This is a genomic window from Paenibacillus xylaniclasticus (genome assembly GCF_004001065.1).
In the GTDB taxonomy this organism is placed as follows: Bacteria; Bacillota; Bacilli; order Paenibacillales; family Paenibacillaceae; genus Paenibacillus_T; species Paenibacillus_T xylaniclasticus.
In genome coordinates this window covers 1-115,343 of record NZ_BIML01000002.1, presented here as the reverse complement: position 1 = coordinate 115,343, position 115,343 = coordinate 1, and the positions used below count along the sequence as shown (strand labels likewise).

Below are 115,343 nucleotides of genomic sequence, written 5' to 3'. Positions count from 1 at the left end.
TTCCTGAGCTTGTCTCGCATGGCGAGACTGGCTTCCTGTCTCCAATCGGGGATACGGTGTCAATGGCAGAGAATGCGATTACGTTATTGTCCGATGATGAACGGTATGCGCGCGTTCGTGAAGCGTGTATCCACCGGGCGCGTTCGAGATTTTGTAACGATCTGATTACGGCAGAATATGAACGGATCTATTACCGGACTCTCGGGTTAGAAGCGGATATTCCAGTTCCGGTGTGCACGGAATAGGAGCTAGCTATGGCAAAGGCTTATTGGGATCACGAGATGGAGCGGTCTCTGCCTGTTCTTCAGACGCTTCAAGCTGCCGGATACGAAACGGTATTCGTAGGCGGCTGCGTTAGAGATGCAGTTGCAGGACGAAAACTGAAGGACGTCGATATTGCGACAGCCGCAACGCCGGATATCGTCATGTCGCTGTTCGAGCGGACGGTGCCAACCGGACTAGCACATGGAACGGTTACGGTTCTGTTCGGAGGCGAGAGCTATGAGGTGACAACGTTCCGGACGGACGGTGAGTACGAGGATCACCGAAGACCTTCGGATGTCGCCTTCATCGCCGATCTGGAGGGTGATCTGCAGCGCCGCGATTTTACAATGAATGCGATGGCGATCCGACCGGATGGAACGCTCGTTGATTTGTACGGCGGGTTAAGCGACCTACGCCGAGGTATTGTGAGATGCGTCGGCGACGCCGATGCACGTTTCCAAGAGGATGCGCTTCGGATGGTACGGGCGGTACGGTTCGCTTCAACCTTTGGCTATTCGATTGCATTAAGCGCTTGGCGCGCAATCAAACGGAACCGCAAGCTGCTCAGTCATGTTGCGATGGAGCGGATTAGTGCTGAACTGAATAAAATCATGGACAGCGCCTCCCCACATCGCGGCTTGGTCTGGCTTGCTGCTAGCGGTCTTCTGCAGCATACGCGCGAGGTGCTGCCGGCCGGATTCGCTAAGCCGTATGCTGGTGTGGTGAACGGCAGTGTAAAGAACGCCGTAAGAGAGCTGCTGCCAGCGATGGCGGCGCTCTCGGTCCTGCAGAGCGTGGACGATCGCTGGGCGGCTGTCTTCCTCGCGCTTCGGCTTACGCCGGAAGAGGCTGAGGAGACGCTAGCACGTCTTCGTTTCCCGGTCCGCCGCACGGCGGCGATCCGGGCGGTAGTCCGCGTGCATGAGGCGGTAGCGAAGCATGCCGCCAGCGCTGCAGCTGCGGCTCAGCCTGAAGCCGCAGCTGCATGGGTTAGCGCCGTGCTGAGCATCGGCGCTGAAGCGGCTGCCGCCTGGCTGCGAATTGCCCGCGTCTTCGCGGACGCGGACGCCGCTCTTGGCGGCGCCGCATTGTCACCGCATGCGCTTGGCTTAATGGCCGAACGTCTTACGGCGATGCCGTGCACGACCGTGCGCGAGCTTGCTGTCGGCGGTGCTGATCTCGCCGAGCAGCTCGGTGTAAAACCAGGACCACGCACGGGACAGCTGCTGCAGGCGCTGCTGCGTGCTGTCGCATCGGGCGAAACGCCGAATGAGCGTGAAGCGCTGCTGGAGCTTGCCCAATCCATGGAAGAGGAACGGTTAAACGATGGATCTTACACTTCTTGAACTGCTTGAGCGAGAGCCAGACCAGTATGTGTCCGGCGAAGCAATTAGCCGTGCGCTGCAAGTAAGCCGGACGGCGGTATGGAAACAGATTCGTAAGCTCGAAGAGCGCGGCTATGTGATTGAGGCGTCGCGCAAGCTCGGCTACAAGCTGTTGTCCAAGCCAGATCATCTGTCGCTCGATAAGCTCACGGAGCTGCTGAGCACAAGTCGGTTCGGTCGAACGATCCGGCTGCTTGATGAAGTCGATTCGACGCAGAATGAAGCACAGCGCTGGGCGGAGGAAGGTGCTCCGGAAGGTGCTTTAGTTATTGCAGAGCGTCAGAACAGTGGACGCGGCCGAATGGGGCGAGGCTGGGTATCCCCTTATACGAAAGGCATCTGGATGAGTCTTATTATGCGTCCGAGCACGCCGATTCATTTCGCTCCTCAGTTAACGCTGCTGACAGCTGTAGCGCTGTGCCGAAGCTTGCGACGGACGACTGAGCTTGATATTGGCATTAAGTGGCCGAATGATTTGTTGATTGATGGAAGAAAGATTAGTGGCATTCTGCTCGAGTCAGCTGCCGAAGAAGAACGAATCAAATATGTTGTTGCAGGCACCGGCATCAGTGTGAACTTGGACGTTTCCGACTATCCACAGGAGTTGCTAGAGCGTGCCACCTCGCTTTCGATTCAAGCGGGACGCAAGTTTTCGCGGGAGGCGGTCATTGCTGACTTCATGCTCGAGTGGGAGCAGCTGTACGACCTGTATTTGAAGGAGGGATTTGGTACAATTCAAATGCTGTGGGAAGCATTGTCGGTCATGCTTCATCAAATCGTTACCGTTCAGACGCCGCAGGGCGATCTAACAGGTCGTGCAGTTGGTCTACATGAAAGCGGTGCTTTGAAGCTGGAGCTATCGTCAGGTGAAGTAAAGCTTGTGTTCTCCGGGGAGATGGGACAGCCGAAGCCGGCTCAAAGCTGATCTCCAAGGATGGCGTTATTTGTTAGGAACTGTCGTTAAGTAGACGAATCCTAAATTTACGCCATCCTTGTTATTTGGTATACTAATTGCATGCAAGGCGGCATCCGTATGGAGCTGCACTTGGTGCAAGCAAATTTTCTTTGTATGATCCGCATAAGCATTAACGAACGCGCACGCGCTATGGCGCAATCTGCTCTGAGCCGTAAGGGACCGAGACAGAAGGAAGCGGTGTATTTTAACGTTCCTTTTATCGTTTAGGGACCCTTTTAGCAACGGCTAAAAGGTTTTTTTGTGTTTATCCTATACTTTAAAGGGGATGAAGCAGCAATGGCTCAACCGTTAACGGTTACGAAGCTTAAGAAAATGAAACAAGAAGGAACCCCCATTTCGGTTCTGACGGCTTACGATTATCCTTCCGCCAAGCTTGCGGAAGAGGCAGGCGTCGACGTTATTTTGGTCGGCGATTCGCTTGGTAACGTCGTACTCGGCTATGATACGACTGTTCCCGTCACGTTAGACGATATGGTACACCATACGAAAGCAGTTCGCCGCGGTGCGGCGAGTACATTTGTAGTAGCAGATATGCCGTTTATGACCTATCATATGGGCCGCGAGACGACGCTTCGCAATGCCGCACGGCTGCTTCAGGAAGGGCTTGCGAATGCAGTCAAGCTTGAAGGTGGAGCAGAAATTGTAGAAGAGGTCGCAGCACTTGTTAGAGCAGGTGTGCCTGTTATGGGACATATTGGCTTGACGCCGCAATCGATTCATCAGCTTGGCGGTTACAAAGTACAGGGTAAATTAGAGCGTGAGGCCGAGCGATTGCTGCAGGATGCGAAAGCGCTGGAAGCTGCGGGTGCATTCGCCATCGTGCTGGAGCTGGTGACCGAGCCGATTGCCGAAGCGATTCGAACAACTCTCTCCATTCCAACAATTGGTATTGGTGCGGGACGCGGCTGCGATGGCCAAGTGCTCGTTTATCATGATATATTGCAGTATGCTTCTCCGTACCGGGAGAAACGGTTCGTCAAGACGTACGCCGACATTGGCACCACGATTCGCAGCGCGATTAGCGCTTATGTTCAGGATGTAAAAACAGGAGCCTTCCCAGAACAGCAGCATGCTTTTCCGATGGAGCCTGGTACTTCAGTGATGTCAAATTTATATGGCTCTGGCAGTGCAGGCCTAGCTGCCGAAGGAACGAACTCGAAGCCGACTGCACCTAAAGAAGCGGCTGCAGAACATAGAGAGGGGAAGCTTACCACATGATTATTTGTCGAACGAAGCAGCAATTACGACATGCGCTGCGTGAAGAACGTACGAAGCAGCCAGCTATTTCGACAGGACTCGTGCCGACAATGGGCTATTTGCACGAAGGTCATGCGAGCCTCATTCGCCAATCGGCCCGCGATAACGACCTTACGGTATTAAGTATTTTCGTCAATCCGCTCCAATTCGGTCCGAATGAAGATTTCGAACGGTATCCGCGCGATGAGCAGCGTGATTTGGAGCTTGCGGAAAAGAACGGCGTTGATATTGTCTTCATGCCGTCAGTTGAAGAGATGTATCCGGTAAAGCCTTTGACACGTCTGACCGTAGACGTTGTGACTGAACGTCTGTGTGGCGCTTCGCGTCCCGGCCATTTTGACGGTGTCGGCATTGTCGTTAGCAAACTGTTTCATCTTGTACAGCCGCAGCGTGCTTATTTTGGATTGAAGGATGCGCAGCAGGTGGCCGTAATTCAGCGTATGACCGACGATTTGGATATCCCAGTCGAAATAGTCCCTTGTCCAATCGTTCGCGAGCCAGATGGACTTGCACTAAGCTCCCGCAACGTTTATTTAAGCGCTGAGGAGCGTTTGCAGGCGCTTGTACTGTCTCAGACGCTAGCCGAAGCAAGTGAGCTTATTAAGCGGGACGATATGACGGTGGACGCGCTGCTTGAACAGCTTAGGGCCAGAATTCAAAGATCCCCACTTGCTGATATTGATTATATTGAGCTCCTGGCATATCCGGACTTGACTCCTTTGGACGGGGCAGCTATTGTGAAGAAGCTTTCAGGCAAGCTTCTGCTTGCTCTTGCGGTTCGGTTCGGACGGACAAGGCTGATTGACAATCGGATAATTGAGGAGGTCTAATTTAATGTTGAGAACGATGATGAAATCCAAGCTGCATCGCGCGACCGTGACGGAAGCTAATCTTCACTATGTAGGAAGCATTACGATCGATGAGGATTTGATGGATGCAGCTGACATGTGGGAGAACGAAAAAGTACAAATCGTTAATAACAATAACGGCGCGCGACTGGAGACCTATATTATTAAAGGCCCCCGTGGCAGCGGCGTCATATGTCTCAATGGCGCTGCAGCACGTCTTGTTCAACCTGGCGATCAGGTCATCATCATTACGTATGCTTCGATGACGGAAGAGGAAGCGCGCAGCTATAAGCCGACGATTGTCATCGTGGATGAGAATAATCGCCCGCTTAATTCGCTTACAGAAGAAATTCATTCTGTTATCCTGTAATTCTCAGTAATACACAGCCTAGATGCCAGTGCTGTATAACGGCTGGGTAGCGGTATGAAATCGGCCCTTGCTACAAAGAATGAGGTTACTCCGGTCAGTCTAATCGTCATCATAAATCAAGCTTTAAGACCGGCATCGTTCTACTCATTCTTACGTAAAGGCGGGTGCCGAATATGTTTGCGCATCTGTTCGCGGCGATGAACGACAAGTTGGACGAGATTAAGCGCCTTTATCCAAGAGCAGTCGGGGAACGGAAGGAGCATCTTAACAAGCAGCTTGATGTTTTGAAGGCGATGAGCGATTCCATCGTTGAGCATTGGCTTCAGTTCGAGGAGAGGCTGGCTGATTTCTACTCAGACTTGAAAGCCGCTAATGCCGGAGTCGACTCCGCCGCGCCGGTTCCGCTCGCTGTGCCTATGCCGAAGACAAGCTCGGTGCAGTACAAAGCGGGCAGCAGTGAATCCGTTCAAGCGGAGCAGACGGCTCAATCTGCACCTCTCCCGAACGGTGGTACAGCCTCGAAGCCTGTTGACGGAGGAATCAGCTATAGCTTCAGCGACGACATCGCTTTACTCATTTCAAGAGGTCAAGGATACTTCAAGCTCCATATGTTTGGACATGCAGCGGTTGAGCTCGGCAAAGCGATCGACCTGTCGCCCGATTGCCAGCTTGCCCGGTTGTTTATGGCGATGACGCTGATGCATATGCAGCAGTGGGACGAGGCAGAGAAGCATTTCCAAATCTTAATCTCGCTTACCGAGCATGCCAAATGGCGGGCAATCGGTTATAATGCTCTCGGGTGCATTCAAGCGGTTAACATGAATTTGGAGCTTGCGGAGCAGTATTTTTTGAAGGCGCATCACGCTGATCCGAGCTTTACCGATTCTATGATGAACTTGAAATGCTGCAAGGAAAGGAATGGGCAGCTGTCGCTTCGGTTCGGAAGCGCAGAGCTGATCCGTTAGGAGAGGACCGAAAGCCGGATGAAATTTGCAATACTCGATTTGGAAACGACCGGCCATCAGGCTGATGACGATATTATACAGATCGGTATCGTCGTATTGAACGAGGAGCTGAACGTAACGGAGACGTTCAGCTCCTTCGTGCGGCCAGGAAAGCCGATACCGCCCTTCATTACGCAGTTAACGGGTATTACGGACGAGATGGTCGCGGACGCGCCGACAATTGAACATATTTTGCCAGACGCTATCCGGCTTCTGGATGAAGCCGTTCTAGTAGCGCATAACGTCGGATTCGATGCTCACTTTTTGAATCGGTCGCTTGACCGGTGCGGCTACAGTCCATTCACGGGTCGAAAGCTGGATACAGTCGATATGCTGCGGATGTTATATCCAACGCTTTCTTCGTATCAGCTTAGCGCTGTATCGGAAGCGTTCGGCATTGAACATGAACGCAAGCATCAAGCAGACAGCGATGCGGAGGCGACAGCGCTATTGTTCGCGAGTTGTGTGCACAAGCTGAGGGATCTGCCGCTTCTAAGTCTTCAGCGCCTTGGCGAGCTGTTCAACGGATATGATGATTTGAGCTGGTTTATTCAGCTTGTGCTTCAGCGCAAAGAGCTTGAAACGTCGCTCGATATGAATCATCATGTTTATTTTAATCAACTTGCAATGAAAGCAGGAGACTGGTCAGATGCTCAGCCAGCTCGATCCGATGGAGGAGACGAGATGCTGGCGAATATGACATTTGATCAATACATGGATGAAGTAAGAGAACGGTTCCGCCGATTGATGCCGGATTATGAGGAGCGGGAAGCTCAGTCCATTATGTTCGAGGAAGTGCATGAAGCACTTGATCATGAACGTCATTTGCTGATCGAAGCAGGTACTGGAACGGGCAAATCGCTCGGGTATTTACTTCCTTCGTTATATTATGGTGCGAAGCAGCAAAAAAAAATCGTCGTCAGCACGCATACGATTAATCTTCAGGAGCAGCTCCGCCAGCGTGATCTTCCGCTTCTGCACGAGGTATCCCCGTTTCCGTTCCGTGCGGCGATCTTCAAAGGCAGGGGCAACTACATCTGTCTTCGCAAGTTCGATACGAAGGTACGGATGCGGGAATACGTATCGCCGAATGAAGACTTAATGACGGCTGCACAAATGATAATTTGGCTTGGCGAGACGGAAACCGGCGATCAGGAGGAGCTTAATTTCGGCAACAAGGGAGCCGAGTTCTGGGAAACGGTCGCCAGCGACGCCGATTCGTGCTTGAATCGAGCGTGTCCATGGTTCCGGCGCTGCTTCTACCATCGGGCTAAGCATGAAGCCAATATTGCAGATATCGTCATTACGAACCATTCGCTTGTATTCACTGATATCCAAGCCGAGCATCGTCTTCTGCCAAGCTATGAGCAGCTGGTAGTCGATGAGGCTCATCATCTGGAGGAGGTTGCGGGCAAGCATCTCGGCTTGCAGTTATCATATTTCTCCTTCGTTCATCCTTACAGCCGTCTCGTGAAGGATAGTCGAGGCGGAGGTCTGCTTAGCCAACTGATAGCGCTGCTGCACGGTGAATCAGAAGCCAGCGTTCCGGCTTGGATCGAGACACTGGACGAGCTTAGTAAGACAATTACGGCTATACGTGAGGATTGGGATAAGCTGTTTGAGCTTATGTATGCACTAATGAGTGCTCAGTCAGGTGGTCAAGCACAGCAGACCGAGACGGGTCAGTCGGTATTTCGGATTCGGCCCCAAGAGCATCCGAATGGCTGGCAGGCGATATCCGATACGGAGAATAATGTGTTCGCCGATTTGAACAAAGCGGTACGAACGCTTGAGAAGACACTGACAGATATGAAGGAGAAGCTTGAGGATACGTCGATCGTCAACCTTGTCACCGACTTGAATGGATCGGTTAAAGATCTTGCCCGCGTTCGCGACGACTTACGTGAATTCGTTCGCGCGAACAACTTCAATACGGTATACTGGATAGAGGCAACGACGCAATTCAAAGCGAAGTCAATTCATCTGTATGCTGTGCCGGCCGACGTGAGCGAACAGCTGCGGATGTATCTGTTCGAGCCGAAGAAGAGCGTCATATTAACGTCCGCGACACTGTCAGTTCAGAAGACGTTCCAATACGCTTGCGAACAGCTTGGACTTGAAGGTATGGAGCAGGAGGGAAGACTAAAAACAGTTCAGCTGCCTTCACCTTTTAACTACAGAGAGCAGGCGCTCGTTATTATTCCGCGCAACTTTCCTCAGTTAAAAGGAGCAGGAGGTGATCCTCATTTCATCAAGCTGCTGGTGAGATCGTTAACCGATTCTGCGATCGAGCTGGGGGGAAGAATGCTTGTGCTGTTCACCTCTTATCGGATGCTGCGGCAGGTCTACGATCCGCTGAAGGAAGCGCTGGAGCAGCATCAAATTCAAGTGCTCGGGCAAGGAATCGACAGCAGTAACCGCAGTAAGCTAACGCGACGATTCCAGCAGCAATCTGCATCAGTGCTGCTTGGTACGAGCAGCTTTTGGGAAGGTGTCGACATTCCAGGCGATGCCCTGACTTGTCTGGCGATCATCCGTTTGCCATTTCAGCCTCCGAACCATCCGCTGGTTGAAGCGAAGTCGGAGCTGCTGCTTGCACAGAAGCAGAACCCTTTCATGAAGCTGTCGATTCCACAAGCGGTTATCCGATTCAAGCAAGGCTTCGGCCGGCTGGTCCGCTCGAGGAAGGATAGAGGAATCGTACTTATTTATGATACTCGTGTGTTGGAAACGTATTATGGCAAATATTTTTTGTACTCGCTTCCCGGTCCCAAGATCGAGCATATGCATCTGGAACAAATCGTGCCTCGAATGCGGGAGTGGCTGGCGGTTGAGCAGGAAGGAGCGCAGCAATGAAGCAATTGAAAATATCGGAAGCGGTCGTAAGACGGCTTCCGGTCTATTTGCAAGTGCTAAGCGAGCTGAGCGTACGGGAGGTACAGACCGTATCCTCGCAGGAGCTCGGCCGCAAGCTCGACTTGAATCCGGCACAAATTCGTAAAGATTTAGCTTATTTCGGAGAATTTGGACGCAAAGGAATAGGCTACGATGTTAATTATTTGATTGAGAAGATTAGACAAATCTTGAACCTTGATACGACCCACTATGCGGCTTTAATCGGTGCCGGTAATCTTGGACATGCGCTATGTAACTATAACACTTATCTGCGGGATAATGTTCAGATCACTGCCGTATTCGACGCTAACCCGGCAAAGATCGGCACCAGTATTAACGGATTGATCGTGCAGCCGATGAGTAAGCTTAGAGAGACAATCATTAATCAACATATTCAAATCGGCATTATTACGGTGCCGGCGTCAGAAGCGCAGAACGTAGCAGATGAGCTGGTATCTGCCGGCGTAGATGGCATTCTTAATTTTGCTCCAGCGATCCTTAAGGTGCCGGAATCTGTAAGAATTCATCATGCGAACTTTACGACGGAGCTGCTAAGCCTGGCTTATTATATTGAGAAGGAAAGGTTGGAGCGCGATGAGTGAATGGTTAATTAAAAATGGCTTGTTCGTGACGATGAACGATGCTGAGCCCATCGTTCGTGGTTATTTGCACGTGAAAGGCGACACGATTGTATACATAGGCGAACAAGAGCCGCAAGTATCGGAAGGAACGGAAATTGTTGATGGCAACGGACTTGTCTTTATGCCAGGTCTAGTAAATACGCACGGTCATACACCAATGACGCTGCTTCGTGGATTTGCGGACGATATGGTGCTGCAAACGTGGCTTCAGGACAAAATCTGGCCGCTGGAAGCGAAATTCGACGATGAGTCTGCTAAGTGGGGATCGTCGCTTGCTCAGCTTGAAATGCTGAAAACCGGAACGACGTCGTTCGTCGATATGTATGATCGGATGGACATTGTTGCGAGCGTCGTTGAGCAATCTGGCCTTCGCGGCTGCTTAACGCGTGGTGTAATCGGCTTCGGCTCGCCTGAGGAAGTGAATGCGAAGTTCGATGAAGCGGTGAACTTCGCACGCGACTGGAACGGTAAAGCTAATGGACGGATTACGACGATGCTGTCGCCGCATGCTCCATATACATGTCCTCCGGAACTGATCGAACGATTCGTTCAAGCTTCGCATGACTTGAACGTTCCGATGCATACGCATATGTCCGAGACAGCTGCAGAGGTCGAGCAGAACGTGCGAGATTACGGAACACGCCCGGTGGAGCACCTCGATAAGCTCGGTATGTTCGCACGTCCGACGCTCCTAGCACATGCTGTTCATTTGAATGATGAAGAGATCGCTCTACTCGCCGAACGCGGTGTTAGCGTATCTCATAACGTAGCTAGCAATCTGAAACTGGCGAGCGGTATCGCAAGGGTGCCGGATCTGCTTCGAGCAGGCGTAACGGTATCCCTCGGTACAGATGGCGCTGCCAGCAACAACAATTTATGTACGTTCGATGAGATCCGTCTAGCAGGTCTAATTCATAAAGGTGTCTCCGGAGATCCAACGGCCGTTCCTGCTATTGAGGCGCTGAAGCTGGGTACGCTGTACGGCGCCCGCGCAATCTGGCAGGAGAAATCTTACGGTAGCCTTGAGGCTGGTAAAAAAGCCGACATCATTGCTCTCGATTTGAACAAACCTCATTATTTCCCGCTGACGGATGTTGTCTCACATCTGGTCTATTCTGGTTCGGGAAGCGACGTTCTTCATGTGTGGATCGACGGCAAGCAGGTTGTTCGCAAGGGCGAATGCTTGACACTGGATGAGGAGCGCATTCGCCGCGAAGCGCAGGCGGCCTTCGAGAGGCTGCTGTAAGACATGCGTGCAACTCGTAAAAAAAAGGCGCCCTATATGACGCCGAGGAGATGGACGGCTTTATCGCTCGTTCTGCTCCTGGCCATCATTGCTGGGATCAATATCTGGTATCAGTCTATATTTAAAGATACTTGGTCCGAGGAGAAGCAAGCCAAGAACCGGGCGATTGAAGCTGCATCTCTCACTGAGATTGACCGTTTGTCTAAATTTGTATGGGACGAAACGGCTTGGGTCGTTGAGGGTACAAGAGAAGATGGTGAGCAGGTATTCGTATGGCTGCGAGAAAGTGTAACAGACACCGTATATGCCTCACGATCGGTGAGCAAGGATCAGATTCGCCTGACGATGGAGTCGAAAAAACCGGATGCTCGGATCGAGCATATTCGCCCGGGCATTGCGGGTGGCGAGCATATATGGGAAGTCTATTACTCTCGTATTGAAGGCGGCCAGCGCAAATATATGTACGATTTCTACAGCTTTGAGAACGGAACCTTAATCGACACCTTTAAGCTCCCCGCCAAACGTTTAGCGGAGCAATAAGCACGATCCAATACGCCGTCAGGCTTGCCGCCTGGCGGCGTTTCCTTTTATTACACAGACGAATCGTATATCAATTGTGATATACTCTTCATGTAGCAAATGAGAGATGCATATTGATAGATCTATTGATAGATAATGATGAATGCAAAGCTGTCGCAAAGGAAAGCGGAGAGTCAAAGCATACAGTATGGTGGTTGGCAGGCTTGTAAGGTTTGCGCTCGTAGCGTAAACGTGTAGGCGCAACGATCCGGCTGTATGCTTTATGTCACGAAGCACATCTCTTTGCGACGCTTTTTACTTTTATAGCACAATACGAGGAGGTTTGCGAACGATGCGAGTGCGTATTGTACCTGCTGTCTTATCGGTTGCCGTTACAGGCGGTCTTCTCTTCGGAGGCTGGTTCGCCTATGATCATATGGCCGTGAAGGAGCCGCTATCGAAGGCTGTGAGCGGATTACAGGGTGTCGTGGATTCAGAATCAAACGTAGAGAACGGTACTGTTTATGTTTCGCTGAAGCTGGCCGAGAATGCTGACCTTCGCTCCGTGTACAAGCAGCTGACGAAGGATGGGCAGTCTGTCTTGAAAGGACGCAAGCTTCAATTAATCGTATCCGGTAATACGGAAAGCGCAGAGCTGGATAAGCTGTGGTCGTCCGTACTGTTCGACGTGGCGGAAGCGATGGAGACGAAAGCTTACTCCGATATTCCTGAAGCCCTTAATGAACTTACGGTGAAGCATGCCGGAATGACGGCATCGACGGAAATGGATGAAACGAACGTATATGTAACCCTGCGAAAAGGGGAAGCCGTCAAATACATCATATTGCCGCGTACACCGGCAACGCTGGAGGTGTGGAATGATGCTGCGCAACTATAAGCTGGAGATCGGAATCGGCGCTGCTTGCGCGTTCGTAATTTTTCTATTGTATAGAGGAGTAAATTTACTTCCACTGGCCGTTATCGGCGGTATTGCCGCTGGTCTTGTATATGCGGCCAGGCTGAAAGGGCAAGGACCGCTCGCTGCCTCCAAAGGGGTAACCGCTAAGAAGCAGAAGGTTTCTGAGCCGCTGTCATTTGACCAGATCGGCGGCCAGGAGCGGGCGAAGAAGGAGCTTATTGAAGCGCTTGATTTTCTTGTGAAGAAGGATGAAATCGCACGTCTTGGCATTCGTCCAATGAAAGGCATCTTGTTAACAGGCCCTCCGGGTACAGGTAAAACGCTGCTTGCAAAAGCGGCAGCACATTATACTGATTCGGTATTCTTAGCAGCATCGGGCAGTGAATTCGTTGAGATGTATGTCGGTGTCGGCGCAAGCCGTATTCGTGATTTGTTTAATGAAGCACGTCGAAAGGCGGTTAAAGCAGGCAAACAGGCTGCAGTTATCTTTATTGACGAGATTGATGTCATTGGCGGCAAACGAGACGGCGGTCAACAGCGCGAGTACGACCAGACGCTTAACCAGCTGCTTACGGAGATGGACGGCATTCATACGTCTGAGACGCCGCGTATACTGCTTATGGCGGCGACTAACCGGAAAGAGATGCTTGATCCAGCGCTGCTGCGTCCGGGCCGTTTTGACCGTCATATCGGCGTCGAGCTGCCGGACGTGAAGGGACGGCTGCATATTTTGCACATTCATGCAAAGAATAAGCCGCTCGAATCGGAGGAGCTGCTTGACCGCGCTGCTGCAGAAACATTCGGCTTCTCTGGCGCTCAGTTGGAAAGTGTGATGAATGAAGCGGCCATCTATGCGATGCGCGATCATTCGGAAATGATTGGTCGCTCACATTTAACCGCTGCGATTGATAAAGTGATGATGGGCGAGAAGACGGATAGGGAGACCACGGAGGAAGAACGGATTCGGGTCGCAAGACATGAGCTGGGCCACGCGATTATGGCAGAGCTTGTGGCACCGGGCAGCGTCGCGAATGTTACGCTGTCGCCGCGTGGTCAAGCGCTCGGCTATGTTCGTCATCAGCCACAGCGCGAGCGTTATTTGTATACGAAAGCTTATATGGAAGGCCAAATCCAAATCGCGCTCGGCGGCGCTGCAGCAGAAGAAATTTTTTATGGTAGCCGCAGCACCGGATCACGAGGCGACTTTGAACAGGCGATTAATATGGTGCGGACGATGGCGGAAAGCGGCTTGACTGAGCTTGGCATTATCGATCCGGGCATGCTGACGCCGGAGAAGCTGTCGGGTATCGCTTCCGGTATGCTGGAAAAGCTGCTAAATGATACGAAGGAGCAGCTGCAAGCTCAGCTTCACGTCTTCGAATACGCGCTGGACATCCTTGTCCGCGAGGAAACGGTAGACGGCAGTAAGTTCCGTGCTTTAATCTGCGAAGCAAAAGCTCCAACTGCGAATGCGATGTAATTATTGACAAAAAGAAGTCAGACCATGTGTCCGACTTCTTATTTTGTTTAATTAACGTTATAATAAATACGTTTACATTCATATTTAATTCAGCATCGGGTGGAGCGGAGGAGAGCCAATTGACGGTAAGAAAAGCAGGCGTAATCGGCATTGGAACTATGGGGCAAGGTATTGCAGAAATGTTGGCCTATAAAGGGCTTGACGTATACGTGGTGGAGCAATCAGCGGAAAAGCTCGAAGCAGGGCTTGTCCAGATTGGTCTCAGCCTAGATAAACAGATTGAGAAATGGGCGATGACCCAGGCGGAGAAGAAGCTGGTGCTGAACCGCATTCATCCACTGGAGCGAATTGAGCAGGTGGCAGATTGTGACATTGTCATCGAGACGATATCCGAAGATTTAGAGGCGAAGAAAGAAATATTCGAGCGGCTTGACCAAATCTTCGACGAGCACGTCATTCTGGCAAGCAATACGTCGACACTTAGCTTGACCGAGCTTGCAAGCGTTACACAGCATCCAGAAAGAGTTATCGGCACTCATTTTGTATACCCGGTTTCCAAAATCGATCTCGTAGAAATTGTCCGCGGCTTGAAGACGTCAGACGATACATTCGAGCGGACGAAGCATTTTATCGAAGAAGTGACGAATAAGAAGGGCGTCATGGTGTTCGAATCTCCAGGCTTCGTCACCACGCGTCTTATTTGCTTGTTCATTAATGAGGCTCTTCACGTACTGGAGGAAGGGGTTGCCTCCGCAGACGATATCGACAGCGCGATGCGTATTGGCTACTCATTCCAGCATGGACCGTTTGAGATGGCGGATCGGTTCGGTCTTGATTCGGTGTTGGCTGCGTTAGAGCGGATGTTCCGCGAATACGGAGAATTGAAATATCGTCCTTCCATCGTACTCAAAAAAATGGTTCGAGCAGGACATCTTGGTGTTAAGACTGGCGTAGGCTTCTTCCAATACGATAAGGACGGCGATCGGATATGAAAGTATTAGTTATTAATGCGGGGAGCTCCTCACTTAAGTATCAATTGTATGACATGACGAATGAGAAGGTGCTTGCTAACGGACGAGTGGAGCGCATCGGCATGGATTCCTCAATCGTAACGCATGAGAAGGTCGGGAAGACGGAGGTTCGCAGCGTAAGCGAAATTTTGGAGCATACGATGGCTGTTCGGCGTGTCCTTGACATGCTTGTCAATCCGAAGACCGGGGTCATCGAATCGATCAGCGAAATCGATGCAGTTGGCCACCGCGTCGTACACGGCGGCGAAGCGTTCAAGCAATCCGTACTGGTCACACCTGAGGTGAAGCTCGAAATCCGTAAGCTGTTCGACCTTGCTCCGCTGCATAATCCGGCTCATATGATGGGCATTACAGCTGTCGAGGCGAATTTGCCGGACGTGCCGCAAGTTCTTGTATTCGATACAGCGTTCCATCAGACGATGCCGCGCGAGGCTTATTTGTACGCCATTCCGATGGTGTTGTACCGCCGCCACAAAGTTCGCCGCTACGGCTTTCATGGTACCTCGCATGCTTATGTGAGCGAGCAAGCGGCTGCTTTCTTGAAGCAGCCGCTCGAGACGCTCAAAATGGTATCGTGCCATATTGGCAACGGTGCAAGCTGCACGGCCATTAAGGATGGCCAATCGATCGATACAAGCATGGGGATGACACCGCTAGAAGGCTTAATGATGGGAACGAGAAGCGGTGATCTCGATCCGGCTGTCGTGCCGTTCGTTATGAATAAAGAGGATTTGAGCGTCAGTGAAGTAAACTCAATGCTAAATAAGCACAGTGGGCTGCAGGCGATCAGTGGTTTGTCGAGCGATATGCGTGAGATAACTGAAGCGATGAGCGAAGGGGATAAGAACGCGAAGCTTGCTTTTGACATGTACGCCTATCGGGTACGAAAATATATCGGTGCTTATGCAGCCGCGATGAACGGTATCGATACACTCGTCTTTACGGCAGGCGTAGGCGAGAATTCGTCTGTGCTCCGCAAAGCAGTATGTGACGGATTAACGTTCCTTGGAATTGAGCTAGATGAGGCGCGCAATAACGAACGCCGCAAGGACACGCGGATCATATCTGCGGATTCGTCCCGTGTGAAAGTGCTTGTCGTACCGACGAACGAGGAGCTGCTCATTGCACGCGATACTTACTCTATTGTTAAACAACAGCAGAAACGGCAGGCTTCAACATCGCAGTCTGAATCATAAACATCCGCTTTTACGATAATTATAGGTGTAGATTTAAACGAGCACGACGATTATCTTTCAAGGAGAGAGGGTGGCTGCATGCAAACGAGCAAACTGACAACCATTCGCGAGCTGTCTGGTAAAGTCGGTGAAACGGTTGTCATCGGATGCTGGTTGCAGGGCAAACGGTCCAGCGGCAAAATCCAATTTCTAAAGCTCCGGGACGGCTCGGGCTTTATTCAAGGTGTCATCGCGAAGAACGAGGTTGAGGAGGAAGCTTGGGAAGCGGCCAAACAGCTGACGCAGGAAAGCTCGTTATATGTGACGGGCATTGTGCGTGAGGAGCCGCGCAGTCCGTCTGGTTACGAGCTGACGGTTACCGGCGTGGATATCATTCAGCTTACGGAAGAGTATCCAATAACGCCGAAGGAGCACGGCATCGACTTCCTGATGGATCGTCGGCATCTGTGGCTTCGGTCGCCGAAGCAGCGTGCGATTCTTGTCATCAGGGCGCAGATTATTCGTGCAATCCAGAAGTTTTTTGATGATCGAGGCTTTACACTTGTCGATCCACCGATTCTGACACCTTCATCCTGTGAAGGAACGACGAATTTGTTCCATACCAAATATTTCGATGAGGATGCTTATCTCACGCAGAGTGGACAGCTGTACATGGAAGCGGCGGCAATGGCGCTTGGGAAAGTGTACTCGTTCGGACCGACATTCCGTGCGGAGAAGTCGAAGACTCGCCGGCATCTCATTGAATTCTGGATGATTGAGCCGGAGATGGCGTTCGTCGACCACGAACAGAATTTGGAAGTGCAGGAGCAGTTCATTACGTACGTCGTTCAGTCGGTAGTCGCCAACTGCAAGGCGGAGCTTGAGACAATTGGCCGCGATATTTCGAAGCTGGAGCAGGTGCAGGCTCCATTCCCGCGCATAACGTATGACGAAGCGATTGAGCTGCTTCATAAGGAAGGCTTCGACCTGCCGTGGGGTGAAGACTTTGGTGCTCCGCATGAGACGGCTATAGCCGAGAAGTTCGATCGACCGGTATTTATTACGCATTATCCGGCATCGTTCAAAGCGTTCTATATGAAGCCGGACCCTTCACGGCCCGAGGTTGTGCTATGTGCTGATTTAATTGCACCAGAAGGCTATGGCGAAATTATTGGCGGCTCCCAGCGGATCGACGACCCAGAGCTGATGGCACAGCGATTCAAGGAGCATGAGCTGCCAGAAGAAGCTTATGCTTGGTATATGGATCTTCGCCGTTACGGCACGGTGCCGCATTCAGGCTTCGGACTTGGTCTTGAACGAACAGTCGCATGGATATGCGGTTTGGAGCACGTAAGGGAAACGATTGCTTTTCCTCGTACGCTGTATCGGCTCTATCCTTAATCGATCAAGAGGTTATTCGCTGCTTGGGAGGGACATCGGTTGAAGGACGAAATATGGAAGGCGTATGCGCGCGGCTTAGCGGATGCAATGAGCGGCGGAGGGGTATTCATCCCCTCCGCGCTTCTGCGTACGTATCGCGCATTAGGAGTGGAAGAGAGCGAAATGATGCTGCTTGTCCATCTGATGGCGTTTCGGGAGTCGGAGGGTAACGAGTTTCCGACTCCGGAGCAGCTGGCTGACCGGATGGGCAAGCCGATTAATGCGGTTGTACAATCGATTCGTAAGCTGATGAAGGAAGGGCTGCTGACGATCGAGGAAGATTTGGACCCGGTATCTGGCGTCCGATTCGAGCGGTACGATTGGACAAGCTGGCTTATTCGCTCTGGCCAGCATGCAGCGGCGATGAAGCGCGAGGGGAAGACGCTTTCCGATTCTTCGGCGGTTAAACCAGCGTCGGGGGCTACAAGTACGGTGAAGGCCGAAGGCGAGAGCGCTGCGCAAGGGGCCGATAATTTATTTACTGTGTTCGAGCAGGAATTCGGCAGGCCGTTGTCACCGATGGAATGTGAGACGATTGCAGCTTGGCTCGATCAAGATAAGTATTCGGACGAAATTATTCGTTTCGCGTTGAAGGAAGCGGTATTTGCGGGCAAGCTGCATTTTCGTTATATTGACCGCATCCTGCTGGAATGGAGCCGTAACCGCGTTACGAACGCCGAGGAAGCGCGTGCTCATGCACAGAAGTTTCGCGGTGGACGAAGTTAAGGGATAGATGAAGGGGTTGTCCAGAAAGTCAGTGAGATCTGACTGACCCGGACAGCCCCTTTCTTCAACTAAAGAGCTGCTTAGTGCATAATGGCCTCAAGTCTTCCGCAAATGGCCAAATCATTGCAATGGATACATCAATTTGGATTCGTTACGATCGACGGTCTTAGGAAAAGAGCCGTAGTGTGAATCGTTCCACAGACCTAATTACAAATGAAGGTTTGCATCATGTTCTCATTTGTATTACGATTAGTTTATAATGATTATAAAAGTAAGCCTTTTCATGGACTGTTAGGGATTGACGAGATGAGGCGTAAAGCTGATCGACGGCACTGTCGTTCGCGAAGGGGGTAAGCACAATGCAACAAGTAGAAGCAGAAATCGAGAAAATTAATCGACAGATGGCGGCCAGAGGCTATAAGCTGACCGTTCAGCGCGCCGTCACACTGCGCGTGCTGCTAGAGAACGAGCAGGATCATATGAGTGCCGAAGAAGTGTTTATGCTAGTGAAGGCGAAATATCCGGAGATCGGCCTTGCGACGGTATACCGGACGCTGGAGTTATTAACGGAGCTGCATATTGTCGAGAAGATGAATTTCGGTGACGGTGTTGCTCGGTTCGACCTGCGCAGCGAGGACCAGAAGCATATGCATCATCACTTAATTTGCCATACGTGCGGAGCGCTCAAAGAGATTAAAGATGACTGGCTGTTGGAGCTGGAAGAGAGATTGATGCGCGAATATGGATTCCGAGTGACGGATCATCGACTTGATTTCACCGGTCACTTCAAAACGTGTAACAATAAGGAATGTAAACGTCAGCGCAAAGTAGTCTGACGGGTAGATGTCTATCTCATAGAACGGCCTTTCCATTAATGGAAGGGCTGTTTCCGTTTGAAGCTGCAGAAGGAGTTGTCAAGAACTGTGCTGAACTATAATATTTGTTTTATTCGACAAGGAGATCAGATTCTGCTTCTTAACCGCGACAAGCCATACTGGATGGGCTGCTGGAACGGAATTGGCGGCAAGCTGGAGGCTGGAGAGACCCCAAGACAATCTATGATTCGAGAAATTGGTGAAGAGGCGGGTATTCCTACGTCAGCTTATCGGCTTCGGTTCGCCGGGCTGATGACTTGGTCAACGTTAGCTGTAGATTTCGGAGGCATGTATACCTATGTAGCTGAACTGGATGACGATTATAAGCTCGAGACCCCGATTCGAATGGATGAAGGCATTTTGGATTGGAAAAGTGTCGAATGGATTATGCATCCGGGCAATCAAGGCATAGCGACGAACCTTCCATTGGCGCTGCCCGATCTGCTTGCCTTGAGACGGTGTATTGACTTATACACGGTCTATGAAGGCGATATGCAGGTGGAATGGGCTATTCACGCAATTGACCCAATAATTGAGACGGATGAGCTGCTAAGAACAAGTTATTTGGAGCAGCGGTGCAGGCAGATAGCGACAAAATGGAATTATGATATGGACGTTATCCAATAGAGAGGGGCAGTTAGAAGTGAATAACCCTTTCATTCGAAAGCTGGAGCAGCTGCAGCTAAACCAATGGCCATCGTTGCAAACGATCTATCGTGACGGTTGGGTGCTGAGATTCGCGGACGGTTATTCGAAGCGAGCTAACTCGGTTGTTCCTTTGTTCTCTTACTCGACAGAGAGCCCTCTTCATGAGGCGATTGACGATTGTGAATCGATCTATAACAGCTGGGGTCTGCGGCCTACATTTAAAATAACTCCAATTGCTGAGCCGAGTGGGTTAGATGACGAGCTGGAACAACGGGGATATGCACTCATCGATCGATGCAGCGTCCAAACGTTATCGTTGACGGGCGATTTAAGAAAACCGCAGCTGCAGCAGGTCGAGATTTTGGCTCAAGTGACGGAAGCTTGGCTGGATCATTACTGCCGGCTCTCGCATGCTGCTAGCCATCAGAAGAATACAATGTACAGGATGCTGCAAAACATCCGCACTAAAGCGGGCTTTGTTTTGCTATATCACGCGGATCAAGTCGTTGCTTGCGGATTTGGTGTAATCGAGCAGCAGTATTTTGGTCTATGGGATATCGTTACCGACCCGAAATTTCGTCAGCGGGGTTTCGGTGAACAGTTGGTTGTCCATCTATTGAATTGGGGACGGGATAACGGGGCGACAGACAGCTATCTCGTTGTCGTTGCGAATAATACGTCTGCCCGGAAGCTGTATGCGAAGCTTGGATTTAAGCACGTCTATGAACACTGGTATCGGGTGAAGGAGAACCTTTAAAAGCCGCCAACTGATCGGACAGCTACGGTTTGACGGCAGATAGAAGAATGACAGCTTCTGATAGCTGTTCCATCACGACCTCATAGCCTTGCCCGGTTAACCAGGAAGTGACCGCAGCATCATCAATTTCGAACAAGTGGGCGGAATCATCGGAGTCTTGTGCGATAGTGTCAATTTCAGTATCCTCAAGTGTATGTTGCTGTATTGAAGGGTTGACATGCTCGACCGTTAGACCGGTCAGGACGAATCTTCCGCCGGGAAGCAGTACCCGGTCTATCTCCGCAAGTGCAGCGAGCTGCTGCGCGGATTCCAAATAATGAAACGCAAATGTACAGCCTATGAAGTGAAAGGCGGCAGAAGTTAAAGGCAGCGCTAGCATATTTCCTTGTTTGGCGTTAGCATACGGGAATCGCTCCCGATAGACAGCCAGCATATTGGCCGACTGCTCTACAGCAGTCATTCGTGCACCGGTGTTCATTAATATGGCGGTCAAATTACCGGTTCCGGCAGCAAGATCCAGTCCATGTTCCTCCTCGCGTGGGTCAAGCCACTCGACTGCACGCTTTAAAGCTTGAATATATTCGGCACGCTTTAGTCGGCGGCTCCAGTGGATAAGCGGTGCGTCAACGGCATAAGCTGCGGCTAAGCCGTCAAATTGCCAGCGATCCTGCCAAGCCTCTCGCAGCTTCCGAAGGCTGCTCAGCTTCGCGGCAGCATTCTCAAGCGGCTGAAGCTCCGGTGCTCCATGCTGCAAATGTGTGACAGCCGTATCGAGCGCTTCGAGCGCATGAGTAGCGGAACGCCATTCTGCGAACAGCTGTGCTCTAGCTTCATCAAGCTTGGCCAGCAGAGAGGTGGAGGAGCCTTCTTGTCTGGAGGTGGATTCCAGCACCTCTGCGATCGAAGCAAGCGGCAATCCGAGCTCGCGGAGCGTAACGATCCATCGGAGTCTTTCGATATCGTCCTCTGTATAGAGACGATATCCGTTCACTTCGTCTTTGTGGGGATGAACAAGACCTTTCTCCTCGTAGAATCGGACGGCCCTCGGCGTTACGCCGAGTCTGCGAGCCACTTCCTGTACCTTCATAGATTTCTCTCCTTCTTGTTCCAATCACTTTGTAATTATTATGAACCTTGACGCAGCGGAAAGGTCAAGTAGATTTTATTTACGAGCTTGACAGATTCCAGATTCAATGTTATTTTGATTTTATTATTCCAATTAAACTTATATGAATTATTGTTATTGATCTGGTTTAGGCGAATGAATGGAGATTTCAATCATAAGATCCGCTAGATAACGATGCTGACTGTTGCAATCAGAGGCGCCGCTTTCTTTTCTCTCGTGGGGAAGGATGGCAGCCCTCTTTTTTTTTCAAGCAAGGGATATATAGAAGGGAGAGGAACGAATGAGTGCATCAACGATCATATCGGCTGAATTTACGCTAGAACTGAAGGATGGATTGAAGGTGGAGGGAAGAGTGACGACCCTTCAGGACGGAGCCCCAAAGCCGATCGTTATTCTGAATCACGGATTTAGGGGACATCGGGATTGGGCTTTCTGGCCGGAGGCTGCTCATAAGCTGGCAGACAGCGGCTTCTATACGGTGAGCTATAACTTCTCGCGTCTTACGGCTATCCGAGATGGTGTTGATGAGCGGCAAGTGGCGAATGCTACGACTTTAACGCAGGAGCAGAACGATCTGTCAGCTGTCGTACAGGCAGCGGCAAATAAACAGCTTCCGTTTAACGAGCAATCGAATGCCGAGTTGATCGGGTTAGTCGGTCACAGCCGAGCAGGAGGCAGTGTCCTGATCTATGCCTCTGAGCATACCAGCACCGTAAAAGCTGTTGTTGTCTGGAATGGAGGAGTCGGACCTGCTCCTGCGGCTGCGAAGGCAGAGGAGGAGCGATCGCTATTGGATTCCGTTCTGGATGAAGATTTAAGGAACAATACTAGCCGATTTAATCTTAAGGATATCGTTCCTTCCTTGACTACGCCTGTATTGTTCATTCAAGGTGATCAAGACCGCGAATCGCTTGTAGCACAGTTTCATTCCTATCAGCAGTCAGCGCCAGATCATCATTATGTGCTGATTGCCGGCAGCGATCATACGATTAATTCGGCCGAGCCATACGAAGGAGCAGCACCGGCATTTCATGAAGCTCTGCAGCATACGATCGACTTTTTGCGCGTGCAATTAAGTTAAATAGAATCTGCTCAAGAAAAGAAAGCACGGCTTTGCGTTCATCCGCAATGCCGTGCTTCTTTATGGCTGTTATGAGGCTATTTCTTTAACAATTCCAAACGGTAGACATATTCGAAAATAAACTCGAACGCTTCCAGATGGCGCTTCGCTTCGAATGCGTTCGCCCCCCAAGCGTAGATCCCGTGCTTACGCAAAATAATGCCTGGAACGCCTTGCGTAAGCTTAGATGTTACTTCAGGTACGATGCGTGGGATGTCGGCATAGTTCGGCACAATCGGGATATCGATATGCGCTTCTTCCTCCCAATTGCCTAAGCCTTTAATGAGCTCTACGCCGTCTACCGGCACTGAGCCGCGCTCCCAAAAATATTCGCTGATGACATTGTTGAACACCGTGTGCACATGAAAAATAGCTCCGGCGCCCGTCAGCCGATAGATTTCACAGTGAATGAGCGTCTCAGCAGATGGCTTCAGCTTCGTGGGCTCGCTTGGCTTGCCATTCTGATCCACGAATAGGAAATCCTCTGGCGTATTGACCGTTTTATCTTTGCCGCTTGCTGTAATCGCAAAGTGGAAGGAGGACGGATCAAATTCACCGACCCGTACGGACAGATTACCGCTCGTACCTGGGAACCAGTTACGCGCTGCGAACAGCTCCTTCGTGCTGCGCAGCTCGGACAGCGCCCGCTGCTTCTCCTCCGTTGTCAGTTGTTCGAATTTCATTGTGCCGTCGTCCTTTCTGTCTTCAAATAGCGGATAATATCATGAAATGTCTCGAACTCGACATGAGGCAGACCGAGCTCTTGGCATTTTGTTGTAAGCTGAGCGCGCGAGAAGACGAGATCGGCTTGCTTAGCACCTTCGAAGTCGGTGACGCTGTCGCCGATCAGCAGCCGCTCGTAAGCTGCTGCCGGGAACCGGCGCATAATCGTCGTCTTGCACATGCCGCAGTCATTATGGCAATGCTCGTCGCACGGATTCGGCCACGTAATCTTGATCCGTTCGCCGCTGAAATCACTGCCATTGCAATAAATATGATCGGTTGGGATGCCGAACCGTTCCAATACAGGGTAGACGAAGAAGTCGATACCGCCGCTTGTGACGTAAAACTCAATATCCTGCTCCTTGCAATATGTGAGCAGCTCGGCAAATCCTTCACGAATACGGACGTTGTTCACGCCGTAATCGACAACCTCCGCTTGCATTGAAGTCGGGAGCAGCGCGAACATCCGTCCGACGCCTTCACGCACCGAGATTCGCTGCGCCAATACGTCCTGCACGATCGGTTCCCAACCGGGCGGGTCAAAATGTTTAATAATCGCGACAATGTTGTCGTTTACTGTGATCGTGCCGTCGAAGTCGCAAAAAATGACCCGTTTCCGTTCGTTTGCGCCGTTCATGCTTCTTTAACCCCCCAAGCCTCAATGGCTGCTTTGAGTGCTTCGCGTCCTGGCTGCTCAGCGGCCTCCCGCAGCGATTGACCCGCAAGCGTCGCATCGATAGCCTGACGAAACGCTTGTCCGCCTGCTTCGGTGCCGAGCGGGTGGCCGTGGACACCGCCGCCCGCGTTCACGACGACATCGGTGCCGAAGTCGCGGACAATGAGCGGAACAAGTCCCGGATGAATGCCTGCGGATGGAACCGGAAAGCTCGTCCGCAGCGAATTCGACGAATCGAGCAGTACATCCCGTACAGCCATATTCTCTTCCTTCGGCATAACTACCGAGCCATATGGGGAAGGGAAGAGGACGAGATCTGCGCCGGCAAGACGCATCAGCTTGCCGAGCAGCACGGGCGCTGCAATGCCGTAATACGACGATTGATAGAATGCGCCTGCCATTGCCGGATGCGCCGCAATCGGCACGTTAATATCCGGATCGGCACTCAGCTCATGCAGCGCATCGTAGCCGTAGGACAGCACGTTGAACAGCAGCGCATTCGCGCCTGCATGGATCGCTTTAAGTGCATTCTCTCGCAGCTTGGATGTCGAGCCGGTCAGATTGACCGCGTAAAGCAGCTCCTGACCAGTCGCTTCTTTCGCTTTGCGGGCTGCACGCATACACGTTTCGACCCGTTTCTCCAGCGGAGTGAGCGGATTCTCGAACAAAATTTCGTCGTCCTTGATCAGATCGACGCCGCCAAGCGCTTGACGGTAAAATTGCTCTTCCAGACCGCTTAGATCGTGACCAATTACGGATTTGAAGATGCTCATCAGCAAAGGACGATGATGTACGCCGACGAGCTCGCGAACACCTTGAAGACCAAACTTCGGACCTGGGAATGCGGATTGGAATTCAGGCGATACGTCAATGTCGATCAGCTTCACCCGTCCATCCATCGAGAGCTTGCCGAATATCGTTACGAGCAGGGCAGGGATATCTCGGCTGAAATTGATGTCTGGATAAGCGATTTGAATGTCTGCATACCGCTTCCCTGGCTCTGCACCTTCCGGCTCGTGGGCTGTGACGGAGATGACCTTCCCGAGATGCTTCTCCATCTCCGCCTTTTTCGCTTCGGGCAGTTCCGTCCAGCTGCCGACTGTTAGACCGACCGCAATGCCTTGTGCTTTTTTATTAAAATCAGCTTTATCATCGAATACGCGATAAGTCGCGAGGCAGTATCCGTTCATTTCAGCGCGCTCCTTTCGATATCGGCGCCGAGCTCGCCTGCTCGCTCCGCAGCGCGTGCTACCGCGCGCACGATGCCTTCCGAGAAGCTGTACGCATCTAGCGTCTCCAGCGCAGCTTGTGTCGTCCCGTTCGGCGATGTAACCTTGCGCCGCAGCTCAGCAGGCTTCTCGCCCGTCGTACGAACCATTTCGGCAGCGCCAAGCACTGTCTGAACGGTCAGCTCATGTGCCGCTTCAGACGTCAAGCCGAGCTTCTCGCCAGCTGCGATCATCGATTCCATCATGTAATAGATGTAAGCCGGACCGCTGCCGGATACGCCGGTTACAACGTCAAGCAGCGGCTCTTCGACGACAGCCGTCAAGCCGACCGCTTGAAACATCGTTTCGGACAACGCGCGCTGCTCCTCTGTAACAGAGGAGGAGTAGCTGATCCCCGTCGCACCTAGACCGATCGTGCTTGAAGTATTCGGCATTGTGCGGACGACAGCCATCGGACGGCCAAGCAGCTGCTCAATCGTCCGGATGGACAGCCCTGCAATAACGCTGATGATCAATTGGTTAGGGGTGAGGAGCGGCCGCAGCTGCTCAAGTGCACCTGCAGCATCCTTCGGCTTCATTGCGAGGAAGAGGATGTCCGCGTTGAGGATCATCTCTTGCTTCGCGTCATCGCTGCCTGCCGTTATGACGCCGTAGCGATCGTTCAGTTCATTAAGACGCTCCTTATTCTGGCGATTGAGCATGCCGATGTTAGAGCCAGTCGTCAGTCCTTGGCTGGTCAGGCCGCGAACGATTGCTTCCGCCATCGAGCCCGCACCGTAGAAGCAAAGCTTAAGTGTGCCAAGAGCGGCAGGGGATGAAGATGTATTCATAGCAGGAGCCTCCAGTCCGTATCTATTGTCTTTAAAATTGAGTAGGTTTAGCCGCGAATTTGACCATTGCCTTTGATTAAGTATTTGGTAGAGGTAAGGGCTGGCAGGCCCATTGGTCCGCGCGCGTGCAGCTTTTGCGTGCTGATGCCGATTTCGGCGCCGAAGCCGAATTCGAAGCCGTCTGTAAAGCGAGTCGATACGTTGTGGTAGACGGCAGCAGCATCGACCTCCTGCAGGAAGCGCTCGGCATTGTTCGTGTTCTCCGTCACGATACATTCGGAGTGCATCGTGCCGAATTTTGCAATATGGGCAAGCGCCTCGTTTAAGCTGTCCACGATCCGGATATTTAGAATATAGTCATTATACTCCGTTGCATAATCCTGCTCTGTTACAGGTCTCACATCCGCTAGCAGCTTGCATGTATTCTCGCAGCCGCGCAGCTCGACGCCGGCAGCTTTCATTTGTTCTGCAATATAAGGCAATCCTCGCTCCGCAATACCGCGATGAACGAGCAGCGTCTCCATTGAGTTGCATACAGAAGGGCGCTGTGCTTTGGCGTTGACGGCGATACTCGCTGCCATCTCGATATTGGCCGACTCATCTACGAACGTATGACAAATGCCTGCGCCTGTCTCGATTACGGGAACAGTTGCGTTCTTCACGACGTTCTGGATGAGCGATGCTCCGCCGCGCGGAATGACAACGTCGAGCAGTCCGTTCAGCTTCAGCATCTCGTCGACGGAGGAGCGGTTCGAATCCTCGATCAGTTGAAGCGCTTCAACTGGCATCGCTGTTGCTGCAATAGCTTGACGAAGCACCTCGACGATGCGACGGTTCGATTCGATCGCAGCCGAGCCGCCGCGCAGCACAACGGCGTTGCCTGTCTTCAAGCATAGGCCCGCTGCATCGACCGTTACATTCGGACGGGCTTCATAGATCATGCCGATGACGCCAAGCGGCACGCGCCGTTTCTCCACATGCATGCCGTTCGGACGTACGAACGATTCGAGTACGTCGCCGACTGGGTCAGGCAGTTCGACAATTTGGCGCAGACCTTCGGCGATTGCTTCGATGCGCTTGCCATTAAGCGCAAGACGGTCGAGCAGCGATTCACTTGTGCCGTTCTCACGTCCGCGCTGCAGATCGCGCGCGTTTGCGTCAATGATGGAGGCTTGCTCCGTAATTAGAGCATTGGCCATTGCGAGCAGCGCTTCGTTCTTCTGAGCGGTCGTCAGCCGGTTCATGCCGGCTGCGGCGCTTTTCGCTAGCGCTGCTTTCGCCCGTACTTCACTTACCGTGTTCACTTCACTCATTTCCATTCTCCTCCTATGCTTTAAGCGTTATCCATTCATCGCGGTGGATGACTTCGATGCGGTGCACATCAATGCGCTGCTTCACTTCATCCGAGTTCATCCCGGCAACCGCCTTCAGCTGCCATGCATCATAGTTGACGACGCCGCGTCCAATCGTGTCACCGTCCAGTCCAATAACCTCGACGACGTCCCCGGCATGGAAGTCGCCCTCGGATTGCCGGACACCGGCAGGCAGCAGACTGCTGCCGCTGTTGCGAAGCGCAAGCTCTGCGCCTTCGTCGACGATAATGCGGCCTAGCGGCATGGAGTGGAAGCCAAGCCATTGCTTCTTTACAGGCAAATTGCCGTTCGAAGTCTCGAAATAGGTGCCTTTGCCGACTCCGTCGACTGCCAGCTTCACATCACCCGGCTCGACGGCTCGGCCGACGAATGCCGGCACGCCGCCTCGCATCGCAATGCGTGCCGCCTCCAGCTTGGATCGCATGCCGCCTGTGCCGACGGAAGAGCCTGATCCGCCCGCTAGCTGCATGATTTCTTCTGACAGCTCCGTGACGCGCTCAATTCGCTTCGCATCTTGATGAAAGCGGGGATCGGCTGTATACAAGCCGTCAGTATCGGTCAGAATAATAAGCTGGCTCGCTTTGACGAGATTGGCTACGAGAGAGGAGAGCATATCGTTATCGCCGAACTTATTCAATTCTTCTGTTGCGACCGTGTCATTCTCGTTAATAATAGGGATCGCGCCCTGACGGAGAAGCTCCTCCATCGTCATCATCGCGGATTCGATTCGGCGGCGGTTCGAGAAATCGGCACGCGTGAGTAAGATTTGCGCAGCGATATGGCCGGTGCGGCCAAATGACTCTTGATAGGCCTGCATGAGCAGCGCCTGACCAACAGCGGCAGAAGCTTGCTTCTCATGCAGCAGCTTCGGTCTCGATGTGAAGCCGAGTACACGAAAGCCTGCGGCGACGGCACCGGAAGTGACGAGCACGACTTCATTACCGGCCTGCTTGAGAGCAGACAGCTCAGAAGCAAAAAAATCGAGCTTGCTCCGATTCAACCCGCCCTCGTCCGATGTCAGTGAGCTGCTGCCAATTTTGACTACAATACGATTATTCATGAATATCCCTTCCTACAAGAAGACAGATTGAATGTAAGCGAGTATGAATGCAAGTATGGTGCGAGCGGGAAACAAAGAAAAGACTTCCGTCCTCATCTAAAGGACGAAAGTCTGTGCTTCCGCGGTACCACCTTTGTTGACGGCATATCGCATCTCTTCACCCATATAAGGAGAAGGTCTGCGGGAGCCGTCCCGCTCATGCCTCATAACAGGAGGCGCTGTCCGGCGATTAGCCGGCCGTTCAGGGGTAGGATTCGGCAATCGGCCACGGTAAATTCTTACAGCCTATCGGAATTTACTCTCTGAGCGCGGCGCTATGATTCGCTTACTGGTCCCGTCATTACGCTTACGATTTTCGATTGTTCAATTAAAGACAGCATAGCATGATTGCTCCCCTCTGTAAAGAAACGCAAGAACCAAAAGGGCTGCTGTCAACCTTGCCGTCCTGCAGTGCATTAATAATCTAATGATGGAATAGACCGAGCGCGCCGATCCGACGCACCGCTTCACGAAGCCGTTCCTCCGAGGCAAGCAGACCAAGCCGCACATAACCTTCACCACTTTCTCCGAACCCTATGCCTGGAGCGACAACGACGTCCGCTTGTTCAAGCACTAGATCGGCGAATTCCGTGGAGGTATATGGCTTCGGCACCGGTAGCCAGCAGAAGAACGAGCCGCCTGGCTTTGACGCTTTCCAACCGATCGCATCAAGCTCCTCGAACAGCGCATTGCGACGGCTTTCATATACTGCACAGAGCTCTTCGACGCACTGTTGCGAGCCGGTCAGCGCCGTAGCTGCCGCTTCCTGGATGCCGCCGAACAGACTGCAGTAATAGTGGTCTTGAATGAGATTGATTAAGCCTACCACTTCACGATTGCCCAGTGCAAAGCCGACGCGCCAGCCTGCCATATTGTACGTCTTGGACAACGTATAGAATTCAACGCCGACTTCTTTGGCTCCTGGCGTCTGGAGGAAGCTGACCGGACGCTTACCGTCGAAGCCAAGTGCTCCGTATGCAAAATCACTTGCCACGACTATATTATGCTTGCGCGCGAATTCGACGGTTGCCTCATAGAAGGGCAGGTCAGCGACTGCTCCTGTCGGATTGTTGGGATAGTTTATAAACATCAGCTTTGCTTGGTTAGCTGTCTTCGCTGGAATGGCGGAATAATCCGGGAGAAATCGGTTGCTTTTAAGCAGCGGCATGAATGCCATCTCGGCTCCAGCAAGCTTTACGCCGGACCAATAATCGGGATAGCCAGGGTCCGGTACGAGACAAATATCGCCGGGATCGAGCATGCATTGCGCGATCTCGACTAAACCGGTCTTGCCGCCGAATAAGATGGCGACCTCTGTATCGGGATCAAGCTCGACGCCGTAATCCTGTGCATAGCGGGAGGCGACAGCCTCCTTCAGAAACTTGTATCCGCTGAAGGGCGGGTAACGGTGATAAAGCGGGTTATCTGCAGCATTTTTTAACGATTCTACAATATGTGCAGGCGTCGGGCGGTCAGGATTGCCCTGACCGAGATTAATGACGTCCCGGCCTTTGGCCATCTGGGCATTCGCCTTAGCGACAAGCGCCGCGAAAAATTGTTTAGGTAAGCCGTTCATCCGCTCAGCGGCACGAACGGCTACAGTAGGATGATTGCTTGCCATACGTTCGGTCACACTCCACCTATTCTGATCGACTTTATTTCCTTACTGTAGCATGATGTGGCAGCAGTGTCGAGCGGACCTGGGCTATAATAGACATGCAGAAGTAACGATTAAGCAGGTATGTAGTCCGCCTCCGGATTGAATGAAGCCTCGGAGGACGGCGTAAGGCTTTAGTTAAGAGGGAATACCAATGCGTGCAATGAACGGTTGTATGTCAGCTGAGAACAGAAGCAAATACGGACGACGTTGTTCGTCGAATACGAGCAAGAGAGGCGGCTTCCCGTCGCATTTAAACAAAAACACTTCTTTCACGACAAGCTCGGTATGAGCGAGCTTGACCTTTGCCTGCTTTTGAAGCGGTACCCGGTAGACGTATTGGCATTGCTCGTCCGCTTGAAGCTGTGGTGCAAGACCTGTGATGGATTTCAGCCAGCTGCGGGCAAATTTCTGATATTGCTTGTCGTTGTTGACCGATTTGACGACTCGCTCGGCCTTGACGTCGAACACTTGAACTGGGTGATGGGGTGACTTGGCCTTTGCGTCGGCAGCGTTCGCATACGCCGGATTCGCAGCTGTGACTATTAACAGCAGCAGAACGAATGCGGCGGTGACACGAGCAAGCGGATGTGATCTCATGTACAATCTCCTTCACCTTATAATAGACTGACCCGTTCCTCATTAACGTGCCCTGCTTGACAAGGTTCCATGAGGGGGTATGATTAGGAAAATACAAACTGTGCGCAAAGGAAGAGGAACGATGAACAACTTGAAATTAAAGCTGGCACTGCTGCAGATCGATATTCAGATCGGAGAGCCGGAAGCCAATTATAAGAAAGTAGAGCAAATGATGCTGGAGGCTCTCTCTGCCGATAACAAGCCCGATATTATTATGCTTCCTGAAATGTGGAATACCGGCTATGCATTGGAGCAAATAAGCGAGCTGGCGGACGAAAGTGGAAACCGAACGAAAGAGAAACTGTCCGCTTTCGCACGTGAGCATCAAGTAATCATCGTCGGAGGATCGATTGCAGAGAAGCGGGAAGGCGGCGTATTTAATACGATTCATGCTTTTGGCCGACAAGGCGAGGAGCTCGGACAATACGATAAAATTCACCTGTTCCGATTGATGGATGAGGAGAAGCATCTGCAGCCGGGCAGGGAGACAGGGACGCTGGCAATTGACGGTACACCGGCTGGCATGATGATCTGCTATGACATTCGATTCCCTGAACTGGCCCGTAAGCTGGCTCTCGGCGGAGCCAAAGTTTTGTTCCTCCCGGCTGAATGGCCGAACCCACGTCTCCATCATTGGCGGACGCTTCTGCAGGCCCGTGCAATCGAGAATCAAATGTATGTGATTGCTTGCAATCGATGCGGTCAAAGCGGCAGCACCGTCTTCTTCGGTCATTCGATGATCATTGATCCTTGGGGCGAGGTTATCGCGGAAAGCGGCGAGCAGGAAGGCATATTAACAGCCGAGATCGATCTAGGGCTCGTCGACGAGGTTCGGACGCGTATTCCAATCTTCGAAGACCGCCGTCCAGCGCTTTATGAATAAGCGGGCGAAGATTAACCTCCGTTATAGTGGTTGTCAACGGTCCGTTTCATCGTATTAATGAATGCTTCTGCAGCACGCGACAAATAACGGCCCTTTCGGCTCGCAATCACAAGCGTGCGGGAAGGGGCGGGGTCGCCAAGCGATAAATAGAGCGGCGTAAATTCATTGCGTACGGAATGAGTAATCATCTTCGGTACGAATGCAATACCCATGCCGGCAGCGACAAGGGATTGAACCGTTTCGATGTTGCTGCTTTCGAATACGATCGAAGGAACGAACCCGGCTTGTGCGCACAAGTCCAGCGTAATTTTGCGGAAGCCTTGGCCTTTCTTTAACACAATGAAGGGCTCGTTGTGCAGCTGCCGAATATCGACGGGTCCCTCGTGCTTTGCAAGTACATGTCGTTCTGGTACGGCGAGACATATCTCTTCTTCAATTAACGGCGCCCATGCGAGCGTAGGGTCCTCCAGCGGCAGCGACAGCAGACTAATGTCAGTTTCACCGCTTGCGGTCAGCTGCTCCAGCTTGGAGGAAGAATCCTCCACCAGCACAATCTCGATCTCCGGATACAGAGATCCGAAGACAGGGAGCACAAGGGGGAGGATATGGGAGCCCGTAATCGGCAGGCAGCCGACGACAAGGCGCCCTTTACGCATGAGTGCCATATCCTCCATCTCCTGCTTAAGCTGTTCGGCGGCGTCTAGAATCGCCTGCGCTTTATGAACGAATACGGAACCGGCATGTGTCAATTCGACCGAGTTGGTCGTCCGCCTAAACAGCATGACACCGATCTCTTTCTCCAGCTTGGACAGCTGCTGGCTGAGTGAAGGCTGGGCGATGTGAAGCTTCTCCGCTGCGCGGGAGAAGTTTTTTTCTTTAGCAATTTGAATGACATATTGGAGCTGTCTTAATTCCATTCGGAAAACCTCCTTGCGAAATGCAGCACTGGCGACGCTTGATTGGATGGTTCATAGTTAATAACTATAGCGTTTATAGATATTATATCTTGGAACTATCAACATGAACATGCTATTGTTATTGTAAATTCAATACCTAACAAGGATATAGAAAAGAATTCACGGGGTGAAACGCGATGACGAAGAAAAGAACAATGTTTGAGAAAATTTGGGATAACCACGTCATTCATTCGGAAGAGGGTAAACCGAGCATTTTGTATATCGACCTTCATCTGGTACACGAGGTAACGTCTCCGCAAGCGTTCGAAGGTTTACGTATGTCCGGACGCAAAGTACGTCGTCCAGAATTGACGTTCGCTACGATGGACCACAACGTTCCGACGAAGGATCGGTTCAATATTACGGACCCGATCTCGAAGCAGCAGATCGATACGCTGACGAAGAACTGTGCAGACTTCGGTGTTCGCCTGTTCGACCTGAACGATCTGGATCAAGGCGTCGTTCACGTTATGGGTCCTGAGATCGGCTTGACGCACCCAGGCAAAACGATCGTTTGCGGCGACAGCCATACGTCTACGCACGGCGCATTCGGCGCTCTTGCATTCGGTATCGGCACGAGTGAAGTTGAACACGTCTTGGCGACGCAATGCTTGCAGCAATCGAAAGCGAAGACGATGGAAGTTCGTTTCATCGGCTCCCGCAAACCAGGCGTAACGGCGAAGGACTTGATTCTCGGTGTTATCGCGAAATACGGCACTGACTTTGCTACAGGCTACGTAATCGAATATACAGGTGAGGCGATCCGCTCGCTGACGATGGAAGAGCGTATGACGGTATGTAACATGTCGATTGAGGCAGGCGCGCGTGCCGGCATGATCGCTCCAGACGAGACGACTTTCGAATATTTGCGCGGTCGTCAATATGCTCCTCAAGGTGAAGCGTTCGAGCAAGCGATTAAGCAATGGTCGGAGCTGCGTACAGACGAAGGAGCACAATTCGACACGGTCGTAGAATTCGACGTCGACTCCCTCATTCCGCAAGTGACATGGGGAACAAGCCCTGGTATGGGTACTGATATTACGTCTGTCGTACCGAACCCTGCTGACTTCTCGACGGAGAATGAACGTAAAGCGGCTGAGAAAGCCCTTGAATATATGGATTTGAAACCAGGTACGCCAATGAGCGAAATCGAGATCGATTACGTATTCATCGGCTCGTGTACGAATGGACGGATTGAGGACCTTCGTGCTGCGGCTGAAATTGCCAAAGGCTACAAAGTAAGCGATCGTGTCACGGCAATCGTCGTTCCAGGCTCCGGACGCGTTAAGCTCCAAGCGGAGAAGGAAGGTCTCGACAAAATCTTTATCGAAGCGGGCTTTGAATGGCGTGAAGCAGGCTGCTCGATGTGCCTTGCGATGAATCCTGACGTACTGAAGCCAGGACAACGCTGCGCATCGACGTCCAACCGTAACTTTGAAGGCCGTCAAGGCCGCGGCGGTCGCACGCATCTCGTGTCGCCGGCAATGGCAGCAGCTGCAGCAATCAAAGGTCGTTTCACGGACGTCCGCGATTGGAAGCTGAAGACGGAAGTCGCGAACTAATCGTACCCGTTATTTGAGAGGAGAACTGCGAACTATGGAACCATTTGTTAAACATACAGGTATCGTTGCACCGGTAGACCGTGTCAATGTCGATACGGACGCTATTATCCCTAAACAATTTTTGAAGCGGATCGAGAGAAGCGGCTTCGGCCAATTCCTGTTCTTCGAATGGCGTTTCTTTGAGAACGGCGAAGTGAACCCTGACTTCGAACCGAACAAACCGCGCTATCAAGGCGCATCCGTACTTATTTCCCGCGCTAACTTCGGTTGCGGTTCGTCCCGTGAGCATGCTCCGTGGGCAATTCTCGACTACGGCTTCAAGTGCATCATCGCACCTTCGTTCGCTGATATTTTCTATAACAACTGCTTCAAGAACGGTATCCTGCCGATCAAGCTGAGTGAAGAGCAGGTTGAAGATCTGTTCCAGCGCACGGCGAAGCATGAGGGCTACAAGCTGAACATCGACCTGGAAAACAAAGTGATTACGGACGAATACGGTCTCAACCTCGCATTCGAGCTCGATGAGCACCGTCGTCAATTCCTGCTGCAAGGCTTGGATGATATCGGCCTGACGCTGCAGCATGAGGACAAGATTGCGGCATACGAAGCTAAACGCGCTGCCTCTGCGGTGTAAATAAGTACGCATCTAACTACTTGATAAGGAAGCCCTGCATAAGCTGCTTGATTAGCGCTTGTGCGGGGCTTTTTTGCGTCTAGCAGGAGAATCATTATTTCGATAGAACATTTACCTCTGAACGCAACTTTTTCCGTCGAATTGCGTCTAATATTAAGTCTGTTATAGGAGAATTGTGTTTCTTTGAGGCGCATTTCGCTACGGGCAATCCAATTACATAGTTTTAGAGGTGAAAGATGAGAAAGCTAGTTGTTGCTGCTCTGTTGTTGTCACTCATTTTTTCGCTGTTTCCGGCGATTGGACAAGCAGCTACCGCTGCCGTCACGCCTAAGCTGTATTTGAACGGCAAGCAGTTGGAAACGACCGAACAACCGCGTATTTATCAATCATCTACGCTTGTTCCGGTCAGAGTCGTTGCGGAAGGTCTCGGATTCAATGTTAATTGGAGCCAATCGGATAAGCGTGTGGATATTAATGATGAGACGAACTTGGTATCGCTCACGATCGATAGCCCGGTTGCGAACGTCAATGGTAATCCCGTACCGCTCGATATGACGGCCAAAATTTTCAACTCAGTGACGCTCGTTCCAATCCGTTTCGTTGCGGAGACACTCGGCTTGCAGGTATATTACGACTCTCCGACGAAGTCAGTACATCTGTATAAATATGCTGATCAGGCTGCGCCTTCAGATAGCGACGCCAGTGCGGACAACGGTAGTGGGAATGGTGTTACGGACTCGAACACTGATAACGGCAATACGGGCACGGGTACTGTGGGAGTTCCAGCTAATGTACAAGGCTTCATTAAAAGTATTCAATACGACGGAACTTCGAGCGTTGTGATCGAATACGACGGTGTCATTAAGCCGAACAAAGCGTTCACGTTAACAGGACCGGATCGGATTGTGCTCGACATGCCTAATGCTGCGTTTGTTGAAGGCGTGACCGCTGGTAAAATATTTATCGATTCCAACACCATCCTGAGTCAAGTCCGGTATTCGGTAGGCCCTGATAATCCGACGACGCTTCGTGTTGTACTGGATTTGAACAAGTCTGCCGCCTATGAAGTGACAGAAAGCGAAGGGCGTATTCAAATCGCAGTTTGGGATGACGGCAACGCACCTGTAACCAACACGGATACGCAGCCTGGCAATACGAATACACAGCAGCCGACTGGTACAAGCACCTCGAAGCCTAGCACGACAACAGGAACGAATAACGGGAAGGTGTATAAGGTTGTAATCGATGCAGGACACGGCGGCAAGGACCCGGGTGCAGGCTATGCTGGTGCGTACGAGAAGACGTTTAACTTAAGCATCGTTCTGAAGGTTAAACAAATTTTGGATCAGGACAAACGGCTGCAAGTTACATATACCCGGTTAGACGATACGTATCCTGAGTTGTCCGACCGTGTTAAGATTGCGAATAACTTGAAAGCGGACGCTTTCGTATCGATTCATGCGAACGCTTCTACTTCTTCGAAAACGAATGGAACCGAAACGTATTATTACAGGCAGGATTCAAAGGCATTCGCAGAAATTATGCACAAGCACTTAATCGCAGCTACTGGTCTTAAGAACAATGGAGTCCGTATCGGTAATTATAAAGTCATTCGTGAAACGACGATGCCAGCAATATTGTTGGAATCCGGATATTTGTCCAATGCGTCGGATTGCAAAGCTCTTTTCGATCCTGTAGTACAGAATAGAATCGCTGCCGCCGTTGCTGCAGGCATAAAGGAGCAGTTAAAGCTCAATTAACGAGGTGATCGGAATGAGCCATTTACGTCATTTACGTAAGACGATGGGATTGTTGCTCGTTGGAGCTATGCTGATCAGCGCGACTGCGGCATGCGGGGCCAAATCGAAGGATGATCAGAATGTCACTGCTAACAGGCAGCAGGGGGCTTCTACCAGCCAATTTGAATCGCAGTCAAGTGAACTAGACCGTACGTCTAAGCAAAGGCAAACGATTCATGTCTATTTGACGGATGAGGAACTGACCGTCCTTGTTGACCAAAGCCGTGATATCGAATATGACACCGATCAGGAGAAAATTGCTGCTGCACTGGATGCATTGCAGCAGCAAGGAGATGGGAACGCGGTATCTTTATGGAGCGAGGCGGAATTTCTTTCGTCTGAGCTGAAGGAAGGTGTTGTTACGATCAACATTCATTTGCCAGAAGGCTCTAGGCTCGGTGCATCGGGAGAAGTAATGGCTCTCGAGGCACTGAAAAAAACGATGTTCCAGTTTGACGACGTCAAATCGATCGATCTGCTTGTAGACGGAGAAGCGGTGGACAGCTTAATGGGTCATGAAGAACTGCCTCATCCAATCGTAAAATAAGCGGATTACCTATCAGCAAGAATTTCGATTTGTAACTATCGGGGAGGCTGTAATTGCATGGTATACAATTCCAAGTCATTTAAAGCTTCAGCTTGGCTGCTTGCGCTGTCGATTGCTGCAGGTGGAACGGTGTCGGCACAATCTGTTGTTCCGTATGACACGGCTTCTACTGCTAATGTCGTCGAATCGTCCTCAGCAGCAGTCAAGACGCCATTCACCGACGTGAAAGCGGGACACTGGGCGGAGAAGCATATAGCTAAGCTTGCATTACAGAATATTATCGTTGGCAACAATGGTTTATTTCGGCCTTCAGACAGTGTTTCTCGACAAGAAGCAATCGTGATGGCGATACGGTTTGCCGGTCTTGAGGGAGAGTTGAATCGCAATGAGACGGTCGTATTTCCATCATCGTTCAAAGTGGATAACTATTTTGTGCCATATGTCGTTCTAGCGTTTGAGAAAGGGTTAATCGACCAGAATGAACAGTTCGGTATTGCCGACCAAGAAGCGGGAACGGCTTGGGGCAGCAGCAAAGCATCGCGCGAATGGGTAACGAAGCTGATTGTAAACGCAATTGGCAAGAGCGCTGAAGCAAAGGCTGCTGCGAACCAGCCTCTTACCTTTGCGGATACAGCGAAAGTAGGTGAAGGATACGCTGGATATATCCATACCGCAGTTTCGCTTAATTTGGTTAATGGACTCGCTGGCAATAAGTTCGATCCGAAGGGCGTAGTGAACCGGGCGATGATGGCCACGCTGCTCAGTCGCGCAGAATCGCAGTTCCCGGTTCAATATGAAGGTCAGACGGAAGGCATTCTTACTTTCGCTGGCAACGGTTCGATCCAGCTTTATACTTCGAATGGAGTTCAGACTTATGCTACAGCGGCGAATACGCTGTATTCTCGTATCGGATCAGAGCTGTTTATGGCTGAGAGTGAACTCATCTATTATGCGCGTGTACTCGTTATTGTGAAGGACGGTAAAGCTCAGTACGTTGAGCAAGTGAACGATGAACAGAAGGTCGAGACGATAAGCGGTTCTTTTATTAATTTTAATGCTGCTACGAAGAAGCTTTATATCTGGAAGGATGCGCCTGTCGAGATTGCTTACGATGAAACGCTGCAGGTTAAGGATGGGAATGGGAATCTCATATCTTTGAATGAAGTGGCTAATAATTCGAAGGTGAGCATCACTCGGGATACGTTCCGACCATCTCCTATGGCGATTGCAGTTCAGGTGACGGAGGTTCCTGCACAGTCGGTCGATAAGACGGACAGCGGCACAGTCAGAACGATCAGCAGTACCTCGATCATCGTGAACAATGGAACGTCAGATGAGACATGGGATGTCGCTCCAGATGTATTCTTAACTTCTGGCAGCACCGTGCTGAAGACGGTTCAAGATATTAAGCCCGGCGATAAAATCAATTATGTCATTAAGGACAATGTCGTTACGAGAATCGATGTAGTCAGCGGGGCTGTACTATTGCACGATTCCGGTGAGTACTACAAATCAGATAGCGGCACGTTAACGTATATGAAAGATAAGAAATATATTACGAAGTCGATTACTGATGCGACGGTCGTCTATATAGAGGGCTTGCCAACAGCAACGATGTCCGACCTCCAGCAAGGGGACGAGCTCGATATAACGGTTAATGAAACTGATCAAGTGACGAAGGTCACCGTCACGAATCGTAAAGTAGAAATGGCCGCAGGCGTAGAGATTCGGAACTATGATGCCGATCTCAAAATATTGCTAGTTGTTGATGGCAAGGGTGAACCACGAACGCTTAAATTTACCGCGAACAGCCAAATCGATAACAACGGGGTACCATACACGATTGAGTCGGCTATCAATAACGGCATGCTAGCGAAGGGACGTAAAGTTACGCTAACTTATACCGGTGAGTCGATCGTGAAGATTCAGTTAGCGTATCGTTATACCGGCACGGTAGTATCGATCAATTCATCTACTGCTAAGATTACGTTATCCGTTAACGGCAGCTTATTGACACTTCCAATTCAGACGCCATCTGTCAACCTTTACGGAAAAAATAATGCCACTTTGTCCGATGTTCAGAACGGGGATGAAGTGACGGTCTACATGAATCAGGAACAGGATAAAGTTGTTAACATCCAAGTATCCCGTAAAGTTCAGATGAAGGTTACATCGGTCAACCTTAGTAATTATCGAATTGCGCTGCGTGATGTGAATACGAACGAAGTGACCGAGTATAGCGTATATGGGACGGAGATGCTTAACGAATCCGGCAACAAAATTACGCTTGGCAGCTTGGCCGTAGGCAGTGCGGTGAATGTTGTGTTCTCAGGTACGACGCCTACGAGCATTAATCGGGTTGCGGTAACTGTTGGTACGGTACGTGCTGTTGATGCTGCTCAAGTCACACTGAGCGACTATAAAGGCGGTACGACATCGATTCCACTCGGAGAGAGCTATAAAATTGTAAGGGACAACGTTTCTTCAACTGTCTTCTCTGCTCTGCAGGCTGGTGATCGTGTTGAATTGCGTAAAGACGTGACGAATAATGTGCTTATTACCGTTCTGAAGTCGGTGCAGAAGAAATTCTGGAAGTTTGACGCAGCAACTAATACGCTGCAGACGAAGAGAGCCAGCATTAATGACGAGAATTATAAATTCCCACTCAGCGATGTTGCATTAACGTCAAATGGTAACGCAATTACACCACAATCGCTTGCTGACGGCGATAAGCTTGTATTCTATTATTATGAAGACAAGCTGGTTGAGATTGAGAAAATTCAATAGTACTGAAATCGTTCAAACCTTTCGGTATTCGCTCACCGCGGTATTCCGAAAGGTTTTTTGTTTTGAATAAGTCATTTATCCTGCTGGAATATACCGGATAATCGGTTGCGCGTCACGACATTTTTCGCTACACTTTTGTTCATTAGAGGTTTATGCATTGGGGAGAGACGCAGGATGAAGGCAAAGGAGCGAATGGCGCGAATATTGGATGAATTGACGGCGATGTTCCCGGACGCGCATTGCGAACTGAATCACAGTAATCCGTTCGAGCTGACGATTGCCGTGTTGTTGTCCGCACAATGCACCGATGAGACGGTGAATAAAGTAACCACCGATTTGTTCCAAAAATATAAGCGGCCTGAAGATTATTTGGCCGTACCGCTTGAGGAACTGGAGCAGGATATTAAGCGGATCGGCTTGTTCAGAAGTAAAGCATCCAACATTCAGAAGCTGTGCCGTATTCTAATTGATAAGTACGGCGGAGATGTGCCAAGGACGCATGAGCAGCTGACGGAGCTGCCTGGAGTCGGACGCAAAACTGCGAATGTCGTGGTGTCGAACGCATTTGGTGTGCCAGCTATTGCCGTGGATACCCATGTGGAGCGTGTTTCCAAACGTCTAAGCATCGCGAAGCCGGACGATTCCGTACTTGAGGTCGAGAAGAAGCTGATGAAGCTGGTCCCAAGGGAGATGTGGACGCAGACTCATCATACTCTAATCTTTTTTGGACGATATCATTGCAAGGCACAGCAGCCGAAGTGCGATATTTGTCCTCTACTGGACATATGTAGGGAAGGCGCGAGAAGAATGAAGCCGTCAACGGCTGCCCGTACGAAGAAGCTGCCAAAGACAGGCACACGCCAGACTGCCAAACAAGGCTGAACGTTGCTCATGATGTGGTGTCGATGAGGCAGGCTTACGAGAATCTATAGATAATGAATAGACTGCAGATTGGTAGTCAGCTGTATATGCGGCTGTACTGGAAAGTGGGAGAAACCGATGAGTCATATGACGGAGACGAAAGCGAGTAAATGGATGGAATCAATCTCGCGGCTGTGCCAAGCGATTGCTCCATCTGGGGATGAAAGCACGTTAGAGAAACTGAAGGAGCTGGCGTCGAAGCGAGAGAGCGGAAAGCTGACGATTGCGTTCTGCGGCCACTTCTCGGCAGGGAAGTCGACGCTAGTAAACCGGATTTGCGGCGCGCAATTGCTGCCGACGAATCCGATTCCGACGAGTGCGAACGTTGTCTCGATCGAAGGCGGGGAGAAGGCTTCCGTCACGATCACGCAAATGACAGATGATGGGCGGACGGAGGCCGTGGAGCTTCCAACCTCGGAACTGGAGCATTTGAACCGGTATTGTATCGACGGAGCAAAGTATATGACCGTTCAGATTGTCTATCCATCTGAAGCGCTCGGAAATGATATTGTACTGCTTGATACACCAGGTATCGATTCGACAGATGATGCGCATAAGCAGGCGACGGAGTCAGCGCTCCATTTGGCTGACGTTGTGTTCTATGTAATGGATTACAATCACGTTCAGTCTGAGATTAATTTTACTTTCGCGAAGGAATTGAAGGATTGGGGCAAACCGCTTTATCTCGTCGTAAACCAGATCGATAAGCACCGGGAGCGTGAGCTTCCGTTCGAAGAATATAAGGATAGTGTTGAGCAAGCGTTCGCGAACTGGCATTTGGAGCCGGCCGGAATTCTCTATATCACGATGCGGGAACCGAATCATCCGCACAATGAATATGAATCGCTGCTCGGCTTGATGCGCAAGCTGGCGGAAGTCCGTGAACCACTGGCGGAATGGAGCATATCGGCTTCACTGCGCCATCTGACCGGCGTTCATGCGAAGCGGCAGGAGGAGCTGGCCGAGCCAGATCGGCAGCGTTATATCGAAGAAGCGGGCGGTGAAGCGGGTGCAGCAGAGCTGCGAGAGACGATTCAATCGCTGAAAGACCGGTTGGAGGAGCTACGTAATGAGCCGGAACGGATTCGGTTGTCGCTTCGGGCTGAGGTACAGTCATTGCTCGACAGCGCGATCATTACTCCTGCTTCGCTGCGCGACATAGCACATGCATTTCTAGAAAGCTGCAAGCCGGGCTTCAAGGCAGGGCTTCTGTTCGCTGGAGCGAAGACGGCTGCGGAGAAGGAACGTCGGCTGGAGCAGTTCCGTACGGAGTTCGAATCGGTTGTGAAATCAGCGATTGAATGGCATTTGAACGAGCTGCTGCGCAAAGCTTATGATCGTGCCGGCGTACCGGACGATCAAATTGCCGAGCGACTTGCTGGTATCGTATGGTCACCGACGGCGGAATGGCTGACGAGCCGCGTGAATAAAGGCGCTTCGTTCGGTAACGAATATACGATGACGTACAGCCGCGATATTGCATCTGACGTGAAAGCGGCGTATCGTCAGCTCGCATATCCGCTAATCGATGACATTGCGGAAATATCTGCGGTAGACAGCAAGGCTGCAGCTCAGCAGGCAGAGGAGGAGCTGCGCGAGCTTGGCTCGCGTGCGGAGGCGCTGGCCAAGGTTGAGGCGATCGCGCAGCGTCTTAGCGATGAAGCGGCTGCGCTGTCGTCGCTGCTGCCGCCGAAGCCGGCTGCGCCGTCGCTGCCGGCGCCTGCAGCAGATAAACCGCGCGCCGTCGCTGACCCGCCTAGCGCTGCGAGTGCTAGTGCTTCTGCGCAGCCGAAAGCTGTCGCTACGGCGCCCCGAGCGGGCGCAAGCGCCGTAGTGCGCGGCGCTGCAAGCGTGCCGGCGCAGCCGGCAGACGCGCTTGCAGGCGGCGCGGCGTTCGCGCCGCAGCGCCAGGCGGCTGCGCGCTTGCGCAGCGCTGCGGCGCTAATTGAGCCGCACGCATCACTTGGCGCGGCTGCTCGCGCGATGCGCGAGAAAGCGGACCGGCTGCAGAGTAGCCGGTTCACGATAGCGCTGTTCGGGGCATTCAGCGCAGGCAAATCGTCGCTCGCCAACGCACTGATCGGCTCGCCGGCGCTACCGGTGTCTCCTAATCCGACTACAGCCGCGATCAACCGGATCGTGCCGCCGACCGGGTCGCAGCCGCACGGCAGCGCCCGCGTCGTTATGAAGCCGAAGGACGGCATGCTGGACGATCTACGTTATTCCTTGTCGTTGCTTGGCGAGACAGACCTTCCAACGGATGAGTCAGCGCTGCTGCGCCGAATTGCTTCGCTGCGCCCAGAAGCGGTACAGGCGGGTGGACGGCCGCATTACAGCTTCTTGAAGGCTGCTGAAAAAGGCTGGGACAGTTATTCGGCTCGTCTGGGTGAGGTGCTGTCTGTCGATGAGGCGGAATACCGTCGGTTCGTCGCAGAAGAATCCCGTTCTTGCTTCGTTGCGGAGATTGAGCTGTATTACAGCTGCCCGCTTACGGATGCGGGGATTGTACTTGTCGATACGCCAGGAGCCGATTCGGTCAATGCTCGGCATACCGGCGTCGCGTTCAATTATATTAAGAACGCAGATGCAGTATTGTTCGTTACCTATTATAACCATGCCTTCTCGCAAGCCGACCGCCAGTTCTTGATGCAGCTTGGCCGCGTGAAGGATCAATTAGAGCTCGATAAAATGTTCTTCCTCGTCAATGCAGCAGACCTTGCGTCTTCTCAAGACGAATTGAACGGCGTACTGAAGCACGTCGCTGATAATTTGCTGCAGCACGGCATTCGCTTCCCACGCTTATATCCGGTATCGAGTCTGCAGGCGCTTGATGCTAAGCAAGATGGTAATGATGAAGCACTTGCGCAGTCGGGGATCGCGGCATTCGAGCAGTCGTTCACGGCGTTCATTCGTGACGATCTAGGTCGAATGGCGGTCGAGTCGGCCGACCGCGATATTGCGCGCACCATATCGCAAGTAGGCGGCTGGATTGAGTCGGCCCGTGGCAGCGCGGCTGACCGCGCGGCGCAGCGTGAGCGTGTAGCTGATGCGGCGCAGCGCGCAGCGGCTTCCGCCGCTTCGCTTAATGAGCTTGCCGATTTGCAGTATGACCGGCTTAAGCGTGAACTGGAAGAGCTTCTATTCTATGTTCTGCAGCGAATCGGTTTACGGTTTGGCGAGTTTTATAACTTTGCATTTAACCCGTCAACGCTCCGCGACGACGGACGTGATCTACGTAAGGCGCTCTGGACGTCCTGGCTGGAGCTTGATCGCCAGCTGGCCGTCGAGCTTGCACAGGAGCTGCAAGCGACAACGCTTCGTATGGACAATACGCTGAATGCCGTATTGAAAGAAAGATACGAACGGACGTCCAGCGAGCTGGCCGAGCTGCTGTCCGGATTCGAAGCTTCCGCCTATTCGAAGTTTGAATGGGACGCTGAAGAACGGGGAGACTCATACTGGAATGCAGGCTCCATCGACGCCAAATGGTTCTGGAGCCGGTTCAAGTCACCGCGGCATTTCTTCGAAGGAAATGGTAAAGCGGCAATGCGTGCTGATATTGAGGCACTGCTTGCGGAGCCGCTTAAGCGTTGGTCGGAGCAGGCTGCAGCAGAATGGAACGCTATTTATGCCGACCGTCTGCGTCAATCGGCTGCCGTATGTAGCGCGAAGCTGGCTGAGGAAGCCCGTTCATACGCTGACGGCTTGCTAGCTTCGCTGCAGGATGGCAGTGATCTGCAGCAGCTAACGGAGCTGTTGTCTGGGCTCCATTCGCTGCAAGGCGAGAGCGAACTGGCAGCATCAGCTGCACAGCCGTCCATGTCGAGTGTTTAATTCCGAATGAAGTCGAAATCGTCTGTCCGTTCTTGATGAGAGCGGCAGACGATTTTTTTATCTTTGTCGAAGTGTCGATTTTTGTTGTCATCATTGCGTCTAGACTTGATTTTTAGACTCGTACCGTACACAATGATAAGAAAAAGGAGACGGCGGCAGTTGTAAGCGTGCCTATGCAGCTGAACTGCCGCCGTCCGCATGCTTTCAGGAGGTCATCATGTCTAATTATGGTTCCCCGCTTTCATCCCGTGCTCGTCGTATTGTGCTGCTTGGCTCGGGTGAGCTTGGCAAAGAAGTGATTATCGAAGCACAGCGCCTCGGTATCGAGACTGTAGCCGTTGATCGTTATGCGAATGCGCCTGCCATGCAGGTCGCGCATCGTTCCCATGTCATTGACATGCTAGACGGTGACGCGCTTCGCCGTGTGATCGAGCAGGAGCAGCCCGATTTGATCGTACCGGAAATTGAGGCGATTGCGACGGAGACGCTCGTGGAGCTGGAGAAGGAAGGCCGTACTGTCGTGCCGACCGCCCGTGCTGCCCGTCTGACCATGGACCGTGAAGGGATTCGCCGCCTTGCAGCGGAGACACTTGGTTTACCGACAGCGCCGTACCGGTTCGCTGACACGTTGGACGAGCTCCGCGCAGCGGTCGGTGAGCTGGGGACGCCTTGCGTAATTAAGCCGATTATGAGTTCTTCGGGTAAAGGGCAAAGCGTATGCCATTCCGAGGCAGAGATTGAAAGCTGCTGGAACTATGCGATGGAAGGCGGACGTGCGAAGAAGCAGCGTGTTATCGTAGAAGGATTTATTCAATTTGAGTCTGAAATTACGCTGCTTACCGTCCGTTCGATATCTGGTACAACGTTCTGTGCACCGATCGGACATGTTCAGAAGGACGGCGACTATATCGAGTCGTGGCAGCCGCATGCAATGTCTGAGGAGCAAATTCATGAAGCTGAGCATATTGCCCGACAGATAACGGATTCGCTCGGCGGATACGGTATTTATGGTGTGGAGCTGTTCTTAACGAAGGACGGCGTTCTATTCAGTGAAGTATCTCCGCGTCCGCACGATACGGGCATGGTGACGATGGCAACGCAGGATTTGTCGGAATTCGCGCTGCACGTACGTGCTATTTTGGGCCTGCCGATCCCGACTGTTCGTCTGTTAACGCCGGGTGCGACGCACACGCTGAAGGCCGATCGTGACAGCGAGTCGTTCCGAATTGGCGGCATTGCCGATGCACTGTCGCTGCCGAACACGCAGGTCCGCGTATTCGGCAAGCCGGAGACGAAGAAAGGCCGCCGGATGGCGGTTGCGCTTTCGAGCGCCGACAATGTTGATGCGGCACGAGATCTCGCACGACGCGCGGCGCAGTCGCTTCACATCAGCTACGAGTAATAGACAACGCTACACCTGCCCGTACGGATGCAGGGACAGCTGCTTTTCCACGGTTTTATATTTGTGGGCAAGCAGATTGTCCTTGTATTCGTACGGGTTTTATTTTGTCATTAATGGGAAAGGTTTGTTGTGTAATTTGCAAAATATTACTGTTCGATTTATCTTAGAGGGTAATCAATTGTTAAGAAGAGAGGGCTGTCCGGATGAAACGGGAAACTTTGGTTTGGCGTACGATTGGCCTCATATCGCTCATCTCGACCTTGCTGTTTCTTTGCGGTTTCTCAATTGCGTTGAAGGATATACTTGCACCTACCGATCGCTCGCCATTTAGTGTAGAGACGGAAGAAGAAACGGTAAAAGCCGGGAGGCTGGACGATTCACAAGAAATTCGGATTACAGCGCTCGGTGACTCCTTGACCAAGGGAACAGGTGACTCCAAGGGTGAAGGATATGTGAAGCAGGTTCTAAAGCTCATGGAGGACAAATACAAGAAGCCAGTGATATTAATCAATAATCTGGCAATTAACGGCTTGCGTGCCGATCAATTAAATAACAAGCTTGCAACCGACCAAGGTGTTCGGTTAGCTGTGTCCGAAGCTGACATCATTCTGATGACGATTGGGGGGAACGATTTGTTTCAATACGCGCAAGGTGCAGGAGATGAAGATGGCACACAGCGCAGTGCAGGACAAAGCGGAGATCTTTCTCTTATCGAGCTTCAGGCGAATATGACGGAAGGAGTAAAACGGCTACAGCGTACGATGGAGCTGTTGAACGAAATTAACCCGACTGCCCGCGTCGTCTACGTCGGTTTATATAACCCGTTCTATGATGTGCAAGACTTGCGTGATGGCAGCCTTCAAGTGCAGGATTGGAACCGTCAAGCCTATGACGTTATCCACCAGTATCCGAACATGAGGCTCGTTCCGACGTTTGATCTGTTCGAAGCAAATCTTAGCCGATATTTATCTTCCGATCATTTTCATCCGAATCACGAAGGATATGCCGCCATCGCTGAACGGATCGTACAAACATTGGACTGATGCATATGCCGAAATCGTTAAGCGGCTTGATTACTTACCAATAGCGAAGCTGAGACTTCTAAGGTGTCGATGTTCAGAGACAGCTGCTTGAGGCTCATGAAATGGTTCAGGCTGAGACTTCTGCCTAACTCGTTATGCCCGCGGAGTCCGTTGGGACGGAGCGATTGGTTGGGGAAGCGTCGAAGTAGGAGCGTGTCCCGAAGGGACGTAAAGCGTGTGGGAGCACGGATGGCGGGAGGGGTGACGATTCGGAGGCAGGTGTGGGAGAGTGGCAAAGTACAGTAACAAGTAGAGCGTGCCCCGTAAGGGGAGGAAAGCGTGGATCAGCACGAAATAACTAGGTGCGCTTAGAGGAGTCCAGAGGGCGCGAGCCCTTTGGGGCCCTCCCTTGCAGGGAGGGTTTGGGAGGGTAGATGCCATCTTCGAAAGGAGTTATCGCTAATGACACTCGTGACGAATGACGCTGTTCAAGATGGGCGGCTGATGAAGGAAAATGAGGAGAAATCTGAAGCTGATATCGTATTGTCGGTGCAGAACGTGACCAAAAATATTCGTGGGCGTACGATCATACGTGGCATAAGCTTTGACGTACGCGCGGGAGAAATATTCGGCTTTCTCGGTCCTAACGGCTCCGGCAAGACGACAACAATTCGGATGCTTGTCGACTTGATCCGGCCGACAACGGGCGATATTTATGTGTGCGGCTATCATGTGCAGCGCGATCCAGAGCAAGCGCTTCGTCATGTAGGATGTATAGTAGAAAATCCGGAAATGTACAGCTATATGACCGGATGGGATAATCTTGAGCACTTTGCACGGATGCAGCAGGGGATTAACAGCGATAGAATTCGGGAAGTGGTTGAAATTGTCGGTATGGACGCACGAATTCACGATAAAGTTAAAACGTATTCGCTAGGCATGCGGCAGCGTCTTGGCATCGCGCAAGCGCTGCTTGGACGGCCGCGGCTGCTCATTCTCGACGAGCCGACGAATGGACTTGATCCTAAAGGGATTAAGGAGCTTAGAGTGTTTATTCGATCCCTTGCGGAGCAGGGCATGAGTATTTTTATTTCGTCCCATCTTTTAAGTGAAATTCAGCTCATGTGTGACCGCGTCGCAATCATTAGCAGAGGTGAAGTTATTGCAGTCGGCGATGTAGAGTCTTTAGTGTCCAACAATGAGTCTTATGTCCTATGGCAATTGGATAATCGTGAAGCTGGATTGAAGCTGCTGCAGGGAGAATCCAGTGTTCGTATAATTCCAGAAAATGAAACAAAATTGGATGAATCCGTGATGGCTTTACTGCCTGGAGCGATAGTGACGACGATGACGAATCAGCAGGTTCCAGTACTGGCACGCAAGCTTACAGAATCAGGTATTGGAATTATGGCTGTGCAGAAGGTGGCGCCAACGCTGGAAGAGCTATTTTTAACGATGACGGAGGGAGATACCGTTGATTAGTTTGCTGCCGCTTATCCGCAATGAGACGATTAAAATATGGAAGAAAAAACGGTTTCTCGTCGTCGTGGGCGTTTTGCTCGTGCTCATCCCTGTTTTTACATACGCTCAGATGAAAATCTCGCTCAGCAACCGGGAAAGCTTCGATGATTGGCGGCTTCAGCTTCAACAAAAAATAACCGATTACCAGAATCAACTGTCGAGTGATCGCATACCCGAAGAATGGAAAAGATATCGCCGAATTGCCGTTCAACAAATGCAGTATTATTTGGATCATAACGTAAATCCAGATTCCCCGAATGCAGTTACGTTCACGAGAGGATTCGTCGATGCCTCGGTATCGATGTTTATTCCGCTGCTAGTGTTGGCAATTGCATCTGATATCGTATCAGGCGAACGCTCGACGGGAACGATCAAAATGCTGTTAACGAGACCAGTGCGTAGATGGAAAATATTGCTCAGCAAACTTATTGCTCTTACGCTATATGTATCGCTGTTGCTGCTAACAACGGTTGTGATGGCATATTTGATTGCGGGGCTTGTATTCGGTTTTGGTGGTTGGAACCTCCCTGTGTTTACTGGTTTTGTTATTCACGGCTCAGAAGTTGACAGCTCGAACGTGCACCCGTTGCCGCAGTGGTTATATTTGCTGATGATGACGGGTCTGGCATGGGTGTCAGCGATGACAATCGCATGCTTGGCGCTGATGGTGTCCGTACTCGTGCGAAGCACGGCTGCGAGCATCGTGACAATGATGGCAGCTATAATTGCAGGCTCAATTTTGTCTGCAATGGCTTCCTCATGGGAAAGTGCTAAATACATTTTCTCCCTTAATCTGGAGTTGACGAATTATTTGTCCGGATCACCGCCGCCAATCGAGGGAATGAATCTTCTTTTTTCCCTTGCTGTGCTAGGCTTCTGGGCTGTTTCTGCCATTATCATATCGTTCACCGTCTTTACGAAACAGGATATGTTGAATTAAAATAAACGTCTGACGACAACTTTGGGTGAAGATTCGACTTAATTTGCGTAGATATTTGGTTTGCGAGGCGGATTTTCTTATCTAATCAACTTTATTGATTTAAGCACTTACGTAAAAATTTGCTGGTGCTTCCAATGCAACTTTTGCTGTATCTTATATTTATGACCAGCTTACGAAGCCGTTTTTACTTCAATGATCCGATAAATATCGGATCAAATACTCGTAAAAACAAAGTTAATGCTTCCGATGCAGTTATTGCTGTATCTCATCTGTATAGACAGACATCGAAACAAACACAAAAACAAGATTATGCTTACGAAGTTGTTTTTACTTCAATGATCCGATAAATATCGGATCAAATACTCGTAAAAACTTTAGGAGGGCGCGTATGGCCGAGCAATTGGATCTGTTCGCGAGCAACGCAGCATCCGCCGAACGGAAATACGAAGCGGACGATATTCAAATACTCGAGGGCTTGACTGCCGTACGTAAACGGCCAGGCATGTATATCGGGAGCACAAGCAGCTCCGGATTGCATCATCTCGTATGGGAAATTGTCGATAATGCGGTTGACGAGCATTTGGCGAAATTTTGCTCCGCGATCGATGTGACAATACATAAGGATAACGCTGTATCCGTGAAAGATAACGGACGCGGAATTCCGACTGGAATGCACAAGAGCGGTATTCCAACGCCGCAGGTCGTCTTCACGATGCTGCATGCAGGCGGTAAATTCGGCGGCGGAGGATATAAGAAATCAGGCGGTCTGCACGGCGTTGGCGCTTCGGTTACGAACGCGCTGTCGGAATGGCTTGAGGTCGAAATTTACAGGGACGGTAAAGTTCATAAGCAGCGGTTCGAATATTGGACGGACGCAGACGGCAAGGAGCACGTCGGTGAGCCGGTTACAGGTCTGACCGTAATCGGAAATACGAATCGAACAGGCACGAAGGTTACGTTCAAGCCTGACATTCGCGTATTCCAGAACGGTACGACGATTAACTTCGATTTGCTCGCCGAACGTTTGCAGGAAATCGCGTTTCTGAACTCCGGCCTTAAAGTGACGCTTAAGGATGAGCGTAACGGCGACGAGCTCGTATTCCACTACGAGGGCGGCGCCAAGCAATTTGTCCAGTTTTTGAACGAGGGCAAAACGGTGCTGCATGAAGCCATTCATTTTGCAGCGGAGAAGGACGAGATTGAGGTCGAGGTAGCGCTACAGTACAACGACGGTTATACAGAGACGATTGCTTCATTCGTCAACTCGATTCCTACTCGCGGCGGAGGCACGCACGAGACGGGCTTCAAGACAGCCTATACGCGCATTATGAACGATTATGCCCGCAAGAACGCTCTGCTGAAAGAAAAGGACAAAAACCTTGAAGGCAACGATCTTCGTGAAGGCATGATGGCGGTTATTAACATCAAAATGTCCGAGGTAGAATTTGTTGGTCAGACTAAGGACCAGCTCGGCAGCGCATCAGCTCGAAGTGCGGTTGACGCTGTAGTGGCAGATAAGATGGCAGTGTTCCTAGAAGAAAATCCGCAAATCGCCCAGATGCTGATGAAGAAGGCAATTCAAGCGTCTAAGGCTCGCGAAGCGGCACGTAAAGCCAGGGAAGAAATTCGCTCTGGTAAGAAGAAGAGCGAAAGCTCAAACCTCGGCGGTAAGCTGACTCCAGCTCAGTCGAAGGACTTCTCACGCAATGAACTGTTCATCGTGGAGGGTGATTCTGCCGGGGGCTCCGCCAAGCAAGGGCGCGATTCCAAGCACCAGGCGATACTGCCACTGAAGGGCAAGCCGATGAATCCGGAGAAGGCGAAGCTGCTTGATATTTTGAAGAACGATGAGTACAAAGCGATCATTGGGGCAATCGGCGCAGGAGTCGGTTCGGAATTCGACGATGAGGCAAGCAACTACAGCAAGATCATCATTATGACTGATGCGGATACGGACGGCGCTCATATTCAAGTGCTGCTGCTGACGTTCTTCTATCGTTACATGAAGCCGCTTATTGACAGCGGTAAAGTGTACATTGCTCAGCCGCCGCTGTATAAGCTGACACGCAAATCGGGCAAGCTTGAGACCGTGCGATATGCGTGGACGGACGAGCAGCTCCAGAACTATTTGAAGGAATTCGGCAAAAATTACGAGCTGCAGCGGTACAAAGGCCTCGGAGAAATGAATCCGGAGCAATTGTGGGAGACGACGATGAATCCGGAGACGAGGACGCTGCTGCAGGTACAAATCGATGATGCCGCGAAAGCGGAGAGACGCGTGTCGACGCTTATGGGCGACAAGGTTGATCCGCGTAAACGGTGGATTATCGACAACGTCGATTTCACCGAGTTCGAGGAGTAGGGGGAGAGCTTCATGGGCATGCTGGAACAGTTTCTGCCGGCGTTTCTCGAGGAGGTCGTTGGCGACCGGTTCGGCCGGTATTCGAAATACATTATTCAAGACCGTGCAATTCCTGACGTACGTGATGGACTGAAGCCGGTGCAGCGCCGTATTCTGTATGCGATGTACGACGCTGGCAATACGCCGGACAAGCCGTACCGCAAGTCCGCCAAGACGGTCGGCGACGTCATGGGTAACTATCATCCTCATGGTGACTCGTCTATATATGAGGGTATGGTTAGGATGGCGCAGCCATGGAAAATGAGCCATCCGCTCATCGACGGACATGGCAACTGGGGCTCGCAGGACGATGACCCGGCAGCAGCTATGCGTTATACTGAGGCACGGCTGTCGTCCATCGCGATGGAACTGCTGCGTGATATTGATAAACGAACAGTGCCGTTCAAGGATAACTTCGATAACACGACGAAGGAGCCGGTTGTGCTGCCGTCCCGTTATCCGAATTTGCTTGTTAATGGCGTCAGTGGGATATCGGCAGGCTTCGCAACCGAAATTCCGACGCATAACCTGCGCGAAGTGATCGATGCGTGCTTCGCTCTTATGGCGAACCCGGATACGTCGTTGGACGAGCTGATGTCGATCGTACGCGGTCCGGACTTTCCAACCGGCGGCACAATTATGGGCGGCGAAGGCATCCGGGAAGCGTATGCTACCGGCAAAGGGCGAATCTATATCCGCTCGAAGGTGGAGGTAGAGGACGTTCGAGGCGGGAAGCAGCAGATCGTCATTACAGAAATTCCTTATCAGGTTGTGAAGGCGCGGCTTGTGACGGCGATGGAAAATATTCGTCTGGAGAAGCGTGTGGAAGGCATTGCAGAAGTACGCGACGAAAGCGGCCGTAACGGCTTGCGCATTGTGATTGAGCTGAAGAAGGATGCAGATGCGCAAGGGATATTGGCTTATCTGTACAAGAAGACGGATCTGCAAGTCACTTACAATTTTAATATGGTAGCCATCGTGAACAAAGCGCCTCGTCAGCTTGGCTTGAAGGAATTGCTGACCGCATATATTGATCACCAGAAGGAAGTTGTCACGAACCGGACGAAGTTTGAGCTAGAGAAGGCCGAGGATCGCGCTCATGTGCTCGAAGGGCTCGTTAAGGCACTTAATCTGCTCGATGAGATTATCGCGACGATCAAGGCGTCGAAAAACCGTCAAGATGCGCAAAACAATCTCGTCACGAAATTCGGGTTCTCCGAACGGCAAGCGGACGCGATTCTGACTCTCCAGTTGTATCGATTGACGAATCTGGAGATTACACAGCTGGAGAAAGAACTGCGCGACACGGAGAAGCGGATCGCTCACTTGCGCAGCATACTGGCAAGCGAGAAGAAGCTGCTAGGCGTGATTCGGGAGGAAATGCTCGAAATTAGGACCAAATACGGCATCGACCGCCGCTCGGAAATTCGTGATGAAGTAGAAGAGTTGAAGGTGAACGTCGAGGTTATGGTGCAATCCGAAGACGTGCTTCTGACGCTAAGCCGCGACGGATATATAAAACGGACGACGATGCTTTCGTATACTCGTTCAGGCGGTGAGCTGGATAGCGCAGGGGTGAAGGAAGGCGACGTCATACGCCATCTGCTCAGCGTGAACACGATTGATAGCCTGCTGCTCTTCACGAAGAAGGGGCAGTATTTCGTCCTGCCTGTCCATCAGGTGCCGGAGTTCAAATGGAAAGAAAACGGCACAGCGGTTGTAAACGTCGTACCACTGGCGAAGGACGACGGAATCGTTGCGATCGTAGCGGTTCGCGATTTCGAGAAGGTCGAAGGATCGCTGTTGTTCGTAACGAAGCGCGGACAAGTGAAGCGGACGGAGCTGAAGGAATATAAATCGAACCGTTCGACCGCGATAGCGGCGTGTAAGGTTGCCGATGGCGATGAAATTATTGCAGTTCTCGAAAGCGACGGAACGCAAGAGCTGCTGCTCGTAAGCCGACACGGCATGGCGATCCGATTCCCGGAAAGTGAAGTCAATTCGATGGGGCGTGTTGCTGCAGGGGTTAAAGGGATGACACTCAAAGACGATGATGAGCTGGTCGGCTGCTCGCTCGTATCGAATGACGAAGGTGAAGTGCTTGTCCTATCTGATCTCGGCTATGGCAAGCGGTCCCTTCTTGCCGAATACCCTGTGCAAGGCCGGGGCGGCAAAGGAATTGCGACATTTGAGTTCAAGGAAGGCAAGCGGGTAAGATCGAACGGCAGCGAACTGATCGGCGCTATTTATTGTCGAGAGGAGAAGGCGCTTGTTGTATTGGCAGCGAGCGGTGCCTCTTGGACGATTTCTACTGATAAGACGCCGATTGATGAGCGCCGTTCCGTTGGCAAGCCGCTCGTTGCTCCGGATAAAAATGATTCTATTATCGAAATATATACACGCTTGCTAACGATCTAATCGTAAGGAAGATGAGGCGGCTCTAGTCTCTCCACCATCTGTACGAGCGCTTCCAGAAGGACCCACAATGGGACCGGTTCGTCCGGTTTATTCAGCCATTGTGGGTCATTTAATATGCCGTATTCACGAACCTTCCGCATAATTTCCTCTTTTCGTTCATCCATTGCAAGTCAACCTCCTTCATGCTGCACAGACGTGCAAGCTGCTCTCTCTTGCAGGCGTACAAGCTGTATGAAGCCGACGCCAGCTAACTGTGTTCGAGCCCCATACACCATGCCACGACACATCGTATGTCTAATCGTGTCATTTTGTTAACAAATGTCGTCGATTAATGACGCAAATTATTAAGTTGATTAACCTTTCATTCGACAATGTCAAATGGTATAATGAGGATAAACAGGAAATTGGACAGGAAGAGGGGGTAGGCGATGATATCAGAAGATTTTGCTCGTTTGTGGATGAAGCTGACGAAGGAATGGAAAATGTATTTAGAAGAAGCGTTAGCACCAAGCTTGACCGAAGGGCAGCTTAATGTTTTGGAGCTGCTGCTGCAGCACCAGCCGATGAAGCCCTCTGATTTGCTGCAATATTTGGAGACGACGCCTGCTGCCATCACTACGCTGTTGGACCGGATGGAGCGGGGTGATCTGATCGTACGCAATCGGGACGAGGCGGATCGGCGCATCGTATGGGTGACCATGACGGACAAAGGGCTGTCTGAAGCAAATCGAGGCATTGAGATTCGAAACGCATTTATCCGTAATGCTCTGGATCGAATATCCTCACATAATCAGCAGCTGCTTGTCTACTTACTAGGTAAGGTGGCTAACGCACAAGAGGCTGTCAGCCGCAGCTCTTAGCTATTGGATTTTGGTATCAAGCATAGCAATAGTGAGTAAGGACGCGAGATTGTAATCAATCCGCGTCTTTTGTGTTTTTGTTATCGGCTCGTAAAACGATATGTTATTAAATGGGGTGATTTAATGTTATAGTAATGATAAATTCCAGTAAATTAAAGTAAAGGACGGTAAATATGAAAATACTAATTATTGGCGGAAACGGCTTTATCGGCCCTTTTCTTTGTAAAGAGCTTATTCATTTAGGACATGAAATTGCTATTTTTAATCGAGGAAATATCCTTAATAATTTATATTCTTCAGATATAATGCATATTAAAGGTGATCAGAGTCAACTAATGGATTATAAAAGTGCTTTTAAAGCTTTCGAACCACAAGTCGTTATACATATGATTGCCTATTCAGAACAAGATGCTCAAATTGCGATGAAAACTTTTGATGGAGTTACAGGGCGAATCGTTGTTTTAAGTAGTATGGACATATATCAGGCATATGGGAACCTTATCAGGCTCGAGGATGCTCCAACTATCCAAGTTCCGATTCATGAGGATGCGCCTATGCGTACGAAGCTTTATCCATACGGCGGCGATTATGAGAAGCTGTTGGTTGAGAAGACGATCATGAGTAACCCTAACCATTTGCCGGGTACCGTTCTAAGACTACCAATGGTCTATGGAGAGGAAGATCCGTCTCATAGATTATATAAATATGTACAACGGATGCTTGATAATAGACGAGGGATTATATTAGATGATCAATTTGCGAATTGGCGTTCTAGCCGTGGATATGTCGAAAATGTAGCACACGCGATAGCATTAGTGGCAACGAATGAAAGAGCTAACAATCGAATATATAATGTAGGCGATGACGGGTTTACGGAGCAAGAATGGGTTCAACAGATCGCCAAGGCTATGGATTGGACAGGGAAAGTGTACAGCATTCCTAGAAAGGATTTACCTGAACCGTTGATCTATTCTTCACTCGATATGAGACAGGATTGGGTGATTGATACTTCACGTATTCGGCATGAATTAAACTATACAGAGCGAGTGTCTGTACAAGATGCGATTAAAAGAACCGTAATTTGGGAAGCCAATCATCCGCCGAAAGAATTACATCCTAAAGATTTTCCGAGATTCGATTATGAATTAGAAGATTGCTGGTTAGCAAGTCTGGCCTAAAGCCATTATATAGAAGAGGCGTCCATGCAGTCCCTATAATAAAAGGTTGGGCGAAAACAATAGGCTTGTTTTCAGTCCAACCTTCCAGCATTGATTTATCCGTCGAAACGGCTCGATGCGCGGTATAAATCTTGTTCACTCCATTGGGACCATCCGGTTTGCTTGCTGTCGGGTACGGAGCGGAAAATGAGCCGTTCCTTCGTTACAGGATGAGGAACCGCGACCGAAGTGGACCAGAGCAGCACGCTGCTGTGCGAATCACAGCGTTTGGAAGGCGCACCGTACTTGGCATCTCCATAGAGCGGACAGCCAATTGCGGCCATTTGAGCGCGTATCTGATGAGAACGTCCTGTATGTAGCTTAATCGCAACGAGTGATAGTCCGCTAGATGAAGTAATCACCGCATAATCCAATACGGCTTCTTTCGCATCAGCGACGGGCTTATCGAACGTAGTCGAAACGTTGCGTTTGTTATCCTTACGCATCCAGTGACGAAGCGTACCGCTCGATGACGAAGGAGATCCGTGAACGACAGCCATATAGGTTTTGCCGAATTCACGCGACCTCACTGCCTCGGACAAGCGTGAAGCCGCTTTGGATGTCTTAGCGAACAGCATGGCGCCGCCTACGGGACGATCCAGCCGATGTACAAGTCCAAGAAACACGTTACCAGGTTTATTGTAACGTATCTTTAAATCTTCCTTCAGCAGCGTCAGCATGTCGGGGTCACCTGAATCGTCCTCCTGTGAGGGGATTCCGGGTGGCTTGACGACGACAAGCAGATGGTTGTCCTCGAATAGAATCGGAATACCTGGATGCTCCGCTGGTCCGCTCGTCATTCTTCTGACTCCCAACGACCTAGAATACCGCAAGGCAGGTTCAAACCGGAATTCGTAATTGGAAGTCCAATTTCCCCACAATGAATACGACCGCCATGCTTGCGACCGACTGTCATCTGCAGAATGTTGTGCAGAACGCTTGGTGAGATGCCGGTCGTGTATGAGTTAATGAGGACGAATAGCGGCTTGTCCGACAAAATCGTCATACACAGCTCAAGGAATGGATATAAGCTCGATTCGAGCTTCCATGTCTCCCCGTTCGTTCCTCTGCCATAGGAAGGAGGGTCCATAATAATCGCATCATACTGGCGCTGCCGGCGCTGCTCGCGTTGAACGAATTTGAATACGTCATCTGTGATGTAACGGATAGGTGCGTTCGCAAGACCGGACAGCTCCGCATTTTCCCGGCACCACTGTACCATGCCCTTAGCAGCATCGACGTGACATACTTCAGCGCCAGCAGAAGCGCAGGCGACAGTTGCTCCGCCTGTGTAGCCGAACAGATTCAATACGCGGATCGGTCGATTAGCGCTCTTAATCTTGTTCATCATCCATTCCCAGTTGACGGCTTGCTCTGGGAACAGCCCTGTATGCTTGAAATTTGTAGGACGGATATGAAAGGAAAGCGGACCGTACGAGACGGTCCACCGTTCAGGAAGCTTCGTTCGGAACTCCCACTGGCCCCCGCCGGAGCTGCTCCGGTGATAATGCCCGTCGGCTTTGTTCCAGAGGCCGGTCTCATGTGCGATCGGCCAAATAATTTGTGGATCGGGACGGCGGAGTGTGTACTTGCCCCAACGCTCCAGCTTGTCGCCGTCTCCAGTATCCAGCAGCTCATAGTCTTTCCAATTGTTAGCGATATACATTTGGTGCTTCAGTTCCTTCCTCAGCATTGAATTTATAGCCTACTCCGCGCATTGTAATAATCCAGCGTGGATTGGCTGGGTCGGCTTCAATCTTCTTGCGAAGATTGCTCATATGTACCATCAACGTTCTCGTATCGCCAATGCTGTCCACGCCCCATACGGCTTCATACAGGCTGGACAGCTTGAAGGCGCGATTCGGCTGCTTCGCGAGCAGTGTTAGCAGCTCGAACTCTTTGACCGATAAGGAGACAGGCTGATCTGCGATGCGTACCGTTCTTGCAGTTAGATCAATGACCAGACCGTCAAATGCCAGTATATCCCGGCCGGCTTCTTGATGCTGCATGCTGATCGATTGACGCCGAAGATGAGCTTTCACTCTCGCCACGAGTTGTCCCGGACTAAATGGCTTTGTAATGTAGTCATCTCCGCCTACGGATAAGCCTTGAATAATATCGTTGTCGTCGCTTTTTGCACTGACGAATAGAACCGGCACGTCTGTTAATTCACGAATTTGTTGGCATACATCCAATCCGTTCAGCTGTTTCAGCAGAACGTCCAGTAGAATTAGATCCGGTTTTTCCTTGTCGATCAAGCTTAGCGCATCCATCCCGTTATCCGCCGAACATACGGCATAGCCTTCTCGCTGGAGATAGAGGGTAATGAGCTCTATGATTTCGGGTTCATCGTCGACCACCAAAATTTTGCTCACATTCATCTTCCATCCTCCTTGCTTTCTCGATTATTATAATCGAAGCGGCATTATTGAAGCAACGATATACGAGGATACCGCGCATTATTCGACTGATGCCGCGCCAAGGAGGAGCTATGATTCGTCGTCATATTTGGATTTTCGTCATTGTACTAATTATGATTATTGTTGTGAATGTCGTCCTGTTCAGCCCATCTGTACCGTCCAATGGAGAAAAGAGGCCGACTGTTTCCAATGGGATACTTGATCTTCGGCAGTGGAATTTCGAGAAGAAAGGTAATGTCCATCTGGATGGGAAGTGGCAGTTCTACGGAGGACAATTGCTGGAGCCGAATACTGACTGGGACAGCTCATCACTTAATGTAAGCTATGTTGATGTGCCTAAGTCGTGGAACAAATTCGCGGACGAACCGTCAGTGTCGAGCGGGTTAGGATACGGTACCTATCGATTAATCATTCAGGTTCCAGAGGATTTGGGCACTCTTGCGATACGCCTTTCGAATATTAGCAGCTCGTATAAGCTCTGGGTCAATGGACGGTTATTGGCGAAAGCGGGCCAAGTTAGCACCGACCCGGCACATTCGAAGGCTGAGCAGTACCCACGCATCGTATCATTCGAGGTCGAAGACGGAAGAGCGGAGATTGTGCTGCAAGTATCGAACTATAAGAATCGCAAAGGGGGAGTTTGGTCGAACCTATTGCTCGGTACAACACAGCAAGTGACGCGTGTAGAGATATTGGCCGTCGCCAAGGAGCTGCTAATTATCGGCAGTTTGCTTATTATCGGTACCTATCATATTGGCCTCTATGCGTTCCGCAGACGCGAGAGATTTACGATGCCATTCGGTCTATTGTGTCTCGTCGTTGCGCTTAGAATGTCGGTGACTGGTGAGGCCATATTGTTTCAGCGGTTTCCGAACTTGTCCTGGGAGCTTGGCCTTAGGCTGGAATATGTTGCATTCGCTCTTAGCGGTGTCACGGGGTATACGTATCTGTTGCGGATGTTCCCGCAGGACGGCTCGAGGAGCTTCTATAGGTTGTCCAATGTTTTCGGCTTCGTGTTAACGGCCGGAGCGTCATTACTGCCGACATTGACGTTTACGAGGCTTCTGCCGGTCTATCAGGCATATGTTATAGTTGTATGCGCAGCCTGCGTATATGTCGTAATTAAAGCGCGCCTGCGGAAGGTAGAAAGCTCAACGCTGGTGTTGACCGGTTTGCTAATTTTTATAGCGACGATTATTTATGACATGTTAATCTATAAATATGTGTTTTTTCAGCTAGTTCCAATAGGCATAACTTTTTTCGTGCTGATGCAGTCTCTTATTCTGTCCAAAAGGTTCACTCATGCCTTACGGAAGGTAGAGCTCGTATCGGATGAGCTTAGAGAGTTAAATATGCATTTGGAAATTCGGGTTGAAGAACGGACGAATGCGCTCCGGCAGTCGAATCAGTCATTGGAGCAGTCGAATAAAGAGCTGGAGCGGCTGGAAAAGTCGCGCCGCCATTTGTTGTCCAACATTTCTCATGATTTGCGCACACCGATGACGCTCGTACAAGGCTATTTGGAGGCGATGCGCGACGGGCTCATCGAGGATAAAGAGATGATGCGCAAGCATATGAATATGATGCTGGACAAGCTGTCGCGCTTGAACGGGCTGATCGACGATCTGTTCGAGCTTTCTAAGCTGGAGGCTGGACAAGTACGCTTCCATTTCGAGAAGGTATCTGTTCGCGGCTGGCTAGAGTCGGTTCAGCTGTCGTTCGAGACGGATGTGGAGAAGGACGGAGGACGTCTCCTATGCCGATACGAAGGAGATACAGTAAGTGGAGATGATCTGAGTGGAAACGTCGAAGTGCACGCCTCAGGAAGCAAGGAGCCTGTCGTATGGATTGATTTGGCGAGGATGGAGCAGGTCATGGCTAATCTGATTTACAATGCACTTCGATATTTACCGGACAATGACGCCGATAAGCTCATTACGGTTGACGCCGTCATCGATCAACAAACCGCTGTTATCGAAATTACCGATTCAGGGAGTGGGATCGATGAAGAGGATTTACCGTTTATTTTCGACAGATTCTACAAGAAGGATAAATCGCGCAACTCTTCAGAAGCGGGAAGTGGTCTCGGTCTAGCTATAGTCAAAGAGATCGTGCTGCAGCACGGCGGATCGATTGAAGCCCGCAATAAAGAAGGCGCCGGAGCCTCGTTCCAGATTCGTCTACCTTTAGCGGTATCATAATATTTTGGAGGAATATACAATAATGAAACCTCGAATCGGAGCAGGGTTGTTTGCAGTCTGTGTGCTGCTATTCGCTGCTATAGCAGCTATGGTGCCTGACAAGGGACCGTTATACATTGACAAGAAAGCAGTCGAAGCGGTTCGAAGCTTGGCGGGATATCAAGGGGAAGAGATATGGAAGGCGGTGACGGAATTAGGATCTGCGACCGTCATTATTGCGGCAGCGCTCGTGTATACCGCTTGGTTAGGGTGGCGATTGCGTTCGGCAGCAGTCTTATGGATTCCCGGAGGCGCAGCAGTGGGGTACGCGTTGAATCAGGGGCTGAAAGCTTGGCTGGATCGCGAGAGACCAGCCGGCGCATGGGGCATAGAATTCGATGGAGCGAGCTTTCCTAGCGGAAACGCTATGCTGGCTGTAGCGGTGTACGGGACGATCATGTTATCGTTCGTACTCTATACCAAAGCTGGCCGCGTTGCGAAATTATTTGCAGCCATTGTTGCTGTTGCTATCATTGTTAGTGTTGGTTTTAGCCGGTTATTTTTTGGCGTTCATTACGTGACGGATGTCGTCGCGGGCTATGCAGCAGGCGGAGCAGTAATGCTGGCCTCGTTGCACATGCTTGACAAGTCGCTCGAACGCAGCAGGCGATTATAAGCCTGATCGTGCATGGACATCATCCGACGGTCATTCCGACTGCCGGATGACGTCCATCATTTTCGTAATGGATTGTTTTCGTTTGTCTTGATCCATGCTGCTTAATATACGGAATATTTCAACTGTATCCTGTGTGATGCTCGAGTCCGCTTTACCTGTTTCTCCCCCGATGATGTAGTCAATCGATACCTCGAAATAAGCGGACAGTTTAATAAGCGTGTCATACACGGGTTGACGGTTATTAATCTCATAATGACTGTACGCTGAACGCGTAATACCAATTTGCCGCGCCACCTCCTCTTGGGATAAATTTCTTTTTAGTCTCAGTTCTCTTAATCGATCTCCCATCGTCATCGTCATGTCATTACTCCTTACAGTTAAACTGCAGACTCGCATTGCTAAGCCCGTTGTCGCGCACTTCAGGGGCTGGTTCATGCACCCTAAACAATCGTTCGCTACTATCTACTAATTTATGATACAAAATGTATCATTGTCAAGTTTTTGTACGTTAATATAAATTTGATCCCTAAATAATATGTAGACGAAAGACTTGAGACCGAAAGAGATTGATCCGGAATTGCATGACGTCTGCTTCTACTTCCACCTGTGTTCCGCTGTATAAGGCTCCTTGGGCTTACATTACAATTAAGTCTTGAATCGAGTTCATGATGGTTGTACAATGAAGCTTGTAAACTTGTTCGTACAAGTTGTGAATGAGGAAATTATAAGTTTCTTTAAGGTTTTTTACTTCACATTTGTATAAATTCATGTACAGTTTTTCATTATGTACGTACAAGTGTGAATATGAGGTCAATATCAATTACTTCAATCCGGAGATGGAGGATATTTTGATGCTGAAGACGAAACAATATCAATTTTGGTTCATTACGGGCAGCCAGCATTTGTATGGCCCTGAGACGCTCCAGCAGGTAGAGCGCAATTCTAAACAAATCGTTGAGAGCTTTAATCAAGACCGTTCGATTCCATATGAAATCGTTTTCAAGCCGGTTGTAAAAACACCGGATGAGATCTATGAAGTATGTCAAGCGGCAACGGCGGATTCAGATTGTGCGGGCGTCATCACTTGGATGCATACCTTCTCGCCTTCGAAAATGTGGATAGCGGGTCTATCTGCGCTTCGCAAGCCGCTTCTCCATCTGCATACGCAGTTCAACCGCGACATTCCGTGGGATTCAATCGATATGGATTTTATGAACTTGAATCAATCGGCGCATGGCGACCGCGAGCACGGCTTCATTGGCGCACGCATGGGCGTAGCGCGTAAAGTCGTTGCTGGGCATTGGGAGAATGCAGATGTCCGCAAGAGACTCGCTGGCTGGATGCGTACAGCGGCTGCATTTACAGAGAGCCGTTCGTTGAAAGTGGCAAGATTCGGCGATAACATGCGTGAGGTAGCGGTTACCGAGGGCGACAAAGTGGAAGCGCAGATTAAATTCGGCTGGTCCATTAACGGCTACGGGATTGGCGATCTGGTAGAGCGTATGAACGCAGTGTCCGAAGATGCTCTTGATCGGCTGATGGAAGAATACGAGCAAACTTACACGATCTCCGATGAAGTGCGTGCTAATGCAGAATCGATGGCGTCTATTCGTTACCAAGCTCGAATCGAGCTAGCGCTAAAGTCGTTCCTGGAGGAAGGCGGCTTTACCGCGTTCACGACGACGTTCGAGGATTTGCATGGCATGAAGCAGCTGCCGGGTCTGGCTGTTCAACGTCTAATGGCACAAGGCTATGGCTTTGCTGGCGAAGGCGATTGGAAGACAGCAGCGCTTACACGTATGATGAAAATTATGGCGGATAACGAATCAACCTCGTTCATGGAGGACTACACGTATCATTTCGAGCCGGGTAACGAAATGATTCTCGGCGCACACATGCTGGAGGTATGCCCGACGATTGCTGCGACGAAGCCGCGCATTGAGGTGCACCCGCTCGGAATCGGCGGCAAAGAAGCGCCTGCCCGTATCATTTTCGACGGAAAGCCAGGTACGGCTGTTAACGCGTCACTAGTCGATCTAGGCAGCCGGTTCCGCCTCATCGTCAATGAGGTTGAAGCCGTGCAGCCTAAGGTTGAGCTTCCGAAACTGCCTGTTGCTCGCGTACTGTGGAAGCCTGCTCCATCGCTTGCGGAATCTGCGGAGGCTTGGATTTACGCAGGGGGCGCGCATCATACGGTATTGTCATATGTTATTACGTCCGAGCAGCTTGCAGACTGGGCAGAGATGGCTAATGTGGAATGTGTCGTAATCGATCAATCGACGAACGTGCAGCAGTTCCGCAGCGAGCTCCGTTGGAACGATCTATATTACCGTCTCCGCTAATTGTTGCTATGACCGTGACGGAATTGAGACGTTTGTGACGAAATGATGGCACGAACAACCTCAATGGAGTATACTTCTACAATAGACGTGAATCGTATAATAATGACATCGGATTGTAGAAAGGATGTACCGTCATGATTGTAAGAACAGAGGAAGAATGGCAAGGGCTGCGCGAGATTGGAGCGATCGTCGCTCATGTGAGAGATGCGCTAATCGCACAAGTTAGAGAGGGAATTACAACGCTGGAGCTCGATAAACTCGGTGGTGAGCTATTGGCGAAGCATGGAGCAGAATCGGCGCCGATAAAAATGTATGATTTCCCAGGCCACACCTGCATCAGCATCAATGAGACGGTTGCGCACGGCATTCCAGGCGACCGGGTTCTGAAGGCAGGAGATATCGTGAACGTTGACGTGTCTGCATATAAGAACGGATTTTACGCCGATACCGGTGCTACGACGATCGTTCAGCCGGATTCTTCGCCTATTAAGCAGCGTCTGATCGAAACGGCCGCCCACGTCGTTGATATCTCCATCAAGAAGGCGCGCGCTGGCGCGAAGCTTAATTCGATTGGTGCGGCAGTCTATCGCGAGACACGCAAGCGCGGCTTTTATATTGTTCAGAACCTGACCGGGCACGGGATTGGAAGGTCGCTGCATGAGGAGCCGGAGCATATTGTTAGCTATTACGATCCGGATGAAAAGGCAATTTTGCAGGAAGGCCAAGTACTTGCTCTTGAATCGTTCGTCTCGACTAGAGCCGAGTATGTAGAGCAAGGAGATGACGGCTGGGCACTGCAGACGGATGACGGCAGCTTCGTTGCTCAATTCGAGCACACAGTCGTCGTTACGAAGGATAAGCCGGTTATTTTGACGCTCGGCGGACAACTAGAATAGCTGTAAGGATACAACAAGAACCGACCATAGGGTGTAATCCCTAGGGTCGGTTTTTTCGTTATTCCGCAATACAATTTACGGTTTAGTAACAGCATGTTTGATAGTAAATTTAATACCATTATTTTCTATATTTATTCATAGGAAGCGATTTGCTTGTGATTGGGAATTATTGAAAGAAGAATATTCCTTTCTCGAATGGCATCGATAGAGGGATTCGGATACAAAATGCGCTCTTTCTCGTAAACCTTGAGAGAGAGAAGCCTATCCTAAGGAAGTGAAAGTGACTTGAAGCATTGGGCATTATCAATAAGAAGCGATGAAGAGTGGCAGCATTTACAGGCTTCCGCTTGCTGATGCAGATCCAAAGTCAGTTTATGTTGATCATCCATTCGTGAACGGCAAGGCTGCTCTTATGCTGGGCAATTCGTCATACGGCAATTTGCTTACGAATTCCAGGTTCGAGTGGGGTGTCGTAAATGCACCAGTCGGCGGCTCGTTAGCCAACGTGAATCCAGATTACGCACTGATGGACATTTTTGCAATTCCTTCCGAAAGCCGATATATAGGTGCGGCAATGACATTTATGACTTATGCGGGGGGGCAGGGTTGGGCGCAATCGTATGCCCAATCGCATCCGTATAATACAATCTCGAACCCTGTCTATGCCGTACTGGAGGATCAGCAAGAGAGAAGCTTAGCGCCATTTTATGCACTTGAGCCGGCTGTTTCTCGGGCAGCAGCTACCAGTTTGTCCAATAATTTAGAAGCAAAGCTGGCCGCAATAGTTGAGAACGAAACCGAGAAAGCCGTTCGCAACGAGAAAACGGTGGAAGAGGCGATTCAAGCCATTGCTACAGCTGGCGGGCAAGAGCTTATGCAAGCCGGGAAGTCATAGTAACTTTGAGACTAGAGAAGGCAGAATGGGCTGGCGGCTCGTTCTGTCTTCTTTTGTTCCAGGATGGTGATAGATTAAGTTATTAGTCCAGCTTTGTAAGGCTAATGATTCGAAACTGAGGCTTCCGGAGCTGTAACGTATTTCGTGCTTAACTCCAGCTTAAACATGAGTGAAATGACTCCCGTTGCAATAAGGAAAAAGACGCCCGACATCACAAACATCGTAACGAGCGGAACAAAGGTGCTTAGCCAGCCTGACAGCATGATCGATAGCAGCATTGTTCCCATAAAGACGGGGCCAAAGAGCCCATTCACGCGGCCGACATACGCTTCCTCTGTCGACTTCATGACGATTGTATTAATGCCGACTTGAATAAACGGCTGAACAAATCCCCGGACAAATTGCATAAGCAGCGACAAGTTGAAATTCATGGACAGCCCTAATCCGACGGCAGAGAAGGCGCTGATCAAATTGCCAATCGCTAATATTTTTTGCGAGGATATCCGTTTCGAGATACCGACGACGAATGCCCCTCCGATGACCATTGCAATAACGTTGGCAATAGAGAACCACTGGAAAAACTCTTTGTCCATATGAAGACGATCGACGACTAGGAAAATGCCTAAAGGCTGAGTAATGCCGACAGCTAGTCCGCCTAAAGCGAATGCGATGCCGAGCAGACGAAGCACCGGATGTATGAATACGTAACGGAAGCCGTCCTTAAGCTCTTTCAACACGGATGGTTTATTGTTATTGGTTGAAGGAATTCGGTCTGCAGGAAGCATGGTGAGCATAACAGCGGACATCAGGAAGGCGATGCCGACAAGGCCAATCGAAACGTAGATGCCGAATGTCGAGAATACAAGTGTACCGATGGCAGGACCAATGACCATAAATAAAGAAGAAAGTGCCTGATACATGGCCATCCCTGTCTGGATCTGCTCTTCCGGTACATGCTGCTTGAACAGCTTCATTCCAGATGGCTGAGAAAATTGTGACAAGATCGTCGAGATAAGCGTGGTGAAAAATATGGCTCGCCAAGAGCCCTCCATTAAGGCGACCAGAACAATTAAGATGGACAAGGCACTGAGTAGATCACAGTTCACCATCGTTTTTTTCGGCCGCCACCGGTCTGCGAATGTACCTCCAATAACGGAGAAAATGAAGATAGGCGCATACTCTGCAATATAAATCCATGAAACCGCTACTGAATCGTTATTTGTTTGTTCCATGACGTATAACAGTACAGCGAAATTACGTACCCAGACACCTATCTGGAGAAAGAAGCTGGACAGCAGAATGACGCGAATAAACTTATTGCCAAAAAAATTTCCGAATGATGCAATCGATCGGGACAGCGCGGCCACTGATACAATCACTCCAGTCGTAGAGTTGAATTTCGAGCATCGTGACCATCGTATCATCTTTGTTTTATTTTAACAATATTATGCTACAGGAAATGTATTTGGACATAAAACCAATCTTGACAATCTTGATGCATCAAATATACGATCTAACCAAGTCGGAATGAAAGGGGGGGGAAATAGCGTTGGAGGAAGAGATTAATCGATTAAAGAGGATTATTCTTCAGTTGTTATTGACGTCTGAGAATCGAACTACCGATCTGCTGGAGATGATAGCGTCGGATTCGATGAGAGCGGTGGTCGTAAAGCAGGAGCATTCCGGACAGACCTATGAACTAAGGGAATCTTACTTGATCGCAGAGCGTAATTGGACAATTGTGTCGCAAAATCTAGTCATTTTATATCCCGAACGAATACCTGAGTCGATCTACCGTCGCATCACGATGAACGGTGAAGGAATTGGTCATGTTCTACGTGAATCTGAGGTGCCGAACCGGCGTAAGCTGCTCGCTTATGGCTGGCGCGATACGAATGAGGTCGTCGATTTATTTCACAAGCCTTACCGTTTAAAATTTCAAGCAAATCCTCAAACTCCGTTCAAGGAATATACGATTTCTTTCTCGGACCAACGAACCGCTATTCATATTTTGGAATACTTCAATCCAGAGATCATTATGTTACCCACACACTTCGACCCGACTGTCTGTTATGAATCGAGAGCTGATTAAAGGAGCTGAACGACCATTCTTACGAAACAGGAGTTAATTCAGGAGCTTGTTCAAATAATTACGACAAGCTTGAACATGCCTCTGCCAGAAGAACCCGTTACAGAGCATACGCCGCTCGGTGAGGGGGGTATAGGGCTTGACTCGATCAAAATTATTGAACTGGTTGTCAGGCTGGAGACGAATTTTGGTGTCACAGTGCCTGACGAACAATTGAAGCAAATATACGACTACTCAATCGGCCAGCTATCCGAACTGATTGCTACTAAGGCAGGTACACCATGATAGCAGGACAACAAATCACCAAGGAGTCGATTGCAGCTCTGCTGCGTGAACGTAAGCTGTATGGCGCAATAGATGATCAGATGGGCTTCGATACACCTATTTTGCTCGATTCCTTGTCGCTTGTTTGGTTTGTGGAAGGTCTTGAGCAGCGGTTCAGAATTGAGTTGGAGCTTGAGGATGCCGACTATAGCAAATTTGGTTCGGTTAACGAAATTTATGCGCTGTTAAGCGAGAAGGGCGTCGTATAGTCCATTCAATGACAGCAGCATGAATCTTCACAACAAGGGGGGAGAACCATGTCCGCTCGAGTCGTCGTAACCGGAATCGGCATGATGACGCCGGCAGGCTTCGGGGAAGAGACCGTGAAGCAAACGATTTTGGCAGGCGTGCATCAATTCCGCGACATTACCCGTTTCGACGGATCTAAGTTTCGGTCAGCGATTGCGGCGCAATCCACATTTGAAGGAACGTTACTTGACCTTGGCAGACGCTGTATGGAAGATGCTATTCGCTCCGCTGGCTTGTCCGAGATCGGTCTTGCAGAAGCATCGCTCGTTCTGGGCATTCAAGGTGATTACGATGCGCTAAGCCGTTACTGGAAAGCGAAGATGGAGCAGGAAATGTATGATTCGCGAATTGTTGAGTTTATGCCGTCTTATCATTTGGAAGCGCTATCAAATCACTACGGAATCGCTAAGCGCGGCTCAAAAATGGTTCTAAACAACGCATGCATTGCATCGAGCAACGCGATCGGTATTGCGTTCGAGCTTATTAAGCAAAAGCGTACAGATAGAGTGATATGCGGCGGGTACTCTCTCGTAACAGAGGAGATGTTCGCGAAGTTCGCTTCGGGACGCGCTTTTGCAACAGATGGTCGTATCCGATCTTTCTCCCGTAATCGTACAGGGATGCTGCTGGGGGACGGAGGTGCCGTGCTTGTTCTTGAAAGCTATGAATCCGCAAAGCGCAGACAAGCGCCAATTTATGCGGAGGTGGCCGGCTGGGGATTAGCTTGTGATGCATTTCACGTCAGTCAGCCTCACCCGGAGGGGGCTGGTGTTAGACGCGCGATCGAGAAGGCGCTGCGTACATCGTCAATCGATAAAGAACAGATTCAATATATTAACGCGCATGGCACGGGAACGCCTTATAACGATAAGAGCGAAACGTGCGGCATTAAGCAGGCGTTCGGAGATACCGCCTACCGTATACCGGTGTCGTCGACGAAGACGATGACCGGTCACATTCTGGAAGGAACAGGAGTTGTCGAGGCAGCTATTTCGATTGTTGCCATGAACGAGGGTGTTATTCCGCCAACGGTCGGTTATGAGGAGCCGGACCCGCAGTGCGACCTTGACTACGTTCCTAATGTTCCAAGACAGCAGCAGATCGATACTGTTATGAGCATTAATGCTTCGTTCGGCGGTAACAACACAGCTATTATTTTACGAAAACTGAAATAAGGGACGGTGCCCTGCATGCTAGTCATTACGTCTATGTCTTGCATAGGCCCATGGGGAGAAACGATCGAATCGTTCGTCGAATATTGCAAAAGTCAGACTCAGGGCAACAATTCCACCTTGCCTGAGGATAGACATGCGAATATTCCGCCGGTACCCGGCTTTATCGAATCGTCATTTAACCCGCTGGTGTACCGCACGATTCAATACTATGCAGAGAACGATAGGATACGTGACAGGAGTAAGCTTGCGATCATACTTGGCAGCACTTTCGGCGATACAGCGACAGCTGATCTTGCAAGCCGAAATTTGTTGTCCGGTCGATTACGCAATCCGCTGCTGTTCTACCAATCTGTACCTAACTCCATCCTTGGTTATGCATCAAGTCAGTATCAAATGACCGAAATGTTCACATGCATCACGTATAGCGGTGGCGCGGCTGCAGCGCTGTTAGAGATGGCTGAGCTCTATTTGGCCATGCCGGAAGTCGAACAAGTGCTAGTCATTGGCGTCGAGACGCAAAGCGAACGAGCTGATGAAATGTATATGAATTTGACGACAAGCGCTGAGCTGACAAAATCGATGGATAACGTTGTATCGCTAATGCTGGAGAATGGATTAACTGAACAAGCCTATGCAGAGCGTGCCGGTTCTATTTGGGTGCGGGAGATCACGCGGACAGAAGCGAGCGAGAACCATCTAGAATTGGAGGATGTCGTATCATGTCCAATTCGTGTGATTGGAAATGAAGGTCTGCTTAACATCGTACTGGCTGCAGAACAGCTAAATCGGCAGGATGCTCCAGACGGCAGCAGCTGTACTGTTCTAGATGATACCTTCGGAGGTGATCAATATGCCATTACACTTGTCAGAGGGGCTCACGTTATATGACCGGCTGCTGAATCTTTCGGATCCGGCCCGCATCGCTCTTAAAGGCAAATACGCACTATCATATGCGGAGCTTGAGGAAGCGATCGAAACTCGAAGGCTGTACCTGGAGAGGGAGGGCGTAAAGAAGGGAAGTCTAGTCGCGCTCAGGGTGAGCAATTCATTTACGTACATTTTTCTACTGTATGCTATTTGGAAGCAGGGTGCACAGGCTATGCTGATCGACCCAAGGCTTAAGCCTGCGGAAGCTTCGGCCCTGCTTGATGCCTATCAGCCTAATTATTATGTGTTCTCCGCTTCTCAGTCCGTCACTACTGCTGTATTTCAAGAAGAGGTAGACGTTGAAATAAAGGAGTATTGTGCCGAGACAGTCCATCGGCCCGAGCAGGTACTTGTCCTATTCACCTCAGGCTCCACAGGTCTTCCGAAAGCGATCGGTCGAACGGTCGAGGATCTTGTGTGGGATATGCTCAAGCTGACGAATGAGCCGCTGTTATCGGCAGATGACCGAGTACTCGGATTGACCCCCCTTAGCCATACGTACGGATTACTGAATGCAATGCTGCAAACGTTGTTAGTAGGAGCCACCCTACATTTCGCGCCAAGCAATCAGAGCAGGCACATTTTACATACGCTTCGGGAGGAACGGATTACGGTCATGTATGGCGTTCCGTTTCATTATCGGCTGCTGGCTGATGCGATCGATGAGGAGCCGCTGCCTTGCCTGAAGCATGCGATATCGGCAGGCGAAGCGCTGGATATGCAAGTGCATGAACGATTTTATGCCAAATACGGCGTCTCGATCGGTCAGCAGTACGGAATGAGCGAGACGGGTGTTCTTTCTATGGACTGGAATGGTCGCTCTCCAGAAAGCGTCGGTGAAGTACTCCCCGGCGTGCAGCTTTCAATTATTGAAGGGGAAATAAGAGTGAAGCTCGCTGCATCTCCGTATATCGGAGACCAGGGAAGCGATCGGTATGTAGACGGATGGTTTCGCACGAACGATGCAGGCAGTATCGACGCGAGCAATCGTGTGTCCGTTCATGGCCGAATCGATACGATGGTCTCGATCGGCGGACTGAAAGTGAATATGATGGAAGTGGAGGCAGTCATTAAGCAGCATCCGGGTGTGTTGGATGTCCTTGTCTGTTCTTCGGATGATAAATATGGATTAGAAGCTTATGTTCAACAGAATGACGTGATTTCAGAGCTTGTGCTGCGCGATTGGTGCAGGGAACGGATGGCGGATTACAAGGTGCCGAGATCGTTTTACTATGTTCAGGAAATTCCGCACACCTCGACTGGCAAAATCGACCGATCGCCTGATGCCCGTCTGAAGCTTCGGGAGCAGTGGCTTACAGACGCACTTCTCCAACAGCCGGAGCATGCCGGATTGTTAATCCAGTTAGCTGGAGTACTCGAGCGGAGAGAGCGGTGGCTTGAGGCGAATGACCTGTACCTCAGAGCGATGCGGGCGGCCTCGAACGAGCAGGAGCGCATGCAGGCCGAAGCTGGTGTTCAGCGGATGAGAGAGCTTCTTGTAGCAAGACCTCCTTCGCTAATGGAGTGTGCCAAGTCGCTGAATAAGGTCGTTAGTGTGTATTGTTACGGCAGGAGCGGAACCCATCTAGTAAAAAGCCTGTTAGATGAACATCCGGACATTATTCTGACGATGCTGGACGGAACCCGTATTTTCGAGCTCTGGAACGAAAGGGTGAACCGTAATGACGGCCCCTTTGATGTAGATGCACTGATCGACAGCATATTTGAAACATTCAAGGAGCTGTTCAACGAAGGACAAGTCTATGAGGAGCCGAAGATGAACGGAATGTGCTCACTCGGCGAAAACCGGGATGAGCTGTATACACTTGATAGAGAGCAGTTCAAACAATATTTTTCTCAGATTGTAGCCGCCGGAGACAAGCCGGACATGAAGCTGTTCTACCAAGCAGTTCAGCTGTCGGCCGCTTATTCACTTGGTCGAACCTACGATTGGCTGGAGGGAATACCGACCATTGTTGAAGGCGGTATTCATTTCGGTACACGGGTGGAAGAGACAAAGCGGCTGATCGAGCTGTTCCCTAAGACGCTGCTATTGCATGTCGTTCGGAACCCGGTCATTGCATTCGCTTCCGCTCTCAAGTTCCAGCTCGCATCCGGGCAGGCGAATTTGTACAATTTGAGCTTCCAGCTCGTTTCGCTCTTCCAGCCTGTACCCGCCGAAGTAGAGTGGACGAGCCGCACAGCAGTAATGAAGCTGGAGGATCTGCATACGAAGCCGCAGGCGACGCTGGAGCTGCTGTGTGCTATGCTCGGCATCCGCTGGCACGACTCGCTGCTTCACAGTACGTTTGGCGGCAAAAAGTGGTGGAACACATTAACCTCCGCTCTCGTGTCTGGGTTTAATACGAAGACTATTTCGAATTCGTACGACGAGCTGCTCTCTTCCTTCGATAAATTCAGGCTGGAGAGCATGCTGCGGGTGAAGTACCAGGTATGGGGCTATGACAGCCATGATTATGACAATGACGAGCAATTGATGGAAATGCTGAAGCTGCCGTTCAAGTTCGAATCGCTGTGGAGCAATGATGAGAAGGAGCGGGCGTCTAACCGGGCGATGATCCATCGTTTATTAACGAAGCTGCTGCGAGAAGAACGGACTCGAGATACGGAAGGCCGTCCGGATTATGAGGTGCGTCTGCTTTCTCCAGGAGGAGGGCGATGATGTCTGTTCAGTTCGGAACGAAGGCGGAAACGCTCGAAAGGCTCGAGGGCTTGATTTCGAATGCGACGGTACTTCCACAGTATCGTTTTGAAGTGAAGCAGTGGCGCACGAACCGGCAGTCCGTCCTTCAGCCGCTTATGCTCCGTTCATGGCTGACCATTCCGCTTATCGTTAGAAGCAGCGCTATCGGTGAGGATGCTGTTCATTCTTCAATGGCTGGTCGATATGTATCTGTCCTTAACGTGCAAGGGGCGGCGGAGCTGGAACAGGCGGTCGAACAGGTGCTGGCCTCCTATTCAGGGACTGATTCAAGCGATCAAATTTTCATACAGCCGATGCTGTCTAATATTATGTTAAGCGGTGTCGCCTTCAGCGTTGATCCGAACTCCGGCGGCCAATATATCGTCATCAATTATGACGACACGACCGGTTCCACCTCATCTGTTACATCTGGCACGACCAATCAATTGAAAACGTATTATTATTTCAAAAGCGCTAAGCGGCCAGCCATGAAACCTCTTGATTGCGTTGTAGCACTTGTAATGGAGCTGGAGGGGCTGCTTCACACTGATAAGCTGGATATCGAATTCGCGCTGGATAGCTCCGGCAGCCTCTATCTGCTCCAAGTAAGGCCGCTAATCGTCACGCAGCCGTTAGCTTCCGTGAGCAGACAGGAAGCGATTTTGCAGCGCATCTATGAGAAAGTGAAGCTTGCGCAGACTAGGAAGCCTTACCTGTACGGGGAACGTACTGTATATGGCGTCATGCCTGATTGGAATCCGGCCGAAATTATCGGCATTCGCCCTAGACCTCTTGCTCTGTCTCTGTATAAGGAGCTTGTAACCGACAGCATTTGGGCTTATCAACGCAGCAACTACGGTTACAAGAACGTCCGGAGCTTTCCGCTTCTTATGAATTTTTGCGGTATTCCTTATATCGACGTACGAGTCAGCTTTAACTCATTCGTTCCTGAAGAACTCGATGATTCATTAAGCGACAAGCTGCTGAACTATTATTTGGATAAGCTGACGGCGGAGCCTCACTACCATGATAAGGTTGAGTTTGAAATATTGTTTTCTTGCTTTACATTCGACTTGGAGGAACGTGTTAAGTCCCTGCATCAGCATGGGTTCACGAAAGAAGAAACCGATGAGCTGTGCAAAAGCTTAAAGCAATTGACGAACCATATCATCTCGGTCGAAAATGGCTTGTTAATGAAGGACTTGGCCAAAATCGATCAGCTGGATGCCAAACGACAGCAAATATTAGACAGCCCACTTGATATAGTCTCGCGTATATATTGGCTGCTCGAGGATTGCAAACGCTACGGTACACTGCCGTTCGCTGGCCTTGCGCGAGGTGGATTCGTGGCGGTTCAGATGCTTCGTTCGTTGATTGCAACAGGCATTCTGAATGAACACGATTATAACAATTATATGAGCTCGCTTGAGACGGTAAGCTCGAGCATTAGTGCAGATCTGTCTAGACTTGCTCCGGATGAATTTCTGGCACGGTATGGCCATCTTCGCCCCGGCACTTATGATATCCGATCCGCCCGGTACGATGAGGCGCCGGAACGTTATTTCGATTTCCAAGCAACCCAAGCCCGATCGGAGGCGGCTCCGTCCTATGACGAGAAACTGTCTTTCTCGCTCACGCTGAAGCAATACGACCGAATCAAGCAGCTGCTTGTTCATCACGAGCTGCTGGACGGAGATGTATTGACCTTATTTTCCTTCTTTAAGCTTGCAATTGAAGGCCGTGAATACTCTAAATTTGTATTCACGAAGAGCTTAAGCGAAGCACTTCGGCTGTTTGGACAGCTGGCCGCGGAGCTCGGCTTTACGGTTGATGATGCTTCTTATGCGGATATTCGGATTATTAAGCAGGCCTATGAATCGGAATGCGACTTGCTCGAGCTTATGACGGAGAGCATTATGACAGGAAAAAAACGATATGCAGACACTCTGCAACTGACGCTACCTCCGTTAATGATGGACCCAGAGGATGTGTGGTGCTTCAGTCTGCCAGAGCAGGAGCCGAATTATGTAACGATGAAAAGCGTAACAGCTCCGGTCGTCCTCGTTGATAAGCTGGACAGCCGTCAGCGTCTTGATCGCTGCATCGTACTCATTGAAAGCGCTGATCCGGGTTATGATTGGATTTTTACCCATCAGCTAGCCGGATTTATTACGATGTTCGGTGGAGCGAACTCCCATATGGCTATTCGAGCGGGGGAGATGTCCATACCAGCTGTTATTGGTGTCGGAGAATCGTTGTTTCGACAATATAGCAGAGCAAAGGTGCTGGCTATTGATTGCGCAGGTAAGAAAGTGAGCGTGGTGCAATGAAGCTAATTGCAATCACACAGCGGGTCGATGAAATAGCGGCATACGGGGAGCGGAGGGATGCGCTCGATCAGCAGTGGATTGAGCTGCTGGCAAGCTGCGGGCTGACACCGCTCATTCTGCCTAACCGTCTGCCAGTTGTCCAACAGCTGCTCTGGAGTGTGCCAATTGATGGCATTGTACTTACCGGAGGCAATGATCTGGTCAAATATGGAGGCAATGCCCCGGAGCGTGACGAGGTAGAGAAGCATTTGATTTCTTATGCAATCGACCATCGGATTCCGCTACTAGGTGTATGCCGAGGCATGCAAATGATACAAGATTACTTTAGTGTTCCATTAGTTGAGGTTGAAGGGCATATTGCATCCATACATACGATCAAGAGCGCAAGGGGCTGTGCTAAACGCAATAGCTTTCATCGGTTCGGAGCGCGTCATTCCGTGAAAGAGCTGATCGTTCTGGCGACTTCGGAGGATGGCGTTATTGAAGCGGTTGAGCACAGGACGACTAAGCTGAGAGGCATTATGTGGCACCCTGAACGGGCTAATGGCGGTGGTCTCGAGGATCGCCAGTGGATTCGCGATTGGTTATGGAATGGGCGATAAAAGATTCTTACATTAATTAGGAGGGGAATAATGAAGATGAAGCATGGAGATTTTACAGCGCTTGCAAAGCAATACGTGAACCGTCCCGGCTATTCCGAAGAGGTTCTGAATGCGCTTATAGCTTATACGGGAGCGAATCAATGGAACGGCGGTCTTGTTGCTGACGTAGGAGCAGGGACTGGTAAGCTGACCGAAATGCTGGCGGAGCTTGGGCTGCAAGGATATGCGGTGGAGCCAAACGACGCGATGCGGGGAGAAGCAATTCGTTTAAACCATACAACCGATAAATTTCAATGGATGAAGGGCTTCGCGGAAAATACGGGGCTGAAAGACAATGCAGTGAAGTGGGTATTTATGGCTTCCTCATTTCATTGGACCGATAAGAAGGCTGCATTGAACGAATTTCATCGGATATTGGATGAGGGAGGCCATTTCACGGCTCTTTGGAATCCACGGGATATTGCTCGGAGCGAGCAGCATCTGCATATCGAAAGCATTATTAAGCATTATGTGCCAGATTTGAAGAGGGTATCTTCTGGCTCTAATACGAATATGTCTGGAGTTGAAGAAGATCTGGTTCAGACCGGTCAATTCGGTCGATTAATCTTTATGGAAGCGCCGCATACGGTTCAAATGACGAAGGAGCGGTATATGAATGCATGGCGGTCTGTTAATGATATTCAAGTTCAAGCCGGCCCGGAACGATTCGAACAAATATTGACCGAGATCGACCGTTTCCTTGGCGATATCGAGACGATAGATGTGCCTTACAAGACGCGGGCATGGACCGTTCAAGCGCTATGAGAGCTATTCTATTGGCGGCTGGCAGAGGAAGCAGGCTCGGGAGCCTCACAGCAGAGGTCCCGAAATGTATGGTCTCACTAGCGGGTCGAACGCTGCTTAGTCGGCAGATAGAGGTGATTCGGCAAAGTGGTATCGACATGATTGGGATCGTTCGCGGGTATAAGGCAGAGCAAATAGAAGTGCCAGGAGCGGTGTATTTTCACAATGAAGAATGGAGCTCCACGAATATGCTTGTAAGTCTTATGCAAGCGAACTCATGGCTGAAAGAAGAGCGCTGCTTCGTCAGTTATTCAGATATTGTATATGGAGTAGATGCTATTGAAGCGCTGCAAAACACGGAGGAGCCCATCATTATTCCTTATAACGTGAACTGGCTGCCGTTATGGCAGGCCCGATTCGTAGATCCGCTGTCTGACGCTGAGACGTTCCGTGTCGATTCCTACGGCTATGTGACTGAGATTGGCGGCAAGCCATCGAGCGTCGAAGAAATACAGGGACAATATATGGGCCTACTAATGCTGTCACCTGAAGGATGGCGGACAATTGAGCATTTGACCGGCAAGCTGGACAAGGCTGACGTGCGGCGAATGGATATGACGGGTTTAATATCGGCGCTAGTGAACAATGGTGTACCTGTTCGAGCCATTCCTTATGAAGGGCCATGGCTTGAGGTAGATAGCGAGAGTGACTTGCGGTTATATGAGCAGCACTATTCGCATGTCTTATAAGATCAGCGGGTCTAGATTGGAGGGTGTTCAATGAAGCTCGCGTTCACTCCATATAACGAGAATAGGGTCGATTGCTATTGGAACAATGTGTTCGGGATCATGATGACCCGAAATCCGTCGTTCCGTATCCTCGTTCCGCTAGTTAGCTCCCGGTATGAGATGCCCATCGCAGATCAGAGCCGTATGTCAGAAGAACAGTTTCAACATTGGCAAAACAACGGGCTGCTGCTTCCGCATGTCAGAAAGTGGTTTCCGGATAAAATCTTTCAACAATATATGAAAGCGATCGATATCCCGGTTTCCGTAAACACAGATATCATGGATACTATCAAACAATATATACGCGAAGGAATTTATTGCTTTGTAAGGCTGAATAGATTCCATCTATCCATATGCCCGGAGTTTGGAAAAGAAGAGCTTGTACATCCGATTATGATTTACGGATTTGATGAGGACCGAAAGGTTGTCCATCTTATTGAAGATTGCTCATCACGATTCGAATCGTATGAGGTAAGTTATCATGAGATTGAAGCCTCCTATGAGTCGATCGCTGCAGAAGAGAAGTTAGCGCTAGGCATACAGGTTTTAAGTGATCGGTTAAGTGAGCATGTACCTGTCGAAACAATACTCCAGAATATTGAAGTACAACTAAACAGCGAGTCTGTTGTGCAAGACAACATCACGTATATTAAAGGGTTCGAAGCGGTCAAGCAATATCGGCATCGCTTTCATGAAGCGGCAGCGCGTGTTACGGTAGCAGATACCAACGTACATAACCGTCTGTCAACGCCGGTATTCTATCAACAACGCAACCTTATGCTAGTGGAATATTTGATGAATGTCGGTATTCTGTTAGAGAGGGACGGCAAGGAGCTGCTTAATCATTTCACGAAGCTTCACCAAACGTGGGGACTCATTCGTTCGAAGCTGCTCATCTATATCATGATGGAGACAAAACCGGAGGCGGCGCAATATTTTGTGAGGATGGATGAGTATATTGCGGAATGTCTGCAAGAGGAGCTTCTGTTGGAACAGATGGTCAATCATTTGAGGTATGCTTAAGTAAGCGGAGGTGAGATAATGGGCCGTGCTGGAACCGTATATTGGATTACCGGACTTTCCGGATCAGGTAAGACGACAATTGGCTCATTACTGCGCGATCGGCTGAAAGAGCGGGGGCGGTCGGTCGTCCTGCTGGATGGTGACGCCTTGCGTGAAGCATTCGGCAATGATCTTGGGTATACGGAGGAAGAACGCAGGCGAAGTGCGATGCGCAATGCGAGATTGTGCCTTCTGTTGTCAGAACAAGGCATCGACGTCGTTTGCGCTACCATCTCGATGTTTCATGCTTGTCGGGAATGGAATCGTCAACATATGGAGTTCTACCGGGAAATTTATTTACGTGTCTCATTAGATACTTTAATTAAGCGTAACCAGAAAGGATTGTACTTTGAGGCTTTAAACGGAGGCAACCAAGAAGTGGCGGGCATAACGATGGTGATTGAGGAGCCGCGGGAGCCGCATCTTGTTGTAGACAACGAAGGGGGATTGACTCCGGAGCAAATCGTAAGTCAAATCCTTGAGTTAGATCTGGAATCATGCTAATGGTAGACAAAAAAGCGGCAGACCAGCATGTGAGTGCTGAATCTGCCGCTTTGTAATCACAGCTTAATGGCTGCCTACGGCTCCAGATGGAACCGATTGGCCAAGTGCAACTTCGATCAAGTGCTCGCCGCCGTCGCCGACGACCGGCACAACATTGTTAGCAAGCAACTCACCGTTCAGTTTAATGCTCTTCACGCCTTTGCTAACATGATCTTCGTTCGTAATGACGATACGATAAGTGTCACCGCGGAAGACGCGTTTGATTTCGAGACGGCTCCAGTCTTTCGGAATACAAGGGTCGATACGCAAGCCGTCGAAATCAGGCTGTACGCCAAGAATAGCTTGCGTAATCGCGACATAGTTCCAAGCCGCCGTACCTGTCAGCCACGAGTTTTTCGCTTCACCGTGACGAACGGCGTCTTTGCCAGCGATCATTTGTGCGTATACGTAAGGCTCCATCCGGTGAATCTCACTAATGTCCTCTAGATATGCTGGCGCAATCTTCTTGTACAGCTCGAATGCACGGTCGCCGCGGCCAAGGACCGTCTCCGCCATCATGATCCAAGGATTGTTATGGCAGAAAATACCGCCGTTCTCCTTATAGCCTGGTGGATAAGAGGAGATCTCACCCAGATTCAAATAGTATTGTGAGTAAGTCGGCTGCTGCAGAACGATTCCATAATCGGTCTCCAGATGCTTCTGTACCGAGTCGAGCGCTTTGAGTGCATAGCCTTCTTGGACACCGATGCCAGCCATTACACAGAAGCCTTGCGGCTCAATGAAAATTTTTCCTTCCTCATTCTCGTTGCTGCCTACTTTGTTGCCAAAGTGGTCGTAAGCGCGCAGGAACCATTCGCCGTCAAAACCATACCGAAGCGTCGTCTCACGCATCCGGTCGATTTGCGCTTGCGCTTCAACTGCTTCTGCTTCAAGACCGCGTCGCTTGCACAGCTCCACGTAATCCGGGCCGACATAGACGAACAAGCCCGCGATGAACACCGATTCTGCTACGCGGCCTTCAATGTTCTGCGTCGTCTGGAACGATTCGCCCGGCTCCTTGGAGAAGCAGTTCAGATTCAAGCAGTCATTCCAGTCGGCGCGGCCGATTAGCGGCAAACCGTGCGGTCCAAGATTATGAATGACATGATAGAACGAACGCTTCAAATGCTCGAACAGTGTCGCGGTATTGTCTGGATTGCAGTCGAACGGAACTTGCTCGTCAAGAATCGAAATGTCACCTGTTTCCTTAATATAAGCGGATGTACCGAGAATGAGCCACAATGGATCGTCGTTGAAGCCGCTGCCGATCTCATTATTGCCTTTCTTCGTAAGCGGCTGATATTGGTGGTACGCCGAGCCGTCTTCGAATTGAGTGGAGGCGATGTCGATAATCCGTTCGCGGGCACGTTCCGGAATTTGATGCACGAAGCCGAGCAAATCTTGGTTCGAGTCGCGGAAGCCCATGCCACGGCCGATTCCGGATTCGAAATAGGAAGCGGAACGAGACATATTGAAGGTGACCATGCATTGATACGGATTCCAGATGTTAACCATCCGGTCGAGCTTCTCGTCTCCACTCTCGACGGAGTATTTGCTCAGCAGACGATCCCAGTATGCCGCAAGCTCAGCCATCGCTTGTTCGACATCTGCTTTGGTCGCGAATTGGTTGATCATATCATAGGCACGCGTTTTGTTAATGACGCCTGGAGCTGCCCATTTCTCTTCCTCCGGATTCTCAACATAGCCGAGAATGAAGTTGTAGGACACTTCTTCACCAGGCGCAAGAGTAATGTTGAGCTGATGCGAGCCGATTGGCGACCAGCCGCTTGCATGCGAGTTGGATGCTTGACCCTGCGTGACAACCTGTGGTGCATCGAACCCGTTGTAAGCACCAAGGAACGATTCCCGGTCTGTGTCGAATCCGTCAATCGGAGCATTAACCGAGAAGAATGCGAAGTGGTCGCGGCGCTCACGGTATTCCGTTTTATGGTACACGACCGAGTTCTCGATCTCGACTTCACCCGTACTCAGGTTGCGTTGGAAGTTCGTCATATCGTCATTGGCATTCCATAAGCAGAATTCAACGAATGAGAACAGCTTCACGGACTTTGTTGCCTTCGATTTGTTACTAATCGTAAGCTGATGCACCTCACCCGTATATCCGAGAGGAACGAATGCAAGCTGCGTAACGCTAAGCCCGTTGCGTTCGCCCGTAATGGACGTGTAGCCAAGGCCATGGCGGCATTCATAACGGTCCAGCTTCCGCTTGACTGGCATCCAGCCTGGCGTCCAAATATCTCCTTCATCGTGGATATAGTAATAACGTCCGCCGTTATCAATCGGAATGTTGTTGTAGCGGTAACGCGTCAGACGGCGCAGACGAGCGTCACGGTAGAAGCAGTAGCCGCCAGCTGTATTGGAGATCAGACCGAAGAAGGTTTCATTGCCCAGATAGTTAATCCATGGGTAAGGCGTCTGTGGTGTTGTAATGACATATTCTTTGTTAGCATCATCGAAATAACCGAATTTCATCTTGAAATGAGCTCCTCTCCATAACAGAAGTGTAAATGACGATACATCTAACTAACGCGCGTTAGCGAACGTCAAATAAAGAGTGAACCGTGGGGTAGGTTCACAAACGCTTGCATGAATCTCGGATGATGAGTTCCGTAGGAAAGCTTGATGAGTTGAAAATCTTCGTGCCTTGTGTGCACATGCTGACGATTTGATTGACCGCTTCCTTGGACATGTCGTAAATCGGCAATCGGACGGTGCTTAGGCTCGGTATAAATTGGGATGAGATCGGAATATCGTCGAAGCCGATAACGGATATGTCGTCAGGAACGCTTAAGCCGTTATCGCGGATCGCTTGTATGGCGGATAATGCCATGTCATCATTCGCAGCGAATATGGCAGTAGGCATTCGTTCTCGATCCTGGCTCAGCATCCGATAGACCTCTTCGTAAGCAGCCGCTTTCAGAAATTTACCATCCAGAATATCGCTGTCCTCATATGGCAATCCAAATTCGTTCATCATCGCTTCGTAAGCGAGAAACCGTTGGCGTCCGGAGAGCGTGTTCATTCTTCCGCGAATATGTGCGATCCGGCGATGGCCGAGTTGAATCAGATAGCGCATTGCTTCACATGCGCCATGGTAATCGTCGGAATTAATGACGGATAGCGTCTCCCGGTTGTGTGAATGCTCGGCAATTTCATCGAGCTCGAAGTCGATCATAACGAACGGTTTGCCTAATCGGCATATTTCTGCGATTCGGTCGGAATCCTTCTGTGTGCCGACAATGATGCCGCCGTCGATGCGGCGCTGCTGGAAAGCTTGTTTAATCTTCAAATAATCGTCCTGCATATACACGGTATGTACGAGCACATAGAAGCCGGCGGCGTTCGCCGTATCGATGACCGTGTCTACGATCGGCGCGAAGTAATGGTTCTGGTAAATGCGGTTGCCAGTATGCCGCTCGTCCATGCTGACAACGAACAGACCGATCGTATCCGTCCCTTTGCCTGCGAGTGCGCGGGCGGAAGTATTCGGTTCGTAATGGTACTGTTCGATGATTCGCAGCACTTTGTCCCGGGTCCGTTGTGGGATATCCGGATAGTTGTTCAAAACACGGGATACAGTGCTGCGAGATACACCTGCCAGCTTGGCAATATCCTCGCTTCGCATGGCTAACTCCCTTTCTGAACGCGCGTTAGTTCCATTGTATCCTAGAAAAGGATGGCGTTCAATGCTATTTTAAACGAAAAAGCTGCAGCTGGGAAATATTTTTCAAGTGTAGAGTTTAGGTATTAACCGATATATATCCAAGCTATAATAAAGAAGGGTGCCCAAATTTTGGGTAAGTGGGTTAGCGGTGCAGCTGTATCATACTAAATCCGAGGAGTGTATGTAATGTCTGTCGATGTTTATATGAATTTTAATGGGAATTGTCGTGAAGCGGTCGAATTCTATGCATATGTGTTTGAGACAGGTACCCCGAACATTATGACATTCGGCGAAGCGCCGCCTCATCCTGATCATCCTCTTACAGAGGAATCGAAAAATCTTGTGATGCATGCGCGCATCGAAGTAGAGGGCAGCACGTTGATGTTCTCAGACGTATTCCCAGGCATGCCGTTCACGATAGGCAGCAACATTACACTTGCTTTCGTGACAGTCAGCGAAGATAAAGCTCGCACCGTCTTCAAACGGTTGTCAGACGGCGGTAAAGTGGAAATGGAGCTGCAGGAAACGTTCTGGAGCAAGCTATACGGTCAGGTTACGGATAAATTTGGAACTATTTGGCAAGTAAATCTTGACAGTGGCGGTTAATGGGTTGCAACGCATTAATGAATTAGAGAAGCATTTAGGGTGAATGGAATACCTGGCTGGAGCGAATAAGCTGTTCAGAAGCTTAGATTATAGACTTCTGAACAGCTTCTTTTGTTGGAATCTTCATTCACTAGTAGCCTTAGGTAATGGAGTTGACGCATAATAGGAATAAGTATAAGAAAAATTAGAAGAATAGGAGTGAGATGCATGTCTGACTTTGACGAACTGGCGGACAAGCGGCGGAGAAATTTGAAGCTTATTCATTTTAATAGAGACGACCAATCGCTCGTGGAGTCGGATAAGCCGAAGGAGACATTCGCGGATGTCGGCGGTCTGGAGGAAGTCAAGAAGAAAATTCGGATGAGCTTTATACTGCCGCTGAAGCAGCCGGAGCTGTTCGCCGCTTTCGGCAAAGAGGCTGGTGGAAGTCTGCTGCTGTACGGCCCACCTGGCTGCGGCAAAACGTTTCTTGCTCGCGCTGTAGCAGGTGAGATTGATGCTAACTTCTTGCATATTGAGCTGCAGTCGATTTTGTCCATGTGGTCGGGACAGAGCGAGCATAATCTTCATGATATATTCGAGAAAGCGCGTCAAAGTAAGCCATGCGTTATCTTTATTGATGAGCTGGATGCGATGGGCGGAAGCCGTCACCAGATGCTGCAGCACCATGATCGAATGCTCGTGAACCAGCTGCTGTTGGAATTAGACGGCTTGCAATCGAACAATGACAACGTGTTCGTGATCGGTGCGACGAATACACCGTGGTATCTAGATTCCGCACTTCGTCGTCCAGGCCGATTTAATCATTTGGTGTTCGTGCCGCCTCCGGAGCAGTCGGAGCGTGAAACGATTCTTCATTTGAAGCTCGCAGGCAAGCCGGTGGATGACCTGAATTTGAGTAAAATCGCGGCTGCTACAGCTATGTTCTCCGGCGCAGATTTGGAGCAGATCGTCCAGGATGCGGTGGAGGCAGCACTAGAGCGAACGTTCGAATCGGGCGAGATTCAGCCGATTACACAGGATGATTTGCGCAAAGCAGCGAAATCCCGTAAAGCGACGACGCTCGATTGGTTCGCGACCGCACGAAATTACGCGACCTTCAGCGACGTGAACCAAGACTATCAGGTCGTACTAGAATATATTAAAAAGCATGGAGTGAAGTAGCAGCGTTACGGGAGTACAAGGAGGAGAAGACTAGACGTGAACCGTTCCTACGGCAACTCGTTCCAAAATATTTATCAGCTTATTTCATGGCATCGTTATAAGGAAGCGCTTAAGGAAGCGGAAGAGCTGCTGCGCGTGGAGCCGGAGGACCCGGATGTTTATGCGCTTATTGCACAAATTTATTGCATCATGGACGAGTACGATAAAGCTATGCATTGGGTGAGCGAATCGATGAAGCGGGACCCGGATAATCGATTGGCTTGGTTCGTGCGAGTCGGTGTCTATTATGAGACGAACGATATGAAGGCGTTTCTAGAAGCGCTTCCGATGGCGCAGCGTATTGATCCATACGAGGGACAATACTATTTTTTGCATGCTAATGTTTTGAGCAAGAATGGAAAGCTGGAAGAAGCGAGAGAGCAGCTGAATCATGCACTGGAGCTGGAACCGGAATCGCCAATTTTCCTAGCGATGATGAGTTATTTAGAGGCGTTGCTAGGAGACCTGGTTGAAAGCAGACGACTTGATCGGCAGGCGCTTCAATATGATTCTGAAGTGCCCCAGGCGCTGCTCTATTTGGGCTGGGCAGCAGGTGCCAGGGGGGATTATAAGCTGCAGGAGACGTACATGGGGATGGCCGTCCGTCTGAAACCGGATGAGAAGCAGTACCGAGATGAGTATTTGGAAACGTTGCAGCAAGGACATCCTCTGTATCGCATCGTGCTGTGGCCTGTCAAATTTTTGCGCCGGTTGAAGCCATGGCAAATCTTACTTTCATGGATTTTAGCTTGGGCGCTGTTTAAGCCGCTTGTTGTGATATTCATTGTGGTGTACATTTTCACTCACTGGATGACAAAGGCAATTGTACATGTGCGGGTGTTCGGATGGAGACGCTCGTAAAATGGCTGCCTGAATTGAAAGCTGATTGAAGCACGATCAGCTTCTTTGCTATAGATGGAACTGTACACAAATGATGAATCGAGGTTAGGATATGAGCCGTACTGCTGCATTATGTATTCTTATTATCTCGCAATTTATATATGTATTGCTGCTTGTTGTATGGCTGGTTATGACCGCGATGTCCGCCATGCTGTTCGATTCACCTCAAGCTGAACGCCAGGCGGCACCTTGGCTTATTCTTGTCTATATTCTACTGTATCCGGTTGGTGTTATTGTATCTATTGTTCTAGGTTGGGTCAAATTTGCCTCCGGTCAATATAAGCAGCTGTTAATTTGGAACGCTATTCCGCTTATATGGATCGTTCCTTTTGTTGTATTAATGGTGTACGCGTTTTCTTAAACCCCGCATATTGACATCTGGTGATGATCAGCAGATGTTCCACGATTTGCAGGTTGACCCCTCTGTCTAGTCTGATAGAATTGCTAGTAGACAATTTCTATTAGATTACTAGGAAATTGACAGGGAGGGAATAGAAATTGACGACTTCAATGATCGTTACCGGTCTGCTTTGCGGTGCACTGCTCGGCTTTGTGATGCAAAGAGGCCGTTTTTGTTTGACGGGCGGCTTTCGGGATATGTATTTGGCGAAAGATAACCGGATGTTCTACGCACTGCTGATTGCTATCACTGTCCAAAGCATCGGCGTCTTTGCACTTATTAAATTGGATTATATCCAATATGACGCAGGCCAATTCCAATGGCTTGCCTCGATATTCGGTTCTTTCATATTCGGTATCGGAATTATACTGGCAGGCGGATGCGCAACCGGTACTTGGTATCGGGCGGGCGAAGGGTTGATCGGCAGTTGGATTGCTCTCGCAGGCTATATGCTGATGGCAGCCATTATGAAATCGGGTCCGCTTCATAAGCTGAACACAAGCCTTGCCGACTATACAACGGAGTATAACTCCATCGCGGACACGTTCGGTATGTCAGTATGGATTCTCATTGCATTGCTTACGGTCATAACAGCAATTGTAGTGATACGAACGATTCGCAAGCCGAAGCCGGTTATCCCTACGATGAAGCCGAAGCACAAAGGCTTGAATCACCTGTTGTTCGAGAAAAGATGGCATCCGTTCGTGACGGCCGTGCTCGTCGGCCTTATAGCCATCATGGCTTGGCCGCTTAGCGAAGCGACAGGACGTAACTTCGGCCTTGGTGTGACGACTCCTTCAGCGAATATTTTGCAATACCTAATAACCGGTGATGATGCGGTGCTTAATTGGGGTGTTTACCTTGTACTCGGTATTCTAGTCGGCTCGTTCATCGCTGCGAAGGCAAGCCGGGAATTTCGTTTCCGCGCTCCAGATGCGAAGACAGCTGTGCTCAGCTTCATCGGCGGTTTGTTGATGGGTTTCGGGGCAAGCTGGGCGGGCGGCTGTTCGATCGGTAACGGGCTTGTAATGACATCGATGATGACATGGCAGGGCTGGGTATCTCTACTCTTTATTATTTTGGGTACATGGACGGCTTCGTATTTCGTCTATGTCCGTCCGCGCCGTGCTCGTGCCGGCGTCAACTAATGAATCGAACATCACGAATTGGAGGACGATAGAGATGAAACAGAAGCTTGAAGTGCTTGGGATGGTATGCCCGTTCCCGCTCATTGAAGCGAAGGAAGCGATGGAGAAGCTCAGCAGCGGTGATGAGCTCATTATTGATTTCGATTGTACGCAGGCGACGGAGAGCATTCCGCGCTGGGCTGCTGAAGCTGGACATACGGTGACGAACTATGAGCAATTAGACGATGCATCTTGGACAATTACAGTACGAAAAAAATAACAACACAACGCCCGACTGTCATTATCGAGTGACGGCCGGGCGTTTATATTTAATGGATAGTAACTTTATTACATTCGAAATTGAAACGAATGGAAGTGGAAACGGCTGCCCGGCAAAAATACGAACGTTACGGTCTGACTTCCCGTTACCGGCTCAAGCACATATTCCCGTTCGCAATAGCCTTTGGAATAGCCGAATTCGACAAGCTGCTTCGAATCACCTTGTGGTCCGCTGAACTGAATATGAATCGTATTGTTGTCGATCGGAGATTGGCCGCAAATGGTTAGCTTCGTAGTGCCGATTTCACCAAAATCCATATCCTGGAACATGAGCGACACATTGTTGCCGATATTCTCTATAGAATCGCTGGTGATCGTAAACGTGTCGCCATAAATTTGATCGTTGTCGAGTGCCGACAACCGTTCGAACGCTTTCGCTATCGGCTTAAATTGTAAGCCTTTCAGATGGATAGTGTGGCGCAAGACGAGGGTAATCGATGTAACGCCCGATAACCGGCGCGGCAGTATATAGGTCTCCTCCTGATATACGTCCCATATGGTCGGTTTCTGGTAGGTAACCGTCGTAATGAGCGAAGCATTTGGCTGGTCTGGAATCCCTTCCCATATATCGATCGCAACTTCACCGGCATCGAGTGCGAAGATCGGCAGCGTTATTTCATTGGCGCCGTAGCTTCCGAAATCGATGCGGTCGAAGCAAATCCAGCTTTCCTTGTCTCGAGAAGTCGCAATGCCACGTTCGTTACCGTTCGTCAGGTTTCGGCTTGCACTGCTGTAATAGCCGGCTGAAATAAATTCGTAAGGATTGAGGAACGCTTGACCCAATCCGTCGATATGGCATTCCCTAAGTGAATAAAGGTCAATGGATTCCGCACCGTTCTTCGTTGCGCAGCGAATGTAGAAGTCGCCGTCTCCGAGTGCCGTAATGACCGCAGCATGTCCATCGGGCTGAAGCGAAGCGATGTTCGCATCGATGCCGGCTACATTCGTAATGCGCCAATGCACGTCCTGATGCGTTGCATTGTGCGGATGCAGCTTAACTTGGAATGGAAGCGACGGATGATCCTTTGACAGCTGATTGCCTTGCGGGCATACAATTTCAAGCTTCCGTACAGGGATCACATCGTGCGCTTGTACATGATCTTCGCTGCTGAACACAGGCTCGTGCAGCGATGCGTACGCATAAAGCGAATACGGCTCATCTGGATTGCAAGCCGCAGCAGGTGCGATGGCTTCAAGCTTGATCTCGCTTGCACCCAATCCTCGTGAGAAAGCACGTACCATAATCGTTCCGCTGTCTAGTGTACTCGCGATGATCGCAAGCAGCTTCCCGCTGAACATTCGGCGGTTACTGCCTTTATACGAGTCGTAATCAGTGCTGTCTCCGTTATCAAGACCAACTAATCGGCCGGGACCCTCGATCGACAGATGAATTCGGTTATTCGCATTCTCCACCGTATTGCCTTGTTCATCTAGAGCTGTAATCTCGATAAAAATAAGATCGGAGCCGTCAGCCGTAATCGTCTGTTTGTCCGGAACGAGCCGGATGGAGGTCGCATCGCCGAATGATCGCTGAACGTCTGTTGCAATAACGACGTCGTTCTCGTCATAGGCGACGGCGCGCAGTTCGCCAGGCGAATAAGGAATTTGCCATTCGCCAACGAGCTTCTGGCCGCGGACATGATCGATCAGAAACGTGCCCTGCGATTGTCCATTGAAGAACAGCTCGATCTTCGGCGCATTGGAGCAAACGCGCACATCGATCAGCTGACCCTCGGAGAAATCCCAATATGGGAAAATATGAACCATCGGGCTAACTTTATAATCGGTCCATTCTGCTTGATAAATGTAGAACGAGTCTTTCTTGAAGCCAGCCGTGTCGAGCTGGCCGAAATACGAATTTTTCGTATGATACGGCGTCGGTTCACCAATATAATCGAAGCCGGTCCATAGAAATTGGCCTAGCGAATATGCGGCATCGCGGTCAGAGATGATGCAGTGCTCCGTGCTGCGCGCCCCCCAGCTCGTCGAGCTGTTGCCTAGGGAAGAACATTGCTCGTCATCGTCAGCCAATACGGATTGGGCGAGAGGGAAGTGGTAAATGCCGCGGCTCTGCACCGTTGAGCACGTCTCACTGCCGTATATGATCCAGTCCGGATGCTCTTCATGGTGAAGATTGTAATATTTTTCTCCATAGTTATAACCGGCGAACTTCACGATATCGGCGCACTTCTGGGCGTTCTCCCATGGCATAAAGTTGGAGCCGATCGTGACGACCGCATTCGCTCTCGGATCGTGCTTCTGCACTTCCTCCATCAGCTCTCTCGTCAGTACTTGACCGCGCTCATCGGCATGCGTGTCGTAAATTTCGTTGCCGATACTCCACATCATGACGCTCGGGTGGTTCCGGTCTCGGCGCACCCAGCTTGCCACATCCCGCTGCCACCATTCTGGATAAAAGCGGGCATAGTCGTATGGCGTCTTCGGACGTTCCCACATATCGAAGCCTTCCGATACGATAAGCACGCCCATCTCATCGGCTAACTCCATCAGTTCGACGGCTGGCATGTTATGAGCCGTTCGGATCGCATTGACGCCCATTTCCTGCAGCAGCGTTATTTGCCGGCGAAGCGCCGTTTTATTGACCGCAGCGCCAAGGCTGCCTAAGTCATGGTGTTGGCAGACGCCATTGAGCTTAAGATGTCGACCATTCAGGAAAAATCCGCGTTGACTATCGTATTCGAAGGTGCGGAAGCCGAACGTCTGACGCTCCTGCTCCACGACAGAACCGTTCACAATCAGCTCTACCAATAGCTCATAACATGCAGGGTTATCGATATCCCAAATCGCAGGATTTAAAACTCGGAAAGAGCAATTTGCATTGACCGTACTGCCTGGTTGTACTTGAACGGCAGTCTCTTCTTCGGCAACTTTATGATTTGCTGCATCCGTAATCGTATATCGCAGGCTGTATAAGTTGCTCATTGCTTCATACTCTGCGAAAATGACCTCGGTATCGATCTCGACGTTCCATTCCTCGCCAAGCTTATTCGTGGAAATGTAGATGCCGTCCGCTGCAATGCGACTGGCTGGGGACGTCTTCAGCCACACCGGACGGTAGATGCCAGCCCCTGAATACCAGCGCGAGTTCGGAGATTCGTGTATTACTTGTACATAGATTTCATTACTGCCCTGGCGAATATATGGTGTGATATCGATCTCAAAGGTAGAATAGCCATATTTCCACGTTCCGGCCAATTGGCCGTTGACATAGTAATAGGAGTTCATGTATACGCCTTCAAAACGGAGCGACATATACTGGTCTTGCTTTAGCTCGTCTAGCTCCAGCGTCGTCTTGTACCAGCCTTGTCCGTTCTCATACAAGTTGTTAGAGTCATAGATCAGCCAATCGTGGGGGAGTGTAACGTGTTCCCATTCCCAATCTCCAGACGTTACCTCGTTCAGCGTCGTTCCTAAAGGCTGCTTCATAAATTGCCAGCCGTTGCTTAGCTTTCTCTTGCTGCTCATGCGTACGTACACTCCTTCTTCTTACCGTCGTCCACTTCTAGCGAGTTGACGGTGGACATTCGCTGCTCGTTCATATCATAACACATACAAGAACTTGTCGATAACTAACTAATACGTTTAGTAGGTTAAATCAAATAGACTGAGGGATTATTGATGTAGTAATATATCCCTTGTATATATATTATTGAAACTTTTGGGAGCTGATTACATAAAGATGTCTTTTATAAGGTTGTCTACTGCAGCTGTATGCTTCTTGCTTACAAGTGTTATAGCTTTAACCGCCGGCTGCTCTTCTTTAAGCTTCGACCAAGAAATTGCCTTGAAAGTGAAGATTTTGTATTGGGATAGAGCTACTTTCATGGAGAGGTACGGGAATTATTTTGCGATGGAATTTCCTAATGTTGAGCTTGATGTTGTGCCGTTGAACCAGATTTCTGGTGATAAAGGGCAACTGCACAAGCTCGTCCGTGAGGAGAATTTCGATTTGATTTTCCTGAAGGAGACATTCCAATACGATGATATCCTTCAGCAAAATCTGCTCTCTCCAATCGATTCCTTATTTAAGAACTATTCCGATTGGGTTCAGCCCGTGCTAGAGAAGTTTAAGCGTGAAGGGACGCTGTACGGTTATCCGATATCGTACTACGTAGATGCAGTATATATCAACCAAACTTGTTCGAGCAAAGCGGAGTTCCGCTTATGGATGAGACGACAGCCATCGATTGGGATGAATGGTTTCAGATCGTAAATCGTTTGGTTCTGATCCTGTTGGGGTTAGTTATAATGACAGTGCTGCAGCGTTTGCGCTCGTTCTTGGTACTTTGCAGGGGCTCACTTTCTATTCGCAGGACCGCGTCGTGCTAGCTACACCGGAATGGGAGTATCGATTCGAGCAAGTTCGGACTGCGTTCAAGAATGGAGCGATCCGAGCAGAGACAAGCCTTGACCCTTTCTTGGGTGATTCATTCGAGCAGGGAAAAGCAGCGATGAAGTTCGCGGACAGTAATTATTATCAATCGTTGGACATTAAAATGCGTATGAGTGCAAATCCGTTTAAGTGGACGGTCGCACCGATGCCTAATAATTCAACAAGCGGATCGGCGTCAGCCTCGATCTACCACGTGAACGAGATCGCAGCAATTTCTCATCAAGCGGGGAATAGGGAGGCAGCAGAGCAAGTATTAAAATTTATTGCGAGCGAGAAAATAGCGAAAATATTGCAGGAACGAGGAGAGTTGGCGACTCGTAATATTGAAGCGAACAATGAAAAAGTAAAGCGGTTCGCTATTCTATCGGATGCTCCATATGCGCCTGCTGCGAATAAAAGCTATGATGAACTTCTAGCTTCCATGCCGGAAGAAATGGCAGCAAAGTTTGCAAATGCCGCGACGGCTGTTATGAACGAGCTGCTCGTAAGCGATAAAGACACGATGGAGGGCTTGAAGGAGATTGAGGCAACGGTGAATGGAGAATAGAAGAGGTATAGCTAATATGAAGGTCAGGATTGATCTCCCAGCCGAAAAAGAAGGCAGCCGACTACATCCAGACGGTTGCCTTCGTTCAATTAAAATTCAAACTTAAGGGGACCTTTGTCGGTCAATTCAAACGGACCAGGAGAGACATCTGCATCAGGTCTTCTTATTCCAAAGTAATCGGAGTCAAAACGATATGGAGTGCTGTCCGGCTCCTCATAGTTCATATCGGCGTGATAGGTTTTTCCCAGCAGGTCAGTCGTAACCACCCTTGCAGAGGCTCCTTGCAGTAGTTCCGGCTCATTGATCTCGATTTGCACCTTTCCTTGCGCAGCATGGATCGCCACTTTCATACCCTTCTGTACAAAGATCTTCGCATCGGATTCATGACGACTAGGCACCGCATCGTTAAGAAATACATTACCGCCCATCGCCACCGGAAGAACTGCATTTCCGATGAAGAAAGCTTTAGCGGCATCGCCAAGCTCCATAAGCTCCTCCTTAGTATATTCCCACCACTGTTTATCGTGTACATTAGGGTGTTGGTCGTATCCCCCCAGCCCTACAGCATGCAGATAACAAATGGAATTTTCCGGAACGCCGTCCATGATCGTCTTCCCGTCCTCTCCGACTTCATCCCTTGGTTTAAGCGGAAGATGCTCGAAGAAGGTGATTGGAACAGGCTCCTTATTGGCGTCATCTCCTAGAAAGATATTGTTGTAGTACCTGTCATCTCCCCCAGTAATATTGGAATACCCCGCCATTGCCGTTTCGTGAGGGAAGTGATAAGGAGTAGTCCGGGTAAGCTCGGAACGAACAACAAATCTACCGGCGAACAGATTATGGACAAACGCTCCGCCTTGTGCCATATTCCTGAAATTCATAGGGGAGAGGAACAAATTATGATCGACCATATACGGTCCGTGACAAACCTCAACGAAGAGATCTTCCGAAAGATTGTCAAAAAAGATATTGCGGCTGATGCGAGTGCCTTGTGCCTGCCAGTCTAACCAAATTGCACGATAACAACTGTATATTTTATTGTCGCCAATTTGAGTATCCAAGGAAGCATGCAGTTTAATTCCGGCGACCTCGGCGCCGTGTCTAAGCCGCTTGTGGTGAATGTTGTAAATACGGTTCTGGTAGATGTGACTGAAGGCTCCTCCCATATGACCGACGATACCTGCCTGTTCGCAGTCATGAATGATATTCCCGCGAACGATATGACTGCCGACTTTATCCTTGTGCCAGCCGGACCGTAATGCTCGCAGAATAACCTCCTGCTCTCGTTGAGTTCCGCCTTTTATATGCTTGTCCCTAGATTTGGTATGACCTGTACCGATCTCCGTCCCCAAGCTGATTCCAACGCATTTGGATTCACTGATGATATTGTTTTCAATAATCCAGCCCTTGCTCCAGTGAGGTCCGATCAGTCCTTCCTGGTAGTCTGTAGGCGGCGCCCATTGCGGAGAAGCTTGACGAAGTGTGAATCCGCTTACCGTAATGTAGTTAAGTCCTGGTTTCTCAGGCCAGAAGCAATAAGGGCGGACACTAATTTCTACATTTTCCTTACGAGGATCTTTCCCACCGAAATTAGCCCATATTTTTGTTGTCCTAGTACCGACCTTGGCATACCATTTTAACAGAGAGTCCTCGGGATATTTGGCTTCAGGCCAAGCTTCGGGCTTGTGAACTTTATCCACACTCTCGCATTCATACAACGATTTGTGATCCAAGTATACATCACCGAGATGAACCGGGAAGGGTCCGTCAAACACCCAGTCACCACTGAGTTCTACTTCAAAGGGATTACGAACGGAAAACAAGGAGTTGGGCACTTCTGTACTCCAAACATTGTCCCCTTCAGATTGCCAGTCAGTAATCCGTTCAGCCCCTGTAATGACGACTTCCCCGTCTCCTGCGGACCGATAGACGATACGATGCTCCGCTGTTCCTCCATTAGCCGGGTTAACCCATTCCCGGTATACTCCAGCATGAACAATAACCGTGTCACCAGCCATTGCTAGAGCCGCAGCGCGTGAAATAGTTCGAAAGGGCTGATCGGCGGTTCCTAGATGCTGATCATTCCCCTGAACAGATACATGATATTCCATAAAAACTCTCCCTCTCCCTGTCTTACAAAGCCATAGCCTTTCTCTTCAGGCTAATGGCAGGCTATGTAGATAGTTATTGTTTCTAAACTAATAATACAATTCCTGGACAATTGTTAACAACGTTTTTATTTCGATTTCAACAGGGAACAGGTGCTGCTTTGCGTTTATTTTTGTTCGTTTGTTGCAATCTAACAGTATTATACAAAAGCGAAAGGTGATAGCTAATGAAAAAAGATGAAACGGTAAAACACGAGTACACGAATCGACTCATTCATGAGAAATCGCCATATTTGCTCCAGCATGCTCATAATCCAGTGGATTGGTTTCCTTGGGGTGAAGAAGCATTCAGCAAAGCCAAACGTGAAGGGAAGGCTGTATTTTTGTCCGTAGGCTATTCGTAGTGAGGGGTAACAATCAACTTGCCATTGGTGTCATGTGATGGAACAAGAAAGCTTCGAGGATCTGGAGGTTGCGAAGCTGTTGAATCGTGATTACGTTGCGATTAAGGTGGATCGCGAGGAACGGCCGGACATCGATCAGATCTATATGGCAGTATGTCAGGCGATGACCGGCTCAGGCGGTTGGCCGCTGACTATTATTATGACGCCTGATCAGGAGCCATTCTTCGCTGGCACTTATTTGCCAAAGCGGCAAACGATGGGGCGCTTCGGGCTGATGGAGCTGCTTACGCAGCTGTCAATCAAATGGAGCACCGAACGGGCTGAAATAACAGCCGTCGCAGCACAAATTCGAGCTCAGCTGGAGCAGGCGCGAAGCCGAATGGCAGAAGGAGTATGGAATTCAGACCTGACAAAGCTGGCGTTCGAGACGTTCGCATCCATTTTCGACGAAGAGGACGGCGGTTTCGGTGGCGCACCGAAGTTTCCAATGGCGCACAATCTGTCGCTGCTCATGGCATACGGTGCAAGAGCGAATGAACCGGACGCACTGAGGATGGCTGAGGAAACGCTTGATGCGATGAGACGCGGAGGACTTTATGATCATATTGGCTTCGGCTTTTCACGCTATTCGACGGACAAGCGCTGGCTTGTTCCCCATTTTGAGAAAATGCTGTATGACAACGCTTTACTTGCAATCGCCTATACTGAAGCTTATCAGAGAACGGGCAGCTTTATATACAGCCAAGCAACGGATCAAATTTTTACCTATATCATTCGGGAGATGAACTCACCTGAAGGCGGGTTTTATTCAGCTGAGGATGCGGATTCGGAAGGCGTAGAAGGGAAATATTACGTTTGGACGCCGGATGAGGTGAAAGAAGTGCTTGGCGAACAAGCGGCCCGGAGATTTAATGAAGTATACAATATTACAGAAGCAGGTAACTTTGAGGGCCGCAGTATACCAAACCGAATTGATATTGCGATTAGTGAAGCTGCAGATCGGTATGGTCTGACGGTTGAAGAGCTGGAAGCAGAGCTTGAGGCAAGCCGTGAGAAGCTGTTAGAGGCACGTTCACGAAGGGTACGTCCACATAAGGATGATAAGATATTAACTTCATGGAACGGGCTAATGATCGCAGCTTTTGCTCTCGCATCGAAGGCATTCGGCGTACCGGAATATACGGAGAAAGCAAGAGCGGCGGCAATGTTTATTCAGACGAAGTTGACTCGCGATGATGGGAGGCTGCTGGCTCGTTACCGCGACGGTGAAGCGGCGATAGGCGGGTTTCTGGATGATTACGCGTTTCTGATTTGGGGATTAACCGAATTGTATGAAGCGGCTTTGGAGCCGAAATGGCTGGTTTGGGCGCAATCGCTTGCCAACGATATGATTCGTCTGTTCGGTGATGAGGAGCAGGGGGGGTTCTATTTCACAGCAGAAGATAGTGAGAGGTTGCTTATGCGAACGAAAGAATCGTTCGACGGTGCGCTTCCGTCTGGCAATAGCGTTGCCGCACGCCAGCTGCTAAAGCTGTTCCAATTGACGGGGGACATACGTTACAGGGATTGGGCCTATCGGACGCTTAATGGCTTATCTTCGAGTGTCGCAAGCTTCCCATACGGGCATTCGATGATGTTGCTGGCGGGAATGGCCGCACAATCGCCCGGTCCGGACATCGTTATTGCTGGCGACCGCTCAGATCTGATGATGGCGCTCATGATTTCGCAAGCGCAGGAAGCTTATTTACCGCATGGGTCAATTATGGTCGTACCAGATGGCGATGAGGGTGAGGAGATGCGCAAGCGATGGTCTCATTTAGCGGATAAACGGCCGATAGACGGTAAGCCTGCCGCATATGTATGCCGGAACTTTGCTTGTTATGCGCCAGTAACCGATGCGGCCGCATTGGAAGCGGCAATAAAGTAAGTGTTTGACTCAAGAATCAGTTCTACCGGATGCTTAAGCGGTAAACTGGTTCTTTTTTATATTCAGTGTCCCAAATTTATATTTATTTCATGTAATGTAATGTTATATGATGGGGAAGTCATAAGGCCTGCTCATTGCATCGTTATGGAGAACATAAGCAAGCGAGCGGTATGATTCTATGGGATAATAAAGGAGACTTCGAAACGATGAGTAAGCAAAATAAAATAGAGCAAGGCATCGTCGGTCCTACTGCGCCCAAGGACCCCGTGGAAAGACGCAGCGGCTTCTATATTATGTACGAATCTATTATCGAAGCGACTGCCCGCAGTGAAGGAAAGCCAACACAGGATCTTTATTTAGAAGGCCGGATCGCGGATAAAGCGAAGTTTACAGGCGGTGTAACGGACGAAGTCATTTTGTCGAAATTGTCTACTTGTTCCGAATTTCTCGACGTTGTTCATAGCATCGGGGTATCCGTGAAGTCGCATCGTGATGTGAACCAACCGATCCATTTTGTCATTCAGAACTGGGGACGTACGAACAAATACGAATCTGGAACATTCCTACGTGTTCCTTGTCCTGCGGACGGCACCGAGATCATAATTAAGCTCAGCGATTATGAATGGTCTGCTGACGATGATGTGCCTGGCAGGTATGCCTTTGAATTTGATGAAGCGGGTGAACTGGCGACCGCAACGGTGAAATTTTATTTGAATGACGGGTACGAGGTGCCGGAGATGTCGCCGGAGCCGCCGGTCGCTTTCGATTCAGAGGAATATAAAGCGATGATTGCCCGTTCGCTCTTGAGCACAGGCAATAACAAACGGTTAAAAGCAGCGATCGCCAAAGCGCAGCGCGGTGAGGACGTGACGATCGCTTATATCGGCGGATCAATTACGCAAGGAGCCGCCGCAAAGCCGATTCATACGGAATCGTATGTGTATAAGTCGTATATGAAGTTTAAAGAAATGTTCGGCAAAGACGGCGGCGATAACGTTCATCTCGTTAAAGCCGGCGTAGGCGGTACGCCTTCCGAGCTTGGAATGATAAGATACGAGCGCGATGTTCTGAAGGACGGCGCCGTAGCACCTGATATCGTATTCGTAGAGTTCGCCGTCAATGACGCAGGCGATGAGACCAAAGGAGTATGCTACGAGAGCTTATGTCTTCGGATCGCGCAAAGTGAGAACAAGCCAGCTGTCGTGCTATTGTTCGCAGTATTCATTAACGATTGGAACCTGCAGGATCGATTATCTCCGGTTGGGGAGTATTATGGATTTCCGATGGTCAGCGTGAAGGATGCGGTTGTTGAGCAGTTCCAATTGACGAAGGCGGAAGGCAATATTATCTCGAAACGGCAGTATTTCTACGATATTTACCATCCGACGAATGACGGACATACTGTCATGGCAGATTGCATCGGGTACCTGTTCGAGGTCATCGCTCAATCAGCTGAGGATCAAGACGATATCGAGCTCGATAAAGCACCACTAATCGGCAATACGTTTACGAATATTAAGCTGCTCGACCGATCGAAGCCAGGACCAGCCGTTATACATGCAGGTGGATTCCAAGAAACCGATACCGATCTGCATATGGTCGAGATGGACCACGATCCCCATGGTACGGCCCAGTTCCCATACAATTGGATGCATACTGCAGGGTCGTGTGGAGAGAGCTTTACTTTAACGATTAAGAGTAAGAGTCTCATTCTTGTTTTTAAAGATTCCGGAAGTGCACATTTCGGCAAGGCAGATGTATTCGTCGACGGTCAATTGTTCCTTACCGCTGATCCTCATGTGGTGAATTGGACGCACTGCAGTCCGGTTATTTTGTATCAAGAAGATGTAAGCCGGGAGCACCGGATTGAAATTAAGATGGCTGAGGGAGACTCCGATAAGCAGTTCACGATTCTTGGCTTCGGTTATACGGAATAGGCATGCGTTAATGGAGCAGGCTGACGGGATCCTCGTCGGCCTGTTTGCCGTGTTAAGCAGAATCTGCCTAAATTCTTGTAAATATTTATTATTGTAATATAATTTATAGAAAAATATAAGTTTTTTGAAGTATAATCTATACCTTTTTCAGTGAACCAAAGTGGATTCATTTGATAATCTAATTAACGTATTCGCTTTCAAGAACAACGTTGTAAAGGAGTGGTTAGGGCGGCTTATACTAGCTGCTGTTCGGCAAATTTTGGTGGCTTATAGAGGGAAACAATAAAAGGAGGAAAATCAATTGAAATTAACCAAATCGAAATTCACATTAGCTTTATTACTGAGCTTTACGCTCGCTATGCCTGTAGGAATTGCAAATGCGGCAACGACGATAACCTCGAATCAAACCGGCACTCATGATGGCTATGACTTTGAGTTGTGGAAGGATTCCGGCAACACAAGCATGACGCTTAACAGCGGCGGAGCTTTCAGCGCTACGTGGAGCAACATTAACAACGCATTGTTCCGTAAAGGTAAAAAATTTAATTCAACCCAAACGCATCAGCAAATCGGCAATATTTCTATCAACTACGCTGCAACGTTCAATCCGGGCGGCAACTCTTATCTAACGGTATATGGCTGGACGAAAAACTCGCTTATTGAATACTACATCATGGATAACTGGGGCACCTACCGTCCGTCTGGTACGAATAAAGGCTCGTTCTCCGTTGACGGCGGCACGTATGATATTTACGAAACGACACGGGTTAACCAGCCATCCATCGAAGGAACCGCAACGTTCAAGCAATATTGGAGCATTCGCACAGCGAAGCGCTCAAGCGGCACGATCTCGGTAAGTGAGCACTTTAAGAAATGGGAAAGCTTAGGGATGTCCCTGGGCAAACTATACGAGGTTGCGCTTACGGTCGAGGGCTTCCAAAGCAACGGCAGTGCGGACGTCACGACGAACGTTTTGACGATTGGCGGTAGCAGCGGCGGCGGCACAACGCCTCCTCCAACTTCGGGAACGACGAAGATAGAAGCGGAGAGCATGACGAAAGCCGGCCAATACACAGGCAACATCAGCTCGCCGTTTACAGGTGTCGCCTTGTATGCGAACAACGATTTGGTCAAAACGACGCATAACTTTACGACGTCTACACACAGCTTCTCGCTCCGCGGTGCGTCTAACAATTCCAATACTGCGAGAGTTGATCTGAAAATCGGCGGTGTGACCAAAGGCAGCTTCTACTTCACGGGAACGAATCCAGCAGTCGCTACGCTCAACAATGTCAATACTGGAACTGGAAATCAAGAAATTCAGCTCGTTGTAACGACTGATAACGGACAATGGGACGCTTTCATCGATTACTTAGAGATTAATTAAAGCGAAGTAAAAACAACCGCCCAAGAGGATTTTCTCCGGGCGGTTGTTTCTGTGACTTATGGATAATGATTGGAATAATTTCTTATTTCTTCTGGAGCAGTGTCGCCCAGATTGCTTCATCCTCATAACCGAGTCGCCAGAAGGCTGCACCGGCTAAATCATATTTCTTTGCAATGTCGACTCTCTTCGCTACAGAAGCAGTTGTCTCGGCCCAGAATACATAGGTATAGCCGTTCTCCGTATACTTGTATTTCGTTTGGCCTGATTCCGGATCATAGGTGCCGACTGCATGCTTCTCTTGGATAAGCTGCGGCAGCTGGTTCATGAGTACGGCGCGTGAAACATAGCTGCCACCAGCATCCTTAACAATTGCGCCGCTGCTATTCAGCTTCCATTCTCGAACATAGAACGGAATGCCTAGAAGCAGCTTGGAGCGCGGTATACCGTAATTCAAATATTGCTTAATGCCTTCCTCGACCCATTTCATCTCCGCGACGGAGCCCGGCGTATCGCTGCCTTTCCAATGCTGGTCATAGGCCATCATGACGACGGTATCAACGATTGCGCCGATAGCAGCGAAGTCGTATGCTGTCTTATCGTTCCAGCGTACATCGCCGCGAATCAAATCAATCGATACTTTGAGATTACGAGCATGCGCCGCTTCGGTCAGCTCTCTCACGAATTTGGTGAATGCGGCGCGATCCGATGCCGCTAATCCTTCAAAATCAAGATTGATTCCTTCAGAGCCTAACGAAGATACTCGGTTGACAAGCTGGTTAATAAACGTCTTTCGGGCGGTTGAGTTCGCAAGGAACGCAGTTGTTCGTTTCGCGTCAAAGTCGTTGTGTACGAGCGGCCATAGCTTGAGTCCTTTCGATTTAATTGACGCGGCGAGCTCTTTCGAAGAATTGTCAACAAGCTTACCTGTGCTGTCGCCCAGCTTGAACCAAGTAGGCGAATCGATGTCGAGTCCTTGCGTTTTGGATAATTGGTTAAGTATTGAGCTGGAGTCGGACGTACCGTTCCAACCGAGATAAAGCAGCTTGCTCTCATTCGACCAGATGATATGTCCGTCTGCTGTTGTGACCGAAGCATTCGCATACCCTGCCGCGAACGTCACAGCAGAAGCGCGTGTATGGAAGGCTCGAAGAGCTCTTCCGCTTTGCGAGACGGTTAGGAACGGAACGTTCGTCCACCATTCGATTTCGTCTTTCATCACTCGCGTATTCGAGAAGCCTTTCGCATAATGCACAGCAGCTTGAAGGCCGACGAACGCAGCGATCTTGCGGCCGTTCTGCTGGACTTCATACTTCCGTACGTTCGAGTGTGCTTGAACGCCTGTCGACAAGTTTACGACGACGCTGTCTTGGATCGATGCGGCTGCTTGTACTGCATCATACAGAGAGGCGAAGGTTCCGGCTCCAGCAGACTCTCCATCGACCGTAATATCATATACCGGGTTACCGGCACGCTGCTTAGCAAGCTGAGCGTCGGAAATGTTGTCCCAGATCCACTCGCCGGTTGAGAGCTCAATAATATGAGCATTCGACCACTTCTTTGCTTCTTTCTTCGCTTCATCCAAGGTTAAGTAAGACCAGGAAGCTTGGGTCTTGTCTCCTTGATACAGCTGATAGGCATTGTAACGGCTGTATATCCATCCCGGCTTCTCGAAGTCGCGAATATGCGCATTAACTAGCGTTTGTGCCAAACGAAGAGCATCATTATAGGATCGGAATTGTCTTGCAGGCGTTGTTACGCCGTTCTGATAGACCGCATATCGCGGAAAATTGTCCCATACCCATTGATGATTAGATATTTTCTCGATATGCGAGTAGCTGAACGACTTCGCATAGGTGATCGCGCTGTTATATTCGACAAATTCTTTGAGCGCTTTGTTGTTCTGATAGACTCGGTACTGCGTCATCTTCGTTGTCGTTGCCGCTGAGGCGAATGTAGCCAGGCTTCCTTGAAGCGTTATCGCCAAGGCTGTGGCGACAATCCATTTACGTTTAAACAAGCTGCTGCACTCTCCCTTTCTATGTATCTACCTCTATTAGACGCGGATAGAAGATGGGAGGTTGCGGTGGGAATTGAATCCAGCAGCTTGCGGTCATCGCCTATAGTTGAGATGCGAAAGCGAAATATTACGTATACCAGTGCTCCAGCTGCGCGCTCAGAGCGTTCATCTGAGCATCGGTACCGATTGAAATCCGAACCTTGTCCTGCAGTCGCGGCAAATCGAAATACCGGACGGCGAAGCCATGTTCCGCGAGCATTCGGACCAGCGTCGGCGCATCCGGAGCACCTGGCTTAACTGGGGGCGAACATAAGATGAAGTTCGTTTCGCTAGGGATAGTCTGGAAACCGATTCTTTGTAAGCTGGATACAAATTGATCCCGCGTTGTGCGGACGGCCTGTACAATCGTCTGCAAGTATGCTTCGTCCTCTAAAGCGCCGCTAGCTAGAGAGAGGCCGATTCCGTTTACGTTATAGACGGGCTTCGTCTTCTCGAAGGCTTCAATAATCGGCCTTGAGCCTATGGCATAGCCGATACGAGCTCCGCTTAACGCGTATGCCTTCGAAAATGTGCGCAGCACTACAAGATTATCGTATTTCTGGGTTAACGGGATAGCAGAATGCTCCGCTTCACCGGCGAAATGAATATAGGCTTCGTCGATGAAGAGAACTCCGTTCGTGCTAGCCGCGATTCTCTCGATTTCTTCGAGACGCAAGAGCCGGCCGGTAGGTGCATTTGGGTTAACAAGCGCGATAACGGCTGCGTTCGCGGCACACAGCTCTTCCGGATCAATTACGTAATCATCGTTCGTTTGCACTCGGATGACGCGGGCATTCGCAGCAGCAGCAGCTGTCTCGTACATCGCAAATGTCGGGTACGGAAGCGCGGCTGTTCTCTCATTGCCGACAAAAGTATGAAACAGAGCAGCGATAAGTTCGCTGGAGCCGTTACCGATTACGATCCGATCGACGGGTACGTTATGCTGTCTGGCAAGCGCTTCTCGCAGCTTTAAGCAAGAAGCGTCGGGGTAAAGTCGCAAAGTGCTCTCGTTCGCGGAGGCAAGCGCACGAATGGCAGAAGGTGCCGGCGGGTACGGATTTTCGTTCTGATCGAGCTTGATCATCGGCTGGCAGAGGTTGAGCGTTATGGATGGGTAGGGAATGATTCGATCGACATGCGGCAATGCAAAGGTCATCACCTTTTCCTCCTATTGGGTAGATTTTTTCATGTATTGAATTGAATTTGAGTATGTGACTATAGCGTATCGAATTTCTGTCACTAGCTAAATGGACAGAAATATATATTTTAAAGTGACAGAATGAACAGTACGAAGCATAATGGAAAATAAATGCTGTTAAAGCCGGCTATTTGGAGAGGGGAGCTGTCGGATGATTGAACTGACTCCTACGATTGATGAGCATGCTGTTGATCCGATCTATGTCCAGTTGTATCGTTATTTGCGGCAAGAGATGACAGAGGGAAGAATAGAAGCCGGAGCACGGCTTCCATCGGTGCGTAAATTAGCGCAAAGGCTGGCCATTAGCAGAACGCCGATCGTGCTCGCTTATGAGCAGCTGCAGGCGGAAGGTTACATACGCAGCGTGCCGAGAAGCGGATTGTTCACAGAAGTGCTTCCTCAAGCTCACATCCAGCCTCGATCCTATTGTGCCGCGTCGGACGTTTGTCGGGAAGGGATAACAGGCAGCATCGGATCGATAGCTGCTGAGCTGTATGCGGGCAAGGCTGTTCGATCTGGGCAGTCGGTCATCGACTTCGGCTATGGAGCCGTCGATTGGTCTCGATTTCCTGCTGGCGCTTGGCGAAGGCAGCTTAATCGCTGCTTGCAGCCGGACGATGGCCGCATGTTCCGGTACGGGGAGCCGACGGGAGAACCGGAGCTGCGCGAGCAAATCGCTTCTTATCTGCATCGAAATCGCGGAGTTCGTTGTGATCCGTCTTCCATTGTGATCGGAGCGGGCACTTATCAGTCGCTTGATCTTGTGCTGCAGTTGATCGGAGCGAGCGGAGAGAGAATGCATATTGCTTCGGAAGAAGCGGTAAATGACGGCGTCCAGAGGTTATTCGACCGACACCGTGCGGTTGTTTACCCGGTTAAGCTGAGCCAGGACGGACTGCATGTGGAACAGCTTGCCGATATGGCGCCAGTTCATGCTGCATATGTGACGCCGTCTCATCAGTTCCCGATCGGCATGACGCTGTCTGCTCCGAAGCGGATGAAGCTGCTGCAATGGGCAGTGTCGAATGGCGCATTTATTATAGAGAACGACTACGATGGAGAATTCCGGTATGCCGGACGGCCGATTCCGGCTCTGCAGGCGATGGATGAGTACGGATGTGTGGCGTATATCGGAACCTTCTCCCGAGCACTTACACCGTCCTTTCGTTTAAGCTATGCTGTACTGCCGCCGGAATTACTGAAGCGGTTTCATGCCAGAGGGCACAGCTACGACCAGCTTGCGTCACCATTACTGCAGCAGGCGATGGCAATGTTCATGGAAAGCGGCGGCTTCGGTAAGCATATGCGTGCGATGCGCAGCTTGTATCAGCGAAAGCGCGATACATTACTGAATGCGCTCTGTGAATCGTTTCCGATCGGCAAGACGGTTCGGATTGCAGGAGAGGGCTCAGGGCTGCATATGTTGTTGACGTGGGAAGGCAAGGAGGAAGGAGTGATGATTAATCGTGCAGAACAATTGGGTGTACGCGTTTATCCGGTTTCGTGCTACTGGCTGCAGCAGCTAGACGCACCGCGCAGTACCGTCCTTCTAGGCTTCGGTGGATTAACGGAAGAACAAATTTTAGAAGGAGTGAGGTTATTAAGAAGGGCTTGGACTAATTTAAGATAATGTGCGGAATTATGAAAATTTCATTGAGGTGTATTCCATGACCTTATTCCTCTATCACTACTATGATGCCTCGACGGGTCCTTTTCGTAATTTATCGGATTTAAGTCCCGAAGAAGCGGAACGCGTTCTGCAAGATATTCGCACGAATAAGAAGGGCCTCGCCAGCCAAAGATCCGATGACTATTTGACGATACGCCGCGAGCTAGAAGCTAAGGCGAGAGAGTTATTTATTATAAAAGGAGGGAAACCAGTACGAAGCGCGCCTCATTATATGACGATGGGAGAATGTCCGTGGCTGCTGGATTGGTTCGAAGAAGGGCAGCAGCTCGCCATTGCGTTGGAGCAATTCGACGCGAGCTCAGTCAGCTTCACTTATGGGGATCTATTTCCGACGATGAGGGTTCAGGACGGTCGAAAGTATAGAGGACATGTATATACGATGCACGAGATAATGGAAGTAATCGAACAGTTCGGATATCCCCAGCAGTGGAACCAGACGGGAGAGAAAGGACCGGAAAGATATATCGAGGTGCAGGTTTGGGATGATCGTCCGCTGCTTCGCTATTTAGAGCAGTAACCGCTAGTGCCAACAAAAAAGATGGCTAATTATCAGCCATCTTCTTCCATGTACAAGCTTCACTCATTATATTGCGATATCAGCCCAGAATTCTTCATCAGCATCGAGCGTAATTTGTGAATGAAATACGCGAATTTGATATTGATCCAGCATGTATCGCTCGATCGCTTCAAGTAAATTCGCTTCGACGAGATATTGGCTGCGGCCATGAACCCATACTTCCGCTGTAAATCCGTAATCTTCATCCCATGAGAGCTGGACTTCAACCTCGGATGGCGGTACGCCCTTACGGCGTCCTATATGTAAGCAAACCGCATTAATGATCTCATCTGTATAGATCCGCATATTTAGTACGGTCTCCTTTGGTTATTGGAATAACGTCGGTTACGGAAATAGTTTATTGCTGCGCGAATACCTGCGATGAGCGCGAAGATGGCCATCACATTAATTAGTAAACCGATTAGGTTACCGAAAAAGCCCATGTTCGAGAAAATGCCTCCGAACAGCAAGCCTGCCAGTCCGCCGATCATCAATCCTTTCATGAAGCTCCCGCCGCTGAAGAAGCCGCGTTGGGTTGATGGATTGGTCGTACCAGACTTCGTACCGGAATTCGTGCCGGGATTGCTCTGGCTTACATTATTGCTGCTTTTGCTCGGCGTTTCGGTGTAGCTTTGCTTTGGCGACTTAATGGCTCTTCTCGGCTTTGCGTCTGCCGATTCATTCACAAGCACGAACAGCAGAGTCAAAGCCATAAATAGTGCGATTCCTTTCTTAAACACAACAATCTCCTCCTGAATGTAAAGGGCCAAGCTGGCTCTCGTTGCGATATGGTTCTAATACGGCTACAATGAACGTTGGTTTCAAATTTTTTGCGGGCGAGGGGGAGCGAAAGTGACAGCAGCTTATCCGCTATCATATATATCCTATTTGTCTGAATTTCATGCAACTCGGGATTATTTTGAGTGCCACGAATTGCTGGAGGAGTATTGGAAGGCTCATCAAGGCGAGGAGTTTACCGGCACCTGGCATGGGTTGATTCAGGTTGCGGTAGGCTGCTATCATCATCGCAGAGGCAACATCGGCGGCGCGGTCAAGATGTGGACGTCTGCACTGCAGCGGCTGACCAAGGAGCATTTGATTCAGCTTGGGCTCGATGGCGAAGCCATGCTCGCTGAGCTGAAGTACAGGCGAGATGCACTTGCGAACGATGTGGCGTTCCCTTATTCCGATATGAATCTCCCGATCTGTGATCCGAACCTGAAGGATGCATGTTTAGCGTTGTGCGCTAATAGAGGCTGGCAATGGGGAATAGCAAGCGAGGATGCGGGGGAGGACGTCATCCATCGTCATCTAACGCGGGACCGAAGCGAGGTTGTCGCTGCACGCAATCAAGCAATATTGGAAAGAGGAAGGTAAGAAGACAAGCAGAATTAGAGAGCGGAAGGGGCTATGCTGAAACTAAGTGAGAGCAGACGCTCACTTCACTGCTTTGTGACTAACGTAAGAAGGTTGTACAGAAAACAGGTTCATCTGTTTAATGTACAACCTTTCTTTAATTATCCTGATTATTGTTTGGCGGATGCCTCTGCGATTTCATAGCCTTCTGTGACAAGATCGAGCTTGCCCGTCTTCGGATCGATGATTAAGCCATGAACTGGCGTACCTGGCGGCAGCAGCGGGTGATTGCGAATAATATTTACACTGTTCTCGACACTTTGGTGCACGTTGTCGAAACCGCGAAGCCAACGCATCAGGTCGAGACCGGAATGTCTCAGCGTTGTAATCGTTTCGTTCGTTACGCCGCGATCGAGCATTTTGATGACACTTTTTTCCGGGTTGATGCCCGTCATGCCGCAGTCGTGGTGACCGATGACGACAACTTCAGCTGCGCCAAGCTCATAGAGAGCGACGAGAATACTGCGCATAATGTTGCCAAATGGCTGAGTGACGATAGCACCTGCGTTTTTTATTATCTTGACATCGCCATTATGAACGTTGATCGCCTTTGGCAGCAGCTCCGTAAGGCGTGTGTCCATACACGTGACGATTACCATCTTTCGGTTAGGGAATTTATCCGTCAGATAGGGTTCATATTGCTTCTCCTCTACGAATCGTTCGTTGAATGTTAGAATCTGACTCAGTTGGTTCATGTCGTGTTCCTCCTTAGGATAGCAATAAACGCAGATTCGTCGTATAGATTTGACCGTCGCTCTTCAAGCTGTAAGCATGCTGGTTCTCGTCGTAGTCGATACGCAGCCGAGGCTCAAAAAAAACCTCGAACCGAGGCTCGTACCAAAAGTCAAACGGATCGCCAGTGCCAAGAGCATCGTCGGGTCCGCCAGCTTCGATCAATTGAAGTGCTGGCACGCCGCTTACGACACAGCCGCAGCCTTCGGTATCATACAGCAGCTTCAGCTGCCGAGTTCCATCCGCTAGATGCGGCTTCAACGCGGATTGCGCCGAAGGGGTAAACGTAATGTGCATGCGTTTTTCCTCCACCCATTTGTTTCTCTATCTATCATGCGTTAAAGTTGATTATAAGTCGTTAAAAAAGTATGATCAAGTAAAATGGGTTGAATTGGAAAGGTGGAGAGTCGGATGGCGGCAACCTATGAGCAATCGCTGCAGACGTTCAAAGACAAGATGAAACAGATTAAAAGCTATGAGGAAGCGCTTGCTGTCCTTTACTGGGATTTGCGTACTGGCGCACCTCGCAAAGGAATGGATATGCGCTCTGAGGCGATCGGCGTGTTGTCTGCTGAGAGCTTTAAGCTGGCGACGTCGAAGGAGCTTGGCGAACTGCTGTCGAAGCTAGAAGAGAAGGAAGTGAATGGTCAGCTGAGCGATCTGGATCGCCGGCTTGTTGCGGAGACACGCAAAGACTATGACCGCAGCGTTCTTATTCCGCCGAAGCTATACCAGGAATACGTCGTCCTGACCTCACAATCGGAATCGGCATGGGAAGAGGCGAAGGAGAACGGTGACTACGATCAGTTCCGCCCTTATCTGGATAAAATTATTTCGTATACGAATCAATTTATTGATCTATGGGGCGTCAAAGCGACTCGTTACGACACGCTGCTCGATCAGTACGAGCCGGGTATGACCGTAGCAGAGCTTGACAGTGTCTTCGGCGGATTGCGCGATAAGCTGGTGCCGCTTGCATCGGCGATTGCGGCATCGCCGCATCAGCCAAATACGTCTTTCTTGAAGCAGCAATATGCGAAGGAAGGACAGAAGTCATTCAGCTTGTTTATTTTGGAACAGATGGGCTTTGATTTTCAATCTGGACGGCTCGATGAGAGTGTGCATCCTTTTGCGACAGGGCTTAATATCGGCGATGTGCGTATAACGACACGTTATCTGAAGGATGACGTAACGAGCGCGCTATTCGGTACGATTCATGAAGGCGGACATGCGCTGTACGAGCAGAATATTATGGCGGAGCTAGCGGGAACGCCGCTGGCAACAGGCACATCTATGGGTATCCATGAGTCGCAATCCCGTTTCTGGGAAAATGTGATCGGACGAAGCCGTCCGTTCTGGGATCGGTACTATGGCGATTTGCAAAGCCGGTTCCCGGGGCAATTCGATGACGTATCCGTAGATGACTTTTATCGGGCGACGAACGTCGTACAGCCGTCGCTTATCCGGATCGAGGCGGATGAGCTAACGTACAATCTCCACATCATTATCCGATATGAGATTGAGAAATTGATCTTCAATGAAGGTGCCGAGGCAGAAGACCTGCCGGCAATATGGAACGACAAATACCGCGACTATCTCGGCGTCGTGCCGTCGAATAATGCAGAAGGTGTACTGCAGGATGTACATTGGTCCGGCGGTTCGTTCGGTTATTTCCCGTCGTATTCGCTTGGCAATATGTACGCGGCGCAGATTGCGGATACTATGGAGCGCGAGCTGCCGAATTTCTGGCAGCTAGTGGGTGAGGGCAGCCTGCTCCCGATCAAACAATGGCTGACGGAGCGGGTGTACAAGTGGGGCAAAGCGCGTACGCCTTCCGAGATCATTCTCGGCACGACGGGCAAGCCGCTCGATCCATCGCATCTCGTCGCTTATTTGGAACGGAAGTACAAAGATATTTATAAGCTGTAATGTGAGCAGGACGATAACGGGCTTTTCCTGCTGGACCATAACCCTTCGTGGCTTTTTCGCTGCGAAGGGTTTTTGGTTTCTATAATTAAGCCGATGGTCATGTCATATTTATCGGGACAATTGGTATATGGATTATAGACAGAGGAGGAGCCAGGATCCCTGTGAAAGCGTTTTCTATATTTACAACGTTCGTAAAGCAGCAGCGATCCATTACCCTAATCGTTAAGGAGGCTTAATCATGAGTGAGGCTCAGCCGCAGACGCAATTGAATGCCGACCGCTACGCACAGATTGCCAGGTCCGCGCAGTTCCAATCCTTGCTGAGACAGAAACGAAGGTTTATTGTTCCGATGACCGTCTTTTTTCTTACCTTTTACTTTCTCCTTCCCATTCTGACGTCGTATTGGACGTTTTTGAATGAAGAGGCGATTGGACCCATATCATGGGCATGGTTGTTCGCTTTTGCGCAATTCATTATGACCTGGACATTGTGCATTGTGTACAGCCGTAAGGCGAAGAAGTTCGACGAGGCGGTGGAAGTTATCCGCAAAGAGCATCATATTTGATGGATGAGGGGGAGATGATCGATGCATCAAACGGCCTTTTGGTTATTCCTCGCGATCGTAGCGGTTACATTAGTTATTACTTATATCGCCTCTAAGAGAACAAAATCGACAAACGAATTTTATACGGCAGGAGGCGGGCTGACAGGCTGGCAGAACGGGCTTGCTATTGCAGGTGACTATATGTCGGCCGCTTCTTTCCTCGGTATTGCCGGGTCGATTGCGCTGGCTGGCTTTGACGGATTTTTTTACAGCATTGGCTTCCTTGTTGCCTATCTCGTTGTTCTGTATCTAGTTGCAGAGCCTCTCCGCAACTTGGGCAAATATACGATGGCTGATATGATCGCTGCTCGCTTCAATGCCAAAAAAATACGCGGAGTCGCAGCCCTTAATACGATTACGATTTCGACCTTCTATATGATTGCACAGCTCGTCGGCGCGGGAGCGCTCATAAAGCTGCTGCTTGGTATCTCATACACAGAGTCTGTGCTGATCGTTGGATCACTTATGACGATCTACGTCGTGTTCGGTGGTATGCATGCGACCTCGTGGGTGCAGATCATTAAAGCGGTGCTGCTTATGGGCGGCACACTGCTGCTGTCGATCATCGTGTTCGCGAAGTACAACTTCAACGTATTTGATATGTTCCAAGAGATGAAGACGGCTACGCCGCTTCAAGAGTCGTTCCTTAATCCTGGCAACAAGTATAAAATTCCGCTTGATACGTTGTCGCTCAATCTAGCTTTAGTGCTTGGTACAGCCGGACTTCCTCATATTCTAATCCGTTTCTTCACGGTGCGTGATGCTGCGACAGCCAGAAGCTCTGTTGTATATGCGACTTGGATTATCGGTATTTTCTATGTCATGACCGTCTTCCTCGGTTTCGGCGCTGCAGGCTTTGTCGGCTATGATGCTATCGTGGCCGCAGATAAGGGCGGTAACATGGCGGCACCGCTGCTAGCAAGAGAGCTTGGCGGAGAATTTTTCTTCGCATTTATTTCGGCGGTCGCCTTCGCTACCATTCTTGCGGTCGTTGCGGGACTCGTGCTGTCGGCGGCATCAGCATTTGCCCACGATTTCTACAGTCACATCGTGCGCAAAGGTCAGGCGAGCGAGAAGGAGCAGATGAAGGTAGCTCGCTGGGCAGCGGTTGGTGTAGCTGTCGTCTCAATTTTGCTATCACTTCTTGCATCGAAGCTCAACGTCGCGTTTCTCGTCTCGGTTGCTTTCGCAATTGCAGCAAGCGCGAATTTGCCGGTTATTCTATTCACGATATTTTGGAGACGGTTTAATACGACCGGAGCAATCGCCGGCATGCTGACCGGCTTGATTAGCGCAGTCGTACTTGTAGCGATGAGTCCCTCAGTATGGAGCCCGGTTGAAGGCAAAGCGATATTCGTTGGCGACCCATGGTTTACGCTGACGAATCCAGGCATTATTTCTATTCCGTTAGGCTTTATTGCGGCGATCGCCGGTACGCTGTTATCTCGCAAGAAGACGGAGGATGCCGCGTCATTCGAAGAAATTCAAGTTCGTTCCAATATGATGGTATAATTTCGTTCCAATAATGGTTTAATACAGAAGCTGCTTTCTCGGATCGGCTCGAATCCGGGAAGCAGCTTTTTTGATGGTTAGACGCTGCCTTCTAGTCTTCAATGCACCTCCGCTCTCGTCTACGCATAGGCTGAAGCAACTACATTGTTCGGTTCGTTGTCTAGGAAGTGTCAGAATAGGCCTAAGGACGAATCGCGGAGGGGAATATGAGATGAAAGTCACAGCACGAAGGAGCTGGCTGGCGGCTGTACTAGCCGTCGTATTGACCGTGACGCTGCTCGCAGCATGCGGAAAGTCGGAAAGTGGAAACACGAAGGTGACAATCGGCGAGGTAACCCGTTCCTTGTTCTACGCACCGCAATACGTTGCTATAGCGAACGGTTTTTTCGAGGACGAAGGCATTGACATCGAGCTTACGACGACACCAGGCGGCGATAAAACGATGACCGCACTGTTGTCCGGCCAAATCGACGTCGCGCTTGTCGGCTCGGAAACTTCGATTTATGTATATCAGCAAGGTGCTGACGATCCGGTAATCAACTTCGCGCAGCTAACGCAGACGGACGGTACGTTTCTTGTTGCTCGGAATCCGGTCGAGCATTTCGAGTGGTCGTCACTCAAAGGGGTAAATTTTCTTGGACAAAGAAAAGGCGGCATGCCGCAGATGGCTGGTGAATTCACGCTCAAAAAGCACGGCATTGAGCCGCATCAAGATTTGAATTTGATTCAAAATATCGACTTCGCCAATATCCCGGCAGCATTCCTGTCCGGTACCGGTGAATATGTGCAGCTATTCGAGCCGCAGGCATCGATAATCGAGAAGGACGGCAAAGGCTATGTTATTGCCTCATTCGGCGTAGAGAGCGGCTATTTACCCTACACCGTATTCATGACGAAACAAAGCTACATCAATAAAAACAAAGATGTTGTGCAAGGGTTCACGAATGCCGTTCGCCGTGCTCAGCTGTGGGTGGCAAATCATTCGCCGGAAGAAATTGCGGATGTCGTGCTGCCTTACTTCGATAATACAGACCGTGATATCGCGATTAGTGCTATCAAACGGTACAAGGAGCAGGGCTCATATGCTCAAGATCCGATCGTAGATGAAGCGGAATGGAATAATCTCGCCGATATTATGACATCCGCTGGAGAATTAAAGGAACGCCCTGCTTACGACAAGCTTGTCGATACATCGTTCGCGAAGGAATCGATTGAGGCAATAACCAAGTAAGGCCGAGAGGAGACGGCGGGTATGCCGGAACAAGAGAAGCTGCGGCTGCGCAATGTATCTCATGTATATGTTAACGACAGCGGCGCCTCGCTCGCCGTTGATTCATTGAATTTAGCAATTGCACGCGGTGAGTTCGTCAGTCTGGTCGGTCCAAGCGGCTGCGGCAAAACAACGGTGCTTCATCTTATCGCTGGGCTGCTTACGCCGACGCGCGGAGAAGTAAGCATCGATGGCAGATGGATATCTGGTCCTTCGACCGCCGTTGGTTACATGCTGCAGCAAGATTATTTGTTTCCGTGGCGCACGATTCAAGATAATGCGGCAATCGGATTAGAAATTAGCGGGAAGCTGGATGCGGCTTCGAGGGAGCGAGTCAGACGCCTGCTGGAGGAGCTGGAGTTAGGCGGGACGGCGATGCGATATCCGCATGAGCTGTCGGGAGGGATGCGACAGCGGGTCGCGCTTGCCCGGACGCTGGCAACAGAGCCGGATATTATGCTGTTGGATGAACCTTTTTCGGCTCTCGATATGCATATTAAGCTTCAGTTGGAGGATCTAGTATGGGGCACGATTCGCAAGCGGGGGCAGACTGCAGTGCTTGTCACACATGATCTTGCCGAGGCTGCTGCGATGAGCGACCGCATCATCGTATTGGGGCGGAACCCGGGGCGGATTCGTCTAGAGCTGAAGGTACCGGAATCACTTCGGGAGCTGCTACCAATGGAAGCTCGTCGGCATCCAGCATTCCAACCGCTATTTGAAAAGCTGTGGGCGGAGCTGAATCAGGACGGAATGGCGGCCAACGTCAGCGAGGAATCGGACGAAGGGGGGCGGCATCATGAAGATGAAAATTAGCGGTGCGACAAACGATTCCGCCTACGAGTGGCTACAAGGCTTGTTCGCCAAGCATAAAGCGCGTTCCCGGCGTGTGACAGCCGCGGTGCTGGTCGTTCGCCTCGCGATTCTCGTCTTGTTCATCGGTTTGTGGGAACAGGCCGGCCGAAGCCAATGGATTGATCCGCTGTTGTTCAGCTATCCGTCGCGCATCGTGAATTTAATCGCGGATATGGTCCGTGACGGCTCGATCTGGTCGCACGTCGGCATGACAGCGGGCGAGACTGCACTCGGCTTCGTGCTCGGAACGGCCCTTGGGACGCTAATCGCCGCGCTGCTGTGGTGGTTTCCTTTTGTTTCACGCGTTCTCGATCCTTATCTCGTCGTGTTGAATAGTATGCCGAAGGTTGCACTTGGTCCGATCTTTATCGTCGTGCTCGGTCCAGGGTTTATGTCGATCGTAGTCACGACACTGTCCGTTACGGTCATTATTACGACGCTTAATATTTATAATCAGTTCCGGGAAGTGGAAGGCGGGTTTGTGAAGGTCGTTCGGTTATTTGGCGCTTCACGCTTGCAGACGTTCCGCTACGTCATTATTCCCGCTTCGTTCCCGGTTATTATCTCGACGCTTAAGGTGAACGTCGGTTTATCGTGGGTTGGCGTTATCGTCGGCGAATTTTTAGTTGCGAAGCTTGGGCTCGGATATTTAATTATCTATGGCTTCCAAGTGTTTAATTTCACGCTTGTCCTATCAAGTCTTGTTATTATCGCGCTTGTTGCCACCGTCATGTATCAGCTTGTGGCAATGCTCGAACGGAGGTTGACGGGCGGAAGACGGGAACGGTAGGATAGAAGGAACAATAACGGTTGAACAGTTGAGGGCTTGTTGATGGGTATTCGGGTTATCAAAACTGCGCTTGCCGCATTGGCAGCGATCTATACGGCTGCATATTTCGATCTACACCCGCCGTTATCGGCGGG

General features: G+C 50.1%; 100 protein-coding genes and 1 pseudogene (1 of these 101 running past the window's edge). 75 read left to right on the top strand and 26 right to left on the bottom strand.

Annotated elements, in window-relative coordinates; all coding sequences use genetic code 11:
- The 21 genes from bshA to PXY01_RS02195 form a co-directional block, all read left to right on the top strand.
- Positions 1–245, top strand: the 3' end of a protein-coding gene (bshA, locus tag PXY01_RS02290; protein WP_127566875.1) for an N-acetyl-alpha-D-glucosaminyl L-malate synthase BshA. 919 nt of this gene lie to the left of the window's left edge; only the last 245 of its 1,164 coding nucleotides appear in the window; the start codon falls outside the window, past its left edge; the stop codon is at positions 243–245.
- A gap of 9 nt (positions 246–254) precedes the next feature.
- On the top strand, positions 255–1,610 hold the full coding sequence (locus tag PXY01_RS02285; protein ID WP_127566873.1) for a CCA tRNA nucleotidyltransferase: 1,356 nt from the start codon (positions 255–257) through the stop codon (positions 1,608–1,610).
- On the top strand, positions 1,591–2,574 hold the full coding sequence (locus tag PXY01_RS02280) for a biotin--[acetyl-CoA-carboxylase] ligase (RefSeq protein ID WP_127566871.1): 984 nt from the start codon (positions 1,591–1,593) through the stop codon (positions 2,572–2,574). Before PXY01_RS02285 ends, PXY01_RS02280 begins: the two co-directional genes overlap by 20 nt.
- Positions 2,575–2,682: 108 nt before the next feature.
- Complete coding sequence (locus tag PXY01_RS22235; RefSeq protein ID WP_164744281.1) at positions 2,683–2,832, top strand: hypothetical protein; 150 nt, start codon at positions 2,683–2,685, stop codon at positions 2,830–2,832.
- 69 nt (positions 2,833–2,901) lie between these two features.
- Positions 2,902–3,843 carry a 3-methyl-2-oxobutanoate hydroxymethyltransferase gene (gene panB, locus PXY01_RS02275; protein ID WP_127566869.1) on the top strand — a complete coding sequence of 314 codons (942 nt, stop codon included), beginning with the start codon at positions 2,902–2,904 and terminating at the stop codon, positions 3,841–3,843.
- Positions 3,840–4,712: a pantoate--beta-alanine ligase gene (gene panC, locus PXY01_RS02270; RefSeq protein ID WP_127566867.1), complete on the top strand. Its 873-nt coding sequence runs from the start codon at positions 3,840–3,842 to the stop codon at positions 4,710–4,712. The genes panB and panC overlap by 4 nt, the downstream gene beginning before the upstream one ends.
- A gap of 4 nt (positions 4,713–4,716) precedes the next feature.
- A complete protein-coding gene (gene panD, locus PXY01_RS02265; RefSeq protein ID WP_127566865.1) occupies positions 4,717–5,100 on the top strand; it encodes an aspartate 1-decarboxylase in 384 nt (127 codons plus the stop codon).
- A 173-nt stretch (positions 5,101–5,273) separates the two neighbouring features.
- Positions 5,274–6,065 carry a hypothetical protein gene (locus tag PXY01_RS02260; protein WP_127566863.1) on the top strand — a complete coding sequence of 264 codons (792 nt, stop codon included), beginning with the start codon at positions 5,274–5,276 and terminating at the stop codon, positions 6,063–6,065.
- Between the two features lie 18 nt (positions 6,066–6,083).
- Positions 6,084–8,960, top strand: coding sequence for an ATP-dependent DNA helicase DinG (gene dinG / locus PXY01_RS02255; RefSeq protein ID WP_127566861.1), 2,877 nt, complete (start codon positions 6,084–6,086; stop codon positions 8,958–8,960).
- A complete protein-coding gene (locus PXY01_RS02250) occupies positions 8,957–9,601 on the top strand; it encodes a redox-sensing transcriptional repressor Rex (RefSeq protein WP_127566859.1) in 645 nt (214 codons plus the stop codon). Before dinG ends, PXY01_RS02250 begins: the two co-directional genes overlap by 4 nt.
- A complete protein-coding gene (locus tag PXY01_RS02245) occupies positions 9,594–10,886 on the top strand; it encodes an amidohydrolase (RefSeq protein WP_127566857.1) in 1,293 nt (430 codons plus the stop codon). The genes PXY01_RS02250 and PXY01_RS02245 overlap by 8 nt, the downstream gene beginning before the upstream one ends.
- 36 nt (positions 10,887–10,922) lie before the next feature.
- On the top strand, positions 10,923–11,426 hold the full coding sequence (locus tag PXY01_RS02240) for a cell wall elongation regulator TseB-like domain-containing protein (RefSeq protein WP_127566855.1): 504 nt from the start codon (positions 10,923–10,925) through the stop codon (positions 11,424–11,426).
- A 331-nt stretch (positions 11,427–11,757) separates the two neighbouring features.
- Positions 11,758–12,303 (top strand): hypothetical protein, encoded by a 546-nt coding sequence (locus PXY01_RS02235; protein WP_127566853.1) that lies wholly within the window; start codon positions 11,758–11,760, stop codon positions 12,301–12,303.
- The gene (locus tag PXY01_RS02230; protein WP_127567350.1) at positions 12,287–13,804 is read left to right on the top strand and encodes an AAA family ATPase; all 1,518 of its coding nucleotides are present in this window, start codon (positions 12,287–12,289) and stop codon (positions 13,802–13,804) included. Before PXY01_RS02235 ends, PXY01_RS02230 begins: the two co-directional genes overlap by 17 nt.
- Before the next feature lie 119 nt (positions 13,805–13,923).
- Complete coding sequence (locus PXY01_RS02225; RefSeq protein WP_127566851.1) at positions 13,924–14,796, top strand: 3-hydroxyacyl-CoA dehydrogenase family protein; 873 nt, start codon at positions 13,924–13,926, stop codon at positions 14,794–14,796.
- On the top strand, positions 14,793–16,031 hold the full coding sequence (locus PXY01_RS02220) for an acetate/propionate family kinase (protein WP_127566849.1): 1,239 nt from the start codon (positions 14,793–14,795) through the stop codon (positions 16,029–16,031). Before PXY01_RS02225 ends, PXY01_RS02220 begins: the two co-directional genes overlap by 4 nt.
- Before the next feature lie 78 nt (positions 16,032–16,109).
- A complete protein-coding gene (gene asnS / locus PXY01_RS02215; protein WP_127566847.1) occupies positions 16,110–17,411 on the top strand; it encodes an asparagine--tRNA ligase in 1,302 nt (433 codons plus the stop codon).
- A 39-nt stretch (positions 17,412–17,450) separates the two neighbouring features.
- Positions 17,451–18,176: a DnaD domain-containing protein gene (locus PXY01_RS02210; RefSeq protein ID WP_127566845.1), complete on the top strand. Its 726-nt coding sequence runs from the start codon at positions 17,451–17,453 to the stop codon at positions 18,174–18,176.
- Between the two features lie 359 nt (positions 18,177–18,535).
- A complete protein-coding gene (gene fur, locus PXY01_RS02205) occupies positions 18,536–19,012 on the top strand; it encodes a ferric iron uptake transcriptional regulator (protein WP_127566843.1) in 477 nt (158 codons plus the stop codon).
- An 87-nt stretch (positions 19,013–19,099) separates the two neighbouring features.
- Entirely contained in the window at positions 19,100–19,678 is a 579-nt protein-coding gene (locus tag PXY01_RS02200; RefSeq protein WP_127566841.1) for an NUDIX hydrolase, read from the top strand.
- 16 nt (positions 19,679–19,694) lie between these two features.
- Entirely contained in the window at positions 19,695–20,456 is a 762-nt protein-coding gene (locus PXY01_RS02195; RefSeq protein WP_246027770.1) for a GNAT family N-acetyltransferase, read from the top strand.
- A gap of 22 nt (positions 20,457–20,478) precedes the next feature.
- Here the strand turns inward: PXY01_RS02195 and PXY01_RS02190 are convergent, their stop codons facing one another.
- On the bottom strand, positions 20,479–21,543 hold the full coding sequence (locus PXY01_RS02190) for a MerR family transcriptional regulator (RefSeq protein ID WP_127566837.1): 1,065 nt from the start codon (positions 21,541–21,543) through the stop codon (positions 20,479–20,481).
- 319 nt (positions 21,544–21,862) lie between these two features.
- Between PXY01_RS02190 and PXY01_RS02185 the strand changes: the two genes are divergently transcribed.
- Positions 21,863–22,663, top strand: a complete 801-nt coding sequence (locus tag PXY01_RS02185; protein ID WP_127566835.1) for an alpha/beta hydrolase family protein — start codon at positions 21,863–21,865, stop codon at positions 22,661–22,663.
- Between the two features lie 77 nt (positions 22,664–22,740).
- On the opposite strand, the gene mtnB is transcribed toward PXY01_RS02185, so the two are convergent.
- The 8 genes from mtnB to PXY01_RS02145 all read right to left on the bottom strand — a co-directional run bounded on the left by mtnB (position 22,741) and on the right by PXY01_RS02145 (position 30,889).
- Positions 22,741–23,385 (bottom strand): methylthioribulose 1-phosphate dehydratase, encoded by a 645-nt coding sequence (gene mtnB, locus PXY01_RS02180; RefSeq protein ID WP_127566833.1) that lies wholly within the window; start codon positions 23,383–23,385, stop codon positions 22,741–22,743.
- Positions 23,382–24,062, bottom strand: a complete 681-nt coding sequence (locus PXY01_RS02175; RefSeq protein WP_127566831.1) for a 2-hydroxy-3-keto-5-methylthiopentenyl-1-phosphate phosphatase — start codon at positions 24,060–24,062, stop codon at positions 23,382–23,384. The genes mtnB and PXY01_RS02175 overlap by 4 nt, the downstream gene beginning before the upstream one ends.
- Positions 24,059–25,291 carry a 2,3-diketo-5-methylthiopentyl-1-phosphate enolase gene (locus PXY01_RS02170; protein ID WP_127566829.1) on the bottom strand — a complete coding sequence of 411 codons (1,233 nt, stop codon included), beginning with the start codon at positions 25,289–25,291 and terminating at the stop codon, positions 24,059–24,061. Before PXY01_RS02170 ends, PXY01_RS02175 begins: the two co-directional genes overlap by 4 nt.
- Complete coding sequence (proC, locus tag PXY01_RS02165; protein WP_127566827.1) at positions 25,288–26,160, bottom strand: pyrroline-5-carboxylate reductase; 873 nt, start codon at positions 26,158–26,160, stop codon at positions 25,288–25,290. Before proC ends, PXY01_RS02170 begins: the two co-directional genes overlap by 4 nt.
- 47 nt (positions 26,161–26,207) lie before the next feature.
- On the bottom strand, positions 26,208–27,473 hold the full coding sequence (locus PXY01_RS02160; protein WP_127566825.1) for a glutamate-5-semialdehyde dehydrogenase: 1,266 nt from the start codon (positions 27,471–27,473) through the stop codon (positions 26,208–26,210).
- Positions 27,474–27,486: 13 nt separating this feature from the next.
- A complete protein-coding gene (gene proB / locus PXY01_RS02155; protein ID WP_127566823.1) occupies positions 27,487–28,593 on the bottom strand; it encodes a glutamate 5-kinase in 1,107 nt (368 codons plus the stop codon).
- 463 nt (positions 28,594–29,056) lie between these two features.
- Complete coding sequence (locus tag PXY01_RS02150; protein ID WP_127566821.1) at positions 29,057–30,253, bottom strand: pyridoxal phosphate-dependent aminotransferase; 1,197 nt, start codon at positions 30,251–30,253, stop codon at positions 29,057–29,059.
- 174 nt (positions 30,254–30,427) lie between these two features.
- Positions 30,428–30,889, bottom strand: a complete 462-nt coding sequence (locus PXY01_RS02145) for a hypothetical protein (protein WP_246027769.1) — start codon at positions 30,887–30,889, stop codon at positions 30,428–30,430.
- Between the two features lie 121 nt (positions 30,890–31,010).
- Here PXY01_RS02145 and PXY01_RS02140 point away from each other — a divergent pair, with 121 nt between their 5' ends.
- Positions 31,011–31,811: a carbon-nitrogen family hydrolase gene (locus PXY01_RS02140; RefSeq protein ID WP_127566817.1), complete on the top strand. Its 801-nt coding sequence runs from the start codon at positions 31,011–31,013 to the stop codon at positions 31,809–31,811.
- Positions 31,812–31,822: 11 nt separating this feature from the next.
- Here PXY01_RS02140 and PXY01_RS02135 read toward each other — a convergent pair whose 3' ends face one another.
- Complete coding sequence (locus PXY01_RS02135; RefSeq protein WP_127566815.1) at positions 31,823–32,728, bottom strand: LysR family transcriptional regulator; 906 nt, start codon at positions 32,726–32,728, stop codon at positions 31,823–31,825.
- A gap of 176 nt (positions 32,729–32,904) precedes the next feature.
- Here PXY01_RS02135 and leuC point away from each other — a divergent pair, with 176 nt between their 5' ends.
- The 13 genes from leuC to gyrA all read left to right on the top strand — a co-directional run bounded on the left by leuC (position 32,905) and on the right by gyrA (position 54,555).
- Complete coding sequence (leuC, locus tag PXY01_RS02130; RefSeq protein ID WP_127566813.1) at positions 32,905–34,329, top strand: 3-isopropylmalate dehydratase large subunit; 1,425 nt, start codon at positions 32,905–32,907, stop codon at positions 34,327–34,329.
- A gap of 34 nt (positions 34,330–34,363) precedes the next feature.
- Positions 34,364–34,963, top strand: coding sequence for a 3-isopropylmalate dehydratase small subunit (gene leuD / locus PXY01_RS02125; protein ID WP_127566811.1), 600 nt, complete (start codon positions 34,364–34,366; stop codon positions 34,961–34,963).
- 236 nt (positions 34,964–35,199) lie between these two features.
- Entirely contained in the window at positions 35,200–36,723 is a 1,524-nt protein-coding gene (locus PXY01_RS02120; RefSeq protein WP_127566809.1) for an N-acetylmuramoyl-L-alanine amidase family protein, read from the top strand.
- A gap of 13 nt (positions 36,724–36,736) precedes the next feature.
- On the top strand, positions 36,737–37,309 hold the full coding sequence (locus PXY01_RS02115; protein ID WP_127566807.1) for a GerMN domain-containing protein: 573 nt from the start codon (positions 36,737–36,739) through the stop codon (positions 37,307–37,309).
- Between the two features lie 57 nt (positions 37,310–37,366).
- Positions 37,367–40,096, top strand: a complete 2,730-nt coding sequence (locus PXY01_RS02110; RefSeq protein ID WP_127566805.1) for an S-layer homology domain-containing protein — start codon at positions 37,367–37,369, stop codon at positions 40,094–40,096.
- Positions 40,097–40,270: 174 nt separating this feature from the next.
- The gene (gene nth, locus PXY01_RS02105) at positions 40,271–40,978 is read left to right on the top strand and encodes an endonuclease III (RefSeq protein WP_127566803.1); all 708 of its coding nucleotides are present in this window, start codon (positions 40,271–40,273) and stop codon (positions 40,976–40,978) included.
- Between the two features lie 117 nt (positions 40,979–41,095).
- A complete protein-coding gene (locus PXY01_RS02100) occupies positions 41,096–44,851 on the top strand; it encodes a dynamin family protein (protein WP_127566801.1) in 3,756 nt (1,251 codons plus the stop codon).
- A gap of 217 nt (positions 44,852–45,068) precedes the next feature.
- Complete coding sequence (gene purT, locus PXY01_RS02095) at positions 45,069–46,253, top strand: formate-dependent phosphoribosylglycinamide formyltransferase (RefSeq protein WP_127566799.1); 1,185 nt, start codon at positions 45,069–45,071, stop codon at positions 46,251–46,253.
- 203 nt (positions 46,254–46,456) lie between these two features.
- Entirely contained in the window at positions 46,457–47,296 is an 840-nt protein-coding gene (locus PXY01_RS02090; protein WP_127566797.1) for a GDSL-type esterase/lipase family protein, read from the top strand.
- Positions 47,297–47,737: 441 nt separating this feature from the next.
- Complete coding sequence (locus PXY01_RS02085; protein WP_127566795.1) at positions 47,738–48,757, top strand: ABC transporter ATP-binding protein; 1,020 nt, start codon at positions 47,738–47,740, stop codon at positions 48,755–48,757.
- The gene (locus tag PXY01_RS02080) at positions 48,750–49,736 is read left to right on the top strand and encodes an ABC transporter permease (protein WP_127566793.1); all 987 of its coding nucleotides are present in this window, start codon (positions 48,750–48,752) and stop codon (positions 49,734–49,736) included. Before PXY01_RS02085 ends, PXY01_RS02080 begins: the two co-directional genes overlap by 8 nt.
- Positions 49,737–50,124: 388 nt before the next feature.
- Positions 50,125–52,098, top strand: a complete 1,974-nt coding sequence (parE, locus tag PXY01_RS02075; protein WP_127566791.1) for a DNA topoisomerase IV subunit B — start codon at positions 50,125–50,127, stop codon at positions 52,096–52,098.
- A 12-nt stretch (positions 52,099–52,110) separates the two neighbouring features.
- Positions 52,111–54,555: a DNA gyrase subunit A gene (gene gyrA, locus PXY01_RS02070; protein WP_127566789.1), complete on the top strand. Its 2,445-nt coding sequence runs from the start codon at positions 52,111–52,113 to the stop codon at positions 54,553–54,555.
- On the opposite strand, the gene PXY01_RS22230 is transcribed toward gyrA, so the two are convergent.
- Positions 54,552–54,719 carry a hypothetical protein gene (locus tag PXY01_RS22230; protein WP_164744280.1) on the bottom strand — a complete coding sequence of 56 codons (168 nt, stop codon included), beginning with the start codon at positions 54,717–54,719 and terminating at the stop codon, positions 54,552–54,554. The genes gyrA and PXY01_RS22230 overlap by 4 nt on opposite strands.
- Positions 54,720–54,983: 264 nt before the next feature.
- Here PXY01_RS22230 and PXY01_RS02065 point away from each other — a divergent pair, with 264 nt between their 5' ends.
- A complete protein-coding gene (locus PXY01_RS02065) occupies positions 54,984–55,415 on the top strand; it encodes a MarR family winged helix-turn-helix transcriptional regulator (protein ID WP_127566787.1) in 432 nt (143 codons plus the stop codon).
- A gap of 173 nt (positions 55,416–55,588) precedes the next feature.
- Positions 55,589–56,593 (top strand): NAD-dependent epimerase/dehydratase family protein, encoded by a 1,005-nt coding sequence (locus PXY01_RS02060; RefSeq protein ID WP_127566785.1) that lies wholly within the window; start codon positions 55,589–55,591, stop codon positions 56,591–56,593.
- 95 nt (positions 56,594–56,688) lie between these two features.
- Here the strand turns inward: PXY01_RS02060 and PXY01_RS02055 are convergent, their stop codons facing one another.
- Genes PXY01_RS02055 through PXY01_RS02045 form a run of 3 tightly spaced genes read right to left on the bottom strand, consistent with a single transcriptional unit; the run spans position 56,689 to position 59,013 of the window.
- Positions 56,689–57,432, bottom strand: coding sequence for an RluA family pseudouridine synthase (locus PXY01_RS02055; RefSeq protein WP_127566783.1), 744 nt, complete (start codon positions 57,430–57,432; stop codon positions 56,689–56,691).
- Positions 57,429–58,298: a class I SAM-dependent methyltransferase gene (locus tag PXY01_RS02050; RefSeq protein ID WP_127567348.1), complete on the bottom strand. Its 870-nt coding sequence runs from the start codon at positions 58,296–58,298 to the stop codon at positions 57,429–57,431. Before PXY01_RS02050 ends, PXY01_RS02055 begins: the two co-directional genes overlap by 4 nt.
- On the bottom strand, positions 58,285–59,013 hold the full coding sequence (locus tag PXY01_RS02045; protein WP_127566781.1) for a response regulator: 729 nt from the start codon (positions 59,011–59,013) through the stop codon (positions 58,285–58,287). The genes PXY01_RS02050 and PXY01_RS02045 overlap by 14 nt, the downstream gene beginning before the upstream one ends.
- Positions 59,014–59,123: 110 nt before the next feature.
- Here PXY01_RS02045 and PXY01_RS02040 point away from each other — a divergent pair, with 110 nt between their 5' ends.
- Both PXY01_RS02040 and PXY01_RS02035 read left to right on the top strand, forming a co-directional pair.
- On the top strand, positions 59,124–61,253 hold the full coding sequence (locus tag PXY01_RS02040; protein ID WP_164744279.1) for an ATP-binding protein: 2,130 nt from the start codon (positions 59,124–59,126) through the stop codon (positions 61,251–61,253).
- Positions 61,254–61,275: 22 nt separating this feature from the next.
- Positions 61,276–61,908: a phosphatase PAP2 family protein gene (locus tag PXY01_RS02035; RefSeq protein WP_127566777.1), complete on the top strand. Its 633-nt coding sequence runs from the start codon at positions 61,276–61,278 to the stop codon at positions 61,906–61,908.
- A 30-nt stretch (positions 61,909–61,938) separates the two neighbouring features.
- On the opposite strand, the gene PXY01_RS02030 is transcribed toward PXY01_RS02035, so the two are convergent.
- Positions 61,939–62,268 (bottom strand): helix-turn-helix transcriptional regulator, encoded by a 330-nt coding sequence (locus tag PXY01_RS02030; RefSeq protein WP_127566775.1) that lies wholly within the window; start codon positions 62,266–62,268, stop codon positions 61,939–61,941.
- 491 nt (positions 62,269–62,759) lie between these two features.
- On the opposite strand from PXY01_RS02030, the gene araA reads away from it, so the two are divergent.
- From araA to PXY01_RS02015, 3 genes are all read left to right on the top strand, one after another.
- A complete protein-coding gene (gene araA / locus PXY01_RS02025; RefSeq protein ID WP_127566773.1) occupies positions 62,760–64,250 on the top strand; it encodes an L-arabinose isomerase in 1,491 nt (496 codons plus the stop codon).
- A gap of 134 nt (positions 64,251–64,384) precedes the next feature.
- Positions 64,385–65,146, top strand: coding sequence for a type I methionyl aminopeptidase (gene map / locus PXY01_RS02020; RefSeq protein WP_127566771.1), 762 nt, complete (start codon positions 64,385–64,387; stop codon positions 65,144–65,146).
- Between the two features lie 316 nt (positions 65,147–65,462).
- Positions 65,463–66,041 carry a type 2 periplasmic-binding domain-containing protein gene (locus tag PXY01_RS02015; RefSeq protein ID WP_127566769.1) on the top strand — a complete coding sequence of 193 codons (579 nt, stop codon included), beginning with the start codon at positions 65,463–65,465 and terminating at the stop codon, positions 66,039–66,041.
- 101 nt (positions 66,042–66,142) lie between these two features.
- On the opposite strand, the gene PXY01_RS02010 is transcribed toward PXY01_RS02015, so the two are convergent.
- On the bottom strand, positions 66,143–67,408 hold the full coding sequence (locus PXY01_RS02010; protein ID WP_246027768.1) for an MFS transporter: 1,266 nt from the start codon (positions 67,406–67,408) through the stop codon (positions 66,143–66,145).
- A gap of 182 nt (positions 67,409–67,590) precedes the next feature.
- Between PXY01_RS02010 and PXY01_RS02005 the strand changes: the two genes are divergently transcribed.
- Genes PXY01_RS02005 through PXY01_RS01950 form a run of 12 tightly spaced genes read left to right on the top strand, consistent with a single transcriptional unit; the run spans position 67,591 to position 79,578 of the window.
- On the top strand, positions 67,591–68,133 hold the full coding sequence (locus PXY01_RS02005) for a hypothetical protein (RefSeq protein WP_127566765.1): 543 nt from the start codon (positions 67,591–67,593) through the stop codon (positions 68,131–68,133).
- Positions 68,134–68,148: 15 nt separating this feature from the next.
- Positions 68,149–68,415, top strand: a complete 267-nt coding sequence (locus PXY01_RS02000) for an acyl carrier protein (RefSeq protein ID WP_307719362.1) — start codon at positions 68,149–68,151, stop codon at positions 68,413–68,415.
- On the top strand, positions 68,412–68,663 hold the full coding sequence (locus PXY01_RS01995) for an acyl carrier protein (protein ID WP_127566761.1): 252 nt from the start codon (positions 68,412–68,414) through the stop codon (positions 68,661–68,663). The genes PXY01_RS02000 and PXY01_RS01995 overlap by 4 nt, the downstream gene beginning before the upstream one ends.
- 48 nt (positions 68,664–68,711) lie before the next feature.
- Positions 68,712–69,878: a beta-ketoacyl-[acyl-carrier-protein] synthase family protein gene (locus PXY01_RS01990; RefSeq protein ID WP_127566759.1), complete on the top strand. Its 1,167-nt coding sequence runs from the start codon at positions 68,712–68,714 to the stop codon at positions 69,876–69,878.
- A gap of 15 nt (positions 69,879–69,893) precedes the next feature.
- Positions 69,894–70,766 carry a hypothetical protein gene (locus PXY01_RS01985; RefSeq protein ID WP_127566757.1) on the top strand — a complete coding sequence of 291 codons (873 nt, stop codon included), beginning with the start codon at positions 69,894–69,896 and terminating at the stop codon, positions 70,764–70,766.
- Positions 70,729–73,488 (top strand): AMP-binding protein, encoded by a 2,760-nt coding sequence (locus PXY01_RS01980; protein ID WP_164744278.1) that lies wholly within the window; start codon positions 70,729–70,731, stop codon positions 73,486–73,488. The genes PXY01_RS01985 and PXY01_RS01980 overlap by 38 nt, the downstream gene beginning before the upstream one ends.
- A complete protein-coding gene (locus PXY01_RS01975; RefSeq protein WP_218028202.1) occupies positions 73,485–75,839 on the top strand; it encodes a PEP/pyruvate-binding domain-containing protein in 2,355 nt (784 codons plus the stop codon). Before PXY01_RS01980 ends, PXY01_RS01975 begins: the two co-directional genes overlap by 4 nt.
- Positions 75,836–76,441 carry a gamma-glutamyl-gamma-aminobutyrate hydrolase family protein gene (locus PXY01_RS01970; RefSeq protein WP_127566753.1) on the top strand — a complete coding sequence of 202 codons (606 nt, stop codon included), beginning with the start codon at positions 75,836–75,838 and terminating at the stop codon, positions 76,439–76,441. Before PXY01_RS01975 ends, PXY01_RS01970 begins: the two co-directional genes overlap by 4 nt.
- Positions 76,442–76,471: 30 nt before the next feature.
- A complete protein-coding gene (locus tag PXY01_RS01965) occupies positions 76,472–77,245 on the top strand; it encodes a class I SAM-dependent methyltransferase (RefSeq protein ID WP_218028201.1) in 774 nt (257 codons plus the stop codon).
- Complete coding sequence (locus PXY01_RS01960) at positions 77,224–77,973, top strand: phosphocholine cytidylyltransferase family protein (protein WP_127566751.1); 750 nt, start codon at positions 77,224–77,226, stop codon at positions 77,971–77,973. The genes PXY01_RS01965 and PXY01_RS01960 overlap by 22 nt, the downstream gene beginning before the upstream one ends.
- A 30-nt stretch (positions 77,974–78,003) precedes the next feature.
- Positions 78,004–79,035, top strand: coding sequence for a hypothetical protein (locus PXY01_RS01955; protein ID WP_127566749.1), 1,032 nt, complete (start codon positions 78,004–78,006; stop codon positions 79,033–79,035).
- Positions 79,036–79,053: 18 nt separating this feature from the next.
- Entirely contained in the window at positions 79,054–79,578 is a 525-nt protein-coding gene (locus PXY01_RS01950) for an adenylyl-sulfate kinase (RefSeq protein WP_127566747.1), read from the top strand.
- Between the two features lie 63 nt (positions 79,579–79,641).
- Here PXY01_RS01950 and PXY01_RS01945 read toward each other — a convergent pair whose 3' ends face one another.
- Together PXY01_RS01945 and PXY01_RS01940 are read right to left on the bottom strand one after the other, a co-directional pair.
- Positions 79,642–82,110, bottom strand: coding sequence for a glycoside hydrolase family 94 protein (locus tag PXY01_RS01945; protein ID WP_127566745.1), 2,469 nt, complete (start codon positions 82,108–82,110; stop codon positions 79,642–79,644).
- A 100-nt stretch (positions 82,111–82,210) separates the two neighbouring features.
- Positions 82,211–83,263 carry a LacI family DNA-binding transcriptional regulator gene (locus tag PXY01_RS01940; RefSeq protein ID WP_127566743.1) on the bottom strand — a complete coding sequence of 351 codons (1,053 nt, stop codon included), beginning with the start codon at positions 83,261–83,263 and terminating at the stop codon, positions 82,211–82,213.
- Between the two features lie 225 nt (positions 83,264–83,488).
- On the opposite strand from PXY01_RS01940, the gene PXY01_RS01935 reads away from it, so the two are divergent.
- The 6 genes from PXY01_RS01935 to PXY01_RS01910 all read left to right on the top strand — a co-directional run bounded on the left by PXY01_RS01935 (position 83,489) and on the right by PXY01_RS01910 (position 87,818).
- Positions 83,489–83,908 (top strand): VOC family protein, encoded by a 420-nt coding sequence (locus tag PXY01_RS01935; protein ID WP_127566741.1) that lies wholly within the window; start codon positions 83,489–83,491, stop codon positions 83,906–83,908.
- Between the two features lie 207 nt (positions 83,909–84,115).
- Positions 84,116–85,072: an ATP-binding protein gene (locus PXY01_RS01930; protein WP_127566739.1), complete on the top strand. Its 957-nt coding sequence runs from the start codon at positions 84,116–84,118 to the stop codon at positions 85,070–85,072.
- A gap of 36 nt (positions 85,073–85,108) precedes the next feature.
- Positions 85,109–85,972 carry a tetratricopeptide repeat protein gene (locus PXY01_RS01925; protein ID WP_127566737.1) on the top strand — a complete coding sequence of 288 codons (864 nt, stop codon included), beginning with the start codon at positions 85,109–85,111 and terminating at the stop codon, positions 85,970–85,972.
- Positions 85,973–86,063: 91 nt separating this feature from the next.
- Positions 86,064–86,372 (top strand): hypothetical protein, encoded by a 309-nt coding sequence (locus PXY01_RS01920; protein ID WP_127566735.1) that lies wholly within the window; start codon positions 86,064–86,066, stop codon positions 86,370–86,372.
- Between the two features lie 149 nt (positions 86,373–86,521).
- Positions 86,522–87,559 carry a YeeE/YedE family protein gene (locus PXY01_RS01915; RefSeq protein WP_127567343.1) on the top strand — a complete coding sequence of 346 codons (1,038 nt, stop codon included), beginning with the start codon at positions 86,522–86,524 and terminating at the stop codon, positions 87,557–87,559.
- Between the two features lie 34 nt (positions 87,560–87,593).
- Complete coding sequence (locus tag PXY01_RS01910; RefSeq protein ID WP_127566733.1) at positions 87,594–87,818, top strand: sulfurtransferase TusA family protein; 225 nt, start codon at positions 87,594–87,596, stop codon at positions 87,816–87,818.
- A gap of 68 nt (positions 87,819–87,886) precedes the next feature.
- On the opposite strand, the gene PXY01_RS01905 is transcribed toward PXY01_RS01910, so the two are convergent.
- Positions 87,887–91,363 (bottom strand): glycoside hydrolase family 2 TIM barrel-domain containing protein, encoded by a 3,477-nt coding sequence (locus PXY01_RS01905; RefSeq protein ID WP_127566731.1) that lies wholly within the window; start codon positions 91,361–91,363, stop codon positions 87,887–87,889.
- Positions 91,364–91,577: 214 nt separating this feature from the next.
- On the opposite strand from PXY01_RS01905, the gene PXY01_RS01900 reads away from it, so the two are divergent.
- Together PXY01_RS01900 and PXY01_RS01895 are read left to right on the top strand one after the other, a co-directional pair.
- A complete protein-coding gene (locus PXY01_RS01900) occupies positions 91,578–92,111 on the top strand; it encodes a hypothetical protein (protein WP_127566729.1) in 534 nt (177 codons plus the stop codon).
- Positions 92,095–92,838, top strand: a complete 744-nt coding sequence (locus PXY01_RS01895; RefSeq protein WP_127566727.1) for an extracellular solute-binding protein — start codon at positions 92,095–92,097, stop codon at positions 92,836–92,838. The genes PXY01_RS01900 and PXY01_RS01895 overlap by 17 nt, the downstream gene beginning before the upstream one ends.
- A gap of 89 nt (positions 92,839–92,927) precedes the next feature.
- On the opposite strand, the gene PXY01_RS01890 is transcribed toward PXY01_RS01895, so the two are convergent.
- Positions 92,928–94,949, bottom strand: coding sequence for a right-handed parallel beta-helix repeat-containing protein (locus PXY01_RS01890; protein ID WP_127566725.1), 2,022 nt, complete (start codon positions 94,947–94,949; stop codon positions 92,928–92,930).
- Positions 94,950–95,173: 224 nt separating this feature from the next.
- Between PXY01_RS01890 and PXY01_RS01885 the strand changes: the two are divergent.
- The 3 genes and pseudogenes from PXY01_RS01885 (at position 95,174) to PXY01_RS01875 (ending at position 100,601) form a co-directional block, all read left to right on the top strand.
- Positions 95,174–97,277 (top strand): annotated as a pseudogene (locus PXY01_RS01885) (thioredoxin domain-containing protein).
- 206 nt (positions 97,278–97,483) lie between these two features.
- Complete coding sequence (locus PXY01_RS01880; protein ID WP_127566723.1) at positions 97,484–99,214, top strand: SGNH/GDSL hydrolase family protein; 1,731 nt, start codon at positions 97,484–97,486, stop codon at positions 99,212–99,214.
- A 358-nt stretch (positions 99,215–99,572) separates the two neighbouring features.
- Positions 99,573–100,601 (top strand): glycoside hydrolase family 11 protein, encoded by a 1,029-nt coding sequence (locus tag PXY01_RS01875; RefSeq protein WP_127567341.1) that lies wholly within the window; start codon positions 99,573–99,575, stop codon positions 100,599–100,601.
- Between the two features lie 82 nt (positions 100,602–100,683).
- Here the strand turns inward: PXY01_RS01875 and PXY01_RS01870 are convergent, their stop codons facing one another.
- Positions 100,684–102,618, bottom strand: coding sequence for a glycosyl hydrolase family 18 protein (locus tag PXY01_RS01870; RefSeq protein ID WP_246027767.1), 1,935 nt, complete (start codon positions 102,616–102,618; stop codon positions 100,684–100,686).
- Positions 102,619–102,745: 127 nt separating this feature from the next.
- On the bottom strand, positions 102,746–103,813 hold the full coding sequence (gene hisC / locus PXY01_RS01865; protein WP_127566721.1) for a histidinol-phosphate transaminase: 1,068 nt from the start codon (positions 103,811–103,813) through the stop codon (positions 102,746–102,748).
- A 193-nt stretch (positions 103,814–104,006) separates the two neighbouring features.
- On the opposite strand from hisC, the gene pdxR reads away from it, so the two are divergent.
- Entirely contained in the window at positions 104,007–105,485 is a 1,479-nt protein-coding gene (gene pdxR, locus PXY01_RS01860; protein WP_127566719.1) for a MocR-like pyridoxine biosynthesis transcription factor PdxR, read from the top strand.
- Between the two features lie 37 nt (positions 105,486–105,522).
- Entirely contained in the window at positions 105,523–106,062 is a 540-nt protein-coding gene (locus tag PXY01_RS01855; RefSeq protein WP_127566717.1) for a hypothetical protein, read from the top strand.
- 66 nt (positions 106,063–106,128) lie between these two features.
- Here PXY01_RS01855 and PXY01_RS01850 read toward each other — a convergent pair whose 3' ends face one another.
- Positions 106,129–106,407 carry a YxcD family protein gene (locus tag PXY01_RS01850; protein WP_127566715.1) on the bottom strand — a complete coding sequence of 93 codons (279 nt, stop codon included), beginning with the start codon at positions 106,405–106,407 and terminating at the stop codon, positions 106,129–106,131.
- A gap of 2 nt (positions 106,408–106,409) precedes the next feature.
- Positions 106,410–106,841 carry a hypothetical protein gene (locus PXY01_RS01845; RefSeq protein WP_246027766.1) on the bottom strand — a complete coding sequence of 144 codons (432 nt, stop codon included), beginning with the start codon at positions 106,839–106,841 and terminating at the stop codon, positions 106,410–106,412.
- Positions 106,842–106,953: 112 nt separating this feature from the next.
- Between PXY01_RS01845 and PXY01_RS01840 the strand changes: the two genes are divergently transcribed.
- The gene (locus PXY01_RS01840; RefSeq protein ID WP_164744277.1) at positions 106,954–107,478 is read left to right on the top strand and encodes a DUF309 domain-containing protein; all 525 of its coding nucleotides are present in this window, start codon (positions 106,954–106,956) and stop codon (positions 107,476–107,478) included.
- A gap of 149 nt (positions 107,479–107,627) precedes the next feature.
- Here the strand turns inward: PXY01_RS01840 and PXY01_RS01835 are convergent, their stop codons facing one another.
- Both PXY01_RS01835 and PXY01_RS01830 read right to left on the bottom strand, forming a co-directional pair.
- Positions 107,628–108,212, bottom strand: a complete 585-nt coding sequence (locus tag PXY01_RS01835) for a beta-class carbonic anhydrase (RefSeq protein ID WP_127566711.1) — start codon at positions 108,210–108,212, stop codon at positions 107,628–107,630.
- 13 nt (positions 108,213–108,225) lie between these two features.
- Positions 108,226–108,546: an iron-sulfur cluster biosynthesis family protein gene (locus tag PXY01_RS01830; RefSeq protein ID WP_127566709.1), complete on the bottom strand. Its 321-nt coding sequence runs from the start codon at positions 108,544–108,546 to the stop codon at positions 108,226–108,228.
- 114 nt (positions 108,547–108,660) lie between these two features.
- On the opposite strand from PXY01_RS01830, the gene PXY01_RS01825 reads away from it, so the two are divergent.
- The 6 genes from PXY01_RS01825 to PXY01_RS01800 all read left to right on the top strand — a co-directional run bounded on the left by PXY01_RS01825 (position 108,661) and on the right by PXY01_RS01800 (position 115,209).
- Positions 108,661–110,178 (top strand): carboxypeptidase M32, encoded by a 1,518-nt coding sequence (locus tag PXY01_RS01825; protein WP_127566707.1) that lies wholly within the window; start codon positions 108,661–108,663, stop codon positions 110,176–110,178.
- Between the two features lie 238 nt (positions 110,179–110,416).
- Positions 110,417–110,743, top strand: coding sequence for a DUF485 domain-containing protein (locus tag PXY01_RS01820; RefSeq protein ID WP_127566706.1), 327 nt, complete (start codon positions 110,417–110,419; stop codon positions 110,741–110,743).
- Positions 110,744–110,764: 21 nt separating this feature from the next.
- On the top strand, positions 110,765–112,294 hold the full coding sequence (locus PXY01_RS01815) for a solute symporter family protein (RefSeq protein ID WP_127566704.1): 1,530 nt from the start codon (positions 110,765–110,767) through the stop codon (positions 112,292–112,294).
- 211 nt (positions 112,295–112,505) lie between these two features.
- Positions 112,506–113,525, top strand: coding sequence for an ABC transporter substrate-binding protein (locus PXY01_RS01810; protein ID WP_127566702.1), 1,020 nt, complete (start codon positions 112,506–112,508; stop codon positions 113,523–113,525).
- 21 nt (positions 113,526–113,546) lie between these two features.
- Positions 113,547–114,380: an ABC transporter ATP-binding protein gene (locus PXY01_RS01805; RefSeq protein ID WP_127566700.1), complete on the top strand. Its 834-nt coding sequence runs from the start codon at positions 113,547–113,549 to the stop codon at positions 114,378–114,380.
- A complete protein-coding gene (locus tag PXY01_RS01800; protein WP_246027765.1) occupies positions 114,364–115,209 on the top strand; it encodes an ABC transporter permease in 846 nt (281 codons plus the stop codon). The genes PXY01_RS01805 and PXY01_RS01800 overlap by 17 nt, the downstream gene beginning before the upstream one ends.
- Positions 115,210–115,343: the final 134 nt, after the last annotated feature.

Coding starts and splice junctions, on each gene's coding strand:
- panB (WP_127566869.1), top strand. CDS start 2,902: ATGGCTCAACCGTTAACGGTTACGAAGCTTAAGAAAATGAAACAAGAA.
- PXY01_RS02150 (WP_127566821.1), bottom strand. CDS start 30,253: ATGGCAAGCAATCATCCTACTGTAGCCGTTCGTGCCGCTGAGCGGATG.
- PXY01_RS22230 (WP_164744280.1), bottom strand. CDS start 54,719: ATGGATGAACGAAAAGAGGAAATTATGCGGAAGGTTCGTGAATACGGC.
- PXY01_RS02115 (WP_127566807.1), top strand. CDS start 36,737: ATGAGCCATTTACGTCATTTACGTAAGACGATGGGATTGTTGCTCGTT.
- PXY01_RS01910 (WP_127566733.1), top strand. CDS start 87,594: ATGAAACAGAAGCTTGAAGTGCTTGGGATGGTATGCCCGTTCCCGCTC.
- hisC (WP_127566721.1), bottom strand. CDS start 103,813: ATGACCTTTGCATTGCCGCATGTCGATCGAATCATTCCCTACCCATCC.
- PXY01_RS01850 (WP_127566715.1), bottom strand. CDS start 106,407: ATGCGGATCTATACAGATGAGATCATTAATGCGGTTTGCTTACATATA.
- proB (WP_127566823.1), bottom strand. CDS start 28,593: ATGAATAATCGTATTGTAGTCAAAATTGGCAGCAGCTCACTGACATCG.
- PXY01_RS02110 (WP_127566805.1), top strand. CDS start 37,367: ATGGTATACAATTCCAAGTCATTTAAAGCTTCAGCTTGGCTGCTTGCG.
- leuD (WP_127566811.1), top strand. CDS start 34,364: ATGGAACCATTTGTTAAACATACAGGTATCGTTGCACCGGTAGACCGT.
- mtnB (WP_127566833.1), bottom strand. CDS start 23,385: ATGAAATTCGAACAACTGACAACGGAGGAGAAGCAGCGGGCGCTGTCC.
- fur (WP_127566843.1), top strand. CDS start 18,536: ATGCAACAAGTAGAAGCAGAAATCGAGAAAATTAATCGACAGATGGCG.
- PXY01_RS01830 (WP_127566709.1), bottom strand. CDS start 108,546: ATGCACATTACGTTTACCCCTTCGGCGCAATCCGCGTTGAAGCCGCAT.
- PXY01_RS02135 (WP_127566815.1), bottom strand. CDS start 32,728: ATGGAATTAAGACAGCTCCAATATGTCATTCAAATTGCTAAAGAAAAA.
- PXY01_RS01950 (WP_127566747.1), top strand. CDS start 79,054: ATGGGCCGTGCTGGAACCGTATATTGGATTACCGGACTTTCCGGATCA.
- PXY01_RS02045 (WP_127566781.1), bottom strand. CDS start 59,013: ATGAATGTGAGCAAAATTTTGGTGGTCGACGATGAACCCGAAATCATA.
- PXY01_RS01800 (WP_246027765.1), top strand. CDS start 114,364: ATGAAGATGAAAATTAGCGGTGCGACAAACGATTCCGCCTACGAGTGG.
- map (WP_127566771.1), top strand. CDS start 64,385: ATGATTGTAAGAACAGAGGAAGAATGGCAAGGGCTGCGCGAGATTGGA.
- PXY01_RS02120 (WP_127566809.1), top strand. CDS start 35,200: ATGAGAAAGCTAGTTGTTGCTGCTCTGTTGTTGTCACTCATTTTTTCG.
- PXY01_RS01890 (WP_127566725.1), bottom strand. CDS start 94,949: ATGGAATATCATGTATCTGTTCAGGGGAATGATCAGCATCTAGGAACC.
- PXY01_RS02050 (WP_127567348.1), bottom strand. CDS start 58,298: ATGTATATCGCTAACAATTGGAAAGACTATGAGCTGCTGGATACTGGA.
- dinG (WP_127566861.1), top strand. CDS start 6,084: ATGAAATTTGCAATACTCGATTTGGAAACGACCGGCCATCAGGCTGAT.
- PXY01_RS02160 (WP_127566825.1), bottom strand. CDS start 27,473: ATGAGTGAAGTGAACACGGTAAGTGAAGTACGGGCGAAAGCAGCGCTA.
- PXY01_RS01895 (WP_127566727.1), top strand. CDS start 92,095: ATGGTTTCAGATCGTAAATCGTTTGGTTCTGATCCTGTTGGGGTTAGT.
- leuC (WP_127566813.1), top strand. CDS start 32,905: ATGACGAAGAAAAGAACAATGTTTGAGAAAATTTGGGATAACCACGTC.
- PXY01_RS01935 (WP_127566741.1), top strand. CDS start 83,489: ATGTCTGTCGATGTTTATATGAATTTTAATGGGAATTGTCGTGAAGCG.
- PXY01_RS01990 (WP_127566759.1), top strand. CDS start 68,712: ATGTCCGCTCGAGTCGTCGTAACCGGAATCGGCATGATGACGCCGGCA.
- PXY01_RS02280 (WP_127566871.1), top strand. CDS start 1,591: ATGGATCTTACACTTCTTGAACTGCTTGAGCGAGAGCCAGACCAGTAT.
- PXY01_RS01805 (WP_127566700.1), top strand. CDS start 113,547: ATGCCGGAACAAGAGAAGCTGCGGCTGCGCAATGTATCTCATGTATAT.
- PXY01_RS02100 (WP_127566801.1), top strand. CDS start 41,096: ATGAGTCATATGACGGAGACGAAAGCGAGTAAATGGATGGAATCAATC.
- PXY01_RS01820 (WP_127566706.1), top strand. CDS start 110,417: ATGAGTGAGGCTCAGCCGCAGACGCAATTGAATGCCGACCGCTACGCA.
- PXY01_RS01905 (WP_127566731.1), bottom strand. CDS start 91,363: ATGAGCAGCAAGAGAAAGCTAAGCAACGGCTGGCAATTTATGAAGCAG.
- PXY01_RS22235 (WP_164744281.1), top strand. CDS start 2,683: ATGGAGCTGCACTTGGTGCAAGCAAATTTTCTTTGTATGATCCGCATA.
- PXY01_RS02250 (WP_127566859.1), top strand. CDS start 8,957: ATGAAGCAATTGAAAATATCGGAAGCGGTCGTAAGACGGCTTCCGGTC.
- panC (WP_127566867.1), top strand. CDS start 3,840: ATGATTATTTGTCGAACGAAGCAGCAATTACGACATGCGCTGCGTGAA.
- purT (WP_127566799.1), top strand. CDS start 45,069: ATGTCTAATTATGGTTCCCCGCTTTCATCCCGTGCTCGTCGTATTGTG.
- PXY01_RS02235 (WP_127566853.1), top strand. CDS start 11,758: ATGCGAGTGCGTATTGTACCTGCTGTCTTATCGGTTGCCGTTACAGGC.
- PXY01_RS02230 (WP_127567350.1), top strand. CDS start 12,287: ATGCTGCGCAACTATAAGCTGGAGATCGGAATCGGCGCTGCTTGCGCG.
- gyrA (WP_127566789.1), top strand. CDS start 52,111: ATGGGCATGCTGGAACAGTTTCTGCCGGCGTTTCTCGAGGAGGTCGTT.
- PXY01_RS01945 (WP_127566745.1), bottom strand. CDS start 82,110: ATGAAATTCGGTTATTTCGATGATGCTAACAAAGAATATGTCATTACA.
- PXY01_RS02185 (WP_127566835.1), top strand. CDS start 21,863: ATGAGTGCATCAACGATCATATCGGCTGAATTTACGCTAGAACTGAAG.
- PXY01_RS01960 (WP_127566751.1), top strand. CDS start 77,224: ATGGACCGTTCAAGCGCTATGAGAGCTATTCTATTGGCGGCTGGCAGA.
- PXY01_RS02035 (WP_127566777.1), top strand. CDS start 61,276: ATGAAACCTCGAATCGGAGCAGGGTTGTTTGCAGTCTGTGTGCTGCTA.
- parE (WP_127566791.1), top strand. CDS start 50,125: ATGGCCGAGCAATTGGATCTGTTCGCGAGCAACGCAGCATCCGCCGAA.
- PXY01_RS01900 (WP_127566729.1), top strand. CDS start 91,578: ATGTCTTTTATAAGGTTGTCTACTGCAGCTGTATGCTTCTTGCTTACA.
- PXY01_RS02175 (WP_127566831.1), bottom strand. CDS start 24,062: ATGAACGGCGCAAACGAACGGAAACGGGTCATTTTTTGCGACTTCGAC.
- pdxR (WP_127566719.1), top strand. CDS start 104,007: ATGATTGAACTGACTCCTACGATTGATGAGCATGCTGTTGATCCGATC.
- panD (WP_127566865.1), top strand. CDS start 4,717: ATGTTGAGAACGATGATGAAATCCAAGCTGCATCGCGCGACCGTGACG.
- PXY01_RS01970 (WP_127566753.1), top strand. CDS start 75,836: ATGAAGCTAATTGCAATCACACAGCGGGTCGATGAAATAGCGGCATAC.
- PXY01_RS01955 (WP_127566749.1), top strand. CDS start 78,004: ATGAAGCTCGCGTTCACTCCATATAACGAGAATAGGGTCGATTGCTAT.
- PXY01_RS01835 (WP_127566711.1), bottom strand. CDS start 108,212: ATGAACCAACTGAGTCAGATTCTAACATTCAACGAACGATTCGTAGAG.
- PXY01_RS01880 (WP_127566723.1), top strand. CDS start 97,484: ATGAGTAAGCAAAATAAAATAGAGCAAGGCATCGTCGGTCCTACTGCG.
- PXY01_RS01980 (WP_164744278.1), top strand. CDS start 70,729: ATGCCATTACACTTGTCAGAGGGGCTCACGTTATATGACCGGCTGCTG.
- PXY01_RS02260 (WP_127566863.1), top strand. CDS start 5,274: ATGTTTGCGCATCTGTTCGCGGCGATGAACGACAAGTTGGACGAGATT.
- PXY01_RS01965 (WP_218028201.1), top strand. CDS start 76,472: ATGAAGATGAAGCATGGAGATTTTACAGCGCTTGCAAAGCAATACGTG.
- PXY01_RS01985 (WP_127566757.1), top strand. CDS start 69,894: ATGCTAGTCATTACGTCTATGTCTTGCATAGGCCCATGGGGAGAAACG.
- PXY01_RS02060 (WP_127566785.1), top strand. CDS start 55,589: ATGAAAATACTAATTATTGGCGGAAACGGCTTTATCGGCCCTTTTCTT.
- asnS (WP_127566847.1), top strand. CDS start 16,110: ATGCAAACGAGCAAACTGACAACCATTCGCGAGCTGTCTGGTAAAGTC.
- PXY01_RS02220 (WP_127566849.1), top strand. CDS start 14,793: ATGAAAGTATTAGTTATTAATGCGGGGAGCTCCTCACTTAAGTATCAA.
- PXY01_RS01855 (WP_127566717.1), top strand. CDS start 105,523: ATGACCTTATTCCTCTATCACTACTATGATGCCTCGACGGGTCCTTTT.
- PXY01_RS01995 (WP_127566761.1), top strand. CDS start 68,412: ATGATAGCAGGACAACAAATCACCAAGGAGTCGATTGCAGCTCTGCTG.
- araA (WP_127566773.1), top strand. CDS start 62,760: ATGCTGAAGACGAAACAATATCAATTTTGGTTCATTACGGGCAGCCAG.
- PXY01_RS01875 (WP_127567341.1), top strand. CDS start 99,573: ATGCCTGTAGGAATTGCAAATGCGGCAACGACGATAACCTCGAATCAA.
- PXY01_RS02240 (WP_127566855.1), top strand. CDS start 10,923: ATGACGCCGAGGAGATGGACGGCTTTATCGCTCGTTCTGCTCCTGGCC.
- PXY01_RS01920 (WP_127566735.1), top strand. CDS start 86,064: ATGAGCCGTACTGCTGCATTATGTATTCTTATTATCTCGCAATTTATA.
- proC (WP_127566827.1), bottom strand. CDS start 26,160: ATGAATACATCTTCATCCCCTGCCGCTCTTGGCACACTTAAGCTTTGC.
- PXY01_RS01930 (WP_127566739.1), top strand. CDS start 84,116: ATGTCTGACTTTGACGAACTGGCGGACAAGCGGCGGAGAAATTTGAAG.
- PXY01_RS02015 (WP_127566769.1), top strand. CDS start 65,463: ATGAAGAGTGGCAGCATTTACAGGCTTCCGCTTGCTGATGCAGATCCA.
- PXY01_RS02030 (WP_127566775.1), bottom strand. CDS start 62,268: ATGACGATGACGATGGGAGATCGATTAAGAGAACTGAGACTAAAAAGA.
- PXY01_RS02065 (WP_127566787.1), top strand. CDS start 54,984: ATGATATCAGAAGATTTTGCTCGTTTGTGGATGAAGCTGACGAAGGAA.
- PXY01_RS02140 (WP_127566817.1), top strand. CDS start 31,011: ATGAACAACTTGAAATTAAAGCTGGCACTGCTGCAGATCGATATTCAG.
- PXY01_RS01975 (WP_218028202.1), top strand. CDS start 73,485: ATGATGTCTGTTCAGTTCGGAACGAAGGCGGAAACGCTCGAAAGGCTC.
- PXY01_RS01810 (WP_127566702.1), top strand. CDS start 112,506: ATGAAAGTCACAGCACGAAGGAGCTGGCTGGCGGCTGTACTAGCCGTC.
- PXY01_RS02285 (WP_127566873.1), top strand. CDS start 255: ATGGCAAAGGCTTATTGGGATCACGAGATGGAGCGGTCTCTGCCTGTT.
- PXY01_RS02085 (WP_127566795.1), top strand. CDS start 47,738: ATGACACTCGTGACGAATGACGCTGTTCAAGATGGGCGGCTGATGAAG.
- PXY01_RS01940 (WP_127566743.1), bottom strand. CDS start 83,263: ATGCGAAGCGAGGATATTGCCAAGCTGGCAGGTGTATCTCGCAGCACT.
- PXY01_RS01915 (WP_127567343.1), top strand. CDS start 86,522: ATGATCGTTACCGGTCTGCTTTGCGGTGCACTGCTCGGCTTTGTGATG.
- PXY01_RS02040 (WP_164744279.1), top strand. CDS start 59,124: ATGATTCGTCGTCATATTTGGATTTTCGTCATTGTACTAATTATGATT.
- PXY01_RS01815 (WP_127566704.1), top strand. CDS start 110,765: ATGCATCAAACGGCCTTTTGGTTATTCCTCGCGATCGTAGCGGTTACA.
- PXY01_RS02245 (WP_127566857.1), top strand. CDS start 9,594: ATGAGTGAATGGTTAATTAAAAATGGCTTGTTCGTGACGATGAACGAT.
- PXY01_RS02145 (WP_246027769.1), bottom strand. CDS start 30,889: ATGAGATCACATCCGCTTGCTCGTGTCACCGCCGCATTCGTTCTGCTG.
- nth (WP_127566803.1), top strand. CDS start 40,271: ATGAAGGCAAAGGAGCGAATGGCGCGAATATTGGATGAATTGACGGCG.
- PXY01_RS02090 (WP_127566797.1), top strand. CDS start 46,457: ATGAAACGGGAAACTTTGGTTTGGCGTACGATTGGCCTCATATCGCTC.
- PXY01_RS02190 (WP_127566837.1), bottom strand. CDS start 21,543: ATGAAGGTACAGGAAGTGGCTCGCAGACTCGGCGTAACGCCGAGGGCC.
- PXY01_RS02170 (WP_127566829.1), bottom strand. CDS start 25,291: ATGAACGGATACTGCCTCGCGACTTATCGCGTATTCGATGATAAAGCT.
- PXY01_RS01825 (WP_127566707.1), top strand. CDS start 108,661: ATGGCGGCAACCTATGAGCAATCGCTGCAGACGTTCAAAGACAAGATG.
- PXY01_RS02055 (WP_127566783.1), bottom strand. CDS start 57,432: ATGACGAGCGGACCAGCGGAGCATCCAGGTATTCCGATTCTATTCGAG.